Below are 115,343 nucleotides of genomic sequence, written 5' to 3'. Positions count from 1 at the left end.
ACCCTGCGCGGCACCCCCGGCAAGGCGGTCGCGGACGACGGCACCGAGCTGTACTACGAGGTCGACGACATCGAGCCCGACCCGGGTCCGCACGTCTCCCCGCGCCGCCGCAGGCTCTTCGGCCGCAAGGCGCCCGCGCCCGTGACCGTCGTCTTCTGCCACGGCTACTGCCTCGGCCAGGACTCCTGGCACTTCCAGCGGGCCGCGCTGCGCGGTGTCGTGCGCACCGTCCACTGGGACCAGCGCAGCCACGGCCGCTCCGGGCGGGGCGTCGCCCAGACCCGCGACGGCGTGCCCGTCACCATCGACCAGCTCGGCAGCGATCTGAAGGCGGTCCTCGACGCGGCGGTGCCCGAGGGTCCGATCGTGCTGGTCGGCCACTCCATGGGCGGCATGACGGTGATGGCGCTCGCCGCACAGTTCCCGGAGCTGATCCGGGACCGCGTCGTCGCCACCGCGTTCGTCGGCACCTCCTCCGGACGGCTCGGCGAGGTCAACTTCGGTCTCCCGCTGGCCGGGGTCAACGCAGTGCGCCGCGTCCTGCCGGGCGTGCTGAAGGCGCTCGGGCAGCAGGCGGAGCTGGTGGAGAAGGGGCGCCGGGCCACCGCCGAGCTGTTCGCCGGGGTGATCAAGCGGTACTCGTTCGCGGGGCGGGACATCGACCCGGCGATCGCGCGGTTCGCGGAGCGGATGATCGAGTCCACCCCGATCGACGTGGTCGCGGAGTTCTACCCGGCGTTCACCGACCACGACAAGACCGAGGCGCTGGCCGCCTTCCGTGACATGCCGGTGCTCGTGCTCGCCGGGGTACGCGACCTGGTGACGCCGAGCGAGCACAGCGAGGCGATAGCGGACCTGCTGCCGGAGGCGGAGCTGGTGCTCGTGCCGGACGCCGGGCATCTGGTGATGCTGGAGCATCCGGAGGTGGTCACCGACCGGCTCGCGGACCTGCTCACCCGCGCGGGAGCGGTACCGGCAGGGGCTACCGTTGGCGGTTATGGAAGAGGCAGCAGCACCGCACAGCCCGGCTGAGATCCGGCTCACCGTCACCTCCCCCGAGCAGATGCGCCTGCTCGGACTCCGCCTGGCCGGGCTGCTGCGCGCGGGCGACCTCGTGATGCTCAGCGGGGAGCTGGGCGCGGGCAAGACGACGCTGACCCGGGGGCTCGGCGAGGGGCTCGGGGTGCGCGGCGCGGTCACCTCGCCGACCTTCGTGATCGCGCGGGTCCACCCCTCCCTGGTCGACGGACCGCCGCTGGTCCACGTCGACGCCTACCGGCTCTCCGGCGGGCTCGACGAGATGGAGGACCTCGACCTCGACGTGTCGCTGCCCGAGTCCGTGATCGTCGTGGAGTGGGGCGAGGGCAAGGTCGAGGAGCTGACCGACGACCGCCTGGAGGTCCTGATCCACCGCGCGACCGGGGACACCACCGACGAGGTACGGCACGTGACGGTCACCGGGCTCGGCAAGCGGTGGGCGGAGACGGACCTGGAGGCGCTGGGGGCGCTGGAGGGCTGAGCCCGCCGAGGGTGCCGAAGGGCGCCGCGAGGGGGAGTGCGCGTCCATATCCCGACATGCTGTCGGGATCGTATTGCGCGGGACGTACCGGGCGTGGTCACATGGTATCCAGCCCGTGGTTAGGCATACCTAACCACACCCGCCCCCGCAGCTCAGGAGGCGTCATGTCCGCTCCACGTCCCACGGTCCGGCCCGAGCGGTCCGGGCTCGCCCCGGTGACCCCGCAGGTGTCCATGCGCGACCTGCTGGCCTCGTGCGCGGCGGCGAAAGCGGTCTCCACCCCGCCGCCCGCCCCGGACCCGGCCGAGCACACCCCGGACCACCGCGAGGCGGCGTAACCGCGTCACGGCGGGGGAGTCAGCGGATCACCATCACCGGGACGCCGATCGTCGCGAACTGCCACATGGCGTTGCCGTCCGGCCGGGTCTCGCGGATGCCGCCGGTCTTCACCGAGCCGGTGCCGGCGTCGTTGTCCGCCGGATCGTCGTCGGCGGCGGCGCTGAAGCCGATCGTCACGCCGCTGCGTGTCGCGAAGCGGACCACGTGCTCGACGAGCACGCCGTCGGTGCCGGTGACCTGCTTGGAGCGCGAGGTCACCCAGTAGGCGCCGAGCCGCGGGTCCACCTGCCCGGGGCGCACCTTGAAGGTGCGCCGCACGCGATCCCGGTCGTCCACCAGCCAGACCCGGTCGTCGTCCACCGAGTACACGACCCGCTCGCCCTTGCCCGAGTTCCGCGGCAGTGCGGTCGGGTGGCGGCGGTCGCGCGGTGCCTTCACGGCGGCGGAGGGGGAGGCGCTCGCCTTGGAACCGCTCAGACCCGGCGGCACGGTGGCCTGCGCCTGCCAGGCGAGGAGGGCGACGGTGCCGAGGGCGGCCGCGGTGAGACCGGCCACGATTCCCGAGCTGGTGCCTGCCACGTGGGACCGCCTTCGCTTCGTGCCCATATGTCGTACTTCATACAGACCGTAGCAGCCGGTGACCGTCCGTCCGGGGCGGGCGTGCGCGAGCCGCGGGCGCCGTAGGCTGTTCGCGTGCTCTTGCTCGCTCTGGATACCGCCACCCCCGCCGTCACCGTCGCCCTGCACGACGGCACGGACGTCGTCGCCTCGTCCGGCCAGGTGGACGCGCGCCGCCACGGGGAGCTGCTGCTGCCCGCCGTCGACCGTGTGCTCGCCGCCGCCGGGGTCAAGCTCGACGCCGTCACCGGCATCGTCGTCGGCACCGGACCCGGTCCCTACACGGGTCTGCGCGTCGGTCTCATGACCGCCGACACCTTCGGTCTCGCGCTCGGCGTCCCCGTGCACGGCGTGTGCACCCTGGACGGTCTCGCCTACGCCGCCGACATCGAGAAGGGACCCTTCGTCGTGGCCACCGACGCCCGGCGCAAGGAGGTCTACTGGGCGACCTACGCCGACTCGCGCACCCGGCTCACCGGTCCCGCCGTGGACCGCCCGGCCGACATCGCGGAGCGCGTCGCGGGACTGCCCGCCGTCGGCGCGGGCGCGCTGCTCTACCCGGACACCTTCCCCCAGGCACACGAGCCGGAGCACGTCTCCGCCGCCGCGCTCGCCTCCCTTGCCGCAGAGAAGCTGGCCAGGGGCGAGGAGCCGGCGGAGCCCCGGCCGCTGTATCTGCGCCGCCCGGACGCGCAGGTGCCGAAGAACTACAAGGTGGTCACCCCCAAGTGACCGCGAAGCTGCGCGAGATGCGCTGGTGGGACATCGACCGGGTCCTTGAGCTGGAGAAGGACCTGTTCCCCGAGGACGCCTGGTCGCGGGGCATGTTCTGGTCCGAGCTGGCCCACTCCCGGGGTCCCGAGGCGACCCGGCGCTATCTGGTCGCCTCGGTGCCGGACGGCCGGATCGTCGGCTACGCGGGACTCGCCGCCTCCGGCGACCTCGCCGACGTGCAGACCATCGCCGTCGCCCGCGACCAGCAGGGCACCGGTCTCGGCGCCCGCCTGCTGACCGAGCTGCTGCGGGCGGCGACCGCCTTCGAGTGCGCCGAGGTGATGCTGGAGTGCCGGGTGGACAACACCCGCGCCCAGAAGCTCTACGAGCGCTTCGGCTTCGCCCCCATCGGCTTCCGGCGCGGCTACTACCAGCCGGGCAACGTGGACGCCCTGGTGATGCGCCTGACCGACCCCTCTTCCTCCCTGGAAGACGTACAAGGAACCGAGATCAATGGCTGACGAACCCCTCGTCCTCGGCATCGAGACCTCCTGCGACGAGACCGGCGTCGGCATCGTCCGCGGCACCACCCTGCTGGCGGACGCCGTCGCCTCCAGCGTCGACGAGCACGCCCGCTTCGGCGGCGTGGTCCCCGAGGTCGCCTCCCGCGCCCATCTGGAGGCGATGGTCCCGACCATCGACCGCGCGCTGAAGGAGGCGGGCATCACCGCCCGCGACCTCGACGGCATCGCGGTGACCGCGGGACCCGGTCTCGCGGGCGCCCTGCTGGTCGGCGTCTCCGCCGCCAAGGCGTACGCCTACGCCCTCGGCAAGCCGCTCTACGGCGTCAACCACCTCGCCTCGCACATCTGCGTGGACCAGTTGGAGCACGGCCCGCTGCCCGAGCCGACCATGGCGCTGCTGGTCTCCGGCGGGCACTCCTCGCTGCTGCTGTCCTCGGACATCACCTCCGACGTCCGCCCGATGGGCGCCACCATCGACGACGCGGCGGGCGAGGCGTTCGACAAGATCGCCCGCGTGCTGAACCTGGGCTTCCCCGGCGGTCCGGTCATCGACCGCTACGCCCGCGAGGGCGACCCGACGGCCATCGCCTTCCCGCGCGGTCTGACCGGTCCCCGCGACCCCGCCTACGACTTCTCCTTCTCCGGTCTGAAGACCGCCGTGGCCCGCTGGATCGAGGCGAAGCGCGCCGCGGGCGAGGAAGTGCCCGTCCGTGACGTGGCCGCCTCCTTCCAGGAAGCGGTGGTGGACGTGCTCACCCGCAAGGCGGTGCGCGCCTGCAAGGACGAGGGCGTCGACCACCTCATGATCGGCGGCGGTGTCGCCGCCAATTCCCGGCTGCGGGCGCTCGCCCAGGAGCGCTGCGAGGCGGCGGGCATCCGGCTGCGGGTGCCGCGTCCCAAGCTGTGCACGGACAACGGCGCGATGGTCGCCGCGCTCGGCGCCGAGATGGTCGCCCGCAACCGGTCCGCCTCCGACTGGGACCTGTCCGCCGACTCCTCCCTGCCGGTCACCGACCCGCACGTGCCGGGCACCGGGCACACCCACGACCACGACCACGTCCACGAGGTCAGCAAGGAGAACCTGTACTCGTGAGCGTCGCCCTGATGTGGGAGGCGAAAGCCGCCGAGGACCGGGGCGCCGACCTCCTCGCCTGGGCCCGCGCCCAGGAACTGCCCGCCGAGCCGCTGCGCCGGGAGACCTTCCGGGCGCCGGGGGAGCGGGTGCTGGTCATCACGTGGTGGGACGCGGCGTACGACGCGGACGTGCCGGAACTGCCCGAGCCGGAGGCGGGGTTGGTGTCGCGACCGGTGCACCGGTGGCGGTTCGAACCCGTCGGGAACTGATCTCGCTGCTTGCGCGATCAGGGCTGGCGCTCGGCGGCGATCTCTGGCTATGATCATCACAGAGCGAACGGGCCGGAACAACTCCGGTCAGAACGCCAGGCGTTGGTGGTCCAAGGAAAGACGCCCCGCTTCCTGCGGGGAAATGCAGGTGCAAGGCCTGCCCGGCGCTCAGATCAGAAGGCGCCCCGGTTTCGACCGGGGCGCCTTCGCCGTTTCCCCCTCACCCCGCCGGTGCCACCCGCGCGTCCGCCGTCTCGCAGCGCAGCACCCGGTCGGGACCGACCAGCCGCACCGGACCCGTCAGCGTCACCTGCGCGGTGTGCCGCACCTCGGCGCTCGACGGGCCCAACCGCAGCTCCAGCAGCCCCGGTTCGACGATCCGGCTGCCCGAACGCCCGGTGAAGGACGCCAGGTCGGCATGGAAGCGGAAACTCACCCGCCGCTCCTCGCCCGGCTCCAACTCCAGCCGCCGGTAACCGATCAGGCGCACCTCGGGACGCGTCACCGAGGCGACCGGGTCGTGCAGATAGAGCTGCACCACCTCCGCGCCCGCCCGCTCCCCGGTGTTGCGCACGCTCAGCGCGAGGTCGTACACCCCGTCCGTGCCGATCTCCACGGGCTCCGCGGAGCTGAACTCCCCCCAGGCGAACGAGGTGTACGACAGTCCGTGGCCGAACGGGAAGAGCGGCGCCGGGTCCAGGGCGCTGACCTCACTGGGGAGTCCGAGCGGTGGCTGGAGGTAGGTCCAGGGCTGGCCACCGGGGTCGCGGGGCACGCTCAGCGGGAGGCGTCCCGAGGGGTTGACCCGTCCCGAGAGCACTCCGGCGACCGCCGTGCCGCCCTCCTCGCCGGGGAGGAACGCCTGGACGCTCGCGCCGAGTTGCGCTTCCCAGCGACCCAGCGCGTAGGGGCGTCCGGTGAGCAGGACCAGGGCGACCGGGGTGCCGGTGGCGACCAGCGCGTCCAGCAACCCGGCTTGTACGCCCGGGAGTTCCAGGTCCGCCACATCGCACCCCTCGCCGGAGGTGCCCCGCCCGAACAGGCCCGCCCGGTCGCCGAGCACCGCCACGCACACGTCGGCGTCCGCCGCGAGGGCGACCGCTTCCGCGAAGCCGGAGGTGTCCGGGTCGGAGACGCCGCAGCCTTCGGCGAACTTGACCTCCGCGTCCGGGAGTTCGGCGCGCAGGGACTCCAGGACCGTCGGGATCTCGATGCCGAGCGGCACGTCCGGGTGGTGGGGGAGGACGTGGGAGGGGAAGGAGTAGCAGCCGAGCATCGCGAGCGGGTCGGCGGCGCGGGGTCCCACCACCGCGATCCGGGCGGCGGGGGAGAGGGGGAGCAGCCCGGTCGGGTTGGCCAGCAGGATCACCGACTCCTCCGCCAGGCGGCGGGCCAGGGCACGGTTCCCGGGCGGGTCCAGATCCACCGGGCCCTCGCGCTCCGGGGTGAAGTCCTCGTCCAGCAGCCCCAGTTCGCACTTCTGGAGCAGCACACGGCGAGCCGCGCGGTCCACCAGTGACTCGGGCACGTCCCCGGTTCGTACCGCCGCGACCAGGTCACTGCCGTAGCAGTCCACGGTGGGCAGCTCGACGTCGATCCCGGCGGCCAGCGCCACGTGCGCCGCCTCGGTCTTCGTGGCGGCCACCCGGTGCAGGGTGCGCAGGAAGGCGACGGCGAAGTAGTCCGCGACCACCGTGCCGGTGAAGCCCCACTCCTCGCGCAGCAGGTGGGTCAGCAGCTCCGGGTCCGCCGAGGCGGGGACGCCGTCGGTCTCGGTGTAGGCGGCCATCACCGACCGCGCGCCGCCTTCGCGCAGCGCCAGCTCGAACGGCGGCAGCACGACGTCCGCCAGCTCGCGGACGCCCGCCCGCACCGGCGCCAGATTGCGGGCGCCCGCCGAGCCCGCGTACCCGGCGAAGTGCTTCAGGGTGGCGACCACCCCGGCGGACTCCAGCCCCCGTACATAGGCGGCGCCGACCGTGCCGACCAGGTACGGGTCCTCCCCGATGGTCTCCTCCACCCGCCCCCAGCGCAGATCGCGCGCCACGTCCAGCACCGGGGCGAGCCCCTGGTGCACGCCGACCGAGCGCAGGTCGGCGCCGATCCTGCGCCCCATCTCCTCCACCAGCTCCGGGTCGAAGGAGGCGCCCCAGGCGGGCGGCACCGGGTACGCGGTCGCGCCCCAGGCGGTGAAGCCGGCCAGGCACTCCTCGTGCGCGAGCGCGGGGATGCCGAAGCGACCCGCGGCGGCGATACGGCGCTGGGCGGCGGCGAGCGCACGGGCACCCGCCGCCGCGTCCACGGGGGCGGTGCCGAACGAGCGGGTCAACTGGCCCAGCCCGTACGCGATCAGCCCCTCCCAGTCCGTCACCCGGCTCATCTCGCCCTGCAGCGGCGCCACTTCGCCGCCCTCCGCGTCCGCGCCCACCCACACGCCGTACAACTGGGCCGTCTTCTCCTCCAGGGTCATCCGGGACAGCAGGTCGGCGACGCGGTCGGCGGCGGGCAGCGCGGGGTCGCGCCAGGCGGGGGTGGTCATGGAACTCCTGTCGGGGATGTCGTACGAGGGGACGCCGTGCGCGAGGGGCTACGCGGGGGTCACTTGCCGCCCACGCCCATCAGTCCGCCGACCAGGGCGCGCCGGGCCACCAGGTAGACGGCGAAGACCGGGATGCCGGAGAGGACGACGGAGGCGAGCAGCGCGGGGATGTTGACGCCGAACTGGCTGACGTAGGTGAACAGTCCCAGGGTGAGGACGCGGGGACCGTCGGACTGGGTGAAGATCAGGGGGAAGAGGAAGCCGTTCCACGCCTGGAGCGCCGCGTAGACGACGACGGTGCCGATGCCGCCCTTGGCCAGCGGGATCACGAGCTGGAAGAGCATCCGCGCCGGGGAGGCGCCGTCCAGGGCCATCGCCTCGTACAGCTCCTCGGAGATGTCGCGCAGGGTGCCGGTGAGGACGAGCACCGACACCGGCATCGCGAAGGCGGCGGTGGGCAGGATCACCGCGAGCAGGCTGTCGTACAGGTTCAGCTTGGCGATCATCAGATAGAGCGGGACCACCACCGCCTGCGCGGGGATGGCCACGCCGAGCAGGAACAGCCGGAAGGCGGCGCCCGACCAGAAGCCCCGGGTGCGGACGGCGACGTACGCCAGCGGCACGCACAGGACCAGGACGATGGCGACGACGGCAGCCGCGACCAGCACGGTGTTGGCGAGGAAGTGGCCGAAGCCGCTGTGCAGGACGGTGTCGTAGTTGGCCAGGGTGGGGTGGCGCGGCGGGCGCAGGGCGTTGTGGCCGAGCGCCTCGTCCTGGCCGGTCAGGGACAGCGAGATCATCGCGTAGACCGGGACGATGACGACGGCCAGCCAGATCACCGAGCCGAGTCCGGCGAGCGGGTCGGCGCGCCGGGTCCGACGGCGGTGCGGGGGCAGGGGCTTGGCAGGCGCGGGGGACTTCACCGGCGGGGTGAGGGTGTCGGGTGCCACGGTGTCACATCCCTTCCCTCGTGCTGCGCATGGCGCCGAAGCCGGACAGCCGGATCAGCAGCAGCGACAGCGCGGTGGCGGCCACGACGAGGAAGGTCGCGACGGCGCTGGCGTAGCCGAAGTCGTAGCTCTTGAAGCCCGCTTCGTACATCAGGTACGGCAGGATCGCGGTGTCCGTGCCGGGACCGCCCTGGGTGAGGATCAGGACGGTCTCGAAGTAGGTCAGCGAGCCGACGATCATCAGCACGCTCGATGTCGTCGCCGTGTGGCGCAGTTGGGGCAGCGTGATGGAGACGAACCGGCGCAGCCGTCCGGCGCCGTCGATCGCGGCTGCCTGGTAGAGCACGTCGGGGATCTGCCGGGCGCCGCCCTGGTAGATCATCGTGTGGAACGGGATGAACTGCCAGCCGCCGACGAAGACCAGCGCGAGGAACGCGCCGGAGGTCGAGCCGAGCGTGTCGCCGCGCACGATGCCGAAGTTGGGGTCGAGCAGGGCGTAGAAGAGCAGCGAGATCGCCGTCGAGGACAGCAGGAACGGCACGAAGAAGACCGCCGACAGGATCGCCCGGTTGCGCTGCCGTCCCGCCGCCCAGACGCCCAGGAGCAGGGACGCGAGCGTCTGGAAGACCCAACTGGCCACCGTCAGCAGGGCGGTGGCGGTCAGGGACTGGGTCAGCCGGTCGTCCCCGATCAGCTTGTGCCAGTTGGCCAGACCGGCTGGGCGGGGGTCGCCCAGACCGTTCCAGGTGGTGAAGGACAGACAGAACGCGAGAACCATGGGCAGGAGGGCGAAGAAGCCGAAGAAGAGCACGGCGGGCAGCGCCCAGGAGGGGTGGGGGCGCCCGGCGCGCGCCGCCGACCGGCTTGTCCCGTCGCTCACTTCAGCTCCTTGAGCGCCGACACGAACCGCTCCGGCGACGACTTGCCGACGAACAGTTTGTTGACCTCGGTGAGCATCGGGGTCGAGGCGTTCGGGTCGACCGCCTGGTCCCAACTGAGCGTGAAGGCGGGGGCGTTCTGGACCATGCGGTACTGGAAGCGGGCGAACTCCGGGTTGGGGGAGGCGTCGAGCAGCTTGGCCGCGTTGGAGGTGGCCGGGATGTCGCCGTTGGCGATCAGCGCCTTGGCGTAGCGCTCGGAGGCGCAGTCGCGGAGGAAGGCGAGGGCGGCGTCCTTGTTGCTCGTACGGGCGTTCACCGACCAGTAGTTGGTGGGGTTGCCGACCACGTTGCGGATGTCGCCCGCGCCGCCCTCGAACTCCGGGAAGGGGCACCACCCGAGGTCCTTCTTCGCGAAGTCGGGGAACTTGCCGAGCTGGGTGGAGTACTCCCACGAGCCCATCAGGTGCATCGCCGCCTTGCCCTTGGCGAAGGCTGCGGGGGCACCGCCGTTGGTGTACGCGACCGAGCTGTAGCCCTTGCCGAAGGCGCCGTCGTCGATGAGTTCGCGCACGGTCCGTGCCGCCTTGAGGACGGCGGGGTCGCCCCAGCCCGCCGGGTCGCCGTTCTTGATCCGGTCGAAGACCTCGGGTCCGCCGATGCGGTCCACGAGGTACTCCAGCCACATGAGTTCGGGCCAGACGTCCGCGCCGCCGAGCGCGAACGGGGTGATCTCGGCTTTCTTCAACTTCGCGTTTGTGTCGAGGAGTTGGTCCCAGGTGGTGGGCGGCTTCAGCTTGTGCTCGGTGAACAGGCGCTTGTTGTAGAAGAGGATCACCGGCTGCATGCCGCGCATCGGGATGCCGTACTCGCGCCCGCCGAGCGCGCCCGCGGCGAGGACGGAGGGCAGGAAACCGCCCTTGAGGACCGGGTCGGAGGCGATGGTGCCGGTCAGGTCGAGGAGCTGGTGCGCCTCCTCGTACGCCTTGATGGAGCCGCCGCCCCAGTTGAAGAACACGTCGGGGGCGTTCGGGGAGCCCATCGCGGTGCGCAGCTTGGCGGGGTACTCCGCGCCGGGCACCTTCTCCAGGCGGACCCTGCCCTTGGTCTCGCGGGCGGCTGCCGAGGAGTTGAACCGCGTCACCGCCGCCGCCTGCACCTTCGCCGCGTCGTCGCCGTACACGAACGCCGTGAGCGTGCCGTCCGCGCCGGAGCCGCCGCCGGAACCGCAGGCGGTGAGCCCGGCGGCCAGGGTGGCGGCACCGGCGCCGAGCAACCAGCGTCTGCTGTAGGTCTCCATGAACGGGCACCCCTCACGGATCGCTCGCGGATGGCTCCGCGAAAGTCTTCGAATGTTTCGAAAGACAACTCGAATGTTCCGGGAACGTAAGACGCCCGAGAGAGCCCGTCAAGAGGTCTCGCAGAGATACGATCGCGGCCATGAAGCCGACGAAGAACGGAACGGCGCAGAGCGCCACGCTCGCCGAGATCGCCCGGGAAGCCGGGGTGTCGGCTCCGACTGTTTCGAAGGTGCTCAACGGGCGCGCGGACGTCGCCGCCGCCACCCGCGCCCGGGTCGAGGAGCTGCTGCGCGCCCACGGCTACCGCCGCAGACGGGCCGAGGCGACTCGCTCGCCGCTGATCGACCTGGTCTTCCACGAGCTGGAGAGCGCCTGGGCGATGGAGGTCATCCGGGGCGTGGAGAACGTCGCCCGGGAGGCGGGACTGAGCGTGGTGCTCTCCGAGAGCGCCGGGCGGCTCACCCCCGGGCGCACCTGGGCCGACCAGGTCGCGGGGCGCCGCCCGCACGGCGTGATCCTGGTCCTGTCGGACCTCGACGACTCCCAGCGCGCCCTGCTGACCAGCCGCCGCATCCCCTTCGTGGTCCTCGACCCGGCGGGCGACCCGGGCGCCGACGTGCCCTCCATCGGCGCCACCAACTGGCAGGGCGGTCTCGCCGCGACCCGGCACCTCATCGACCTCGGCCACACCCGCGTCGGCGCGATCAGCGGACCCTCCCGCATGATGTGCAGCCGCGCCCGCCTCGACGGCTACCGGGCCGCGCTGGAGACCGCCGGTCTGCCCGTCGATCCGCAACTGATCAAGGCGGGCGACTTCCACCACGACTCAGGGCGCCGCCTCGGCCTGGAGTTGCTCCGCGCCCCCGACCGCCCCACCGCCGTCTTCGCGGGCAACGACCTCCAGGCCCTCGGCCTCTACGAAGCCGCCCGCGAACTCGGTCTCCGCGTCCCGGACGACCTCAGCATCGTCGGCTTCGACGACCTCCCCGTCGCCCGCTGGGTCGGCCCCCCGCTCACCACCGTCCGCCAGCCCCTGACCGAAATGGCCGAAGCCGCCGCCCGCCTGGTCCTCGACCTCGGCCGCACGGACTCCGCCTCCACCCGCGTGGAACTGGCGACGAGCCTGGTGGTGCGGTCGAGCACGGGGGCGCCGCCCGCCTGAGCGTAGCCGGGTGAGCGCCGCCGTGTGAGTGCCGCTACGCCGCCGGACGCCCGATCAGCATCGTCGGTGCTCCCGCCACCCGGGTCAGGAACACCGTCGCGGAGTGGGGGCCCTGGGGCTTCACCTTGCGGCGGAGTTCTTCCGGTTCTACGGCCGAGCCGCGCTTTTTGACGGTGAGGGTGCCGACCTGGCGTTCGCGGAGGAGGGCTTTCAACTTCTTGAGGTTGAAGGGGAGTTGGTCGGTGATCTCGTAGGCGGTGGCGTAGGGGGTGGGGCGCAGGGTGTCGGAGGTGATGTAGGCGATGGTCTCGTCCAGGAGACCGCCGTCCACGGCTTCGGCGACCTCGGCGACCAGGTGGGCGCGGATGGCGGCGCCGTCGGGCTCGTAGAGGTAGCGGCCGACCGGGCGCACCGCCGGGTCGGGCAGACCGCGTCCCTCAAGGGTGCGCGGGCCCGGGAGCAGGGTGGCGCGGACGCCGCCGGGGGCGCCGGTGCCGAACCACAGCACCGCCTCCTTCACGTCCCCGGCGTCCGAGATCCACTCCGCCTCGGCTTCCGCGGGCACCGCCTCGTGCGGGATGCCGGGGGCGATCTTCAGCGCGGCGCGCGGCGCCGTACGGGCCGCCGCGACCGCCCAGGACAGCGGCGGTGAGTACGCCTCCGGGTCGAAGATGCGACCGCGTCCGCCCCGCCGCGCCGGGTCCACGAACACCGCGTCGTACCCGGCCGTGTCCACCTCGGTGACGTCCGCCTCGCGCACCTCGATCAGGTCGTCGAGCCCCAGCGCCTCGGCGTTCGCCCGCGCCACCGCCGCCGTCAGCGGGTCGCGGTCCACGGCGAGCACCCGGACGCCCGCGCGGGCCAGCGCGAGCGCGTCGCCGCCGATCCCGCAGCACAGGTCCGCCACCGAGGTCACCCCGAGCGCCCGCATCCGCTCCGCGCGGTACGCCGCCACGCTGGTCCGGGTCGACTGCTCGACCCCGTTCGGCGTGAAGAACATCCGCTCCGCGTCCTCCGCCCCGAACTTCGCCGCCGCCCGCTGCCGCAGCCGTGCCTGCCCCAGCGCTGCCGACACCAGCTCGACGGGGTGGGTGCGGCGCAGCCGGGTGGCGACGGCGAGTTCGTCGGCCGGGGCGGTGCCGCGCACCTCGTCGAGCAGGGCCCTGCCCTCGTCGGTGCGCAGGGCGTGGAAGGAGGAGAGCTGGTCGTTCACCGGCTCATTGTGGGCCAGTCGGTGGACCGTACGCCTCCGACGGCGGTGTCGGGCCGGTCACGGGGCTCCGGCCTGCCAAGATCCGGCACCATGCGAGCCGTCGTACAAAACGATAAAATTCGGGCGCGTTGGCGCTCGACCGCCCTGCGCTGCGGCGCCGCCGCACTGACCACCGCCGCCGTCCTCACCGGTTGCGCGGGCCCCGGCGACAGCGCCGCCCCGCACAAGGCACCCGCCGGACAGCCCGGCCCCGCCAAACCCCAGGACGCGGCAGCCGCCCGCCTCGCCGAACAGCAGCGCATGGCGGCCGCCGCCCGCAAGTGGGGCCTCGCGCAGGTCCCGGTCACCCCGCCCGCGCCGCCCCGGGTCAAGCCGAGGATCACCGCGCGCGCCGGTTTCGAGGTCGACCACCAGGACGACTGGGACCTCCCCCCGGTCTTCACCACCGTCCCCACCCGGCAGAAGGTCGTCTTCCTCACCATCGACGACGGCGCCGAGAAGGACCCCAAGTTCCTGGAGATGATGCGGGAGCTGAAGATCCCGTACACCGCCTTCCTCAGCAACTACCTCGTCAAGGACGACTACGGCTACTTCCGCACGGCGCAGTCGTACGGCAACACCCTCGACAACCACACCCTCACCCACCCCTATCTCCCCGGTCTCTCCTACGAGGAGCAGCGCCACGAGATCTGCGGGATGCAGGACATCATGGAGAAGCAGTTCGGCAAGCGCCCCACCGTCCTGCGCCCGCCCTACGGCGACTACAACCAGGACACCCTGCGCGCCGCCAAGTCCTGCGGCATCAAGTACGCGCCGATCTGGAACGAAGAGGTCTACGTCGACCACTGGGAGTACCGCGAGGACGACCGCCAACTGCGCCGCGGCGACATCGTCCTCACCCACTTCCGCGGTCCCGACGAGTGGAACGGCACCATGGTCGACGACATGCGCCGCTTCCTGAACAAGGTCACGGCCGAGGGCTACGCGGTGGCCCGCCTGGAGGACTACCTGTGAGCGACGGGGGGCGGGGGCGCTCGATGAGAGGCGGAGGCGGCGGGTCCGGGACCGGGCGCGGGAGCGCGGGTGGGGGCGCGCGCACCGCGCTGTGCGCCGTACTGGCCACCGCCGCCCTCCTGACCGGCTGCGCCCAGTCCGTCGACCCCATCGAACGCCTCGGCAAGAAGGCCGCCGAGGGAGTGCACCGCCCCGTGGTCCGCGCCGACCGCGCCTACCGCCACTGGGGTCTGCCCGCCCCCCTCGCCACCGCCCCCCACCACGCGGCGACCACCCGCACGGCCACCCGCCTCCCCGCAGTCGTCGACCGCGTCCCCACCACCGACAAGGTCGTCTTCCTCACCTACGACGACGGCGTCGGCCAGGACCCCCGCCTGGCCACCCTGATCCGCGAACTCCACCTCCCGGTCACGGTCTTCGCCACCGCCCGCCAACCGGCGCTCCGCCGGGCAGGCGCGACGGTCGAACACCGAGCCCCCCGCCGCGGCACCCTCCCCGGCCTCCCCTACACCCGCCAGCGCACCGCCCTGTGCACCCATCCCACCGCCCACCTCCTCCGCCCCCGCCACGGCACCTACGACCACACCACCCTCCGCGCCGCCGCCCACTGCGGCATCACCGCGCTCGTCCTCTGGCGCGCGACGGTCACCCCCACCGGCGTCGCCTACACAAGAGGCCCCCACACCCTCCTCCCGGGCGACATCGTCCGAGTGGGCCCAGCCCGAGGCCCGGCAACGGCCCTGGGCGAACGGACGGCGCGACTGCTGCGCAAGGTGCAGGAACGCGGCCTGACGGTGGGCCACTTGGAGGACTACCTGTAGTCAACTCCGCTCACTGTCAGCCCGTCCGGCGTTTGAGGACGAGGCCCCTTGAGGGCCGAAAGCGGGGGTCCGGGGGCGCAGCCCCCGAAACGGTGGACGCGACTCCCCGCACCGACATCCCCGACGCGCCGCACGGCAATTGGCACTCCGCTTGACCGAGTGCTAACCCCGGTCATAGTCTCGGCTCTGGCACTCGGCAGCAGAGAGTGCCAACAAAGCGACGGGCAGGTCCGGCACCCGCGACGACGGATCCACCTGGTCGCCACCTCAGACAGTCAACCCCGTGTGATCTCAGAAGGGGGAGGTCGGATCGTGACGACCGCCAGCTCCAAGGTTGCCATCAAGCCGCTCGAGGACCGCATCGTGGTCCAGCCGCTGGACGCCGAGCAGACCACGGCCTCTGGCCTGGTCATTCCGGACACCGCGAAGGAGAAGCCCCAGGAGGGCGCCGTCCTCGCCGTGGGCCCGGGCCGCTTCGAGAACGGCGAGCGCCTGCCGCTCGACGTCAAGGTCGGCGACATCGTGCTGTACAGCAAGTACGGCGGCACCGAGGTGAAGTACAACGGCGACGAGTACCTCGTCCTCTCGGCGCGCGACGTGCTCGCGATCATCGAGAAGTAGTTCACCCGAAGCAGCCTCTGCTTCACCACTGCGCCCCTGGCCCCCCGCGACCGAGAGGAAGCCGGGCGGCCGGGGGCGCGGTCACATCCACCCAGATTTTCGAGAGGGCTACCGCTGTCATGGCGAAGACTCTGAAGTTCGACGAGGACGCCCGTCGCGCCCTTGAGCGCGGCGTCAACAAGCTGGCCGACACGGTGAAGGTGACGATCGGCCCCCGGGGTCGCAACGTCGTCATCGACAAGAAGTTCGGCGCGCCCACCATCACCAACGACGGTGTCACGATCGCCCGTGAGGTCGAGATCGAGGACCCGTTCGAGAACCTCGGCGCCCAGCTCGTGAAGGAGGTGGCGACCAAGACCAACGACATCGCGGGTGACGGCACCACCACCGCCACGGTGCTCGCCCAGGCGCTCGTGCGCGAGGGTCTGAAGAACGTCGCCGCCGGTGCCTCCCCGGCCGCCCTGAAGAAGGGCATCGACGCCGCCGTCAAGGCCGTCTCCGAGGACCTGCACGCCGCTGCCCGTCCGATCGACGAGAAGTCGGACATCGCCGCCGTCGCCGCGCTCTCCGCGCAGGACGACCAGGTCGGCGAGCTGATCGCCGAGGCCATGGACAAGGTCGGCAAGGACGGTGTCATCACCGTCGAGGAGTCCAACACCTTCGGTCTGGAGCTGGACTTCACCGAGGGCATGGCCTTCGACAAGGGCTACCTGTCCCCGTACTTCGTCACCGACCAGGAGCGTATGGAGGCCGTCCTCGACGACCCGTACATCCTGATCAACCAGGGCAAGATCTCCTCGATCACCGAGCTGCTCCCGCTGCTCGAGAAGATCATCCAGACCAACGCCTCGAAGCCGCTGCTGATCATCGCCGAGGACGTCGAGGGCGAGGCCCTGTCGACCCTGGTGGTCAACAAGATCCGCGGCACCTTCAACGCCGTCGCGGTGAAGGCTCCCGGCTTCGGCGACCGCCGCAAGGCGATGCTGCAGGACATGGCCGTCCTCACCGGCGCCACCGTCATCTCCGAGGAGGTCGGCCTCAAGCTCGACCAGGCCGGTCTGGACGTGCTGGGCACCGCCCGCCGCGTGACCGTCACCAAGGACGACACCACGATCGTCGAGGGCGGCGGCAACGCGGCCGACCTCACGGGCCGCGTCAACCAGATCAAGGCCGAGATCGAGAACACGGACTCCGACTGGGACCGCGAGAAGCTCCAGGAGCGCCTCGCGAAGCTGGCCGGCGGCGTGTGCGTGATCAAGGTCGGCGCCGCCACCGAGGTGGAGCTGAAGGAGAAGAAGCACCGTCTGGAGGACGCCATCTCCGCGACCCGCGCCGCGGTCGAGGAGGGCATCGTCTCCGGTGGTGGCTCCGCGCTGGTCCACTCCTCCAAGGTCCTGGACGACAACCTCGGCAAGACCGGCGACGAGGCCACCGGTGTCTCGGTCGTCCGCAACGCCGTGGTCGAGCCCCTGCGCTGGATCGGCGAGAACGCCGGCCAGGAGGGCTACGTCATCGTCTCCAAGGTCAAGGACATGGAGAAGGGCCAGGGCTACAACGCCGCCACCGGCGAGTACGGCGACCTGATCAAGGCCGGCGTCATCGACCCGGTCAAGGTCACCCGCTCCGCCCTGGAGAACGCGGCCTCCATCGCCGCCCTCCTCCTGACGACCGAGACCCTGGTCGTCGAGAAGAAGGAAGAGGAAGAGGCTGCTGCCGGCCACGGCCACAGCCACGGTCACGCCCACTGACCCACCCTCACCACACCAAGGCCCGGCCTCCCCACGGGGACGCCGGGCCTCGGCGTTGCAGGACCTTTGCTCTCCCTTTGCGATCATCGCGACAGCGAAGCGAGACTGGCCACTAAGGTCGAACACCCGTGCAGTCGGTGGAGGGGGAGAACCCACGTCATGGGTGAGAGCGGCGAGATACTCGATATCAAGATCGCTGACATCAAATCGACGGCGCCTCGTTTTCACCACGAGAGCGTTGCCCTCGCGCATGCTCTGACCAAGCTGAGGCACGGACTGGCCGCGGCCGGTGCGCCGTGGGGCGACGACGAGCAGGGCGAGAAGTTCCACAAGCTGTACGGCCCGCACGTGAAGAAAATGGAGCACGCCACCCAGATCCTCGTCGACGGTCTGGCGAGCATCCACGACGCCATGGTGGACATGGCCGACGGGCACATCGACAACGAAGAGCTGATCCGGGGCATGTTCAGCCGCGTCCGAATCGGACACGACGACAAGGGTGACGACAAGGGCGACGGCAAGTGAGCGTCGCGGACAAGGCTCGCAAGGTCGTCCAGGACATGACGGGCATGTGGTGGCCGGACGCCGACGAGGACGGGTTGCGGGACGCCGCCAAGGCGTGGCGGTCCTTCGCCGACGACGTCGACGACGTCACCTCTGCCGCCAACAAGGCGGCCGGATCCCTGATCGAGAACAACAAGGGCGAGGCCATCTCCGCCTTCGCCGACCCGTTCTGGCGTCGCTACCACCACGACGGCCACGGCTGGCTGAAGGATCTGGCCGGCGCCGCCCGCGCCATGGCCAAGGGACTGGACGCGTACGCGGACACCGTGCACGGCGCCAAGAAGAAACTCGAACACGAACTGGAGATCGTCGGCGCGACGCTCGTCGCCAGCACCGCCCTGGCCGTGTTCACCGCCGGTATGTCGGAAGGCGCGGCGGTGGCGGCGGCGGCCACGGTCACGGAGGTCGCCGCCGGTCTGGGCGTGGCCGTGACCGAGGAGATCGCCGCCATCGCGGGCACCACCTTCGCCATGGCGTTCTTCGGCGGCATCGAATCCGTCACGGTGGACCTTGCCGTCACCCAGCCGGTCTCCATGGCGGTGGGTGAGCAGAAGGGCGGGCTCGACCTGGCGGAGGTTCATGACGCCGCGGCGTACGGCGCGTTGCTGGGCGGTGGCCTCGGCGGTGCCGGGGCCACCGTTCGAGCCGCGCGCAGCGCGGGAGGTTTTACGGAGCTTCTCGGCGGCGTGCGGGTGCCCTCTTTCGGACCCGAGCCGGCCCTGGCCGGCGGTGCGGGCCCGGCTCTCGACGATCTCGGTCTGCTCATCAAGGGGGACGGAGAGCCCAACGCCTGGCCACGCAGTAAACGAAGAGGACCGGTCAAACCGAAGTACCGAGCGGATCTCGCGGGCGACGAAGGCAAGGGGAGCCCGACCACATCCCACACGTTGGCCAAGCATGTGGAGAAGACCGACCAAGAGCTGAGATCCCGGCTGCGGGCGGAAGGGAACATCAAAGGGAGCTCGAGCTTCATCAGCGAGGAGTCGGCACAGGACCTCACGGACCGGGTCATGCTCAAGGAACAATCAGCGGTGAAGCGCTGGCTCGAGAAGGGGACCAAGAGGGACCTGGAGCTCGAATGCGACTTCGGTCAGGAGGCCACCGGGCGGAGCCTGTCCCGAGAGGACTTCATTCGCGGCACCGGACCTCACGACGTTCACCGGGTATTCGTGCTTCTCCGCCGCGATCCCGAGATGCCGAACGGCTACCGTATTCACACCTCCTTCCCGAAAGCCTGAGGCCAGAACCACCCATGATTCGACCGGAGGACTCCATGGAGGAGGGCGAACGCTTTCCCGAACTCCACGATCTGCTCAGCTCCTACGCCTTCGCGGGTAACACGTTCACGGACACTGCCGAGGAGCCCGGCCCGGCTCTGCACGCGTATGTGCGTCAGGCGCTGCGTACACCAGGGGCGCTGGACCGGGTGATCGCCGAGATCGACGACCTGCTGGAGACCGGTCTGTTCAGCGATGACATCGCTGATGACGTGGACGCCTTGCCCCATGTGAATCCTCCCGTCGGCCGCACGGTCGAGCAGTGCCTTGCCGTTGCCCGCGCCCATCTGCGGCGGATCAGGGAAGGCGGAACACATCAGCACTCTTCCGTGCCGCAGACGGACTGGGAGTGGCGCAAGCGGTTTCCCGAGCTTCGGCATCTCCTGGCCGCCCAGTTCCACCAGGACTTCTCACGGTTCTACGGATCGCACGGGGAAGCTCTGGACGACTACTTCTCGGCAAACCCGGCGGACGCCGTTTCCGAAGCGGCGCGCGAAATCGAGTCGCTGCTCGCCATGGTCGAGACGGATGACGAACTCGACCATGTGACGGAGATTCTCGGACTCCAGGTCTATCCACCCGACGGCGTTTCGCTGCGCCAGTGGCTCACCGACATCCAGAACATCATCAGGCACCGGTCGTCCACGCGGCCTTGACCTGCGGACACCCTCGACGACGGCTGCCACGCCCGACGAACCGGGTGGTGCGAGCGAACCGCTGATCCGGATCGCGGACCGCGTTCCACTCGACCACGGGGCGAACGACCCGCTGCGCCCGGCCACCGTCACGGAATGCCGGGACGACCTCTCCGCCGCCGTGCATCGGTTTGCCGAAGCCCGCCCCCGCACAGCCCGCCCCCGCACCGGCCCGGGCGCCGGTCAGCCGTTCACTGCGGCCCGTACTTGCGTCCCGTCCGTGCGCTGAGCGTCCCCAGCAGCCCCCGGGGCGCGACCTTCGCCAGGCCCATCAGGGTTTTGTAGCGGGGGTCGGGGATGGACAGGGTCTTGCCGCGGGAGAGGTCTTCGAGGGCTTCGGCGACGACCTTGTCGGCGTCGAGCCACATCCAGCCGGGGATGTTGTCGGTGCCCATGCCGGCGCGCTCGTGGAATTCGGTGCGGACGAAGCCGGGGCACAGGGCCATCAGGCGGATGCCCGTGCCCGCGAGGTCCTTCGCCGCGCCCTGGGTGAACTGCACGACCCACGCCTTGGAGGCGCCGTACGTGCCGCGCGGGACGAACGCCGCCACCGAGGCGACGTTCACCACGCCGCCCCGCCCGCGCTCGCGCATCGCCTCCGTCGCGGCCGAGGTCAGCCGCAGTACCGCCTCGCAGTGCACCTTGAGCATCCGCAGCTCGTCGGCCATGGAGACGTCGAGATAGCGGCCCTTGTTGCCGAAGCCGGCGTTGTTGACCAGCAGGTCGACGGCGTTGCGGCGGTCGCCGAGGCGCTCGGCGACGGTCTCGATGCCCTTGTCCTCCGCCAGGTCGGCGGTGAGCACCTCCGCCTCGATGCCGTGCCGGTCGTGCAGCTCGGTCGCCTGTTCCCGCAGCCGCCCGGTGTCGCGCGCCACCAGGACGAGGTCATGCCCGTCAGCCGCCAGCCGCCGCGCGAACGCGGCGCCGATCCCCGCGGTCGATCCCGTAATCAGAGCCGTTGTCATGGCCCAAGGGTAGTGACCCCGGGCGGCGCCGTACGTCCCCGGTGACGCGTCCTCAGCCCGTCTGCTCCGCCACGTACTTGCGCACCTTCGCCCGCGCCTCGGGGTGCAGCGCGTCCATCGCCGGGAGCAGCAGCGGCAGCAGTTCCCGCTCCGTGGTGACCGCACGGAACTGCATCGCCGCCGTCACCCCGTGCTCCGGCCGGTGCACGATCTCCACCGCGTCGCCCGCCCGGATCTCGCCCGGCTCGATCACCCGGAGGTAGGCACCGGTCGCCGCCTTCCGGGTGAACCTCTTCACCCAGCCCCGTTCGTCCAGATGGCCCTGGAACGTACGGCACGGGATCCGCCCCGAGGTGACCTCCAGAATCAGCTCCGGACCGATCCGCCACCGCTCGCCGATGACCGCCCCGGACACCTCGACGCCGTCCAGGGTCACGTTCTCGCCGAAGCAGCCGTTGGCCAAAGGTCGGCCCAGCTCCCGCTCCCACTCGTCCAGGTCCTCGCGCGCGAAGGCGTACACCGCCTGGTCGTCCCCGCCGTGATGGCGCAGGTCGCACACCGCGTCCCCGGCGAGCCCGCTCCCGCCGACCCCCTTGGGACCCGGGGCCGTCACCCGCACCGGTCCCTCGACGGGGCGCTTGTCGATGCCCGTCAGACCCTGCGCCTGGTCCGTGTACGGCACCGCCTTGGGGTGCCCGAGATTGACGGAGAGAAGCTTCATGTGCGCACGGTACGTGACCGTCTCCCAAAGCGTCGACGCGATATTGGCCACCGTTCCCAAGCGCGGCTTATGCTCGAAGGGTGATCGAGGCACGTCATCTCCGCGTCCTGCGCGCCGTCGCCACGACCGGCTCCTTCTCGGCGGCCGGCCGCGAGCTGGGCTGCACCCAGCCCGCCGTGAGCCAGCAGATGAAGGCGCTCGAAGCCTCGGTCGGCACCCCGCTGCTGGTGCGCGGCGGCCGCGAGATGCGGCTGACTCAGGCCGGAGAAGCCCTGGTCAGACACGCCTCCGGCATTCTCGCCGGACTCACCGCCGCCGAGGAGGAGGTCGCCGCGATCGCGGGTCTGCGGGCCGGCCGGGTCCGGCTCGTCTCCTTTCCGAGCGGCAGCTCCACCCTGGTCCCCACCGCCCTGGCCGCCCTGCGCGCCGCCCACCCCGGCACCCGCGTCTCCCTGGAGGAGGCCGAGCCGCCGAAGTCCGTCGAACTGCTGCGCGAGGGCGACTGCGACATCGCCCTCGCCTTCCGCTACGCGGGCGCGGCCGCCGAGGAGTGGGACGACCTGGTCGTACGGCGCCTGCTGACGGACCGTCTCGTCGCCCTCGTCCCCGAGCGCCACCGGCTCGCCCGCGCCGAATCCGTCGCCATCGGGGAACTGGCCGAGGAACCCTGGATCGCGGGCTGCCCCCGCTGCCGGGGGCAGTTGGTGCAGGTCTGCGAGGGCGCGGGCTTCACCCCGCGCATCGACTTCGCCACCGACGACTACCCGGCGGTGATCGGCCTGGTCGGCGCCGGTCTCGGGGTCGCGGTGCTGCCCCAGCTCGCGGTCGACTCGGTACGGCCTCGGGGCGTGCGCGTGGTCCGCCTGGAACCGGCGGTACGACGCGAGATCGTCGCCCTCACCCTCCCCGACCTGGCCCAGGTCCCGGCAGTGGCGGCGACGCTGGAGCAACTGACGCGGGCGGCGGAGGGTTTGAGGCGGCAGGCGTAGGCGCGCGGACGCCACACAGGCGTCATGCGGGCGGAGGCGTTGCGGGGGAACGGGCGAAGGCGCTGGTCACGGCTGGTCTACGGCACCAAGGGTCCGGGGCACGCGTGGGCGTGCCCGGTGAGAAGCGTATGCAGAAACGTTCCTTCAGGTATTGGGAGCGGCGCCCCCGCCGGTGGTCGACGCCGACACCAGGCGGTTGCGTGCCCGCCCCATCAGCTCCTCGCGCTCGTCCTCGGTGAGGCCGCCCCACACGCCGTACGGCTCCCGTACCGCCAGGGCGTGTGCCGCACATTCGGCCCGGACCGGGCACCTCATGCAGACCTCCTTGGCCGAGTTCTCACGAGCGCTCCGAGCCGCCCCGCGCTCGCCCTCCGGGTGGAAGAAGAGCGAGCTGTCCACCCCGCGGCAGGCGGCCAGCAACTGCCAGTCCCACAGGTCCGCGTTCGGTCCGGGAAGGCGGGAGAAATCTGCCATTACGTGACCCCTTGTAGCCGTTCTGGGCGGATACGGTGCCTTCGACCGTACATCTCCGGTCTAAGGAGATGAAAATATGACTCATTGCGAATCTAGCTCTAGACACCGTGAAATGGGAGCAAAAAGGTCTAAATGGGGCATGGGTTGTGATGAAACGGCGAGGGTCCGTCGGCCATGTCTCCACCGTGTCGGCCCCCTCACGTAGAGTGCCGAAGACAGCGTGTGGCCCCGTAACTCTTTCGAGTGACCATCGTTGAGAGTGCGGAGGCGGTTGAAAACACAAGTGCTCGGGCAGGCGTCCGAGACGGTCGACCGCACAGGTGACGATTCCGTACCAGCCTGGAGGCTCAAGGTGACGCGCATCAGCTGCGGAGGGCGGTCATGACATCCGTCCTCGTCTGCGACGACTCCCCGCTTGCCCGAGAGGCGCTCCGCCGCGCGGTCGCGACCGTGCCCGGCGTCGAGCGCGTGACGACGGCTGCCAACGGCGAGGAAGTCCTCCGCCGCTGGGGTGCCGACCGCTCCGACCTCATTCTCATGGATGTCCGCATGCCCGGCCTGGGCGGTGTCGAGACCGTGCGTCGGCTGCTGTCCGCCGACCCGGGCGCGCGGATCATCATGCTCACCGTCGCCGAGGATCTCGACGGCGTGGCCCTGGCCGTCGCGGCCGGGGCGCGGGGCTATCTGCACAAGGACGCCTCGCGCGCCGAACTGCGGGCCACGGTGACGCAGGCTCTCGCCGACCCGACCTGGCGGCTGGCCCCGCGCCGGCTGCGCTCGGCGGAGATGGGCGCCGCGCCCACGCTCACCGCGCGGGAGATCCAGGTCCTCGAGGGCATGAGTCATGGCCGCTCCAACGCCGAGATCGGCCGCGAGCTGTTTCTCTCCGAGGACACCGTCAAGACCCACGCCCGGCGCCTGTTCAAGAAGCTCGGCGCCTCCGACCGCGCCCACGCGGTGGCACTCGGCTTCCGCTGGGGTCTGGTCCGCTAGGACATGCGCGGCGGCGGTGCCCCGGCCCGCCACCCGTCGCTCCCCGCCTGCCGGTCGGCGGGCGGGGCGGACCGGGTGGGCGGGGGCTCGCGCTTCCGGCTGTCTGTCCGCCCGCGCTCGCGGTGCGCTGTCGCACACCGCGTGGCGCCGGTCGCTCACGGGGGCTGTCCGAGGGGCTTTCGCTGTGGAGCCGGTCGTACGACCGGCGTCCGGAGGTGGGCTGTGATGCGGTCACCTGGCGGTGGGCCGGGGCGGTTTGCTGTCGCCGAGGTCGGGCGCGCGCGTGACGGTGTGCGTTGGTGCTCGGGGGTGGTGGTGGCGCGTGGTGCCGGGTTGCTACGGCGTGGTGTCGGGCTGCCGCGTGGTGCGTGGCTATGTGGTGTGTCGCCACGGGGTGGCTGGCCACATGGGGTGTCGCCACGTGGGTCCTCGCCGTATGAGGTCATGGCGTGTGGGGTCTGGCTGCGTTGGGCTTCGGTGCGTGGTGTCTGGCCACACGGGGTCGGTCCACATGGGTCCTCGCCACACGGGGTCGGTCCACATGGGTCCTCGCCACATGGGGTCGCTGCACATAGGTCCGCGCCATATGAAGTCCGGGTACATGGGGGCTGGCTGCCCAAAGTCTCTGGGCGTGGGGGCTGGCCGTACAGGGTCGGTCCACATGGGTCGTCGGCACATGGGGGCGCTCCACACAAAGCCGTGCCATATGAGGTCCGGCATGGAGTCCGGCTGCCCAGAGCCTGCGGTCGTGGGGTCTGGCCACATGGGGTCGGTTCACATGGTTCCTCGGCACACGGGGTCGATCCACATAGGACCGCGCCACATGGGGTCAGCGCACATGGGTCCTCGGCACATGTGGTCGGGCTGCACGGGGCGGCGTCACATGGGGTCCGCGCACATGGTCGCCTGCCACACAGAGCTGGCGCACGCGCCTCGAACGAACCGCCCGTACCCCCGTTTCACCCCCCACTCCACCCACCCCCGAAGGTGCCCGCTGCTTGTTTCCGTGGGGATGCCGCATCCTTGAGGTGTGGAGTCTCTCGGGGAGTCGGTCAAGCGGAAGGGGAGGGTGCGGCGGATGACTGCTGCGGGCGCACCTGCTCATAACGCTTCGGTGCACAACCACGAACGCGATGCGACGGACCGGACGGCCGCAAGGCACCATGGACCGATGCGCGACGAGGAGGCGAGCACGGCTCACGGGGCGATCGGCGCCCTGGTGCACCGTGCCGTCGACGGGGACGAGCAGGCCACGCACGATCTGCTCGCGCACGTCCACCCCCTCGCCCTGCGCTACTGCCGCACCCGCCTGTCCCGGCTGCCCGGCGACGCGCGCCACTTCGTCGAGGACCTCGCGCAGGAGGTCTGCGTCGCGGTGCTGCTCGCCCTGCCGCGCTACCGCGACACCGGCCGCCCCTTCGAGGCGTTCGTCTTCGCCATCGCCTCGCACAAGGTCGCCGACCTCCAGCGCGCCGCGATGCGGCACCCGGGGTCCACGGCCGTGCCCTCGGACGAGATGCCCGAGCGCCCCGACGACTCCCTCGGTCCCGAGGAGCGCGCCCTGCTCAACAGCGACGCGGCGTGGGCGAAGAAGCTGCTGGCCAACCTCCCCGAGAACCAGCGCGAACTGTTGCTGCTGCGTATCGCCGTCGGCTTGACCGCGGAGGAGACGGGGCAGATGTTGGGAATGTCACCAGGAGCGGTACGGGTGGCGCAGCACCGCGCGCTGAGCAGGCTGCGCGCGCTGGCCGAGCAGTAACCCGTAAGCCGTTCCCTGGCGGTCCGCCGACGTCGGCACGACCGGCCGGTGCGGAGCGAAAAAGCGGTGGTGGGACGGCCGGAGGCCCACCCGGGCAGGGCGGGCGCGAGGTCGTGCGTGAACGCGCGCGCCACCGTTTCCGTACGAAAATACGAAGCCCGCGGTGCCCCCACAGCGTGGAATGTGATGGCGACGCTTCCCGTTAGCATGGACATCCGCACCGATCAAGGCCATTTGGGGAAGGTGTCATGACTGCCAACGTCGACGGAGTGCCCGGTAAATTCGCGACACTCGGGCTGACCTACGACGACGTGCTGCTGCTCCCGGGCGCGTCGGACATGGCGCCCGAGGACATCGACACCTCCTCGTACGTCTCCCGCAACGTCCGTGTCAACATCCCGCTGCTGTCCGCCGCCATGGACAAGGTGACCGAATCCCGCATGGCGATCGCGATGGCGCGCCAGGGCGGCGTCGGCGTGCTGCACCGCAACCTGTCGATCGAGGACCAGGCGAACCAGGTCGACCTGGTGAAGCGGTCCGAGTCCGGCATGGTGACCGACCCGATCACCATCCACCCGGAGGCCACGCTCGCCGAGGCCGACGCGCTGTGCGCGAAGTTCCGCATCAGCGGCGTCCCGGTGACCGACGCGGAGAAGAAGCTCCTCGGCATCGTCACCAACCGAGACATGGCCTTCGAGACCGACCGCAGCCGCCGGGTGCACGAGGTCATGACGCCCATGCCGCTGGTCACGGCCAAGGTCGGCATCTCCCGCCCCGAGGCGATGGAGCTGCTGCGCAAGCACAAGATCGAGAAGCTGCCGCTGGTCGACGACCGCGGTGTGCTCAAGGGTCTGATCACGGTCAAGGACTTCGTCAAGGCGGAGCAGTACCCGAACGCGGCGAAGGACGGCGAGGGCCGGCTCCTGGTCGGCGCGGCCGTCGGTGTGGCCGGTGACTCCTTCGAGCGCGCCCAGGCGCTGATCGAGGCCGGTGCCGACTTCATCGTCGTGGACACCGCGCACGGTCACTCCCGGCTGGTCGGCGACATGATCGCCAAGATCAAGTCGAACTCCTCCGGCGTCGACGTCATCGGCGGCAACATCGCCACCCGCGACGGCGCCAAGGCGCTGGTCGACGCGGGCGCCGACGGCGTCAAGGTCGGTGTCGGACCGGGCTCGATCTGCACCACCCGCGTGGTCGCCGGTGTCGGCGTCCCGCAGGTCACCGCGATCTACGAGGCCGCGCTGGCCGCCAAGGAGGCCGGGGTCCCGGTCATCGGCGACGGTGGTCTGCAGTACTCCGGCGACATCGCCAAGGCGCTGGTCGCGGGCGCCGACACCGTGATGCTCGGCTCGCTGCTCGCGGGCTGTGCGGAGTCCCCGGGCGAGCTGCTGTTCATCAACGGCAAGCAGTTCAAGTCGTACCGCGGCATGGGTTCGCTCGGCGCGATGCAGACCCGCGGCGACCGCAAGTCCTTCTCCAAGGACCGCTACTTCCAGGAGGGTGTCGCCTCCGACGAGCAGCTCATCCCCGAGGGAATCGAGGGGCAGGTGCCCTACCGCGGCCCGCTGTCCTCGGTGGTCCACCAGTTGGTCGGCGGTCTGCGCCAGTCGATGTTCTACGTCGGCGGCAGCACCGTGCCCGAGCTGCAGGAGCACGGCCGGTTCGTCCGGATCACCTCGGCGGGTCTCAAGGAGAGCCACCCGCACGACATCCAGATGACGGTCGAGGCGCCGAACTACAGCAACCGCGCCTGACCCGCATCCACGCGGAGCACCTGACGAGGGCGGTCCCGGTTCCACCGGGGCCGCCTTCGCCATGGGTGTCGGGGATACTGGAAGAGCCGAAACGCAAGAGGAAAGGCATGACGTGACTGAGATCGAGATCGGGCGCGGCAAGCGCGGCCGCCGGGCGTACGCCTTCGACGACATCGCCGTCGTCCCCAGCCGCCGCACGCGAGACCCGAAGGAGGTCTCGATCGCCTGGCAGATCGACGCCTACCGTTTCGAGCTGCCGTTCCTGGCCGCTCCCATGGACTCGGTGGTCTCCCCGGCCACCGCGATCCGCATCGGTGAGCTGGGCGGCCTCGGCGTGCTCAACCTGGAGGGTCTGTGGACCCGCCACGAGGACCCGCAGGCGCTGCTCGACGAGATCACCGAGCTGCCGGACGAGCTGGCCACCCGCCGTCTGCAGGAGATCTACGCGGCTCCCATCAAGGAGGAGCTGATCGGCGCGCGCATCAAGGAGGTGCGCGACTCCGGCGTGGTCACGGCGGCGGCGCTCTCCCCGCAGCGCACGGCGCAGTTCTCCAAGGCGGTCGTCGACGCGGGCGTGGACATCTTCGTCATCCGCGGCACGACCGTCTCGGCGGAGCACGTGTCGTCCTCGCACGAGCCGCTGAACCTGAAGCAGTTCATCTACGAGCTGGACGTCCCGGTGATCGTCGGCGGCTGCGCGACGTACACCGCCGCGCTGCACCTGATGCGCACCGGCGCGGCCGGTGTGCTGGTCGGCTTCGGCGGCGGCGCCGCGCACACCACGCGCAACGTGCTCGGTATCCAGGTTCCGATGGCGACGGCGGTCGCGGACGTGGCGGCGGCCCGCCGTGACTACATGGACGAGTCCGGCGGCCGGTACGTGCACGTGATCGCGGACGGCGGTGTCGGCTGGTCCGGCGACCTGCCGAAGGCGATCGCCTGCGGTGCCGACGCGGTCATGATGGGCTCCCCGCTGGCCCGCGCCACCGACGCGCCCGGCCGCGGTCACCACTGGGGCATGGAGGCGGTGAACGAGGAGCTGCCGCGCGGCAAGAAGGTGGACCTCGGCACCGTCGGCACGCTGGAGGAGGTGCTCACCGGTCCGTCGCACACCCCGGACGGCTCGATGAACTTCTTCGGCGCCCTGCGCCGCGCGATGGCCACCACCGGCTACAGCGAGCTGAAGGAGTTCCAGCGCGTCGAGGTGACGGTGGCGGACAGCCAGCACCGCCGCTGACCCCTGCGACAGCACGAGGGCCCGGACACCATGACGGTGGCCGGGCCCTCGCGGTGTGCGAGGGCTGTTATCCGGCGGCCTTGCGGGTGCCGGTGAACGCGGTGTACCCGGCTATGACGAAGAAGAGCCAGGTCAGCGGGTCCATCTCCTCCTGCCAGGCGTCCTGGACGACGGAGAAGTGGCTCAGGAAGACGGTGAGGAAGTCGCGGTGCACCAGCTTCGAGATGATCATGGCTTCGCCGACCAACTGGCCGAGGTACACGGCGGCGAGCGCGAGCACCACGCTGACGACGGGGAGGACGGCGTTGCGGCCGCCGACCTTGCCCGCCGCGAGACCGATGACGAAGCCGACGCCCACGGCCGCCCAGCCGATCTCGTGCTCGGTGAGGCCGATGACGACGCCGTAGAGCCCGCCCGCGACCACGGCGGCGCCGAGGGCGGTCAGCAGCCCGCCGACCAGGTTGCTCCGGACCGGCGCGGCCGGCTGCGGCGCCGGGGGCGCGACGGGTACGGCGCCCGGCTCACCGGCGTACGGGTTGCTCGCGACCGGCTCCCCGGTCTGCGGAGACTGCGGGACGGGCGGCGGTGCTGACTGGCTCATGACGAAATCCCCCCGAGTGCCGTGGCACCCCTGGATCAAGAAGAAGCGGAAGACGACGCGCACATCTGTGCGACGAGTCCGGGGGAGATTAACAGCCGGGTACGACAACGCCCGTCTGGTTTTTCCGTCTGAGGACGTTTCAGAGCCGGTGGGCGGCTCCGGTGGGGGTGACGCCGCGGGTGTCCAGCAGTAGTTGTGCCTTCACCGACAAGCCCTGGAGGTCGTAGGTGCGGTGGGGCTGGAGGAGGACCGTCAGGTCGGCGTCGGCCGCCGCCTCGTAGAGGGAGTCGGCGCGCGGGACCGGGTGGTTCAGGACGCTCCAGGAGGGGACCAGCGGGTCGTGGTAGCTGACGGAGGCGCCCAGTTCCATCAGGCGCAGGGCGATCTCGTGGGCGGGGGAGCCCTGCTGGTCGGCGAGGTCGGCTTTGTAGGTGACGCCGAGGAGCAGTACGCGCGCGCCCCGGGCGGACTTGCCGTGCTCGTTGAGGAGGGCGGCGGCGCGCTGGACGACGTAGCCGGGCATCCGGCTGTTGACCTGCTGCGCCAGTTCCACCATGCGCAGACCCCGGCTCGCGTGGCCGGTGAGGTCCTGCGGGACGGAGTGGCCGCCGACGCCGGGTCCCGGCCGGAACGCCTGGAAGCCGAACGGCTTGGTCTCCGCGCAGCGCACGACGTCCCACAGGTCGACGCCCAGTTCGTGGCAGAGGACGGCCATCTCGTTGACGAGCGCGATGTTGACGTGCCGGAAGTTGGTTTCCAGGAGCTGGACGGTCTCCGCCTCGCGCAGTCCGCGCGCGCGGACGACCTTGTCGGTGAGGCGTCCGTAGAAGGCGGCGGCCGATTCGGTGCAGGCGGGGGTGAGACCGCCGATGACGCGGGGAGTGCCCGCGGGGGTGCGGTCGCGGTTGCCCGGGTCCACCCGGCTGGGTGAATAGGCGAGGTGGAAGTCGCGCCCGGCGCGCAGCCCGGAGCCGCGTTCCAGCAGGGGGCGCAGGAAGTCCTCGGTGGTGCCGGGGAGGACGGGCGACTCCAGGACGACGGTGGTGTGCGGGCGGAGCTGTCCCGCCAGGACGCGCGCCGCGGCCTCGACCTGGCCGAGGTCGGGGGAACCGTCGGCGCCGCGCGGGGTGGGCGCGCAGATGACGGCGGTGCGGACGCGGCCGAGGTGGACGGGGTCGGTGCCGGGGCGGAAGCCGGTGGAGCGCATCCGGCGCAGTTCGGCGGGGCTGAGCGAGCCCGCCTCGGGACCGGTGGCGTATCCGATGGTCGGGATGCCTGCGGCGACGGCGGCCTGGGCCAGCGGCAGGCCGTAGGGACCGAGTCCGATGACGGCGAGGTCTGCGGGCATGGCGTGGGCCGTCCTTCCCGTTAGCCGAAGTGGGACAGGTGCGCAAGCGGTGTGGACCGGCTGAGCGAGCGCACTGTCAGACTAGGTACAAATATGACCGTTATGTGTGATTGTGTTCGTGTGTCTTCCGTGTCATGCGGGGGACACGGGGGAGTTGTCCACAGGACGGAAGTCCGTGGTGGCTGAAGCCGCGCGAGGCGGTCAGAATTTGGGCATGAGGAGGGGGTGAACCGGGCTTCGCCCACCGGGTGCGGCCGACGCGAGCAGGTTCTGCGAGGAGCGGGAGGCAGCGGTGAGGACAGCGAGTCTTGATCCGGCGCAGCGCGCCGAGGCACTGGCGGAGATGGCGGAGCGCGAGCTGGACGTGCTGGTCGTCGGCGGCGGCATCGTGGGCGCCGGGACCGCACTGGACGCCGCCACACGCGGGCTGTCCACCGGGATAGTCGAGGCCCGTGACTGGGCCTCCGGCACCTCCAGCAGGTCCAGCAAGCTGATACACGGCGGTCTGCGCTATCTGGAGATGCTCGACTTCCCCCTCGTCCGCGAGGCACTGAAGGAACGCGGACTGCTGCTGGAACGGCTCGCCCCGCACCTGGTCAAACCGGTGCCGTTCCTCTACCCGCTCCAGCACCGCGGCTGGGAGCGGCTGTACGCGGGCACGGGCGTCGCGCTCTACGACGTGATGTCGATGGCCCGGGGGCACGGGCGGGGTCTGCCCCTGCACCGCCACCTCAGCCGCACCCGCGCCCTGCGCGTCGCCCCCTGCCTGCGCAAGGACGCCCTGGTCGGCGCCCTGCAGTACTACGACGCCGAGGTGGACGACGCCCGCTTCGTGGCCACCCTGGTGCGCACGGCGGTGTCCTACGGCGCGAAGGCGGCCAACCGCGCCCGGGTGACCGGGTTCCTGCGCGAGGGCGAGCGGGTGGTCGGCGTCCGGGTGGAGGACGTGGAGGGCGGCGGGGAGTACGAGATCCGCGCCCGCCAGGTCGTCAACGCCACCGGGGTGTGGACCGACGACACCCAGGCACTGGTGGGGGAGCGCGGCCAGTTCCACGTCAAGGCGTCCAAGGGCATCCATCTGGTCGTGCCCCGGGACCGCATCCACTCCAGCACCGGTCTGATCCTGCGCACCGAGAAGTCCGTGCTGTTCGTCATCCCCTGGGGCAGGCACTGGATCGTCGGCACCACCGACACGGCGTGGGACCTCGACAAGGCGCACCCGGCCGCGTCCAGCGCCGACATCGACTACGTCCTGGAGCACGTCAACTCGGTGCTCGCGGTGCCGCTCACCCGGGACGACGTCGAGGGCGTCTACGCCGGGCTGCGTCCGCTGCTGGCCGGGGAGTCCGAGGCCACCAGCAAGCTGTCGCGCGAGCACACCGTGGCGCATCCGGTGCCGGGGCTCGTGGTCGTCGCGGGCGGCAAGTACACGACGTACCGGGTGATGGCCGAGGACGCCGTCGACGCCGCCGTGCACGGTCTGGACCGGCGGGTGGCCGACTCGGTGACCGAGGAGATCCCGCTGCTCGGCGCCGAGGGCTACCCGGCGATGTGGAACGCCCGCGAACGCATAGCCGCCCGCTCCGGACTGCACGTCGCCCGCGTCGAGCACCTGCTCAACCGGTACGGCTCCATGACCGACCAGCTCCTGGACCTCATAGCCGCCGACCCGAGCCTGGGGGAGCCGTTGCGGCACGCGGACGACTATCTGCGCGCCGAGATCGTCTACGCCGCCTCGCACGAGGGCGCCCGGCACCTGGACGACGTGCTGACCCGGCGCACCCGCATCTCCATCGAGACCTTCGACCGGGGCACCCGCAGCGCCCGCGAGGCCGCCGAGCTGATGGCGCCGGTGCTCGGCTGGGACCAGGACCAGATCGACCGCGAGGTCGAGCACTACGAGAAGCGGGTCGAAGCCGAGCGCGAGTCCCAGCGCCAGCCGGACGACCTCACGGCGGACGCGGCGCGGCTGGGGGCGCCGGACATCGTGCCGCTGTAGGGACGGCGGGGTTCCGGGGCGCGAGAACCTCGGTTCACTCGAACGAGTGACCGAATCCGGGATCTCCGGTCGGAACCCGCGCGTTCTACCAGGTGCGGGGGCAGAACTCGGCGGCGAGCAGAGCCGGTTCGAGCCGGGGGTCTGTCATCGCGTCCGTGTTCACGCGGAAGGTGAGCACATGGCCGCCGTCGGCCGTGGCGGCCGTGCGCACATAGCTTCCGCTGATCCGTCCGTTGTGTCCCCAGACGGTGACCCCGCACGGAAGCCGGGCCGGATACAGGCCCATGCCGTACTCACCTTGTGCGGCACGCGTGTCCTTCATCTCGCGCAGCCAGCGCGGGGTGAGCAGCTCGCCGCCCAGCAGGGCCGCGTAGAAGCGGTCCAGGTCGTCGAGCGTGGTCACCAGCTCGCCCGCCGCACCGGCCACGCGCGGGTCCAGCTCGGTGACGTCGGAGCCGTCGGCCGCGAAGGCGTGGCCGTGCGGCGCGGGAAGCGAGCGGCGCGAGCCGGGGAAGGAGGTGCCCGTCAGACCGAGCGGGGCGATGATCCCGCGCTGTGCCTCGGCGGCGTAGGAGTGGCCGGTGACCTGACGGATCACCATGCCGAGCAGGACGTAGTTGGTGCTGGAGTAGGAGTAGTGGCCCCGGCGGGTCGGAGGGAGGGTGAGCGCGAGTCCGACGGCCTGAGGCGGTGTCAAAGGCACGGTGCCACCGGTGACCTGGGTGAAATCGGGCAGTCCGCTGGTGTGGGTCAGCAACTGACGCAGGGTGATGCGGCGGCCGTCCGGCAGCGGGCCGGAGCGGGGTCCGGTGGTCCGGGACGGCCGCAGCAGACCCGGCAGGTGCTCGTCCACGGTGTCGGACAGCGACAGCCGGTGCTCGGCGGCCAGTTGCAGCACGACCACCGCGACGAACGTCTTGGTGATGCTCCCGGCCCGGAAGTGGTCGGTGCGCGCGATGCCCCGACCGGTGTCGGCGTAGCGGGAGACACGCCCGGGACCGGTGCGGATCCGGTTCAGCAGCGCGGCGGCCGGGGCGCCGCCCTCGCTGACCAGCCGGGGCAGCACCGCGTCGGTGGAACCGGCCGTGGCGGTGGTGCCGGACGTGTCGGGTGACAAGGTGGGAGAAAGGAGCAGAGCCGCCGCGAGAACCGGTATGGACAGGGCTGTCCGAAGCGTCGGCATGTGCGTCTCCTCCCTCGCCGGGGGACATCATCCCGGCAACTGGAACATCTGGTTCAGGCGCCCTCCGGATACGGGGGACCGGCGGCGAGAACAGGGGCCCCCAGGGCATCGGCCACTTGTCGGGTGAGGGACAATGGAGGCTCTGTCAGGGCGGGTTGCATGAGGGGACGCATGTCGGAGGCGGAGCGGGCGGGGACATCCCGTCAGGAGACTCGTCAGGGCAAGAACGAGCGTCGTCTTCTCGCCGGGCGGTACCGGCTGGGGGACGTGCTGGGCCGGGGCGGCATGGGCACGGTGTGGCGTGCCGAGGACGAGACCCTGGGCAGGACGGTCGCCGTCAAGGAGCTGCGGTTCCCGTCGAACATCGACGAGGACGAGAAGCGGCGCCTGATCACGCGCACCCTGCGCGAGGCCAAGGCGATCGCCCGGATCCGCAACAACAGCGCGGTGACGGTCTTCGACGTGGTCGACGAGGACGACCGGCCGTGGATCGTCATGGAGCTGGTCGAGGGCAAGTCCCTGGCCGAGGTCATCCGCGAGGACGGCCTGCTGGAGCCGCGGCGCGCCGCCGAGGTCGGTCTCGCCGTCCTGGACGTGCTGCGCTCGGCGCACCGCGAGGGCATCCTGCACCGTGACGTGAAGCCGTCCAACGTGCTGATCGCCGACGACGGGCGGGTGGTGCTCACCGACTTCGGCATCGCGCAGGTCGAGGGCGACCCGTCCATCACCTCCACCGGCATGCTCGTCGGCGCGCCCTCCTACATCTCTCCGGAGCGCGCCCGGGGTCACAAGCCCGGTCCGGCGGCGGACCTCTGGTCGCTGGGCGGTCTGCTGTACGCGGCGGTCGAGGGCACCCCGCCGTACGACAAGGGTTCGGCCATCGCCACCCTCACCGCCGTGATGACCGAGCCCCTGGACGAGCCCAAGAACGCGGGCCCGCTGCGGGACGTCATCTACGGCCTGCTCACCAAGGACCCGGCGCAGCGGCTCGACGACGCCGGTGCCCGCGCCCTGCTCAACGACGTGATCCGCGCCCCGGAACCCCAGGTCCTGGAGCCCACCCGGGTCGTGCCGCTCCCGGTGCAGCCCGGTCCCGAGGAGAAGCGGGGCGAGGAGGCGTCGGACAAGCTGCGCGGGGCGCTGCGTTCGGTCCGCAAGGCGGGCGGAGCGGGCGCGGCCGGCGGCGCGGGGGCGAAGGCCGCCGGTCAGGGTGCGCCGAAGACCACGACGGCTTCCGGACCGGCGTCGCAGGGCGCCTCCGGGACCTCCGACTCCGTCGGCAACAAGCCAAGTTCGGGCTGGCCCGTCATGCCGCCGCCGGACCTCGACCTGCCGCCGCGCCCGGTGCCCAAGGCGCCGCTGACCGACGTGGTGCCCCGGCGCACGCTGGTGATCATCGCGGTGGTGGTGGCCCTCGCGGTGATCGGTGTCGTCCTCGCCGTCGCCCTCAGTGGTGACGACGGGTCGGACAAGGGGGGCGGCTCCAAGGCGGCTCCCTCGTCCTCCGCCTCCGTCAAGCAGGACGACCACGACGGCAGGGGCAAGGGCGGCGGCGCCGCGCCCGACGGCGGTTCCTCGGCGAGCACCGCGAACGGCACGTCGGCGAGCGCGGAGACCGCCTCCTCCGAGTCCGGCTCGTCCGGTTCGGACGACGACTCCTCCGGCAAGGGCGGCGCCGCACCGGTCGCCTCGACCCACAAGGCGGCCCAGGGCTACTCCATCGGCCTCCCCAAGGGCTGGTCCTACGAGTCGTCCTCGGGCGCCGGTGACCGGTACACAGGGCCGGACGGCCAGAAGCTGCTCGTCGGCTGGACCAGCACGCCCAAGGACGACCCGGTGGCGGACTGGCAGAACCAGGAGCACGCCATGGTGCGTTCCCAGTACCAGCGGGTCCGCATAGCCAAGGTGCACTACCGCGACTGGAACACCGCCGACTGGGAGTTCACCTACGTCGACGACGGCACCAAGTACCGTTCCATCGACCGGGGTTTCGTGGTCAACGACCACCTCGGGCAGGCGCTGATGTACACCGCGAAGGCGGACCACTGGGACAGCGCGCTGCGCAAGGACACCTGGAAGACCCTGACGGAGTCCTTCGAGCCCAACTCGTGACCTGAACGAGCCCAGTTCGGGAGCGCGAGAATCCGTCATCCCCTCAATGCGGGTTGCCTCCGGCACGTATCGTGAGGGGTCGCGGACCGTACGCAGCGGGGTGTACGCGCGAAGCGGACCGTCAGGGGAACGATCCTGGGCGACCGTACGGCAGGGGGTGGCGACGTGGACGAATACGCGGGCCGAGTGCTCGCCGACCGCTACCGTCTGCCGTTGCCGCCCTCCGACGAGTACGAACTGACCGAGACGCGGGCCTTCGACACCTACAGCGGCCAGGAAGTGATGGTCCGCCAGGTGCCGTTGCCCGAGGTCGTCGAGGCGGAGGTCATCGACGCCGAGGGGCTGCCCGACGGGTTCACCGCGCGGGAGCGCGGGCGGCGTCCCTCGGCTGCCCGGGGTGCCACCCGCAGGCCGGCCGACCCCGCCGTGCGACGCGCGCTGGAAGCCGCGCAGGCGGCCGCCCGGATACCGGACCACCCGCGCCTGGACCAGGTCTTCGACGTGTTCGCGGAGGGCGGTTCGCTCTGGATCGTCAGCGAACTGGTGTCCGCACAGCCCCTGTCGGCGCTCCTCGCCGAGCAGCCGCTCAACCCCTACCGCGCCGCCGAGGTCGCCTCCGACGTGCTGATGGCGCTGCGCGTCCTGCACGCCCACGGCTGGACCCACCGCAATGTCACCGCCCGCACCGTCCTCGTCTGCGACGACGGACGCGTCCTGCTGACCGGGCTCGCGTCCGGGGCGGCGGAGGAGGCGCTGTGCGGGTACGACCCGGTGCCGGTGGAGCCCGGGGAGCTCCCGCCGCCGCAGCCGCGTCAGGTCGGCGCGCCGCCCGGTCCGGGTGGCCCGGGGAAGCCGGTCGAGGGGTCCGGCGGCGGAGGTACCGGTGCGCCGCTCGGCGCCGGTGCGACCGACGCTGGCGCCCTGCCCGCCCGCCCAGGACCCGGTCCCGGTACCGCTCCCGACGCCGGTGCCGACACCGACCCCGAAGCCGCCCGGCGTGCCGCGATCCAGGCGCGGGCCGCCGCCGCGGGCGGGGAGTCCGGGGCGTCCGGACGGCGCGCGCTGGAGAGCGGGGAGGACATCCGCGCCGCCCGCGCCGGTGCCATCGCCGCGTACCGCGCGGGAGCGCGGGCGGCGGCCCGGGTGCACGAGACCCAGGACCGTACCGCCCTCCCCGGCGCCCGTACGCCCGAGCCGGGCGAGACGAACGACGCCGAGGCGGGGTCCCGGTCCCCGTACCCCGAGCCGCGCCCCGCCGAGCCGCGCCGTGGCGCGCTGCCCGCCGCCGGGCCGCACGCCGAGCGGCCGTACGCCAACGGGCGGGAGTCCGCCCCGCCCGGCACCATCGCCGACCCCTACGGCGTGGCGGGCAGGCCCTGGCACGGCGCCGCTCCCCGCACCGGAGGCGTGCCGTCACCCGCGCCCGCCGCGCCGAGGGCGCTCGGTGGTGACACCGGTAACGGCGCCGCCGCGCACGGCGTCGAGCACATCCACCCCCAGCCCGCGATCCCCGCGCAGAACGGCGGGGTCTCCCGGTGGGACGAGATCGGTCCCGTCGGGGGCGCTCCGCGCGGACCCGGCAACGCCATCGCCGCCGAGCGGGCCCGGCAGATGCGGATGAGCGTCGTCGGGGCGGTCACCGAGCGGTGGGCGCCGGAGCAGGCAGGACCGGTGCACGAGAACTGGCAGTTGGCGGCGCCGATCGGTCCCGCCACCGATCTGTGGGCGCTCGGGGCGCTGCTGTTCCGCGCCGTGCAGGGGCACGCGCCGTATCCCGAGGAGGCGACGGCCGAGCTGGTGCAGTTGGTGTGTGCCGAGCCGCCCGCCTTCGCGGAGGAGTGCGGGGCGCTGCGCCCGGTCGTGGAGTCGCTGCTGCGTCAGGACCCCACCGAGCGACCGGACGTCGAGGAACTCGCCGGATGGCTGCGCTCGTTGGTGCGTTCCGCGCCCGAGCCGGACGCCGGTGCGCATGTGGTGCCCGTGCCGCCCGCCGACCCGCGCAGGCTGCCGATAGTGCGGCGGCGCGGCGAGCTGGTGCGACGGCGCCGCAACCGCGCGCCCGCCCGGAACCCGCACGCCCGGCACAAGCGGGGGCGCCCCGAGCCGGAGCGTTCACCGCGCAGCCTCGGACGGCTCCTGGTGCTGCTCGTCCTGCTCCTGCTGGCCGGGGCGGTCGCCTTCGCGATGCTGTTCCTGCCCAAGCGCGGGGAGGACGGCGCGGCGGGACGCGACCACGCCGGTACGGCCGGACAGGCGAGCCCCGCCCCCTCCCACGAGCAGCGCCCAAGTCCCGGTGACGGCAAGGGCGATGACAAGGGGGACGACAAGCCGACCGCCTCCGCCCCCGCCGCCGAGACCCAGACCGGCGGTGCCTCGGTGGCCGACGGTTTCACCCTGCGCTCGGACCCGGACGGCTTCCGGGTCGCCGTCGCCAAGGGCTGGGACCGCGCCCCGCGCAACAACAGCGGTCAAGTCGTCTACAGCCACGGGAACTTCGAGCTGATCGTCGTCCCCGGCAGGGACGGTACGGGCTCCAACGGCACCGACCCGATGGTGTACCAGCGGGACAAGGAGCGCGAACTCCAGCCGTACCGCTCCTCCAGTTGGGCCACCGCGACCGGTCTGAGGACCATCGAGGTGGGCGGACGCACCATGGCCGAGGGGCAGTTCACCTGGACCGACGCCGACGGGCGCGACCTGTACGTGCGCAACATGGCGATGCTGCTGAACGGCCGCTACCACGTCGTCCAGGTCCGGGGTCCGGAGGCGGAGCGGGACGAGGTGACACGGCTGTACGACCAGGCCACGTCGACGTACCGCTACACGGGCTGAGCGGCGCACCGGCACGTCGGCGCGCTGAGCCACCGTCACGAGGCGGGCGAAGCGGCTAAACCCAGTGGGGGAGCCGGGGTTGGGTTCCCGGCACAGTGCGGAAGCGACAACCGTCACAGTGCTGTCTCCGTAGGACCCCACCGGTTCCCTGCGGGGCGGCCGGTCCTTAGTCTGACCCTGTCAAGAGCATTGCGGGGCAACGTGAATCAGATGCAGGGCCTGCTCATAGCGGGCCGCTACCGGCTCGCCGATTCCATCGGCAGCGGCGGCATGGGCCGAGTGTGGCGTGCCCACGACGAGGTGCTGCACCGGAAGGTCGCCGTCAAGGAGCTGACCGCCGCGCTCTACGTCTCCGACAGCGAGCAGAGCGTCCTGCTGGCCCGCACCCGTGCCGAGGCCCGCGCCGCCGCGCGCATCAACCACTCCGCCGTCGTCACCGTGCACGACGTGCTCGAACACGACGGCCGCCCCTGGATCGTGATGGAGCTGGTCGAGGGCGAGTCGCTGGCCGACGCGGTGAAGGAGCGCGGTCGCATCGAGCCGCGCGAGGCGGCGCGCATCGGGCTGTGGGTGCTGCGGGCGCTGCGCGCCGCGCACGGGGCGGGGGTGCTGCACCGCGACATCAAGCCCGGCAACGTCCTGCTCGGCCGCGACCGGCGCGTCCTGCTCACCGACTTCGGCATCGCCCAGATCGAGGGCGACGCCACCATCACCCGCACCGGAGAGGTCGTCGGCTCGGTCGACTACCTCGCCCCGGAGCGGGTGCGCGGCCACGACCCGGGCCCGGCGTCCGACCTGTGGGCGCTCGGCGCCACGCTCTACACGGCGGTCGAGGGGCGCTCGCCCTTCCGCCGCACCTCGCCGCTCACCACCATGCAGGCGGTCGTCGAGGAGCGCGAGGCACCGCCGGAGCACGCGGGTCCCCTCGGTCCCGTCATCTCCGCCCTCCTCCAGAAGGAACCCGCGCTGCGCCCGACCGCCCAGGACGCGGAACGGATGCTCTCCGACGTGTCCGAGGGCCGCGCGACCCACCCGGTCCGCGTGCCCGCGCAACCGGGCGCGGGAGGAACCCCCACCGCCGGAGCGGGTCTCCCCGGCGTCCCGACGGCGACGAGCCCGACGGCCCCGGTGTCCGCCACGCCCCGCACCGGGCTGGTACGGCGCAGGCACCGCAACCGCACCGTCGCCCTCGTCGTCGTCCTCGCGGTCGTCCTCGGCGCGGCCGCCGCCGTCGGCTACCAGAAGTGGGGCGCGTCGAGGCACACGGAGAGCACGGGGGACCCCACCCGCGCGCCGGAGCCGACCGGCACGCCCACGAAGGGCACCGGCGGCGTCCCGGCCGACTGGGAGCGCCACGACGACCCGGTGGGGTTCAGCCTCTCGCTGCCCCCGGGCTGGAAGCGGTCCGTCTCCATCGACCAGGACGGTCTGCGGCAGGTCGACTACTCGCCCGACAAGGGCAAGCACCTCGTGCGCGTCGCCGTCGACACCGCGCCGGACTTCCCCACCTCGTACGACCACCTGAGCAACCTGGACCAGCAGGTCTCGCACCGGCTGCGGTTCCAGGAGTACAAGCGGCTGAGCCTCAAGGAGGAGGTCTTCCGCGACCAGCCGGGCGCCCACTGGGAGTACACATGGAACGCGCTGGCCAAGGACGCGCCGCACTACTTCCCCGGGCCCTATCACGCCATCGACGTCGGCTTCATGGACGGCGACGGCACCGAGTACGCCCTCTACGAGGCGTCACCGGCGGACGACTGGCCCACCACCAGGAAGCAGTTCGACTGGATCCTGCGGAGCTTCCGGAAGGACTGATCCGCAGGGGGCGTCCGAGACTCAGGCGGCGTCCGAGCAGGTACGGACGATCTTGCTGCCTTCCATGACCGCCACCTGGGCGCCGATGTAGTCGAGCGCGTCACCGGAGGGCGACGCGTAGGTGCTGAAGGAGAGGGTCGTCCCGTTGCCGTTGGAGTTGGCGTGCCAGGGCCAGTCCGTCACCCATCCGGTGTGGTCGTCGATGGAGTAGAGCCGGATGGCGACGTGGTGACCGTCGGCGGACGTGTCCTTGACCCAGCCCTTGATGTCCACGTGGTGGGCGGTCCAGTTGGTGAACGTGAGACTGCCCGAGGCACCGGTCACGGAACAGGCGGCTCCGCCGCTCGCCGCGCTGGCGTTGGTCACGGTGGCGGTGGCGAAAATCGCCACCGCCGCGACGCCGGTGACGGAAAGACGCTTCAACATGTTTCCCATAAGGAAAAGGTAAGACGTCCATGATTCACACGGCAGTCTGATTCCGGTCGCCCGTTCTGTCCCGTACGGGGCATAACTCTTGGCAATTCACCGTGCTTTGTATTTTTTTCGAAGCGGAGCGCGGCCGAAAACGATCGCGCCGGGCTCCGTGGTGCCGTCTCGTCTTGGCTGGTCACCGTCACGGAGGGTGTACGTCCGGTACGGCATGATGGGGACCATGGGGACCGAGGGGCACGACTTCCGTGTGGTCGCGGGCCGTTACCGCCTCCGGGCGCGCATCGGACGCGGTGGGATGGGCGTCGTATGGCGGGCCGAGGACGAGGTGCTGGGCCGCCTTGTGGCGGTCAAGGAGATCGTCCAGGACGACTCCGCGCCGGACGCGGACGCCCGGCTGCGGCGTGAGCGGACCTTCCGCGAGGCGCGGGCGGTGGCGCAGTTGCACCATCCGCACATCATCGTCGTGCACGACGTGGTCGAGCAGGACGAACGCCCGTACATCGTCATGGAGTTGATCGACGGCGGCTCACTCGCCGACCGGATCGCCGAGCAGGGCCCGCTCACCCCGGAGGAGGCGGCCCGGATCGGCGCCGACCTGCTGAGCGCGCTCAGCACCGCGCACGCCGCCGGGGTGCTGCACCGGGACATCAAGCCCGCCAACGTCCTGGTCGAGTCGGGCACCGACCGCGCCGTCCTCACCGACTTCGGCATCGCCCGGGTCGCGGGCGCCACCACGCTCACCGAGACCGGCTCCTTCGTCGGCTCGCCCGAATACACCGCGCCCGAGCGGATGTCGGGTCTGCGCAGCGGTCCGGCGGCAGACCTGTGGTCGCTCGGCGCGCTGCTGTGCACGGCGCTCAGCGGCGAGTCGCCGTTCCGCCGCGACTCGCTCGGCGGCATCCTGCACGCCGTCGTCAGCGACGAGATCCGGCCGCCCGCCGAAGCCGAGCCGCTGCTGCCGGTCATCCGGGGGCTGCTGGAGCGCGACCCCGAGCGACGACTCGACGCGGCCGACGCCGAACACATGCTGCGCGCCTACCTGGAGACGGGACGCACGCCACCCCTGCCCGGCACCCCGACCCGTGCGCCCCGGCTGCTGAACGCGGCCCGCGCCGTCAGATCCGCCGCCCACCCGGACCGTACGGCGGACACCCCGCACCCGCCGACCGAGCACGCGGCACCCCCGCCCGTCGCCGCCGCCCCCGTCCCGGCGCCCGGCACCAAGTGGCCGAGCCGGAGTGCCCTGGTGGCGGCGCTGCTGGTGGCGGCGGTGGCCGGAGCGGCGGCGTCGGCGGCGGTCCTGCTGACGCACCAGAACGGCGGCGAACGCGGCGGCACCCCCGGCACCACGGCGACCCGCCCCCCGACCGACAGCCGGAGTCCCTCGCGCACCCCCAGCGTCCCCGCGACCCCCACCACCCCGTCCCGTCCCGTCGCCCCCTCCGGCTACCGCACCGCCCGCGACCCGGCGGGGTTCTCCCTCGCCGTGCCGCTTGCCTTCACCCGCGAACGGCAGGGCGAGCGGGTCTTCTACTTCTCCGCCGGGGACACCTTCCGGCTCGGCGTGAAGGTCGCCCGCCCCGAGACCGGCGGTCCGGCGGCAGTCCTCGACCGGGCCGCCGCCGACGGCACCGACACCAACCCCGGCTACCGCGACGGGCGGGTCACCGAGACCACCCGCGCCGGACACCCCGCCGCCCTCTGGGAGTTCACCTGGAACGGCTTCAGCACCGCCGAGGGCGCCCGGCACACCTACGACCTGTGCTGGGAGGAGGGCGGCCGGATGTACGACGTGTGGGTGTCGGCGCCGGTCGGCAAGGTGCGCGAGGCGCGGGAGTACTTCGACGTGGCGGTCGGGACGTTCACGGTGACGGCGCGCTGAGTCCCCTCGGCGCCGTCAGGCGCCTCACGCCGCCCGTGCCGCGTCCCGGTACTTCCCCGGCGTCACCCCGAACTCCCGGCTGAACGCGTGCGAGAGGGCGTACGGGCTGCCGTACCCGCTCACGCGGGCGACCGTCGCCAGCGGCGCGTCCGAGGCGCGCAGGGCGGTGGCGGCGAGCGTCAGCCGCCACCAGGTGAGGTACGCCATCGGCGGACGCCCGACCAGCGCGGTGAAGCGGCGGGCCAGGGTGGCGCGGGAGACGCCCGCCTCGGCGGCGAGCCGCTCCATGGTCCAGGGGGCGGCGGGATCGGAGTGCAGGGCGCGCAGCGCCGCCGTGGTCACCGGATCGCTCAGCACCGCCGGCCACACCCCGGACCCGGCGCCGTCGAGGCAGGCGCGGACCATGTAGACGAGGAGCAGGTCGAGCAGGCTCGGCAGGGCGAGACACGAACCCGGGCGCCGCTCGTCCAGCTCCCGCGACAACAGGTCCACGGCGGAGCGCAGTTCGGGATGCGCGCCGACCCGGTGGGGGAGGTGCACCACCTGCGGCAGCTCGGCCAGCAGCGGATGCGTACGGCTGCGGTCGAGGCGGTACTTGCCGCACAGCAGCTCCACCTCGGACCCCGTCCCGCCCGTGCCCCGCGCCTCCTCCAGCGGCACCGCGCGCCGCGCCGCGTCCGGTCCCGCCGTACGGTCCGCCAGCACATGTCCCGCGCCGTGCGGCAGCAGCACCACGTCCCCGGTGCCCAGGGTCACCGGATCGCCGTCGTCCGGCAGCAGACGGCAACCGCCGCTCAGCACGACATGGAAGCCCGCCCCCTCGTACGACGGCAGCCGCACGCTCCAGTCGCCGCCGACCCGGAGCCGGTTCGAGGAGGGGCTGCCCACCCGCACCGCCGAGATCGCGTCGCTCACCACGTCCATGGGGTCGATCCTATCGAGGAGGGCGCTCGGGTGAGACGCTCGCGTATCTGGTCGAGCCTGTCGAGCATGGAAAGGATCACCAGTGATCCCTATCGTCGGAGACATGGCTGACGACAACGCGCAGGGTTTCGTGATCGGAGACGTCGAGGTGTTCCCCGTCGTCGAGTGGGCGGGACCGTACGTGCCCCTCGACACCCTCGTCCCGGACCTGCCCCCGCAGGCGTGGCGGGCGGACGAGGACCGGCTCGTCCCGGACCACCTCCAGGACGGGCGTGCCGTCGTGGCGCTCCAGACCTGGGTGGTGCGCGGCGGCGGCCGTACGGTCCTGGTGGACACCGGGGTCGGGAACGGGCGCGAGCGGCCCGGCAACCCGCTCTTCCACCAGCGGCAGGGCGACTTCCTGGAGCGGCTGGAGCGAGCCGGGGTGCGCCCCGAGGGCGTGGACGTCGTCGTCAACACCCACATCCACGGCGACCACATCGGCTGGAACACCCATGAGGTGGACGGCAATTGGGTGCCGACCTTCCCCAACGCCCGCTATCTGGTCCCCGGCGCCGACGACCGCCACTTCGGTCCCGAGGGCGGTTACGCGGGCGGGACGCGCCCCGACGACCGGCTGATGTACGAGGACAGCATCGCGCCCGTGCACCGTGCCGGACAGACCGTGCTGTGGGACGGCGCCCACCGGCTCGACGGCGATCTCGTCCTGGAGTCCGCCCCCGGACACACCCCCGGCTCCTCCGTCCTGCGCCTCCAATCCCGGGGCGAGCGCGCGGTGTTCGTCGGTGACCTGCTGCACAGCCCGGTCCAGGTCCCGCATCCCGAGTGCGGGAGCCGCTTCTGCCTGGACCCCCGGCAGGCTGCCACGACACGGGTCCGGGTGCTTGAACGCGCCTCCGAAGAGCGGGAGTTGGTGATTCCCGCGCACTTCGGGGGAAGTGGTGCGGTGCGCGTCTCGAAAAGGGGCGGCGAGTTCGTCTTCCACAACGCCTGACCCTTCGACAAGGGCGGGGTGCGCACGGTACTCATGAGGCATGAGTGGAGACGGTGAACTCGCGTCCGGTGGACGGCTGATCGGCGGACGCTACCGGCTCGTCGCCCGTATCGGGTCCGGACCGACCGGCACCGTCTGGCGCGCCCGGGACGAGCGGGACGGGGGCGAGGTCGCCGTCAAGGAGCCCTCGCTGCCCGGGAGTCCGTCCGACGACGAGGACAGCGCCCGGATCGCCCACCGGCTCCACCGCGAGGCACGCGCCGCCGCCCGGGTGCGCCACCCCGGCGCCCTGACACCGCGCGAGGTGCTCACCGAGGACGGACTCCCCTGGATCGTCATGGAGTTGGTCGAGGGCGAGTCGCTGAGCGAGGTCGTGGCACGTGGTCCGCTGCCCCCCGCCGAGGCTGCGCGAGTCGGGCTCGCCGTACTCGCCGCGCTGCGCGCCGCGCACGCGGTCGGCATCGTGCACCGGGACATCAAGCCCGCCAACGTCCTCGTCGAATCCGGCACCGGACGCGTCCTCGTCACCGACTTCGGCATCGGGGACGGGCACACCGAGGCGGCTCCGGCCGGATTCGTCGCCCCGGAACGCGCCTCCGGACCCGGCGCGGGACCCGCCTCCGACCTGTGGTCCCTCGGCGCCCTGCTCGCCCTGGCGGTCGAGGGCGGCGACGCCGGTCCGCTCGCCCCGCTCCTGGACCGCCTGCGTGCCCCGTCCCCGGCGGCGCGCCCGACGGCGGACGAGGTGGCGGCGGCGCTGGAGGCGTGCCGGGCGGGCGGGTCCGTGGGCGCCGGTGCCGATGCGGTCGCCGGTGCCGGTGGTGCCGCCGCTTCCGTGCCCCGGGACCGGGCCACCGCTCCCGCGCCGACCGAATCCGCCCCCGCCCTCGTTTCCGACGCGGTCCGCTGATCCGCGCCGACAACGCCCTGATCAGCGCGTTTGCCGCCAGTGATCACTGGCGTGATGTGTGCGGCCGGTGAAAGGGCATTACCGACGGGTACACAAAGCGTCCGGCCCGGCATACCCTGCGGCTCATGACGGACTCGCAGGCCCCGGAAACCACCGGCACCAACCCGCTCGCCCCGGCTCCCGAAGGCGTCCGCACCGCCGCCGACGTGGTCACCCCGGAGCTGGTGGCCCAGTTGACCAAGGGCGTGACCGGCTCGGGCCGTACCGCCAACCACACCCCCTTCACCGGCGAGAAGCTGGCCGACCTGCCCGAGTCCACGCCCGAGGACGTGCTCAAGGCGTTCCAGGCGGCCCGCGCGGCACAAGCCGTCTGGGAGCGGGTCCCGGTGCGCGAGCGCGCCGCCGTCCTGCTCCGCTTCCACGACCTGCTCCTGGAGCGCCAGTCCGAGGTGCTCGACCTCGTCCAACTGGAGACCGGCAAGGCGCGGTTGCACGCCCACGAGGAGGTGCAGGCGGTCGCCGTCGCGGCCCGCCACTACGGCCGCAAGGCGCCCGCGTACCTGCGCCCCAAGCGGCACACCGGCGCCATCCCCACCCTGACCAAGGTCACCGAACTCCGGCAGCCGCGCGGGGTGGTGGGACAGATCGCGCCCTGGAACTACCCGCTGGAGCTGTCGGTCGGCGACGCGCTGCCCGCCTTCGTCGCCGGTAACGCGGTGGTGATGAAGCCGGACACCGAGACCTGCCTGACCGCCCTGTGGGCGCGCGACCTGCTCATCGAGGCGGGGCTGCCCGCCGACGTCTTCCAGGTCGTCCTCGGTGAAGGACCGGTCGTGGGACCCGAGTTGGTCAAGCACGCCGACTACGTCTCCTTCACCGGCTCCACCCGCACCGGACGCGAGGTCGCCCAGGGCGCCGCCGCCCGCCTGGTCGGCGTCTCCCTCGAACTCGGCGGCAAGAACGCCATGCTGGTCCTGGAGGACGCCGACATCGAGAAGGCAGCCGCAGGAGCCGTCCGCGCCTGCTTCTCCTCGGCCGGTCAACTCTGCATCTCCATCGAGCGGTTGTACGTCCACGAGTCCATCGCCGACGCCTTCCTCGACCGCTTCACCGCCCGCACCCGCGCCCTGCGCCTGGGCAACTCCCTCGCCTACGGCGCCGACATGGGCTCCCTCGCCGGGGAACGCCAGCTCAAGGCCGTCGAACGCCATGTCCAGGACGCCGTCGCCAAGGGCGCCAAGGTGCTCGCGGGCGGGGTCGCGCGCCCCGACGCCGGACCGTACTTCTTCGAGCCCACCGTGCTCGACGGGGTCGAGGACACCATGGCCGTGTGCGAGGAGGAGACCTTCGGTCCGGTCGTCTCCGTCTACCGCTTCCGCACCGACGACGAGGCGATCGAGCGCGCCAACGCCACGCCGTACGGCCTCAACTCCTCGGTGTGGACCGAGAGCGCCCGCCGTGGCCGGGACGTCGCCGCCCGGCTGCGCACCGGCACCGTCAACGTCAACGAGGGCTACGCCCCCGCCTACGGCAGCGCCCAGTCCCCGATGGGCGGCATGAAGGACTCAGGGCTCGGCCGCCGCCACGGCTCCGAGGGCATCCTCAAGTACACCGAGGCGCAGACGGTCGCCCAGCAGCGTCTGCTCCCCATGGCCCCCTCGCTCGGCATGGACGACGCCGCCTACGCCGCCTTCATGAGCCGCAGCCTCAGGCTGATGAAGGCGTTCCGCTTCCGCTGACCCCCACCCGCCCCGCCGTACCACCACCGTTCTCGACGAGGAGAGCACGTGTCGCAGGAGAAGACTGTCCAGACCCGGAACGAGGAAGGGCGCGACGAGGGTCGCGACGACGGTTACGACTACGACGTGCTCGTGGTCGGCTCCGGCTTCGGCGGCTCGGTGACCGCCCTGCGCCTGACCGAGAAGGGATACCGCGTCGGCGTCCTGGAAGCCGGGCGCCGCTTCACCCGCGACACCCTCCCCAGGAACTCCTGGGACCTGCGCAACTACCTGTGGGCTCCCAAGCTCGGTCTCTACGGCATCCAGCGCATCCATCTGCTCGGCAACGTCATGGTGCTGGCCGGTGCGGGCGTCGGCGGCGGCTCGCTGAACTACGCCAACACCCTCTACGTGCCGCCGAAGGCGTTCTTCGACGACCCCCAGTGGCGGGACATCACCGACTGGCAGGAGGAGCTGAAGCCGTACTACGACCAGGCGAAACGGATGCTCGGCGTCCGGCTCAACCCGACCGTGACCCCCTCAGACACGCATCTGCGGGCCGCCGCCGCGCGCATGGGCGTGGGCGACACCTTCCACATGGCGCCGGTCGGCGTGTTCTTCGGTGACGGCGAGGACGCCGACGGCACCGCGAAGGCGCGCCCCGGGGAGCAGGTCGCGGACCCGTACTTCGGCGGCGCGGGACCCGAGCGCCGCGCCTGCACCGAGTGCGGCGAGTGCATGACCGGCTGCCGCCACGGCGCCAAGAACACCCTCAACGAGAACTACCTGTACCTCGCGGAGAAGGCGGGCGCGGTCGTCCACCCGCTCACCACGGTCGTCTCGGTCACCGACGACTCGCGCGGCGGCTACGCCGTCGCCACCCTCCCCACCGACCGCAAACGCACCGGCCAGGGGCGCCTCTTCACCGCCCGCCGCGTCGTCCTCGCGGCCGGCACCTACGGCACCCAGACCCTGCTGCACCGCATGAAGGCGGGGCGCCAACTTCCTTACCTGTCCGACCGGTTGGGCGACCTCACCCGCACCAACTCCGAGGCGCTGGTCGGCGCCCAGACCGACGACCGCCGCTACCGCAAGGCGCACGGCGCGGACAAGGTCGACTTCACGCGCGGGGTGGCCATCACCTCCTCCGTCCACCCGGACGACAACACCCACATCGAGCCGGTCCGCTACGGCAAGGGCTCCAACTCGATGGGCGGTCTCACCATCCTCCAGGTGCCCTACGCCGAGGGCTCCTCGCGCGTCCTCGGCTGGCTCGCGCACGCGCTGCGGCACCCGGTGCAGCTCGCCCGCTCGGTCTCCAACCGGCGCTGGTCGGAGCGGACCATCATCGGTCTGGTGATGCAGTCGCTGGACAACTCGCTGACCACCTATCTGAAGCCCGGCGGCGTCGGCAAGGGGCTGCTCACCGCCCGGCAGGGGCACGGCGCCCCCAACCCGACCCAGATCAGGGCAGCCACCGAGGCCGCCTCCGCGCTCGCCGCCGAGATCAACGGCTTCCCGGGCAGCAACGTGGGCGAGCTGATGGGCACCCCGCTCACCGCGCACTTCCTCGGCGGCTGCCCCATCGGGGACTCCCCTCGGACCGGCGTGATCGACCCGTACCACCGGCTCTACGGCCACCCCGGCATCTCGGTGGTCGACGGCGCCGCCGTCTCCGCGAACCTCGGCGTCAACCCCTCGCTCACCATCACCGCGCAGGCGGAGCGGGCCATGTCGTACTGGCCGAACAAGGGCGAGGAGGACCCGCGCCCGGCGCAGGGAGTGGCGTACGAGCGGCTGAAGCCGGTGGCGCCGCGCAGTCCGGCGGTCCCGGCGGAGGCGTTCGGGGCGTTGAAGCTGCCGCTGCTGAAGGTGCCGACGGTGCCGAAGCGGGACTGAGGACTCCGGGGCGGCGATGTCGCGGCCGGGAGGTTTCCGGACCCGGACATGCCACGAGGGACCTGTGTCCCCCTCCGAACGCAGGTCCCTCGACGCTTACCGTTTTCTTGATCCGGCAGCAGGTTCGATCGGTGAGGGCCCGGAAGGGTTGCGCCGCCGTACGGGTATTTCCGGTGTGGCGTCGGTCACAGGGTGAGAGCGCAGTGCTGTATGTACGGTTTTCCGCCGGACGGCCCCGGGCGTCCCCGGAGCCGACCGTTTCTCTTGGGTGACCGGGCTGCTGTCCCCTGCCGTCCGATCACTTTCCTGGAGCGAGGTCCCACGGCGCACGGCACGACCCGTACGCCTCATCGCTCCAGCGAGCCACGCGTGGTTCTGTCGGGCCCGCCCCTGGCTGGCACGGACACCGGGATCAACGAAGCGGCGCGCGCGGCGGTCACGCGCCGTACGGGTGAGAGCGGCACCGAACTCAGATACGGCCCTTGACCCGCGCGGCGCCCGGGCCGTGACGTGCGTGGCGCACGCGCTCAGACGCGCCCCCGGCACAGTTCGAGCAGGGTCATCGCGAGCGTGGTGCCGGGCTTGCCGAGGGCGTCGCGGTAGCGGCCGAGGATCTCCATCTCGCGCGACAGGCTCACCCGGCGCCCGCCGGAGGCGATGCGCGCCTCCTGGACGACGGCGGAGACGGCCATGCGCTCCTGGACGAGACCGAGGATGCGGTCGTCCAGGGCGTCGATGCGCTCACGGGCGCCGGCGATGGTCTCTTCCGCGGTGACGGTGGTCATGTTCGGGGCTCCTCGAAGAAGGGGTGCGACCCGGCGGTGACAGAACCCGGAAAACGACAGGCGCCCCGGGCCTTGTCGGCCCGGGGCGCCTGGTAAGTGCTTGGCGTTGGCTCAAGCAGCACGACCATGGCGACCGGCGGGCCGGTTGCCATAGGTAAAGACGAAGGTCGTCTGCGTGAACATGCGGCCAGTATGCCACGGCGGTCCGGGGCGCGGTCCCGGTTTCTCCCGGGCCGCCCGGCGCACGGGGAGGGTGCCCCTGCCCGCCCCGTTAGAATCGGACGTACAGACCCCCGCCCAACCGCCGGAAGGCACCCCGTGTCATCAGCGACCCAGTCTGCCGCCGCCCCCGACACCGTCCTGGTCGTCGACTTCGGCGCGCAGTACGCCCAGCTCATCGCCCGTCGCGTCCGCGAGGCGCGGGTCTACAGCGAGATCGTGCCCAGCACCACGCCGGTCGCCGAGATGCTCGCCAAGAACCCCGCGGCGATCATCCTCTCCGGAGGCCCCTCCTCGGTCTACGAGGAGAACGCCCCCCAGCTCGACCGCGCCCTGTTCGAAGCCGGTGTCCCCGTCTTCGGCATGTGCTACGGCTTCCAGCTCATGGCGCAGACCCTCGGCGGCACCGTCGACAACACCGGCGCCCGCGAGTACGGCCGTACCGACCTGCACGTCTCCAAGTCCGGCTCCACCCTCTTCGAGGGCACCCCGGACGAGCAGCACGTGTGGATGTCGCACGGCGACGCCTGCTCCGCCGCCCCCGAGGGCTTCTCGGTGACCGCCTCCACGGACGTGGTCCCGGTCGCCGCCTTCGAGAACGACGAGAAGCGGCTCTACGGCGTCCAGTACCACCCCGAGGTCATGCACTCCACGCACGGTCAGCAGGTCCTGGAGCACTTCCTCTACCGGGGCGCGGGTCTGACCCCGTCCTGGACCACGGGCAACGTGATCGAGGAGCAGGTCGCCGCGATCCGCGAGCAGGTCGGCGACAAGCGCGCCATCTGCGGTCTGTCCGGCGGCGTGGACTCCGCCGTCGCCGCCGCCCTCGTGCAGAAGGCGATCGGCTCCCAGCTCACCTGCGTCTACGTCGACCACGGTCTGATGCGCAAGGGCGAGACCGAGCAGGTCGAGAAGGACTTCGTCGCCGCCACCGGCGTCCAGCTCAAGGTCGTCGACGCCGAGGAGCGGTTCCTCAAGGCGCTCGCCGGGGTCTCCGACCCCGAGGAGAAGCGGAAGATCATCGGGCGCGAGTTCATCCGCGTCTTCGAGCAGGCGCAGGCCGAGATCATCGCGGACGCGGGTCCGGCCGTGGAGTTCCTGGTCCAGGGCACCCTGTACCCGGACGTGGTCGAGTCCGGCGGCGGCACCGGCACCGCCAACATCAAGTCGCACCACAACGTCGGCGGTCTCCCCGAGGACCTCGAGTTCCAGCTCATCGAGCCGCTGCGCAAGCTGTTCAAGGACGAGGTCCGCATGGTCGGCCAGGAGCTGGGTCTGCCGGAGGAGATCGTCCAGCGCCAGCCCTTCCCGGGTCCCGGTCTCGGCATCCGCATCGTCGGCGAGGTCACCAAGGAGCGCCTTGACCTGCTGCGTGACGCCGACGCCATCGCCCGTGAGGAGCTGACCGCCGCCGGTCTCGACCGCGAGATCTGGCAGTGCCCGGTGGTCCTGCTCGCGGACGTCCGCTCGGTCGGCGTCCAGGGCGACGGCCGCACCTACGGCCACCCGATCGTGCTGCGCCCGGTCTCCTCCGAGGACGCCATGACCGCCGACTGGTCGCGCCTGCCGTACGACGTGCTGGCGAAGATCTCCACCCGGATCACCAACGAGGTCCGCGACGTCAACCGTGTCGTCGTCGACGTGACCTCCAAGCCGCCGGGCACCATCGAGTGGGAGTGACCCCGGCGCGGGTCCTCTGACCAGCTCCACCGGAGGTGGAACGGCTCCGGCCGTTCCACCTCTTTTGGTACGCGCCGCACGACGGTACGTTCCGGTCCGTAAAGCACCCCCAGCGCTGGAGGACCCATGCAGCGGCCCACCCCTCCCTCGCCCATGCCCACCGACCGGCTGCGGTTCGCGATGCCGCCCATGCACGAGTCGGTCGAGGACGAACGCCGCCACCGCAAGGAACGGCTCGCGGGCGCCCTGCGGCTCTTCGGGCGGGCGGGGTTCGAGGACGGGGTGTCCGGGCACATCACCGCGCGCGATCCCGAATACAGCGACTGCTTCTGGGTCAACCCGTTCGGGATGCCCTTCAAGCACGTCACCGTGAGCGATCTCGTCCTGGCCAACCAGGACGGGCAGGTCGTCGAGGGGCGCTACCACGTGAACCAGGCCGCCTTCACCGTCCACGCCCAGGTGCACGCCGCCCGCCCCGACGTCGTCGCCGTCGCGCACTGCCACTCCGTGCACGGCCGCGCCCTCGCCGCCCTCGGCGACCTCATCGCCCCCCTCACCCAGGAGAGCTGCGCCTTCTACGAGGACATCGCGCTCTACGACGCCTACACCGGTGTCACGGTCGACGCCGAGGAGGGACGCCGTATCGCGGACGCGCTCGGCTCCCGCAAGGCGCTGGTCCTGCGCAACCACGGGCTGCTCACCGTCGGGGACTCGGTGGACGCCGCCGCCTGGTGGTTCATGTCCCTGGAACGCTCCTGCCAGGTCCAGCTCACCGCCCGCGCCGCCGGACGCCCCGTCCTCATCGACCATCGGCAGGCCGTCGCCACCCGGGAACAACTCGGGGGCGACCTGGTGGCGTGGATCAACTACCAGCCGCTCTGGCAGGACATCAGCCGGAGCGAGCCGGACCTGCTGAGCTGAGGGGGGCGTACGGCGGCGTGCGGGGGGCGTGCGGGGTCGCGCCGCGGGCGGTGCGGGGGGCGTGCGGGGGCGACGCGGGGTTGTGCGGGGTCGTGCGGCGTCAACACGGCGCCATCCGCTTCACCCGCCACGACCCGGACCGGCTGCGACCGGCGCCCCGAGGTAGGGCACAATTCGCTTTGATCACAGGGGAGTTGTGTCGGGGCCGAAGTGCGCGCTGTGGGTGACTTCGGCCGGGTCCGGATGCGCGGGGAAGGCGGTCGGGGGTTGTGGCGGTACAGGAGGCGAGACGGGGCGCGTCGGTGGACGCCGACGGCGCCCACACGGGCGGCTGCACGTGCGGCGACTGCCCGCACGGCGCGCGCGAGGGACACCGGCGCGCGGTCGCCGCGTTCCTGCGCCGCCGTGACGAGTTCGCGGCCGGTCACGGGCTGCCCCAGGCGGTGGCCCACTCGGCGTCGGCATCGCGGCAGTGGGTGTCCGCCGAGCTGACCCAGCGCGCGGAGACCATCGCCGAGCGCGGTCGCGCGGAGGGCGAGGCGTGGCTGGCCGGGCTGTGGACGCGGACCGTGTGCGTGGCGTGGGGCGCGGTCGTCGTCCTGCTCCTCGCGCAGGCGCTCACCGCGATCGGCGCGGGCTGGAGCAACGCCCGCACCGCCGGTCTGCTCGCCGCCGTGGTCGTCGCGGGCGCGCTGACCACCGCCTCCTGGTTCCACCGGAGGCGCGGTGGGGTGCTCGCCCCGGTGATCGGCGAGGACAACCGCATGTCCACCTCCCGTACCGTCGCCGCTTCCTGGGTGCTCTTCGTCGCCTACGCCGTCCTGCTCCTGGCCGGGCGCCTTGCCGCCGCCTCCGACCCCGCCGAGCGCGACGCCCTGATCGCGGGTCTCGACCTCGCGCGCGGCGTGGGCGTGGTGACCGTGCTCGCCGTGGTCTGCGGCATCGCCGTCCTGGTCCGCCGGGTGGTCGGACTGCGCGTGCTCGGACAGCGGCTCCAGAAGGTCTCCGCGCACCGGCCGCGCGCCGCCGACCTGCTGACCGACGACGCGGGGCGGGGCGCCTTCGCCGACATCCAGTACGTCGTCATCAGCGCCGTCGCCCTCCTCTTCGCCGCCGTCCGCCTCGGGCGCCGCCCCGACCAGTTGCCCGACCTGCCCTGGGGTCTCGCGGTCGTGGTGCTGATCTCCGCCGCGACCTACCTCGCCGGGAAGTACGCCGAGGGTGGCCGCCCGGTGATCCTCTCCGTGGTCCGCGCCCGCGAGCCCGGCGACCTGGACGGTCCGATCCGCACCGGGGACGACATCGAGATCCGCGGCAGCGGCTTCGTCCCGCCCGGCGCGCAGGGCGCCGACCGGCTCGCCCGTCTGGTCGTCCGCATCGGCGTGGTCGACGTCCACGTCCCCCTGGTCCCGGTCCCCGGCGGCTTCCGCAACCCGACGGACAGCGTCCTGACGGTCCCCGTACCGGCCGAGGTCGAGCCCGGCCCGGTGGAGGTCCAGGTGGTGACGGCGGCCGGGGTGGGCACGAACCGGTACCCGGTCGAGGTCGTCGACTGAGCGGGCTCTCATCCGACCGCTCTTTTGCCACATGTGCGGTGTGCCGGTGCCCCCGATAACCGGAAAAACCGCCGGGGGAGGATTGAACCGGCCCCGTTTGTCATACGTATCGTCCTGTTGAGGGGTCCGGCACGGCGAGCGAGAGGCGGCTGGCAGTGATGACTCACGGTATGCGTATGGAAACGCACACCTCCCGACTGGACGGCGGCCACACCTGGCGGGAGACCGCCGTCCGCTACTCACTCCTCCCGCTGCGGATCTTCCTCGGCGTGACCTTCGTCTACGCCGGGCTGGACAAGCTCACCGACAGCGCGTTCCTGAAGTCCGGTGGCGCGGGCTCCATCGGCGACACGATGCGCTCGGCGCGCGACTCCGCCGCCGTCCCGGCCCTCATCGACCTGGCCCTGCACAACCCCGTCGGCTTCGGCTACGCCATCGCCTTCGGCGAACTCGCCGTCGGCATCGGCATCCTCCTCGGCCTCTTCGGCCGCCTCGCCGCCCTCGGCGGCGCCCTGATCTCCCTCAGCCTCTGGCTGACCGTGAGCTGGTCCTCCACGCCGTACTACTACGGCAACGACCTCCCCTACCTGATGGCCTGGCTCCCCCTGATCCTGGCGGGCACGCCGTATCTCTCCCTGGACGCGGTGTGGCAGGGGCGGCGGAGGCGGGGGATGGGTGGGTACCGGTAGGGGTTTGTACCGGTAGGGGTTCGCCCGGCTGGTGACCGCCGGGCGCCTCAGCCGTACCGCAGAACCTTCCGCATCTCCGCGATCAACGCTGCCCGAGTCCGGCGGGCGGTTCGCCAAGCACTGACGTACTCGGGCGATCCCGATGCGTGCCCGGCGACCACCGCGTCATGAAAGTCGAGCACGGCGAGCGTGGCGCGACCGGCCTTGTCGACGAGTGTCCGCCGCGTCACCAGTTCCAGTTGATGCTGTGCCGCGTAGACCCCGTGCTCGCCGAGCGCGACGTGTCCCTTGCCGACGGCTTCAGGGGAAGGCTCGGTCCGGGAGAACGCGTCCCTGGCTGCCGAAAGGGCCGTCAGGTACTCCGTGAAGGCGGCGCGCAGCGTGTCCCGCTCCCGCTCCGAGCGATCTCGCCGCCAGCGGACGTGATCGGCCATGAGTGTGGCGAGTACCCCAAGCACGGTGCCCACGGCTGTCGCCACGAGCGTCGACCACGGCATGTTCCCCCCTGGAAGGTCGGGTCGGTCCCTCCACAGCTCACTGGTGCGAGGAGGTCAGGGCGCGATGAGGCGGCTGGTGAAGCCGTCGTGGATGAGGGATTCGTACGCTCCGTGCACGTCCTCGGGGACTTCCTGCTCGACGGCGAATCCGCGCTTCGGGTATTCGATGACCCGCTGGAGGTCGCCGACGAGCATGTCCAGGACGAGTTTCTCGTCCCCGATGGACTTCACGTAGTCGTCGAGTTCCAGCGGCTCCGACGCGCAGAGGATTTCGATGTCGGGCCACAGCTTGCGGGCGGTGGCGTAGGAGCGGCGTTCCATGTAGGGCTTGGAGACCAGCAGGACCGTGGTCGGGGTGATGCCTGCGGTGGTGAGGACCTGGCGGGAGAGGGTGATGTTCTGGCCGGTGTTGGCGGCGTTCGGTTCGAGGAGGATCGCTTCGGTGGGTACGCCGAGGGTGATGGCGTGTTCGCAGAAGTGGACGGCTTCGCCTCGGGGGAAGACTTTGGCGGTGGTGGGGCTGTTGCCGCCGGTGAAGACGAGGGTGGGGAACAGTCCGGCGTGGTACAGCTCGGCGGAGTGGGTGGCGACGCCGAGGTCGTGACTGCCGAGTCCGATCGCCACGTCGACGGGACGCAGCGCGTGGTGCATCTGGTGGTAGTCCCAGATCAGCGCGGCCCGCTGCCACTGGTCCTCGGTGATGGCCTGCTGGTTCTCGCCCACGCGTCTCTCCCCGGTCACCGTCGCCGGGGGCCGGTCCGGCTCTCGCTCATGGCCTTGATGCCCTCGATGCTGCGCAGTTGGTGCACGAGTCCGTACTGGGCGGCCGTGCGGCTGGCTTGATCAAGGACGAGGAGTCCATCATCCCGGGTCGCGGTGTCGGAGAGCAGGATGTGGCCGTAGGCGGTGTCCAGCCGTACGCGTTGCATCGGTGAGTCGGTGGTCCCGCTGCTGCGGGCGATGCCGATGAAGTGCAGGGCTTGGGTGAGGTCACCCGCGCCACGGCGGGCGAGGGCGAGTTTCTGGTGGGCGACCGACCAGTCTTCGGGTTCGGTGAGGTCTTCGAAGTCGCGGGTCGCGGCTTGCATGACGCGGGTCGCGTAGTCATGTCGGCCGTTCTTGCCCAGTGCGGTACCGACCCACAGGCGGGCTCTGGCGCGGTCCCGACGGGAGAGCCGGTCGTCGACGGCGAGGGTTTCGTATCGGCGCGGTCTCTAACCTGCCGGACATTTCCGCGATCACCGCGAGGGAGAGGTCGAGCTGGGCGACACGGCGCGGGATGTTGAGCTGGGTGAAGACCGCGCGTGCCCCGGCGTAGGAGTGCTGGGCGGAAAGCGGGCCGAGGACGGAGCCCTGGTCGCGCCTGAGGTCACCGAGTAGCGCGGTCGAGCGGGCGAAAAGGTACAGGCCCTTTTCATCCAGTTCCCGGGCATCGAACCGGACCAGCCAGCGGCTGAGGAGGCTGTCGGCGAAGGTGAAGTTCTGCTGGGAGAGCGCGACTACGACGCGGTCCAGGTCCTCGGTCCACGATTCGTACTCCCAAGCGCGAGGGCTGGCGTCGAGGTCGCGCCGGGAGGCATTCGGCACGGGGCCGGCCAGCTCGGGCCGGAGCGTCTCGAAGCGCAGACGGGCGGCGGCGTCCGCACGTCCGAGGGCGGTGTCGAGGATGGCCTGGGTGTCGGGTCGGGGCGCGGTTCCGGCGCGCTTGCTCTCCCACTTCGAGACCGTGGCCACGGCCACGCCCAGGTGCTCCGCGAAGGCCCGCACGCTCAGTCGTAAGGCGAGACGCAGTGCCCTGGTCTCCAGGCCGGTCCACTGGTGCACGGTGGCCACGCGGTCGCCCCCTTCCACCGTCATCGAAGCAGATGCGCGCGGGTGGCGGGACGAAAGTGGAACGAAAGTAGAACAGCGGGTGATTGGCCGCGAGTTCGGCGACGTTCATGCTCGGGATCGTCATGAGTCGTCGCCCTTGGGGTGGTCCCCGGCATGAACCCCGTCACGGCACACGGGCTTGCTCAACGCCCTGACGAACGGGCAAACGACCCCCGGGGCTCGGTCGATCCGAGAAAGCAGAGCGACATGCCGCAACCTACAACTCGGGCCCGCCCGACCGGGCATCCCGGTTACAGCGAGAGCTGGCCCCGCAAACCCGAAAGTGCCGCCACAGCCCGTCGCTTGGTCCGCTTGGCGCTCACCGCGTGGAGGCTGGACAACCTCGCCGACGACGGTGCCTTGATCGTCTCCGAACTGGTGGCGAACGCCGTACGGCACGCCCGACGGCAGTCCATCCGCGTGGTGGTGGAACGCGTCGCGCCGCGCACTGTGCGGGTAGCCGTCGCGGACTTCTCCCGCACGCTGCCTGTGCCCTGCCCGCCGAAGGGTGACGCAGAGGCAGGACGCGGCTTGGCCCTCGTCGCGATGCTCGCCGTGAACTGGGGCACGGACGAACGGCGCTGGGGAAAGGTCGTGTGGGCAGAGCTGGAGACACACAGGCGGTTCCGCTGCGGACAATGCTCCTGCCTTCGGCTGGCACTGACCGTGTTGAGCCGACGCGCGCCTAGCCGTCCTCCGGCGCCCTGCGCCTCCCGCGTATCGCTCGGGCTACCGCATCCGTGAGCCCCGCCAGGAACAGCGCGCCCGCTGTGATCGGGAGGGCGGTGTACCAGGGGATGTGCCAGAGGTGTTGGGCGTTGCCGAGGTAGAGGGCGGCCACGGTGGTGAAGGCGAGGCCCGCCAGGAGGCGGCCGGGGTGGAAGTCACGGCGTGGCATGGGTGATCACCACCTGTCCTACGCCTACTTCGAGGGCGATCGTCAGGGTGCCGGTGGGCTTGGTGTTCGTGGCCGGGGCGAAGGTCACCTGCTTGTGGCGGTCCGGCTGCACGTCGATGTCCTTTCCGTTGTCGCCGGGCAACTGGACGTCGCCGACGCCGAGGTCGATGCGGACCTTGGCGGTCGTGTCGGCCGGGATGATCAGCCGGAGGCGTCCCGCGCCCACCGCGGCGTGGGTCGTTACCGTCCGGCCCTTCGCGGGGTGGACCCGGCTCAGGTCGAGGGTGGCGGCGCCGGTTCCGAGGTCGTAGGAAGGGCGGACGTCCGTCGCGGTGGTCGGCTGCCAGGTGGTCTGGCGCCATTGGGTGGTGACGTCCGCGGGGAGGGCCGTCACTCCGGCGAGCAGGGCTGCCGTGAGGATCGCCAGGAAGGTCGTACCGGCTCCCGTGCGCCCGAGGAACGAGCCGAGGGCCATGCCCAGGCCGAGCACCGCGAGCGCACTGGCCAGACCGAGCTGGAGGCTCGTGCCCGGCGGGTGGGAGTGCCAGGTCAGTCCGGTGACCAGGCCGCCCGCCAGGAGGGCCAGGAGGAACACCCAGCCACCGATCCGGCGCGGGCCGCGCGGTCTCGGGGGGCGAGGCGCGGTGCCGGTGCTCGGCGGGGGTGTGGCGGTGTCGTGCGGCCAGGGGTCGGCCAGGCGTAGGCGCAGGTCGAGGACCGAGGTCACGTCCTGTCGGCGGGCGTCGCCGGGTCCCCACAGATAGCCGGTGCCGCCGACGTGGGTGCCGTCCTTGACGATCGGGTCGCGCCACCAGGAGGGGAAGTACGTCGAGACCGGCGGTGCCTGTGCCTCCGGCGGGGCGTCGGCGGCGGCTTGCGCGGCTATGGGGCTGGAGCGCGGGCGCGCACTCGGGGAGCTGGGGGAGGGGTCGGGGTCCGGGGTGCCCCGGTGGCGGGACCAGTACCCGGCACCGGCGAGCAGCAGGGAGAGGACCACCGCGAAGGTCAGCGCCCCGGCGTTGCGCAGCGTGGTCAGGACCACCCCGCAGCCGACCAGCGCGAACAGCACGGCGGCCAGCGCCTGGCCGTCGACCCGGCCGGTGAGCAGCTTGCGGACCTCGTTCTCCTCCTCGTCGTCCTGCGGCACGAGGAGCCAGGCGAAGCCGTAGAAGATCAGACCGATGCCGCCGGTCGCCGCCAGCACGGCGAGGGTGATGCGGTAGATCACCGGGTCCATGTCCGTCTGGCGGCCCAGCCCCGCGCACACGCCCGCGATCATCTTGTGTCTGCGGTCGCGCCGGAAGGGGCGGGAGTCCGGGGCGGCAGGGGGCGTCCCGTCCGCACCGGGAGTGCCTGCCGGGCCCGTGGCTCCGGGCATGTCCGTCGTACCGGTTCCCGAGCCCGGGCGCGGGCCGGAGCCAGGTCCCGGACCCGTCGCTGCGTGCTCGTGATCCGTCATGCGTCCATCGTGACGGTTCCGCCGCCCGACCGGCAGTCGGATCAACCCTGGCCGAACCCTGAAATCGGCCCTGAGGCGGAACCGGGGACCTGTTCGAATCCCCGGCTCCGCCGCCGGTCGGGGCGTCCGGACCCGTCTCGGGGGTACCCCGAGCGAAGATCAGGGGAGTCTCGGGGGCCGACCCTGATGACCCGCTGCCACGGCCGTGTGACCATCGATGACATGCCGGAAGCCGCAGCACTGCCCCTCGAAGACCCGCGGCCGCCGCGCAAGCTCTACCGCAGCGGTGACGGCCGCTGGCTCGGGGGAGTGGCGCGGGGGCTCGCCGGGCACCTCGGGCTGCCCGTGGTGTGGGTGCGGCTCGCCTTCGTCGGTCTGTTCATGGCCAACGGACTGGGCGCGCTGCTCTACGCCGCGTTCTGGTTCTTCGTGCCGCTCGGCGTCGGCGGCGTGGGCGCCCACAAGCCGTCCTCGCTCGTCGGCACCGAGACCTCCCCGGACGGCCGCCGCCGACTCGTGGCGCGCAAGCCGGACAAGGGGCAGATGGTCGCCCTGCTGCTCATGGTCATCGTGTCGATGGTCTTCGTGGGCAGCGTCAACGTGACCAACACGGCGAAGGCGTACCTCCTGCCGACCGTCCTGGTCGCGGCCGGTGTCGCCCTGGTCTGGCGGCAGGCGGACAACGCCCGCCGGGCCCGCTGGGTCGAGGTCGGCAGCAGACGGCGCACCCTCACCCTGCTCCGCGCGGGCGTGGGCGTGCTGCTGGTCACGGCCGGGGTGTCCGCCATATTCGTCATGCAGGGCTCCGCGGCCCACCTCGGCGCGGTGTTCCAGGCGGCGCTCGCCGTCCTGGTCGGTATCACGCTGCTCGCCGGCCCCTATCTCGTCCGGGTCACCCAGGACCTCTCCGAGGAGCGCCTGATGCGCATCAGGGCCCAGGAGCGCGCCGAGGTCGCCGCTCACGTCCACGACTCCGTGCTGCACACCCTGACCCTGATCCAGCGCAACGCCGACAACGCGGGCGAGGTGCGCCGCCTGGCCCGCGCCCAGGAGCGCGACCTGCGCACCTGGCTGTACAAACCGGAGGGCACCGGCAAGGACGAGGCCGACGAGCCGGACACGGTCGCGGAGGCAGTCCGGCGCAGCGCCGCCGAGGTCGAGGACAAGCACGGCGTGCCCATAGAGGTGGTCGTGGTCGGCGACTGCCCGCTGGACGAGAGGACGTCCGCGCAGATGCAGGCCGCGCGCGAGGCGATGGTGAACGCCGCCAAGTACGGTGGCGACGGCGGTCCCGTGCAGGTGTACGCGGAGGTCGAGGGGAGGACGGTGTTCGTGTCCGTCCGCGACCGCGGGCCAGGTTTCGACCTCGACTCGATACCCGCGGACCGCATGGGGGTCAGAGAATCGATCATCGGCCGTATGGAGCGCAACGGCGGCACGGCCCGGCTGCGGTCGGTGCCGGACGGCGGCACGGAGGTCGAGCTGGAGATGGAGAGGGCGGAGAAGACGGCATGAGCGAGGCGACCGAGACGAACGGCACGGCGGGGGCGGCGGAGGCGGCCGGTCCCGGACGCGACGCCGGGGGCGGTGCGGACCGCCGGGTGCGGGTGGTGCTCGTGGACGACCACCGGATGTTCCGCACGGGTGTCCAGGCGGAGATCGGGCAGACCGAGCGGACCGGGGTCGAGGTGGTCGGTGAGGCCGCGGACGTCGACCAGGCGGTCGCCGTGATCACCGCGACGCGGCCCGAGGTGGTCCTGCTCGACGTCCATCTGCCCGGCGGCGGCGGAGTCGAGGTGCTGCGCCGCAGCGCCGCGCTGATGGCAGACCCGGAGCGGCCGGTGCGGTTCCTCGCGCTGTCCGTGTCGGACGCGGCGGAGGACGTGATCGGGGTGATCCGGGGCGGCGCCCGGGGCTATGTCACCAAGACGATCACCGGCACCGACCTCGTCGCCTCGATCTTCCGGGTCCAGGAGGGCGACGCGGTCTTCTCCCCGCGCCTGGCCGGGTTCGTCCTGGACGCCTTCGCGTCCACCGACGCCCCGCCGGTCGACGAGGACATGGACCGCCTCACCCAGCGGGAACGCGAGGTGCTGCGCCTGATCGCCCGGGGCTACGCCTACAAGGAGATCGCCAAGCAGCTCTACATCTCGGTGAAGACGGTCGAGTCCCACGTCTCGGCGGTCCTGCGCAAGCTCCAGTTGTCCAACCGCCACGAGCTGACCCGCTGGGCGACGGCGCGCCGCCTGGTCTGAGCCGTGCCCGTGCCCGTGCCCGGTCCGTCAGGCCGGGTCCGGCGCCTCGTGGAGCCGCAGCGGCGCGCGGGCGGCGGCGTCACGCCACCCGTGTCGCCCCCGCGAACGGCATCTGACTGATCGGCGCGATGCGCACCGGCGCCGAGGGATTCGGGGCGTGGATCATCTTGCCGCCCCCGATGTAGAGCCCCACGTGACTGACGCCGGAGTAGAAGAACACCAGGTCACCGGGGCGGAGCTGGGAGCGCGAGACGCGCCGTCCGGCGTTGATCTGGGCGTAGGTGGTGCGGGGGAGGGAGATCCCGGCGGAGCGGTAGGCGGCCTGGACGAGTCCCGAGCAGTCGAAGGCGTGGGGACCGGTGGCGCCCCAGACGTAGGGGCTGCCGAGCTTGCGGTAGGCGTAGGCGACGGCCGCGGCGGCGCGGGAGCCGGTGGCGACGGCCGGGGCGGCGGGCGTCTTCGCCGTGCCGGTTCCGGCGGTGCCGTTGCGCGGGGTGTGCGCACCGACCGGGCGGGCGGCCGTGGTGGCGCGACCGGCGTGGGTCGGGGCAGTGTGGGTGACCTGCTTCCGCTCGCGGGGGGTGAGCCGGTTCAGGAGCCGCTGGGCCTCGTGCAGCTTCGTGGTGACTGTCTTCTTCTGCCGCTTCAGCTCCGCCTGGCGGGCGCGCAGCGACTTCAGCTCCACGCGGGCGGCGCCGCGCAACTGCTCGATCTCGCGGAGCTGGGTGCGCACCCGGCTGACGGCACCGGTCTGCTGGTCGCCGACGCGCTCGGCAAGGGCGGCGCCGTCCAGATAGCGGTCGGGGTCGCTGGAGAGGGCGAGCTGCCAGGTGGGCGAGATGGAGCCGTCGCGGTACTGCGCGGCGGCGTAGGTGCCGAGGGCGTCGCGGGCGGTGTTCAGCCGGTCCTGCCTGCGGGCGGTCTCGTCGTGCAGCGTGTTCAGCCGCCGCTGCGCCGCGTCCGCCTTCTCCTTGGCGCCGTTGTACTTCTCGGTGGCGTTCTCCGCCTCCCGGTACAGCGTGTCCACTCTGGTCCTGACCTGCGCCGGGGTGAGCTGGGGCTCGGCGTGGCCGACTCCCTCGAAGGCTGTCGCGGTCGCCGCCCCCGCGAGGGCGAGGGTCGCGGCCGTGCGGGCGGTGTTGCCACCCAGCGAGCGATGTCGGGGCCTCCGGTGCGTTGCCACCTGGACCGTCACGTCCTTCCCTGGACTCGTACGGCCGAGGACCCGTACGACTCGAGCGGCCGGTGTCCGGTGCCCGCCCGCACAGGGGAGACGGGCGGCCACCGGACGTTCCTCGGCGGTGGTGTCCGGCTGCCGCCCCTGGTCCGGGCGGCGTGGGGAGCCGGTCACCTGGGGGAGGACGCTAGGCGGGTGTGTGACAGCTTGGTAACGGGTGTGCGGAATTGTCCGTGACAGACCGGATCGAGACCGTTTACGACCGGTCCGCCGAAGTGGAGGCGCCGCCTTCGCGCAGCCTGGTGACCGATGAGCGCATTGCGGACACATGGGGCGGGAGAGGTGCTACGGCACACCCCCGCTAGGCTCCGGAGCATGGACGTACTCATCCATCTCTTCGTCGGCCTGCACATCATCGGCATCGCCGCGCTGCTCGGCGGTTTCCTCACCCAGATGAAGGCGATGGGCCGGGGCACCGCCCGCTTCGTCCCGGGGATGCTGCACGGCGCGTTCACCATGCTGGTCACCGGCGTGGTCCTGGTCGGCCTCAACGAGGCACAGGGTCACCACGTCAACACCATCAAGATCGGCATCAAGCTGGCCCTGCTGATCGTGATCCTCGGCCTGGTTTATGTGAAGCGTGACGAGGAGAAGGTCGACAAGGGTTCCTTCGCCCTGGTCGGCGCGCTGACCACGGCGAACATCTTCATCGCCGTGCTGTGGACGTGACGCCGGACCCCTCGGGGCCGTCGTCCTGACCGCCCCGGGTCCCGGACCGCGCCGCGAGCACCGCGCCCGCGGCGGCCGCGAGCCACACCGCGAACGACACCCACACCAGCACCCGGCCCGGCACCCGCAGCCAGTCGACGTGCAGGGCCGCCGCGACCGCCAGCACCGTCGCCCCCGTCATCCCCATCGAGAAGACCGTCGCCCAGCGTCCGAGGCCGTAGCGCGGACGCGGGCGCGCCAGCTCCGCCACCAGCAGGACGGCGTACCAGGCCAGGTCGAGGACGAGCAGGGCGACCGTCACATCGCGCAGGACGCCGCTGTCGTCCAGGTTCCACAGATACAGCCGCGGGCTGTCGGCGGCGATCAGCCGGGCTCCGGCCAGCGCCGAGATGGACAGTGCGCCGCCCGCGATCCAGTGGTCGCCGGGTCCCCGCGTCAGCTCGCGCGGATCGAAACGCGGCAGGGCGAGACCGTAGAGCAGCAGCCCCACCCCGAACAGCACCAGCGCGGTGTGGGCGAGCCACGCCACCGCCTCGGTTCCGGCGAGCGTGGCGGCCAGTACCGCGAGCGCCTGTGTGGCCACACAACACAGGAACACCGCTCCGGGCATGCGATGACCCCAGTGCCGGGTGACGACGTAGAGCAGCACCGGCCAGAACAGCGCCGCCAGCGCCAGCAGCGCCTCGGCGAGGACGGACCAGCCGAGCAGCGCGAACCGGGTGCCGAGCACCGCCGTCGCGGCCACGGCGGTCAGCGCGCCTGGGGTGCGGGCCTCGGTCAGCCAGCGCTCCCGCCGCCGAGCCAGTCGCAGGGCGAAAGCGGCGCCCAGGGCGAGCCAGCCGACGCTGGCGAGCGCCAGGAAGATCAGGGACACCGTCTCTGCGCCGGCCAGCCGCAGCCCGATCGAGACGACGGCGGTCGCCATCACGGCGGTACCCGCCGCCGGAGGGCGTTCCCACCACCACGCACGCAGACCTGAGATGCCGGACATGCCCCGATGCTAGGGAGCGGTACCGCCCCGGACCGGAGGGCACGCGCGCGTGGGGCTCGAAAGGACGCGCGCCCGAAATCCCCGCCCGACCGGGTCCGCGCCGACGTGTGCCACATCACCCCGGCCCGCTGCGACCAGGCCCATACGCCGTTCCACCGCCGCTCCACCGAGATCAACTCCCCGGAATTCCGACCGGGTTCCTCACGTGGGGACCGGTTGTCGGTGGGGCGCCCTAGACTCGTAGAGCGATGAGCAGCCTCTTTGACGACAGCTTCCTGGCGGACCTCCAGGCCCCGCACGGCCACGAGGAACAGCCCCCACCGCCCGAGGACGAGCACGCTCCGGAGCAGGTTCCGGACGATCTGTTCGGCGGGAAGTTCGACCTGCCCCCGGACCGCGACGCGCACTACCGCGACGGCGCCCCGCGCCCCGCGATCGACGCGGCGGCCCTCCTGGACGGGCTGAACGAGAACCAGCGTGCCGCGGTCGTGCACGCGGGCTCCCCGCTGCTCATCGTCGCGGGCGCCGGTTCCGGCAAGACGCGGGTGCTGACCCACCGCATCGCCCACCTCCTCGCCGAGCGCCATGTGCACCCGGGTCAGATCCTCGCGATCACCTTCACCAACAAGGCCGCGGGCGAGATGAAGGAGCGCGTCGAGCAGCTCGTCGGTCCGCGCGCGAACGCGATGTGGGTCATGACCTTCCACAGCGCCTGCGTCCGCATCCTGCGCCGCGAGTCGAAGAAGCTCGGCTTCACCTCGTCGTTCTCGATCTACGACGCGGCGGACAGCAAGCGCCTGATGGCCCTGGTCTGCCGCGATCTGGACCTCGACCCCAAGCGCTATCCGCCCAAGTCCTTCAGCGCCAAGATCAGCAACCTCAAGAACGAGCTGATCGACGAGGAGGACTTCGCCGCCCAGGCCACCGACGGCTTCGAGAAGACTCTCGCCCAGGCGTACGCGCTCTACCAGTCGCGGCTGCGCGAGGCCAACGCGCTCGACTTCGACGACCTGATCATGACGACGGTCAACCTGCTGCGCGCCTTCCCGGACGTGGCCGAGCACTACCGCCGCCGCTTCCGGCACGTCATGGTCGACGAGTACCAGGACACCAACCACGCCCAGTACGCGCTGGTGCGCGAGCTGGTCGGCACGGGCGCCCACGATGAGGACGTGCCGCCGAGCGACGCCGACCTGCCGCCCGCCGAGCTGTGTGTCGTCGGTGACGCGGACCAGTCGATCTACGCCTTCCGGGGCGCGACGATCCGCAACATCCTCCAGTTCGAGGAGGACTACCCGAACGCGACGACGATCCTGCTGGAGCAGAACTACCGCTCCACGCAGACCATCCTCTCCGCCGCCAACGCGGTCATCGAGCGCAACGAGTCCCGCCGCCCGAAGAACCTGTGGACCAACGCGGGCCAGGGCGCGGGCATCGTCGGCTACGTCGCGGACAACGAGCACGACGAGGCCCAGTTCGTCGCCGAGGAGATAGACCGTCTCACCGACGCGGGCGACGCCAAGGCGGGGGACGTCGCGGTGTTCTACCGCACCAACGCCCAGTCCCGTGTCTTCGAGGAGATCTTCATCCGCGTCGGACTGCCCTACAAGGTCGTCGGCGGCGTCCGCTTCTACGAGCGCAAGGAGGTCCGGGACGTCCTGGCCTACCTGCGCGTCCTCGCCAACCCCGAGGACTCGGTGCCGATGCGCCGCATCCTCAACGTGCCCAAGCGCGGCATCGGCGAGCGCGCCGAGGCGATGATCGACGCCCTCGCCCAGCGCGAGAAGATCAGCTTCCCGCAGGCGCTGAAGCGCGTGGACGAGGCGTACGGCATGGCCGCGCGCTCCACCAACGCGGTCAAGCGGTTCAACACGCTGATGGAGGACCTGCGCACGATCGTCGAGTCCGGCGCCGGACCGGCCACCGTCCTGGAGGCGGTCCTCGAACGCACCGGATACCTGGCCGAGTTGCAGGCGTCCACCGACCCGCAGGACGAGACCCGCATCGAGAACCTCCAGGAACTCGCCGCCGTGGCGCTGGAGTTCGAGCAGGAGCGCGAGGACGGCGAGGACCAGGGCACCCTGGCCGATTTCCTGGAGAAGGTCGCCCTCGTCGCGGACTCCGACCAGATCCCCGACGAAGAGGACGGCGACGGCGTCATCACCCTGATGACCCTGCACACCGCCAAGGGACTGGAGTTCCCGGTCGTCTTCCTGACCGGCATGGAGGACGGCGTGTTCCCGCACATGCGCGCCCTCGGCCAGGTCAAGGAGCTGGAGGAGGAGCGGCGCCTGGCGTACGTCGGCATCACGCGCGCCCGTGAGCGGCTCTACCTCACGCGCGCGTCGATGCGCAGCGCCTGGGGCCAGCCCTCGTACAACCCGCCCTCCCGTTTCCTGGAGGAGATCCCGGCCACCCACGTCGAGTGGAAGCGCACGGGTGCGGCTGCCGCGCCGCCGTCCTCCCGGGCGGGCTCGATCGCGTCCTCGCTCTCCTCCTCCCGCTCGCGTTCGTCGGCGGCGGGCGCGTCCGGGTTCGCCACCCGTCGCGCCTCGGAGAAGCCGGTGGTGGCGCTGGCGGTCGGGGACCGGGTCACGCACGACCAGTTCGGGCTCGGCACGGTCGTCGCGGTGGCCGGTGCGGGCGACAAGGCGCAGGCCACGATCGACTTCGGCGGCGGCAACGCCAAGCGGCTGCTGCTGCGGTACGCGCCGGTCGAGAAGCTGTAGCCGAACGGGGAGCCGCAGACGAGGCCGCGGACGACGCCGTAGACGAGTGAGCCCCCGCCTTCGAGGCGGGGGCTCGTTCTGTGAGTCGGGGGCGATCAGGTCGGGTCGAGCCCGTGGCTGCGCAGCCACGGCAGCGGGTCGATTGCCGCGCCGCCGCCCGGGCGCACCTCGAAGTGCAGGTGCGGACCGGTGGAGTTGCCCGAGTTGCCGGAGAAGGCGACCGGCTGGCCGGCCTTGACGGCCGTACCGCTGGCGACGCGGTAGCTGGAGAGGTGGCAGTACCAGGTCTCGGTGCCGTCCTTGGCCGTGATGATCATCATGTTGCCGTAGGCGCTGTTCCACTTGGTGGAGACGACGCCGTCGGTCGCCGCCATCACGGTGGTGCCGTAGGAGACGGGGAAGTCGATGCCGGTGTGGACGGACATCCAGTTCACACCCGCCTGGCCGAAGTAGGCGCTCAGACCCTTCTGGGCCACCGGGAGCACGAACTTGGGGCGCAGCCGCTCCTTGCGCGCCGCCTCGGCGGCGGCTTCTTTCTTCTCCTGCGCCTGCTGCGCCTTGAGGTCGATGCGCTCCTGCGTGCGGCTCGCCCGGTCGGTGAAGTCGTCTACCCCGGCGGAGAGCGTCTTGAGCTGGCTGTCCAGCTTGCTGTTGGCGACGGACGGCTTCACCGTGTGCGCGTCCGAGGCGGTCGCGCTGGTCTCCTGGGCGTCGTCGGTGAGGTTGCCGACCGACGCCGCGGCGATCCCGGCCACGCCCATCACACAGACCGAGGGCACGGCGACCGTCAGCAGGGCCGAGCGCTTGGCGGGCGTACGGCGTCTGGAGCGGTTCGCCGCGCGACCGCCCGTCCGGGGCGCCGGTACGGTCTCCTCCTGGTCGTCCAGGAGGTCGGGCACGACGGGCAGTTCGCCGGTGGAGTCCGACTCCTCCTCGGGCAGGGCCGTCTCCCCGAACTCCGCCATCGCGGCGTCGTCGCCATAGGGGGAGTGGTGGTCGGTCCGCTGCTCGAAGGCGGCGGTGTGGTCGTACGAGGCGTGGTCCTGCGGGTCGTACGGCGCCTGGTGTTCGTGGTGCGCCTGGTGTTCGTGGTGTTCCTGGTGGCCGTTCGCCGCGCCGCCGTCGGAGTTCCACTGCGTGGCGTCGTAGGCGCCGGTGTCGTAGCTCTGCGCGTTCCAGTCCCACTGCTGGGTCTGGTCGTGGCCCGGCGCGCCGTCGGTCTGGAGCCAGGCGCTCGCGTCCCACTGTCCGCTGACGTCGTGTCCGGTCGCCTGCGCGGGGACCTGCCAGGCGGTGGTGTCGTAGGCGCCGGTGTCGGGGACGGCGTGGTGCTGGGTGGCGTACGGGTCGTGGTCGTAGCCGGTCTGCCAGGCGGAGGTGTCGTAGCCGCCGGTCGGGGCACCTGTGGGGACGCCGTAGTACGCGTCGGCGGGGAAGGCTCCGGTCTGGCCCGTGCCCACCGCGAAACCAGTGGCGTCGTAGCCGCTGTAGGTGGTGAGGTCGTCGTACGGGACTTCCGGGGCTCCGTACGGCGCGTAGTGCGCGGTGGAGGCGTCGGAAGCCGGGGCCGGGGAGGTCATGGTCCCCGACGGGTGACGGTCGTTCACCAACTTCTCTTTCGCCTCGACAACAGGGGCTGCCAGAGCAGTGCGGCGACTGTACCCGGCGGTACACGGGCGCCACAATCTTCCGCCGGTTTCGCGGCGGCGGGAAACGGGCATTCGGCCGTGTTTCGGGGGTCGAGGACGCGAGTTTGGCTTTGTGTTCGAAGAATGTTCGATGGTGAGTGACGTTGTGTCACCTGTGCGCGGGCTGTGTCACGGCTGTTTCCGATGCCGGTGGGGCGGTCGCGGGCGAGGGCGGTCGGTGCGACGCGCGTTCACAGGGCGGTCAGGCATCCCGTGGGCAGTGCGACGCCGTGGTCGGTCTCGAAGGACCGGATCTCCGGCTCGGGGAGCGGGGGCGCAGTTCGTAACGGTGCGTGTTCGACCCGAAGCGCTTCCTCGACGGGTCGCTCGCCGCCGCCTCTCGCGCGTGTCCCGGACCGTGGTCAGGCCACCGTCAGACCGCCCGCCTCGCGCTTCGCGGCGGACTCGGCGTCCAGGGCGTCCCGTATCCCGGCGGCCACGGCGGGGTGGACGGGGAGGGCGAGATGGCCGATGCCCGTGACGCGGACGTTGAGCGCGTCCAGGTCGGGGTGCTCGACGCAGGCCGCCTCCAGCGGGTCCATCACGGAGTCCAGGTCGCTCCAGAAGCTCACGAACCGCGTGCGGCAACCGGGCGCCGGACGGGACAGCTCCTCGATGACCGCGGAGTCCGGACGCATCTGCCGGACGATGGGGTGGGCGTTGGCCAGCGGTATCGCGCGGGTGCCCGCGTGCGGCGTGCCGAGGGTGACCAGGGTGCGAACCCGCAGGTCACCGCCGAGGCACTGCACGTAGTAGCGCGCGATCAGACCGCCCAGGCTGTGGCCCACGATGTCTATCTGCCTGCTGCCGGTGCGCTCGCAGATCTCCTCCACATGGCGGGCGAGCAGCTCGGCGGCCGTGCGGATGTCGCAGGTCAGCGGCGAGTAATTGAGCGATTCGACGCGCTGGCGGCCGTGCTGCGCGAGGCTGCGGCGCAGGAGCACGAACACCGAACGGTTGTCGATGAAGCCGTGTAGCAGGATGACCGGCGGGCCCGCCGGGACGGGGAGCCGGGCGGCGCCGTCCGGTGCGGGCAGGGCGGCCTGGCGCCGCTCCTGTGTGAGACCGGTCGGATACAGCAGCACGTGTCCCGCGAGGATCGCGGCTTCGAGCGCGGTGGCTTTGAGCAGCGTGACGGACAGAGAGGCCAATCTGCCGGGCCAGAGGCGGCGGCAGACGGGGAGGAAGAGCGGAAATACTCCGGTGACCTTCATTGGCCGACCTCCTGTCGGCGCGCGGGAGGCGTCTCTGTCCCCCGCGCGCCCTCATGTCCCACTATGTGATTTCCCCCTCCCCGCCGGTCGTAAAACTGCCGGTTGCGGGATCCTGGCGATAACGTTCGTTCACTTCGCGACGGTGGCGGAACGTGCCAGAGATGCGGTACTTGTCGGTATGACGGAAGCGGCCGCTTCCGGTGGCTCGATGGAGGCAGTGATGGGTGTGGCAGCCGGTCCGATCCGCGTGGTGGTGGCCAAGCCGGGGCTCGACGGCCACGATCGCGGGGCCAAGGTGATCGCGCGGGCGCTGCGCGACGCCGGTATGGAGGTCATCTACACCGGTCTCCACCAGACGCCGGAGCAGATCGTCACCACCGCGATCCAGGAGGACGCCGACGCCATCGGGCTGTCGATCCTCTCGGGCGCCCACAACACGCTCTTCGCCGCCGTTATCGACCTCCTCAAGGAGCGTGACGCCGCGGACATCCTCGTCTTCGGCGGCGGCATCATCCCCGAGGAGGACATCGCGCCGCTGCGCGAGAAGGGGGTCGCGGCGATCTTCACCCCGGGCGCGACGACCGGGGCGATCGTGGAGTGGGTGCGGGAGAACGCGCGGCAGCCTGCGGCGTCGGGCGGCTGACCAGCGCTTTCACGCTCCTTCGGGTATCAGCTCCGCTGCCATCGCCGTGCGCAGCCGCAGGGTGGTGGCGAGCCGCTGGAACGCCTCCGCCCAGTAGCCCCCGGCGCCCGGCCGACCGTCCTCGCGCTCTTCGGGGCGCGCCAGCAGGGCGTCCAGACGGGTGGTCTCCGCCGGGTCGAGGCAGCGCTCGGCCAGACCCATCACCCCGCTGAAGCTCCACGGGTAACTGCCCGCCTTCCGCGCGATGTCGAGCGCGTCCACCACCGCCCTGCCGAGCGACGGCGCCCACGGCACCGCGCACGCGCCGAGCAACTGGAACGCCTCCGACAGACCGTGCCGGGCGATGAACCCGGCCACCCAGGTGGCGCGCTCGTCCGCTGCCAGCGTGGCCAGCAGTCTCGTCCGGTCCGCGAGGGAGACGGCACCTGGACCGCCCGACTCCGGCGCGGCGGGCGCGCCGAGCAGCGCCCTCGCCCACTCCGCGTCCCCCTGCCGCACCGCCGCCCGGCACCACGCCGCGTGCAGCTCCTCCTGCCAGCCGTCGGCCACGGGCAGCGCCACGATCTCCTCCGGGGTACGGCCCCCGAGCCGCGCCGACCACACCCCGAGCGGCGCCGCCTCCACCAACTGACCCAGCCACCAGGACCGTTCCCCCTGCCCCTTCGGCGGCGTGGCCGACACCCCGTCCCGCTCCATGCCCGCGTCGCAGACGTGCGGTGCCTCTACGGCGACGGTGGGTTCCGCGCCCGTGTGGTCGAGGGCCACACAGGTCAGGGCGCGTTCCGCCATGCGCGCGGCGAGGGCGGAGCCGGGGAGGGCGGACAGCAACTCGGCGGCTATGGCACGTACGTTGCGGCTGCGATCAGCCAAGCCCCGTTCCAGAAAGGGTTCGTCGGCTGCAGAGAGGTTCGTGCGCAGCGAGTCGAGGAACATCAGGCGGTCCTCGGCACGCTCGGTGGACCAGGTGGACTCCAGCAACTCCTTTGCCTTTGAGGGGGCGTGGGTGCGTACGGCTGTCAGTACGGCGACCCGCTCGGCGAACAGACCCTCCTGCCAGAGGTGTCGTACGGCCTCGCTGTCCTCGGGGTCGGGCAGGGCGGAGCCTCCGGGAGCTGTACGGCGGGCGAATCTCCAGTCCGGGTTCAGCCGGGCGAGCCACAGGGCTCTCGGACCCGCGAACTCCAGTGTCGCCGGGCGGAGATCGGTCCGGCCCCGGGCGGCGTCGAGGAGGGCGGGCAGCAGGTGCGGGGGCGGGGCGTAGCCGTATGTGTTGGCTGCCGCGAGCCACTGGGGGAGGAGTTCGGTGAGGTCGGGGGTGCTGCCGCGTCGGGTGCCCGCGGTGGAGCGGTCGGTGAGGAGGGCCGCGAGTCTGTGGGCGGCGCGGGCGGGGAGGGGCGGGCGTGGGTCGGCGGGGGCGGGTTCGGGGCGCGGTGCGGCGGGTCCGGCGCGGAGACCGGCCCGGCGTCGGACGGTCGCCATGGCGGCGGCGTCGAGCAGGCTGAGGGGCGCGGGGCGGGCGTCGTTGGGTGCGGGTGCGGGTGCGGGTGCGGGTGCGGGTGGGGCTGTGGCTGTGGCTGCGGGCACAGGGCGGCGGTCGGTGCCGAGCAGGGCGGTGGTGAGGAGGTCGTCCCAGGAAGGTGCGGTGGTGGCCGTCGTCTCGTGCATCGGGGTTCCCTTCCGTGTGGGCGGGGGCAGTGCGGCGGCGGGGTCAGTGCAGCGTCACCGGGGTGCCGGGGTGGTGTGCGGGCCAGGCGGTGAGCGGGGTGAAGCCTCGGTGGCCCAGCTCGCCGAAGACGGTGAGTGGGGTGCCGCCGGAGAGGGCGATCAGCCGCCAGAGGCCGGGGCGGGTGAGGCAGGTCGGGGTCAGGGGGAGTGCCGTGGCGGATGCGGGGTCGGTCTTCGGGTCCGCATCCGCGTCGGTCAGTTGCCAGGAGCCCGGGCGTTCGTCCGGCACCGGTATGACCCCGGCCAGGATGACCGGGACCCTGTCGAGCCAGGGGTCCTCGCGCAGCGCGTCGCCGTAGCGGGCGGTCGCCTGCGCGGTGGTCAGACCGTTGGGGCGGACGGTGGCCGGGGTGGGCGGGGCGTACCGCTCGCCCAGCGCGGCGCGGAGCTGCCCCGCGCCCGGGTAACCGGTCAGGTCCGCCTCCAGGGTGTGGCCGACCGGCAGGGACAGCTCGGGGGCGCGTCCGGCGGCGCCGTAGGAGAGGAGCAGCCGGGTGTGGCCGGAGCCGGTGCCGTGCAGCCAGATGCGGCGGGTCGTCAGTTTCGCGTCGGCGGTGTCGTACTGGGCGAGGACCAGCCAGCGGTCGCGCAGCGGTGGGCCGTCGGCGGAGGCGGGCAGGCCGAGCCGGGAGCGGACCGTTGCCGCGAGGGCGTCGGGAAGTTGGTCGCGGTGCAGCCAGCCCTGGCCGAGGAGGTGCAGCAGGGCGCACTCCTCCAGGAGTCTGGTCGGCCAGTCGGGTCCGGAGGCGGGTATCGCACCCAACTCCCTTACTTTCGCCGCAAGTCCGGGTGCCTGTGCGTCGACCATGCGGGCGGCGGTCTCCTCCCACAGCGTGTACCTCGCCTGTTCGGCCGAGGCCAGACCGCCGCGCAGCAGGTCCGCCAGGCGCTGTTCCAGCTCGGTCACGCCCGCTGTCACCCGTTGCTCACGGCGCTCTGCCCGGCGTCGGGCCGCCTCGGGGTCTGCCGGGCCGCCGGAGTCCCGTTTCCGCCCTGCTCTCTCCTCCGTCTTCCGCTCCTCCGCCCGCTCTCCGAATCCGCCGTCCGCGCTGCGTGAGGCGGCGTCAGGTGCCGGGGTCGGCACCCGGTCCGCGCTCCGTCGCACCCCCTGCTGAGTCATGCGAACGACGGTAGGTCCCGCCACTGACAATCGGCCCGCGGCAGAGTTATCCACAGGCCGAAGCGGTTGTCAGTGGCGTGCTGCATGGTGGAACCAGCTCGCCGACCGGCCGAGCCGAAGGGGGCCTCAGCCATGTCTGTGTCCACGGGGACGACCGCCGAACCGACCACCGAACCGACCGCTGGAGCAAGGGCGGCCCAGGCGTTGCGACCGCACGCCGAGCACGCCTTCGCGGCCGAACTCGCCGCGCTGGCCGCCCACGACGACAGACCGCGCCCGGCCCGCTGGAAGCTGTCGCCCTGGGCCGTGGCCACCTATCTGCTCGGCGGCACGCTGCCCGACGGCACGGTGATAACTCCCAAGTACGTGGGCCCGCGTCGCATCGTCGAGGTCGCCGTCACCACGCTCGCCACCGACCGCGCCCTGCTGCTGCTCGGCGTGCCCGGCACGGCCAAGACCTGGGTGTCGGAGCACCTGGCCGCCGCCGTCAGCGGCGACTCGACCCTGCTGGTGCAGGGCACGGCGGGCACCCCGGAGGAGGCGATCCGCTACGGCTGGAACTATGCCCGGCTGCTCGCTCACGGACCCAGCCGCGAGGCGCTTGTGCCGAGCCCGGTCATGCGCGCGATGTCCGAGGGCATGACGGCCCGGGTCGAGGAGCTGACCCGCATCCCGGCGGATGTCCAGGACAGCCTGATCACCATCCTCTCCGAGAAGACCCTGCCCATCCCCGAGTTGGGCGAGGAGGTCCAGGCCGTCCGGGGCTTCAACCTCATCGCCACCGCCAACGACCGCGACCGGGGCGTGAACGACCTCTCCAGCGCGCTGCGCCGCCGCTTCAACACCGTGGTGCTGCCGTTGCCGGAGACCGCCGACGCCGAGGTGGACATCGTCACGCGCCGCGTCGAGCAGATCGGCCGCTCCTTGGACCTGCCGACCGCGCCCGACGGCATGGACGAGATCCGCCGTGTCGTCACCGTCTTCCGCGAGCTGCGTGCGGGCATCACCGACGACGGCCGGACCAGGCTCAAGTCGCCGAGCGGCACCCTGTCCACGGCCGAGGCGATCTCCGTCGTCACCAGCGGTCTCGCCCTGTCCGCCCACTTCGGCGACGGCGTACTGCGCGCCGGGGACGTGGCCGCGGGCATCCTGGGCGCCGTCGTCCGCGACCCGGCAGCCGACCGGGTCGTATGGCAGGAGTACCTGGAGACGGTCGTGCGCGAGCGCGACGGCTGGACCGACTTCTACCGGGCCTGCCGCGAGGTGAGCCCATGAACGCGGTGAGCGGCGGGGCGTTCGCGTCCGGGCCGCTGCTGCTGGGGGTACGGCATCACGGACCCGGTTCCGCGCGAGCCGTCCGCGCGGCGCTGGACGCGTCCCGGCCCGCCGTCGTCCTGATCGAGGGACCGCCCGAGGCCGACCCGCTGATCCCGCTCGCCGCCGACCCCGGCCTGCGACCGCCGGTCGCGCTGCTCGCCCACGTCGTGGACGAACCGGGCCGCTCCGCCTTCTGGCCACTGGCCGAGTTCAGCCCGGAGTGGGTGGCGATCCGGTGGGCGGTCGAGCGGGGGGTTCCGGCTCGGTTCGTCGATCTGCCTGCGGCGCACACGTTGGCGGAGTCCGGGGACGAGCCGGGCGCCGGTCCCGGGTCTGCTGAGGGGACGCGTCTCGATCCGCTCGCCGCGCTGGCCGACGTCGCCGGGTACGACGATCCCGAGCGCTGGTGGGAGGACGTGGTCGAGCACCGGGGTGGGGGAGCGGAGGATCCCTTCGCGCCGTTCGCCGCGCTGGAGGAGGCGATGGGGGCGCTGCGTGAGCGGTACGGGGATGGCGGTCGCTCCCGGGACCAGGTGCGGGAGGCGTATATGCGGCTCCAACTGCGTTCGGCGCGACGTGAGTTCGGGGACGCGGTGGCGGTGGTGTGCGGGGCGTGGCACGTGCCCGCGCTGCGGACCGGGGTCACCGTCGCCGCCGACCGTGCCCTGCTGAAGGGGTTGCCCAAGGTGAAGACCGAGCTGACCTGGGTGCCCTGGACATACCGCCGCCTCTCCCGCTTCAGCGGCTACGGCGCGGGGATCGACTCACCGGGGTGGTACGCCCATCTGTTCCGGGCGCCGGACCGGCCGGTCGAACGATGGCTGACCAAGGTCGCGGGGCTGCTGCGGGAGGAGGACCGGCTGGTGTCCTCCGCGCATGTCATCGAGGCGGTCCGGCTCGCGGACACCCTCGCCGTGCTGCGTGGGCGTCCGCTGCCCGGGCTGAGCGAGACGACCGACGCCGTGCGTGCGGTGATGTGCGACGGATCGGACGTGCCGCTGTCCCTCGTGTACGACCGGCTGGTGGTCGGGGACGTACTCGGGGAGGTGCCGGAGTCGGCGCCCGCGGTGCCGTTGCAGCGGGACCTCGCCCGGGAGCAGCGCCGGTTGCGGTTCAAGCCGGAGGCGGCGGAACGGGAGGTGGAGCTGGACCTGCGCAAGGACACCGACGCCGCGCGCGGCAGGCTGCTGCACCGGCTGCGACTGCTCGGCGTCGGCTGGGGCGAGCCCATCACGTCACGGGGGAGCACGGGCACCTTCCGCGAGACCTGGCGGCTGCGCTGGGAACCGGAGTTGTCGGTGAGGGTGGCGGAGGCGGGCGTGTGGGGGACCACTGTCCTCGGCGCCGCGACGGCCAAGGTGGAGGCGGACGCGATTACCGCCCGCGCTCTCGCCGACGTCACCTCGCTGGCCGAGCAGTGCCTGCTCGCCGGGCTGCCGGACGCGCTGCCCGTGGTCATGCGCGTGCTGGCCGACCGGGCGGCTCTGGACTGCGACGTGGGGCATCTTGCACAGGCCCTTCCCGCGTTGGTCCGGTCGCTCCGCTACGGCGATGTGCGCGGCACCCATACCGGCGCGCTTGCCGATGTGGCGGCAGGTTTGGCCGACCGGATCTTCGTCGGGCTGCCTCCGGCGTGCGTCGGGCTGGACGTGGACGCGGCGCACGAGATGCGGGGGCACGTGGAGGGGGTGCAGGGGGCGGTCGCCTTGTTGTCCGAGGTGTGGGGCGGGTGCCGCTTGGACGGCGAAACGGGGTCAGGTGGCGAGGGCTCGCAGGGCGACGGCAACCGCGAAGGCGCCGGTCTCCGCGACCGCTGGCGCGGCGTCCTCCGTACCCTCGCCCTCCGCGACGCCGTCCCCGGTGAGATACGGGGGCGCGCTGTCCGACTGCTGCTCGACGGCGGGGCGTTGGCGGACGGGGAGGCGGCGCGGCTCATGGGGCTGGCGCTGTCCCCGGGGCCACCGCCCGGGGATGCGGCCGCGTGGGTCGAGGGGTTCGCCGGGGGAGGCGGGGGCGGGTTGCTGCTGGTCCACGACGAGCGGTTGCTGAGGCTGGTCGACGGGTGGTTGACCTCGGTGTCGACGGAGGCGTTCACGGACGCGCTGCCGTTGCTGCGGCGGACCTTCTCCGCGTACGAACCCGGGGTGCGGCGCACGCTCGGTGAGCTGGTCCGGCGCGGGCCGGAAGGCGCCGCCGGACCCGTGACCGGCGCGACGGCACCGCCCGGTTTCGCGGCCGAGCCGGACCCGCGGCGCGCCGATGCCGTGGTGCCGGTGCTGCGGTTGCTGCTCGGGCTGGAGGAAGAGCGGACCGTACCCAGGGACGACAACACGCTTGCGGGGGTGGGCGGATGACGACGGACATGCCAAGGACGACGGACGCACCTAAGGCGACAGACGCACCAAGGACGGCGGTCACGCCAAGGACGACGGACGAACCAAAGGCGACAGACGCGCCGACGCCGACAGGCGCACCAAGGGCGCCAGGCACCGCACCTCGCGAAGCTGACGCTGACGCCCGCGCCGACGCCCGCGCCGACGCCGAGCGGTTGCGTCGCTGGCGGCTGGTGCTCGGCGGGGAGCAGGCCGACGGCACCGGATGCGTGCTCGCGGGGCGGGACGCGGCGATGGACACGGCGCTGACCGCGCTGTACGGAAAGCAGGACCGGGGCGGCAAGGGCGCCGGGGGCGGGCGGGAGCGGGCGGCGGGGCTCGGTGGTTCGGTGCCGTCGGTGGCGCGCTGGCTGGGGGACATCCGCACGTACTTCCCCTCCTCCGTCGTCCAGGTCATGCAGCGCGACGCCATCGACCGGCTCGGGCTCGCCGCGCTGCTGCTGGAGCCGGAGATGCTGGAGGCGGTGGAGGCGGACGTGCACCTGGTCGGCACGCTGCTGTCGCTGCACCAGGCCATGCCGGAGACGACGAGGCAGACCGCGCGGGCGGTCGTGCGGAAGGTGGTCGAGGATCTGGAGAAGCGGCTGGCGTCCCGTACCCGGGCGACCCTCACCGGGGCGCTCGACCGCAGCGCCCGGATCGGCAGACCGCGCCACCGGGACATCGACTGGAACCGCACGATCGCGGCCAACCTCAAGCACTATCTGCCCGAGCACCGCACGGTGGTGCCGGAGCGGCTCGTCGGATACGGGCGGGCGGCGCGGTCGGTGAAGAAGGAGATCGTGCTCTGTGTCGACCAGTCCGGGTCGATGGCCGCGTCGGTCGTGTACGCGTCGGTGTTCGGCGCGGTGCTCGCCTCGATGAGGTCGGTCAGTACGCGCCTGGTCGTCTTCGACACCTCGGTCGTGGACCTCACCGATCAACTGGACGACCCGGTGGACGTGCTTTTCGGCACTCGGCTCGGCGGTGGCACCGACATCAACCGGGCGCTGGCGTACTGCCAGTCGCGGATCACCCGCCCCGCCGAGACGGTCGTGGTGCTGATCAGCGATCTGTACGAGGGCGGGATACGGGACGAGATGCTGAAGCGGGTCGCGGCGATGAAGGCGTCCGGCGTCCAGTTCGTGACCCTGCTCGCGCTCTCGGACGAAGGCACCCCCGCCTACGACCGCGAGCACGCGGCAGCCCTGGCCGCCCTCGGCATCCCCGCCTTCGCCTGCACCCCCGACCACTTCCCGGAGGTGATGGCGGCGGCACTGGAGAAACGGGCCGTCCCCGTCCCGCACCCCTCCTGACCCTGCCCCACCCCGCCCCGCTCCACCCCCGACCTGACCTGCGACAACCCCGCACCTGCGCCGAGCCCCCGGGCAGGGTCACGGCACCGCGTGTCACCTCATCCGGCATCATGTGACAGGTATCACCGCTCGGGTGTGACCCGCGATTTAGAGGGCCCCGGCAAGCAGCGATAACCTGCGAGGCGGACATGCCGCGCGCTCGGACACCGTGTGCGCCCCCCTAGTGACAAGCGGACGTCACGTTGCCCTTCGCGGCACGCCCACGCATCCAACGAACCGCGAGATCACTGATAGGGACGGAAGCGCGTGGACCTGTTCGAGTACCAGGCGAGGGACCTCTTCGCCAAGCACGATGTACCGGTGCTGGCCGGTGAAGTCATCGACACGCCTGAGGCGGCGCGCGAGATCACGGAGCGTCTGGGCGGCAAGTCCGTCGTCAAGGCGCAGGTGAAGGTCGGTGGTCGTGGCAAGGCCGGCGGCGTCAAGCTCGCCGCCACCCCGGACGAGGCCGTCGCCCGCGCGACGGACATCCTCGGCATGGACATCAAGGGCCACACGGTCCACAAGGTGATGATCGCCGAGACCGCTCCGGAAATCGTCGAGGAGTACTACGTCTCCTTCCTCCTCGACCGTGCGAACCGCACCTTCCTCTCCATCGCCTCCGTCGAGGGCGGCATGGAGATCGAGGAGGTCGCGGCGACCCGCCCCGAGGCCGTCGCGAAGATCGCGATCGACGCCATCGACGGTGTGGACGAGGCCAAGGCCCGCGAGATCGTCGAGGCCGCCAAGTTCCCGGCCGAGGTCGCGGACAAGGTCGTCAACGTCCTCATCAAGCTGTGGGACACCTTCATCAAGTCGGACGCCCTCCTCGTCGAGGTCAACCCGCTGGCGAAGGTCGCCTCCGGCGAGGTCCTGGCGCTTGACGGCAAGGTGTCGCTCGACGAGAACGCCGAGTTCCGTCACCCCGAGTACGAAGAGCTGCACGACAAGGACGCGGCCAACCCGCTCGAGGCGGCCGCCAAGGCCAAGGGCCTGAACTACGTCAAGCTCGACGGCGAGGTCGGCATCATCGGCAACGGCGCGGGTCTCGTCATGAGCACCCTGGACGTCGTCGCGTACGCCGGTGAGAAGCACGGCGACGTGAAGCCCGCCAACTTCCTGGACATCGGTGGCGGCGCCTCCGCCCAGGTCATGGCGAACGGCCTGGAGATCATCCTGGGCGACCCGGACGTCAAGTCCGTGTTCGTCAACGTCTTCGGCGGCATCACCGCCTGCGACGAGGTCGCCAACGGCATCGTCCAGGCGCTGAAGCTCCTGGAGGACCGCGGCGAGAAGGTCGAGAAGCCGCTCGTCGTCCGCCTCGACGGCAACAACGCCGAGCTGGGCCGCAAGATCCTCACCGACGCCAACCACCCGCTGGTGCAGCGCGTCGACACCATGGACGGCGCGGCCGACAAGGCCGCCGAGCTGGCCCACGCCGCAAAGTAAGCACTCAGGACGAGGACACAACACACCATGGCTATCTGGCTCAACAAGGACAGCAAGGTCATCGTCCAGGGCATGACCGGTGCCACCGGCATGAAGCACACCAAGCTCATGCTGGGTGACGGCACCGAGGTCGTGGGCGGCGTGAACCCGCGCAAGGCGGGTCAGACCGTGGACTTCGACGGCACCGAGGTACCCGTGTTCGGCACGGTCGCCGAGGCCATCGAGAAGACCGGCGCCAACGTCTCCGTCATCTTCGTGCCGGAGAAGTTCACCAAGGACGCGGTCGTCGAGGCGATCGACGCCGAGATCCCGCTGGCCGTCGTGATCACCGAGGGCATCGCCGTGCACGACACGGCGTCGTTCTGGGCGTACGCCGGCAAGAAGGGCAACAAGACCCGCATCATCGGCCCGAACTGCCCCGGCATCATCACCCCGGGCCAGTCGAACGTCGGCATCATCCCGGGCGACATCACGAAGCCGGGCCGCATCGGTCTGGTCTCGAAGTCCGGCACGCTGACGTACCAGATGATGTACGAGCTGCGGGACATCGGCTTCTCGACCGCCGTCGGCATCGGTGGTGACCCGATCATCGGCACCACGCACATCGACGCCCTGGCCGCGTTCCAGGACGACCCCGACACCGACCTGATCGTGATGATCGGTGAGATCGGTGGCGACGCCGAGGAGCGCGCTGCCGCGTTCATCAAGGACAACGTGACCAAGCCGGTCGTCGGCTACGTCGCGGGCTTCACCGCGCCCGAGGGCAAGACCATGGGCCACGCCGGTGCCATCGTCTCCGGTTCGTCCGGCACCGCCCAGGCGAAGAAGGAGGCCCTGGAGGCCGCGGGCGTCAAGGTCGGCAAGACCCCGACCGAGACCGCCAAGCTGGCGCGGGAGATCCTCTCCGCCTGATCGGCCGATCACCCGATCGCCCGTTCATCGGCATACCGGTGGGCCCGGTCCCCTCTCGTGGGGGACCGGGCCCACCGGCGTTCGGGGACCGGCTCACCCGGGGTCCGGTGCCAGCCGATCCGGTCCGTTGGTCTGCTCCCGGCGCAGCTTGGCGCGCAGGTCCTGCTCCGCCTTGGACAGCGGACCCATGGCCGGGGCCGCGGGTACGCCGCGTACCGCCTGGGCGGGGGCGATGGGCGCCTCGTAGTGCGTCGGGGCGGAGCGCAGGGTCAGCGCCGTCGCGCCGATGATGGCGACGGTGAAGGCGATGGCGGCGCGGGTCCAGAAGACGTTGCGGCGCTCGCCCACGGTGCGCACCGTGGTGGGGGCGTCGGCGCGCAGCCGTTCCGTGGAAGCCAGTTCGGCCAGCCGCCGGTGCAGCGCGGCGGGGTCGGCGAGTTCCGGGACGTACGCGGCGACCGCCTCGCGAGCGCGGGTCAGCCTGCCCGCGGCGGCCGGGGTGCTGGCCTCCGTCTCGGCGGCCAGCTCCGGCAGGTCCAGTCCGACGCCGTCGTAGAGCACGAGGGTGCGCCGGTACGACGCCGGGAGGCTCAGCAGCGCGTCCAGCAGGGCGCGGTCGGCCGGGTCGGCGGGCGGGGGCTCGGGGGTGCGGTAGCGGGGGCGGAAGCGGTGCCAGGGGGAGAGGGCGTACTCGTACGCCGGCGCCCGCACCCAGCCGCCCGGGTCGCGGTCCCGGGCCACCTCGGGCCAGCGCTGCCAGGCGAGCTGGAAGGCGCGCTCGACCGCCTCGCGGGCCAGTTCGCGGCGCCCGGTGAGGAGGTAGGTCTGGCGGACCAGGGCGGGGGCGCAGAACGCGTAGAGCGCGTCGAACGCCTGAGCGGGAGTCAGGGGAGGCGGCTCGGGGGCTCTCGGCGGGGGAGGGCTCGCGGCGGATGGCTGACTCGCCGTCTGTTCGGCCAGATCGGTGAGCAGGCGGGCGTACGCCTCGTGGCGCGGGCCGCTCGGAGTGCTTCGGCCGCGTTCCCAGGCGCGTACGGTCGCCCGGCTGACACCGAGTCGCCTGGCGACCTGAGCCTGCGTCAGCGCGTGGTGCTCGCGCAGGCGTCGGCGTTCGTCCGGTGGTGGCAGCGGACCGGCGTAAGTCTGCGTCACGGCTCACCCCTCTGCGTGAAAAAGCACATAAACACATATTGGGCGACACTACGGGGGTTCGCCTGTTACGCCGGGAAAGCGCGTGTCGTTGGGAGCATGTCGGCGTGATCCTGCCGACCGATCGCCCCCCGTCGTCGTCCCCGCCGCCCTCCCTGTCGTCGTCCCTGCGGACCCGGTTGCGCGACCGTTCACCCGGTCTGGGCGCGAGCCTCGTGGGCGGCGCGCTCGCCGCCGCGCTCGGACTCGCCGCGTGTGCCGCGCTGGTGATGGTGCTGTGGGTCAGCTCGCCGTACCCCGACAGCGGTCCGGGCAGCGCGCTGCACATCGCCGCCGCGCTCTGGCTGCTGGCCCACGGCGCCGAACTCCTGCGCGCCGACACCCTCTCCGGCGCCCCGCAGCCCGTGGGTCTCACCCCGCTGCTGCTGCTCGCCCTGCCGGTGTGGCTGCTGCACCGGGCAGCGCGCGACGCGGTGGACGCCCCCGACGCCACCGATGCCCCCGACGCCACCGGCCGTCCCGGTCACCCCGACTCCACCGGTCACCGCGACTCCACCGACGCGTCCGACGCCCCGCCCCCCGTCCCCGCCCGCACCGCGTGGACCGGCGTCGTCCTCGGCTACCTCGGCGTCGGCACCGCCGTCGCCCTCTACGGCTCCGGCGGCGAACTCGGTCCTTCCTGGCCCTGGGTGACGGTCTGTCTCCCGCTGATCGCCGCTGCCGCCGCGTCCGGGGTCTGGTCGGCGTACGGCAGACCGCTCGGACCGCTGCCGGGACCCGTGCGGGGACTGTGGGCGGGGGCACAGGCGCGGGCCCGGCTGCGTACGGCGCTGCGCGCCGCCGTGGCCGGTACGGCTGTGCTGACCGGCGGCGGGGCGCTGCTGCTCGCGGTCTCGCTGGTGTGGCACGGGGACGCGGCGCGGCAGTCCTTCACGCAGCTCACCGAGGGCTGGACCGGTCGGTCCACCGTCCTGCTGCTCGCGGTCTCACTGATCCCCAACGCGGCGGTGTGGGCCGCCTCCTACGCCCTCGGTCCCGGGTTCATCCTCGGCTCCGGTCATCTGGTGCACCCGCTGCTCTCCGACCCGGCGCCGCTCCTGCCCCCGTTCCCGCTCCTCGCCGCCGTCCCCGACCCGGGCGCGGCGACCCCGCTGAACTGGGCGGCGGCAGCGGTTCCCGTCGCCGCCGGGGTGACCACCGGCTGGTTCGTGGCGCGCGGAGCCACCCGGCGCCGGGACGCACCGTGGACGGCGCTGCGCACCACCGGGGTGCTCGCGCTCGCGGCTGTGCTCTGCGCCGGGGCGCTGGCCCTGCTCGCCGCGCTGTCGGGCGGTCCGCTGGGCGTCGGCGCGCTGGCGGACTTCGGTCCGGTGTGGTGGCTGACGGGTCCCGCGGCGGGCGGGTGGGTCCTGGTGACGGGGCTGCCGGTGACGTGGACGGTACGAGCCTGGCGGCTGCGCGGCACCCGGAAGCGGGGCGCGGTCCCCGCCCGGACCACGGAGCCGAAGGGCGTGTTCACCGGGCGGCGGAAAACCGCCCCGCGCAAGACCCAGGAAGCCGCCGTACCCGAGCAGCAGAACCCTCAGCCTCCCGCCGAGGAGCTGTACGACTTCCTCGACGCGGACGACCCCTTCGCCCCGGACTGGTCCGACGCCCTCACCGGAGCGACCCCGGTGCCCAAGCCCGAGCTCGAGCCCCGCGAGGACAGGCCCTAGCCCCGCTCGGCTCCCGCCGACCCCAGCACCCCGCGCAGCTCCTTCGGCAGCAGCGTGTCGCAGGACTGCTTGGCCTTGTTCGTCAGGGCGTCGTCCACGCACGTGTAGTAGTCGCGGTAGACGAGCTGGACGGTGAAGACCGAGGCGGTCAGGCACAGGGCGAGCGCGGCGGCGATCATGCCGCCGATCGCCGCAGTCGCCTGGGGGCGCCCGTGCTGGGGCGGCTGCGCGGCGGCGGGGGCGTCCGGGTCCGGGGTACGGGGCTTGGCGCGCAGGGAGCTGCCGCCCCAGTACAGCGAGAGGGCGCCAAGCAGCAGCGAGACGTACGGCCAGCCCAGGAGCACGAAGAAGACGGCCCACATGCCGGCCAGGAGCGCGTAGCGCGCGCGGCGCTGTGCCGGGTCGGTCAGGTCCCAGCGCTTCTTGTCCGGACCGCCGCCCGGACGCTCGGGTCCGCTGCCGGGGCGCTCGCCGAAGGTGCCGGGGGCGCGGCCGGGCTGCCGGTCGCTCCACTGGCTGCCCCAGGGCGAGCCGTGTCCCTGACCGCCCGGTCCCTCGGGACGCTTGCCCCACGGCGACCCCTGGCCCTCGCCGGAGTCGGAGCCCTCCGGGTGCCGGGGACGCCACGGCTGGTCGGGGCTGCCCTCGGGCGGGGGCGCGAACGGGTTGTCGTCCTGCTGGTCGCCGCCCTGGCCGCCGTCGCCGCCCGTCGGTGCCTGGGGCGGCGTGGAGGGCCGCTCCCGCAACAGCGTGAAGCCGCGCTCGGGCAGCACGGAGCCGCGCTCGCCTCCCAGGTCCGGACGCGGCGGGAACGTGAGGAGTCGCGGGCTGCGATCGGGCATCAAAGGAGCGTCTTCCCCTAGGTCATGACGTAGGCAACTGCTCAGGCTGTGACAAGTGTCCGTGACAACTGTCCGGCACGAGCTTCCGTCCCGTGAACGGACCGCGCCACCACGGCGTTCCCGAGCCGGTTCCTGGCGAACGCTACCTTCCGGCCACGCCCCCGTCCCGTGGGGGCCGTCCGGAGTGCCGGTATCGTTGCTGGCGGCCGGCCGCTTCGTAGACTTCCCCGTATCCGGGGGCGCGAAGCATTCGTACGACCGTACAAACGCGACCGTACGACCCGGCCGGACCTACCGCCGTCCCGAGAAAGGGCCCCATCGTGGCCGCCACCCCCGCCGGTCCGGCGGTCAAGCGTCTGGTCGTGCTGGTCTCCGGCTCCGGAACCAACCTCCAGGCGCTGCTGGACGAGATCGAACGCGTCGGAGCGGAGGCGTACGGCGCCCGGATCGTCGCCGTCGGGGCCGACCGCGACGGCATCGAGGGGCTGGCCCGCGCCGAGCGCGCCGGGCTGCCCACCTTCGTGTGCCGGGTGAAGGACCACGGGAGCCGTGAGGAGTGGGACGCGGCGCTCGCCGGGGCGGTCGCCGCCTTCGAGCCCGACCTCGTGGTCTCCGCCGGGTTCATGAAGATCGTCGGCAAGGAGTTCCTGGCCCGGTTCGGCGGGCGGTTCGTCAACACCCACCCGGCGCTGCTGCCGAGCTTTCCCGGGGCCCACGGTGTGCGCGACGCGCTCGCGTACGGCGCCAAGGTCACCGGCTGCACCGTCCACTTCGTCGACGACGGCGTCGACACCGGGCCGATCATCGCGCAGGGCGTGGTGGAGATCCGGGACGAGGACGACGAGAGCGCTCTGCACGAGCGCATCAAGGACGTCGAGCGAAGGCTGCTCGTCGAGGTCGTGGGACGGCTCGCCCGCCACGGCCATCGCATTGAGGGACGAAAGGTAGTTATCCAGTGACCGCCACCGCCGAGAGCACCAAGCGGCCCCTTCGCCGGGCGCTCGTCAGCGTCTACGACAAGACCGGCCTCGAAGACCTCGCGCGCGGGCTGCACGAGGCCGGTGTGGAGCTGGTCTCCACCGGTTCCACGGCGTCCCGCATCGCCGCCGCGGGCGTCCCCGTCACCAAGGTGGAGGAGCTGACCGGCTTCCCCGAGTGCCTGGACGGGCGGGTCAAGACCCTGCACCCCAAGGTCCACGCGGGCATCCTCGCCGACCTGCGCCTGGACAGCCACCGCGCGCAGTTGGACGAGCTGGGCGTCGCGCCGTTCGACCTCGTCGTCGTCAACCTCTACCCGTTCCGCGAGACCGTCGCCTCCGGCGCCTCGCCCGACGAGTGCGTGGAGCAGATCGACATCGGCGGACCCTCCATGGTCCGCGCCGCCGCCAAGAACCACCCCTCGGTCGCCGTGGTGACCAGCCCCGAGCGGTACGCCGACGTGCTCGCCGCCGTGCAGGACGGCGGCTTCGACCTCGCCGCCCGCAAGCGCCTGGCAGCCGAGGCGTTCCGGCACACCGCCGCCTACGACGTGGCCGTTGCCGACTGGTTCGCCACCGCGTACGCCCCGGTGGACGACTCCCCGTTCCCCGACTTCCTCGGCGCCACCTGGGACCGCGCGCACACCCTGCGCTACGGCGAGAACCCGCACCAGCCCGCCGCGCTGTACGTCGAGCAGGGCGCCGAGGGGCTCGCCCAGGCCGAGCAGTTGCACGGCAAGGAGATGTCGTACAACAACTACACGGACACGGACGCCGCGCGCCGTGCCGCGTACGACCACGACGAGCCGTGCGTCGCGATCATCAAGCACGCCAACCCGTGCGGCATCGCGATCGGCGCGGACGTGGCCGAGGCGCACCGCAAGGCGCACGCCTGCGACCCGCTGTCCGCGTTCGGCGGGGTCATCGCGGTGAACCGGCCGGTCAGCAAGGAGCTGGCCGAGCAGGTCGCGGAGATCTTCACCGAGGTCATCGTGGCGCCGGACTACGAGGAGGGCGCGCTTGAGGCGCTGACGCGGAAGAAGAACATCCGCGTCCTGAAGGCGCCGCACGCGCCCGCCTCCCGCGTCGAGGTCAAGCCGATCGACGGCGGTGTCCTGGTCCAGGAGACCGACCGGCTCCAGGCCGACGGCGACGACCCGGCGAACTGGACCCTGGCCAGCGGTGAGGCGCTCTCCGCCGAGGAGCTGGCGGAGCTGGCCTTCGCCTGGCGGGCGTGCCGCGCGGTGAAGTCCAACGCGATCCTGCTCGCCAGGGACGGCGCCTCGGTCGGCGTCGGCATGGGCCAGGTCAACCGCGTCGACTCCTGCAAGCTGGCGGTCGAGCGGGCGGGCGAGGAGCGGGCGCGGGGCGCCTTCGCCGCCTCCGACGCGTTCTTCCCCTTCCCCGACGGACCCGAGATCCTGATCGGCGCCGGGGTCCGCGCGATCGTGCAGCCCGGCGGCTCGATCCGCGACGAGCAGGTCGTGGAGGCGGCGAAGGCGGCGGGCGTGACGATGTACTTCACGGGGACGCGCCACTTCTTCCACTGAGCGCACCGAGCGCGCTCATCGCGCTGAGCTGAGCGGACATACAGCCGAGGGCCGTGTCCCACCCGACCCGGGTGGGACACGGCCCTCGTCCGTGAACCGCGCGCTCAGTCCTTGTGCGCGACCACGGTGCCCGCGACCTTGTCGTGCCAGCCCTGCTGGCGTCCGGAGTTGTCCCAGAAGGGGGACAGGTAGACGAGGAGCTGGCCGATGCCGCAGCTCACGTAGCCCGCGGCGGTCGGGATGATCCAGCGCAGGAAGGACTTCAGCAGCCCCGGCTTCTGACCCGTGTCGGCGCGCAGGACGCGGATGCCGACGGCCAGCTTGCCCAGGGTCGCGCCGACCAGACCGATCATCAGCCACTCGTAGAGCAGGGTCGCGAGACCGAACAGGAGCGCGATGGGGATGATCTTGCTCACGATGCCCTGGCTGGCGCTCTGCACGCAGGCGTCATAGGCAGCCGAACCGGCGTTGGGGTCGCAGTCCTGGGCCGAGCTGACGGCGCCCGCGATGCCGATGGACGCGAAGATGATGTAGATGACCGAGATGATCACGACGTCGATCGCGCGGGCGCCGAAGCGGCGGCCCATCGAGGCCAGACGGGGACCGGGACCGCCCGGGTAGCCGACGCCGGGCTGCTGCGGGTAGCCGTAGCCCTGGGGCGGGACGCCGCCGCCCTGCGGGTAGCCGTACTGCGGCGGCACGCCCTGCGGTGCCTGGGGGTAACCGGGCTGCTGCGGCTGGCCGTAGCCCTGCTGGGGGTCCTGGGGCTGACCGTACGGATTGTTGGGCGAGCCGAAACTCATGGCTGGTTTTCCTCCGTTGACCTTGCGGGGACGACGCGGAAGGCACGGAGGTATGACACGTTATGAGCGGTTAGCCCCCCACCGGACCGCGGCTTGTGCGCCATTCATCGTTGTGGAGCGGCAAGATCTTGTCCACCCGCATTCGCGATGTGTTGTGCAAGTGCAACATCAACGATCATCAGTGATCATCGGCGGACATCCCGGGAGGTGCGGGACGTGCGGGACGCCACTCCGCGAGGGCCCACCCGGATTGGAACCGGGGGCCCGTCATCCGCGAGGATGGGGGTATGACCGCCCAGATTCTCGATGGCAAGGCCACCGCAGCCGCGATCAAGTCCGATCTGACCGCCCGCGTGGCGGCGCTGAAGGAGAAGGGGATCACGCCCGGCCTCGGCACCGTCCTCGTCGGGGAGGACCCCGGCAGCCAGAAGTACGTCGCGGGCAAGCACCGCGACTGCGCCCAGGTCGGCATCGCCTCCATCCAGCGTGAACTGCCCGCCACCGCCACCCAGGAGGAGATCGAGGCGGTCGTCCGCGAGCTGAACGAGGACCCGGCCTGCACCGGTTACATCGTCCAGCTCCCGCTGCCCAAGGGCATCGACGAGAACCGCATCCTGGAACTGATGGACCCGGAGAAGGACGCCGACGGTCTCCACCCGACCAACCTCGGCCGCCTCGTCCTCAACGAGCCCGCTCCCCTGCCCTGCACCCCCAACGGCGTCCTCACCCTGCTGCGCCGCTACGGCGTCGAGACCAAGGGCGCCGAGGTCGTCGTCGTCGGGCGCGGGGTGACCATCGGGCGCTCCATGCCGCTGCTGCTCACCCGGCGCAGCGAGAACGCCACGGTGACCCAGTGCCACACCGGCACCCGTGACCTGGCCGCGCACCTCAAGCGCGCCGACATCGTCATCGCCGCCGCGGGCTCCCCGCACCTGATCCGCGCCGAGGACATCAAGCCCGGCGCCGCCGTGCTCGACGTGGGCGTCTCCCGCAACGCCGAGGGCAAGATCGTCGGCGACGTCCACCCGGACGTGGCCGAGGTCGCCGCGTGGATCTCCCCGAACCCCGGTGGCGTGGGTCCGATGACCCGTGCCCAGTTGCTGGTCAACGTGGTCGAGGCGGCGGAGCGCAGTGCCGGCTGACGACGTGCGCGAGGACGCGGAGACCCGCGCGGAGAGCGGCGAGGAGGCCGGGACGGTGGAGACGCAGGACACTCCCGCGGGCGAGGTCCGCAAGCGCCGCTTCCCGCTGTTCACCAAGGACACCGCGCGCCCCGAGGGCGGTGGCCGGGCCGCTCCCGGTGACGCCCCGGCGCCCGCGCGGCAGTGGCCCATGCTGGTCGTGCTGTCCCTGGTCGGGCTCGGTCTGCTGCTGACCGCGTTCGACCTGGTCCGCGCGGGCACCCTGCTGATCGGTGTCGCGCTGCTCACCGGCGCGGTGCTGCGCTGGCTGCTGCCCTCCGTCGGCATGCTGGCGGTCCGCTCGCGGTTCACGGACATCGTGACCTACGGCATCCTCGGCGTCGTGATCACCCTGCTGGCCCTGATGGTCCAGCCGAACCCCCTGCTGGTGATCCCGTTCCTCAAGGACGCGCTGCACTTCACGGTGAGCAAGTAACGCCGTTCGCACGGGAGTCACGGCTCCCGCTGGCGCTGTGGCCGATGGGCTCGCCCCCTCCCCCGACCGGGGGCGAGCCGCCGGGAATCAGCGTGGCGCGGTCCGGCGGGGCTGTTCAACGCCTGTCCGTCGGCTGTGGCACGGAGGTGACGGTTCCGCTACGGGTCCGCGCCCTGGGCGCCGCCGGTTCCGGGCAGTTCGGGGGGAACGACGCGAACACCCCGTAGCGACCGGGGAACCGGGCTACCGTGGTGAAGGTGCGTGAAAGCGCCGGATCGACGGGGACCGTCCGGTTCCGGCGCGGCCGTGGGGAGACGGCTCTCGCCGGGGGACGAGTGTGGGGGGAAGAGCGATGCCTCGTTGGAAACCGCTGCCGGACGAACTCGATCCGCAGATACGGGAGTTCACCGGTCAGTTACGGCGGATCGTCGACCAGGGCGGACTGAGCGTCGCGGCGCTGGCGGACCGTACCGGCTACAGCAGGACGTCCTGGGAGCGCTACCTCGGCGGTCGCCTCCTCGCCCCGCTCGGCGCGGTCGTCGCCCTCGCCGAGGCGACCGGCACCAGCCCCGTCCACCTCACCACGATGTGGGAACTGGCGGAACGCGCCTGGAGCCGCGCGGAGTCCCGCCAGGACCGCACGATGGAAGCGATCCGGATCACCCAGGCGCGGGCGGCGCTGGGGGACGCGGGGGTCGGTGGAGCGGGCGCGGCTCCGGCGGTGGGCGGTGGTGACGGGGCGGGTGGTGCGGGTGCGGCTGCTGGTGCTCCGGGGCACGTCCCGGGTCCGGGTGACACGGTCGCCGACGCCGTTCAGGCGCCGGGTGGCGCGGGGTTCGGCGCCGCGCCCGCAGTGGGTGGCGCGGGCACGGGCGGTCCCCCGCCGTCGGGCGGCTTCGGTCCGGCTCCCGCGCCGGGTCGTACCGGTGGCGGCAACGGCACGGCACCTCGAACACCGGACGGCACCGGCGCCCCCGAGAACCCCGGCGCCACAGACCCCGGCGGCGCGGCGCCCGGGATCGCCGGACCGGCGGGCGTCGTGCCCGTGGGCGCTCCGCACATCCCGGCGCAGCCGACCGCGGCGGACGTGGACCGCGCCGCCCCGCCCGCCGGGGACACCGGTCGCGCACGGCGTACGACGCTCTTCGCGGCCGGGGCTGCCGTCGTGCTCGTCGCGATCGGGGCGGTCCTGCTGTTCACCGGGCGGGACGACGGGGGCGGTGAGCCCGGGAGAGCCGTCAACTCGCCCTCGGCGCAGGCGCGTACCCCGCAGGCGCTGCCCTCGGGCGTCAAGTGCGCCGGGGCTTCCTGCGCCGGGAAGGACGCCGAGGCGATGGGGTGCAGCGGAGCCCGGGCGGCGACGGTGAGCAGCGCGGTCGCCGGGACGGTCACGCTGGAGGTGCGGTACAGCCGGATCTGCGGCGCGGCGTGGGGGCGTATCACCGGAGCCGCGCCGGGGGACCGGGTGCGGGTGCTCGCGGGCGGCGAGCGGCCGGGCGCGGTCACCGAGACCGGGGACACCCTCGCGTACACCCCGATGGTGACGGTGGAGAAGGCGTCCGGCGTCCGGGCCTGCGCGACCCTCGCGGGCGGGCGGACGGCCTGCACGAAACCGGCGAAGTAGCCGCCCGCCCCGAACGAATTCCGCCCCGCCCGGCATGGCTCGCCCGAACCCGGGCACTCGCACTTGTACCCCCCCACGGGAGAACCGGTGACGGCCGGTACCCCCGCCGGCGGCCGCCTTCGTCTCCCTCTCCCGGACGGGCGGCCGCCTCATATGTTTCCGGGGTCAACTCCGCGGCGGAACCGCCCTGTGGGGTGAGCCACAGGGCCCCGGACGTCCGGGATGCGGGATGCGCGATAGCCTGACCGCTGGATCTCTCTTGACGCCAAGAGATCGATCATCCGCCCGGGGCAGGGACGCCCCACCGCCTGTCATACGGAGAACGCCATGACCCGCACTCCCGTGAACGTCACCGTCACCGGCGCGGCCGGCCAGATCGGTTACGCCCTGCTCTTCCGCATCGCCTCCGGCCAGCTCCTCGGCGCGGACGTGCCGGTCAACCTGCGCCTGCTGGAGATCACCCCGGCGCTGAAGGCGGCCGAGGGCACGGCCATGGAGCTGGACGACTGCGCGTTCCCGCTGCTGAACGGCATCACCATCACCGACGACCCGAACGTCGCCTTCGACGGTGCCAACGTCGCCCTCCTCGTCGGCGCCCGCCCCCGCACCAAGGGCATGGAGCGCGGCGACCTCCTCGAGGCCAACGGCGGCATCTTCAAGCCCCAGGGCAAGGCGATCAACGACCACGCCGCGGACGACATCAAGGTCCTCGTCGTCGGCAACCCGGCCAACACCAACGCCCTGATCGCCCAGGCCGCCGCCCCGGACGTACCGGCCGAGCGCTTCACCGCGATGACCCGCCTCGACCACAACCGCGCGCTGACCCAGCTCGCGAAGAAGACGGGCACCCCGGTCTCCGAGATCAAGCGCCTGACGATCTGGGGCAACCACTCCGCGACCCAGTACCCGGACATCTTCCACGCCACGGTCGCGGGCAAGAACGCCGCCGAGGTCGTGAACGACGAGCAGTGGCTGGCCGACGACTTCATCCCGACCGTCGCCAAGCGCGGTGCCGCGATCATCGAGGCGCGCGGCGCCTCCTCGGCCGCCTCCGCCGCCAACGCCGCCATCGACCACGTGTACACCTGGGTCAACGGCACCGCCGAGGGCGACTGGACCTCCATGGGCATCCCGTCGGACGGCTCCTACGGCGTCCCGGAGGGTCTGATCTCCTCCTTCCCGGTCACCACCAAGGACGGCAAGTACGAGATCGTCCAGGGTCTGGACATCAACGAGTTCTCCCGCGCCCGCATCGACGCCTCGGTGCGGGAGCTGGCGGAGGAGCGCGACGCGGTCCGCGGTCTCGGCCTCATCTGAGCCTGAGCCACGCGCACGGCTGACGGGCTCCCACCGGTCGTTCCGGTGGGAGCCCGTCCCGTGTTTCCACGCCTACTCCACGCCTACTCCATGCCGCGCTTGCCCGGCGTCCAGAACGGCTTCGTCAGCACCGAGCGCCGGTCCCAGCCCGCGTCGCGCAGCACATGCCGTACCGCCTGCACGGTGCGCGCCTCACCGGCGACGTACGCCACTCCGCCGGGCGCGGGCGCGAGGCGTCCCACCGCCTCGGGCAGCGGGATCTCGCCGCGCAGGATCCACTCGATGCGACCCGCGTGGGCCAGCGGCAGCCGGTCGCCCACCGTGTCCGTCTCCACGCAGCCCGAGACCCGCGCGCCGTCGGGCAGCGCGGCGAGCATCGCGCCGAAGGCGACGGACGCGGTCTCGTCGCCGACGAAGACGTGGTGCGCGGCGTCCCTGCGCAGCGTGAAGGAACCTTCCGGCTTGCCGAGCCGCACCTCGTCGCCGACCGCCGCCTCGCGTCCCCAGCGCGCGCCCGGACCGTCGCCGGGGTGGTCCAGGACGCACAACTCCAGGGCGCCGGTGGGCTCGTAGCGCCAGATCGAGTACGTACGACGGGTCACCGCGGTGCCGACCAGGACCCGTACCTGCTGGCCCGGCAGCACGTCCAGACCGGCGAGCGCCGCGCTCTCGACGCGCAGGCGCCGCATCCGGGCGGTGAACCGCTCCACGGCGGTGACGGTGCCCCGGAGCATCAGCAGATCGAGGACGGGATTCAGCAGCGCGGGCATGCACGGCTCCTTGAAGTGCGACAACTCGGCCGAAAGGAACCCGAGTTGATCATCGGTGGGGGGTGGTGGGCGATGCTACGCGCTCCCGTTCCGGCGCCGTCGCCGGGAGGGGTCGTTCACGTCCGCCGTAGCCCGCGACCACCAGCGCCGTCGCCGCGAGCACGATCAGCGCGACCGTGCGCAGCGCGGGGCCCATGCCCCCGGCGAGGTCGGTGTGGGCGGCGAGCACGGTGCCGGTGACCGCGACGCCGAGCGCGGCGCCGGTCTCGCGGGCGGTGGTGCCGAGCCCGGAGCCGAGACCCGCCTGGTGCGCGGGGAGCGAGGTGACCACGCCGAGGGTCAGCGCGGGCATGGAGAGCCCGGTGCCCGCCGAGGTGACCAGGAGCCAGCAGGCGTAGAGCCCGTACGAGGTGCCCGCACCGGCGGTGGACGCGCCCAGCAGCCCGGCGCCGATCAGGGCGAGCCCGGTGCCGACGACCGTCCTCGGCTGGACCCGCCACCGCGTGGCCAGCTTCTGCGACAGGGCCATGCCGACCGGCAGCGGCATGATCGCCAGACCGGTGAGGGCGGCGCCGTAGCCCTTGACGCCCTGCAGGTACTGGGAGTTGACGAAGAACAGGGCGAACAGACCGAAGAATCCGGTGGCTGTGCCCAGCGAGGCGGAGCGCAGCCGGGGCGAGGCGAAGACCCGGGGGTCGAACAGCGGCGCCGGGGAGCGCAGGGCATGCCGGGTGAACACGGCGATCAGGACGGCTCCGGCGAGGAAGGCGCCGAGGATGCGGGCGGAGGTCCAGCCGTAGGTCGGACCCTCGATGATGCCGAACAGCACCGCGACCAGCCCCGCCGTCAGCAGTACGGTGCCGAGCGGGTCGGGGCGGGCGCCCGGTGAGCGCTCGGTGCGCGGGGTGGTGACGGCGACCGCTGCGGCGAGCAGTACGGCGAGCGGGACCATCACCGCGAACAGCGCGCGCCAGCTCAGATACTGCCCGGCGAGCCCGCCGCCGAGGTTGCCCGCGGCGCCGCCGAGCCCGAGCGAGAGCGTCCACGCGCCCATCGCCGCCGCCCGGGTGTCGGGTCTGGAGAGCTGCATCAGGATCGACAGCGTGGCCGGGGTGATCAGGGCGGCTCCGGCGCCGGACAGTCCCCGGCCCGCGATCAGCACGGCAGGGTCCGTCGCGAGCGCGCTGGTGGCGGCGCCCGCGGCGAAGAGACCGAGCCCGGCGAGCAGCGCGCCCTTGCGGCCGTAGCGGTCGCCGGTCGCGCCCGCCGGGATGAGCAGGGCGGCGAAGGCGATGACGTAGGCGTCCACCATCCACAGGACCTCGCTGTGCGAGGGGTGCAGGGAGGACGCGATCAGTTGCGGGATCAGGAGGTTGATGGCCGCGACCATGCTCTGGGCGACCAGGACGCAGGCGCACAGGGCCAGCAGGGTGGGGCGTTTCAGGGCAGGCGAGGGCACGGCTCCTCCGGGAGCTGGGTGGGGTTTGGGGTGGGTGCTGAGCGGGTGCTGGTGCGAGGTGCCCTGTCACCGTAGGGTCGGCACCGACCTGCTTTCCAGTGCAACTTTCGCAAGGAGTGATTGCGTGTGACGCAATCCGTGGGCGCCGATCCGTCGACAGCCGCCGGGGTGGACCTCAACCTGCTGCTCGCGCTCGACGTGCTCCTGGAGGAGCAGAGCGTGCGGGGCGCCGCCCACCGTCTGCATCTGTCGGAGCCCGCGATGAGCCGCACCCTCGGGCGCATCCGCAAGGCGCTCGGCGACCCGGTGCTGGTGCGCGCCGGGCGGCGCATGGTGCCGACCCCGCACGCGCTGGCGGTACGGGCGGAGGTGAGCGCGGTGGTCGAGCGCGCCCGCGCGCTGTTCGCGCCCGGGCGGGACACCGACCTGCGCACGGTGAGCCGTACCTTCACGATCCTCGGTCACGACGCCACCGCCGCCACCCTCGGTCCCGCCCTGCTCGCCCGCGCGGCGCGCGAGGCGCCCGGCGTCCGGCTGCGGTTCCTGTCCGAGAGCCCCGTGGACGCCCCCTTCCTGCGCCAGGGCACCGCCGACCTGGAGGTCGGCGTGGTGGACACGACCGCCCCCGAGGTGCACACGGAGACGCTCCACGAGGACCGCATGCTCGGCGTCGTACGAGCCGGACATCCGCTCCTTGAGGGGGAGTTGACCCCGGAGCGGTTCGCCACCGAGTCCGGGCACCTCAGCGTGTCCCGGCGGGGCAGGCTGCGCGGACCGATCGACGACGAGCTGGCAGCGCTCGGTCTGGAGCGGCACGTGGTCGGCAGCGTCGGCACCTATCCCGCCTCGCTGTTCGTGCTCCGCGAGAGCGACCTGATCGGGCTCGTGAGCGAAGGAGCCCGCGCCCTGGCCGAGACGCTCGGTCTGGTCGTCTTCCCGGTCCCGCTGCCGCTGCCGCCCCTGCCGGTGGGCATCGCCTGGCACCCCCGGCACGACGCCGACCCGGCGCACGCGTGGCTGCGGGGCTGCGTGCGGGACCTCATCCCGGGGGCGAGCGCGGCGAGTTGACGCCGCTTCACAGGCTTCACACAAGCGCCGGACGGCAAAACGGGTGCCGTGGTCCCCGCGTCCCCTCTATCCTCGGGGTTCGTCCGCCGGCCCACTGACACGGGTCGCGCGTCACCACTTTTCGGGGGAGTGGCATGAGCGCCGCACAGGTGCCGGAGCAGAGCCGGCCCACGTCCGCCGGGGCGCCGTCCGCGCTGCCGGGCACGCCACCGCACGCCAGCGAGGCAACCCGGCTGCTGTGCGCGGGGGTGTATCTGGACTCCGGCTACCGCGACCGGGTCATCGAGGAGCTGCACCTCAACGAACAGCGCGTCGTGGCACCGTCGTTGGGCTTCGACGCGGCGCGGGTGCTGGCGCACGCGCTGCGCGCACGGCGGCACGAACTGCTGTGGGCCGGGGCGATCACCGGGCTGTGGCTGGTGGGACTCCCGCTCAGCGGAGGCGTGCTTGCGCTCGCCCTGTGGCCCAGCATCATGCTCGCCGCCGCCCCCGCGATCCGCGGGCGCGCCGCCCAGCCGCCGCTGTACCGCCTTGTCATCGCGTTCCTCGTGCGCTGGTCGGGGCGCCTGTACTTCGCGGTGCTGCTCGCCCTGACGGTCGCCGCCGCGTTCGGCGCCGCGATGGACGACGAGCCGTCGTACCGCTCCTACGACCCGTACGACCCCTACGGCTCCTCGTCCTCCTCCGGCGACTTCCTCGACGGGCTGACCACCGCCGTCCAGCCGCTGCAGGCGTGGCTCACGCTCGTCCTGCTCGCCGCCATCGCGCTGTGCGTGCACCTCCAGCGCACCCAGTTCAGCCGGGCGCTCGCCGCCGAACTCTCCCCGCGGCGCTTCCCGGACGCCGCGGGCGACCCCGCCGAGCGGGCGGAGAACCCGCGCTTCCGGCGGGTCCGCCGGCGCATCCGCCTTGAGCAGCACGCGCCGCTGGTCCTCTACAGCGAGGCGCGTCCCTTCTGCGGCGCCGGAGCGGCGTACGACACCTGGGTGCTCGCCGTGGAGCTGAAGCCGGACGAGCTGAAGAAGCGGCAGCCGCTCAGCAACCGGGCCATCCTCGACAAGATCCGCCCGCTGCTCGAACAGTTGCGGATCCCTGCGGAGTACGCCGGTCCCGCCGTGCGCGACCGGCTGCGGCGGATGGAGGTCGACGAGTGCGTGTTCCTGCCCGCGGAGGGGCTGCTCACCCGCGACCAGGCGCCGTACACCGAGCAGGCGTTCGAGGAGCACCGGGCGCACGCGGTCGAGGAGGGCGCCGAGAAGCGGCGGCACTTCCTGCGGGTGCGCGTGGGCGGCTGGGAGGAGGAACTGGTCGTCACGGTCTTCGTGCGCGTGCACACCCAGGGCCGGATGCTCGTCCTGGAGATCGCCCCGCACGTGCTGACGCCGGTGCGCGAGGAGTTCAAGGACGCCGACCGTACGGCCCACCGCTTCCGCAACAACAACGCGCTCGGCAAGGCGGCCACCGCCCTCGTCCTGGTACCGGGCTCGGCGGGTCGCGCGCTGGCCCAGCTCGGACGGGGTCTCGTCTACGTCTGGCGACTGCTGACCGGCGGTCACTCCGGCGCCCTGCCCGACGGTCCCGCCCTCTCCGTGCGCGAACTCGGCTCCCGGTCCGACGGTTCGCTCTTCCAGGAGATGGACGTGGCCCGCTACCTCAAGGTCGTGCAGGACCGCGTCGCGGGCGGGGTGCGCTCCGCCCTCGCCGAATACGGCTACGAGACCGGCGAGTTCGTCCAGAAGGTCGTCAACATCAGCAACGGCGACGTCACCATCGGCCGCGTCGAGGGCAGCACGTTCGCGGTGGGCAGCCACGCGTCTGCCTCCGGCGGTTTCGCGGGTGGGTCGGCGCCGCAGAAGGGAGCCGAGTAGCCATGTCCGGTGACGAGCCCAAGGTCAGCTTCGGGGACGTGCGTGCCTGCGGCGCGATCGCGGGTGGCCCGGTGTCGCGGAAGGGAACCGAGAACCATGTCCGGTGACGAGCCCAACGTCAGTTTCGGGGACGTGTCGCACAGCACGTTCGCGGTGGGCAGCCACGCGTCTGCCTCCGGCGGTCTCGCGGGTGGGTCGGCGCCGCAGAGAGGAGCCGAGTAGTCATGTCCGGTGACGAGCCCAACGTCAGTTTCGGGGACGTGTCGCACAGTACGTTCGCTGTCGGCAGCCACGCACACGCCGAGAGCCACCATCACGGCGGGAGTGTCTCGCCCGACCCCGCCACCGAGGAACTCCTCGCCGCTGTACGTGAGTTGCGCGCCGACCTCGCCCGGGTCCGCGCCGACGACCGCACCGCCACGCTGGACGCCGCCCTCGCCGACACCGAGTCCGAGATCGCCCGTACCGGCCAGGCCGCCCCGACCCGCCGCGAGCGCCTCCGGGAACTCCTCACCGACTCCCAGGCACTCATGACCGTCCTCACCTCGGCCGGCACCCTCGCCGGTCTCCTGGGACTCTGACGACACAAGGGGGGCCGCGATGAGCGGGGGACAGCGGTACTGGAACGAGGACGCCCAGCGGTGGGAGGACGGCACGGGGGACTCCCCGGCGACACCGACCCCTCCACCCCCGAACCCGCCGGGCGCCGATACGACACCGGTCGCGCCCCCGGCGTGGCCTCCGGCGGCGGGGCAGGACGCGTGGCCCCCGGCGGCGGGCCAGGGTGAGTGGCCTCCGGCCGCCGGTCAGACCGCGTGGCCTCCGGCGGCAACCGGGGCGGAGTCCCCGACCGAGTCGGGGGTCGGTCGCGCGGGCGGAGAGCCCAGCGCCGGGCTGGCGTCCGGTGGCCAGAGCGGGGACAGCCCGGACGGGTCGTCGCCCGGCGGGCGCGGCGGCGGCTTTCCGGAGGGGCTCAGGTCGTGGGGCGCTGGTGAGGGGTCCTCGGGGCGTGACGCCGAGGCGGGGGCTCCGGGGGAGTGGTCTTCCGGGGGTCGTGAGCCGGGCTTTTCGGCGGGGTCCGCGGTGGGGGGTTCCGGTGCGGGGGTCCCGGAGGGCTCCGACACGGTGTCCCCGGCCGAGGCTTCGCCCGGCGGTCATGGCCGGGGTGTCCCGGTGCCGCCCGCGCCAGGGGTTTCTGGTGCCCCGGCTGGGTCTTCGGCACGGGGTTCCGGAGCGGGGTCTTCGGGCGAGGATTCGTCCGGCAGGAGCGGCTCGGGTGCCCTGGTGGACTCCGCGCGGGGTGGTTCCGGTGGTCGGGATACGGGGCTGCCGGAAGGGTTCGGGCGGAAGGGCGCCGGTCGGGGGTCCTCGGCGCGCGACGCGGGGGCTGGGTCTTCGGCTGGGGCGCTGCCGGGTGGTCGGGGTGCGGGGCTCCCGGAGGGGTTCGTAGCGAAGGACACCGGTGCGGAGGCTTTGCCCGGTGGGCATGGCTCCCCGGCGGACTCCGCCTCGGGGCGTTCCGGCACAGGGGTCCCGGGCGGGTCCTCCGCCAGCGGTCCCGGCGTCGAAGCGCCGACCCACGCTGCGCCTGGCGGCTCCAGTACAGGGCTGCCGGTCGGGCCCTCCAGCAGCGACCCCGTAGCTCCGACCCACGCCGCACCCAGCGGCTCCAGCACAGGAAGCGGTCCCGGCGCCGAAGCCCCGCCCCACGCTGCGCCCACCGGCTCCAGCACAGGGCTCCCCCTCGGGTCCTCCGACAGTGACCCCGGCGCCGAAGCGCCGACCCACGCCGCGCCCAGCGGTTCCGGCGCAGGATTCCCCGCCTGGCCACCCGTCGGCGGAACAGCCCGTACCTCCGTGTACGCCCCCGACGACGGGTACCCCGCCGAGGTCGGCACGCCGTCGTACGCAAACGGATGGCCGCCCCCCGACGACCAGCCCGACGAGCCCCACGCGGGGCGCGCCCGGCGGCTGTGGCCCGTTCTTGCCGCTGCCGCCGTCGTAGGCGTCGCCGTCGGGTTCGCGTTGGTTTTTGTGCTCGGTGGGGACGGGGAGGGGCGGCGTGCGGTGCAGGGGAGTTCCGCGTCGGCACCGGCGCCGAGCGGGGGCGGCGAGTCGTCCGCGTCGGGCAGTCCCTCGCCGTCGGGCTCGGCTTCGCAGCCGCCCAGGGGGTACGAGGTGCGGGACGACCGGGAGGGGTTCAGGATCGCCGTGCCGAAGGGGTGGACGCGTAGCAGCGCGCCGTCGATGTACGGGATCAAGGTGGTCAACTACCGCAGCGCGGACAGCAGTCACCGGGTCCAGATCTATCAGGTCGCGGAGGAGTCCCCGGACGCCTCGTTCGAGCTGTATCTGTCGCCGGACACCCGCAAGCCGGACGGCTTCGAGAAGCTCGCCCTGCGGAACATGGACGACGGCGACTTCACCGGCTCGCGTCTGGAGTATCTGGCCGACACGATCCACGGCGAGCCGGACGTGGGGACCTGGCACGTGCTGGACGAGCGGTTCGTGGCCGGGGACGGCAGGATCTACGCGATCGCGGTGTACGGACCCGACGACGACGGCAGGGACGACGAGCTGGAACTGCTCACCACCGCGCTGAAGTGGTTCTGCCCGCCCGACATGGGCTGTGACGCGGAGGCGTCGGTGGACTGAGCCGGCGGACGAGCCCCCAACGAGCCTCAACGAGCATCCCCTTTGTCTGTATTTCCTCCGTAATTTCAGTGACCCAGCCCACTTTCACCCCCCGAACGCGCATGTGCTTCGGAGGGCGAGGGAATGCGGTCCCGGTCCTTGGAGGTGGCACCTCTGTCACACAGGGACGCTGAACAGGAACGGAAGGCAATACCGATCATGGCGGACAGAACGGAACGACCGGTGGGGGCGACCATTCACGCCGGAGGCGAGTGGCTCGACGCCGCCTCCGGCGCGACACGCGAGATCCTGGACCCCGCGGACGCCCAACCCTTCGCCGTGGTCGCGGAGGGTGACGAGAAGGACGCGGACCGGGCGATCGCCGCCGCCCGGCAGGCGTTCGACCACGGCCCCTGGCCGCACACCCCCGTCGCGGAGCGCGCCGCCCTGCTGCGCCGCGTGGCGGACCTCCTCATACGCGACCGCGAAGCCCTCGGTCTGCTGGAGAGCCGCGACGCGGGCAAGACCGTGGAGGAGGGCCGCGTCGACATCGACTGCGTCGCGGACGCCTTCCGCTACTTCGCGGACCTCGTCGCCGCCGAGGCGCCCGGCCGCGTGGTCGACGCGGGCTCGCCCGACGTCCACAGCGTGGTCGTGCACGAGCCGGTCGGCGTCTGTTCGCTGATCACCCCCTGGAACTACCCCCTGCTCCAGGCGAGTTGGAAGGTCGCTCCCGCGCTCGCCGCGGGCAACACCTTCGTCGTCAAGCCGAGCGAGATCACCCCGCTGACCACGGTCAAGCTGATCGAGCTGCTCACCGAGGCGGGACTCCCCGCGGGCGTCGCGAACCTCGTCACCGGTCCGGGTCACACCGTCGGCGCCCGCATGGCCGAGCACCCCGACGTCGACCTGGTCTCCTTCACCGGCGGTCTGGTCAGCGGCACCAAGGTCGCCCAGGCGGCCGCGCCCACCGTGAAGAAGGTCGCCCTCGAACTCGGCGGCAAGAACCCCAACGTGGTCTTCGCGGACGCCTGCGCCACCGAGGAGGGCTTCGACACCGCTGTCGACCAGGCGCTCAACGCCGCGTTCATCCACAGCGGCCAGGTCTGCTCGGCGGGCGGACGCCTCATCGTCGAGGAGCCCCTCCGGGACCGCTTCGTCGCCGAACTCGCCCGGCGCGCAGGGAAGATCAGGCTCGGTCGCGGCACCGCCCCCGGCGTCGAGTGCGGTCCCCTCGTCTCCGAACAGCAGCGCGCCAAGACCGAGGCGTACGTCGCCTCCGCACTGGAAGAGGGCGCGGTGCTCCGCAGCGGCGGCAAGCGCCCCGAGCCCACCCCCGACCGCCCCGAGTCCGGCTACTTCTACGAGCCGACCGTCCTCGACCACTGCCACCGCGAGATGCGCGTCGTGCGGGAGGAGGTCTTCGGACCCGTCCTCACCGTCGAGACCTTCCGCACCGAGGACGAGGCGATCGCGCTGGCCAACGACACCGAGTACGGTCTCGCGGGCGCCGTCTGGACCGCCGACCCCGGCCGCGCCCGGCGCGTCGCCGCCCGGCTGCGGCACGGCACCGTCTGGATCAACGACTTCCACCCCTACCTGCCGCAGGCGGAGTGGGGCGGCTTCGGCAAGAGCGGCACCGGTCGCGAGCTGGGACCCGCCGGACTCGCCGAGTACCGCGAGACCAAGCACGTCTACCAGAACCTCGCCCCCCGCCCGGTGCGCTGGTTCGCGGGCTGACCCCCGGCGCCCCCAGCGCCGCGGACTGACCCCGGCGCCCCCGGCGTCGCGGACTGACCCCGGCGCCCCCGGCGCCCTGCCCCCGCACGACTTCTCCGTACGCCCCCTCCGTACGGCCTCCCCGCCCCCCAGGAGCAATCACCCCATGCCCGAACACACCCACGAGTACGACTACGTCGTCATCGGCGGCGGCACCGCGGGCTCCGTCATCGCCTCCCGCCTCACCGAGAACCCCGATGTCACGGTCGCCGTCATCGAGGGCGGACCGAGCGACGTCGACCGCGACGACGTGCTGACCCTGCGCCGCTGGATGGGACTGCTCGGCGGCGACCTCGACTACGACTACCCGACCACCGAGCAGCCGCGCGGCAACTCCCACATCCGGCACAGCCGCGCCCGCGTCCTCGGCGGCTGCTCCTCGCACAACACCCTGATCTCCTTCAAGCCGCTCCCGTCCGACTGGGACGAGTGGGAGCAGGCGGGGGCCAAGGGCTGGGGCGCCGTCCCGATGGAGGCGTACTTCGCCCGGCTGAAGAACAACATCGTCCCGGTGGACGAGCAGGACCGCAACGCCATCGCCCGCGACTTCGTGGACGCCGCGCAGGCGGCGCTGGACGTGCCGCGCGTGGAGGGCTTCAACAAGAAGCCGTTCACCGAGGGCGTCGGCTTCTTCGACCTCGCCTACCACCCGGAGAACAACAAGCGCTCCTCCGCCTCCGTGGCGTACCTCCACCCGGTGATGGACGAGCGCCCGAACCTCCACCTCTTCCTGGAGACCTGGGCGTACAGGCTGGAGCTGGACGGCACCCGCGCCGAGGGCGTCCACGTGCGCACCAAGGACGGCCAGGAGCTGCTGATCAAGGCGCGGAACGAGGTGATCCTCAGCGCGGGCGCCGTCGACACCCCGCGCCTGCTGCTGCACTCCGGCATCGGTCCCAGGGCGCAGCTCGAAGCGCTCGGCATCCCGGTCGTCCACGACCTGCCCGGCGTCGGCGAGAACCTGCTCGACCACCCCGAGTCGGTCATCGTCTGGGAGACCGACGGACCGATCCCGGAGAACTCCGCGATGGACTCCGACGCGGGTCTGTTCGTCCGCCGCGACCCCGAACACGCGGGTCCGGACCTGATGTTCCACTTCTACCAGATCCCGTTCACGGACAACCCGGAGCGACTGGGCTACGAGCGCCCCGAGTTCGGCGTCTCGATGACCCCGAACATCCCGAAGCCCCGTAGCCGCGGCCGTCTTTACCTGACCAGCGCCGACCCGGCGGTGAAGCCCGCGCTCGACTTCCGCTACTTCACCGACGAGGACGACTACGACGCCAAGACCCTGGTCGACGGCATCCGCATCGCCCGCGAGATAGCGAAGACCGAGCCGCTCGCCCACTGGCTCAAGCGCGAGGTCTGCCCCGGACCCGAGGTGCGGGACGACGAGGCGCTGAGCGAGTACGCCCGCAAGGTCGCCCACACCGTCTACCACCCGGCAGGCACCTGCAGGATGGGCGCCGCAGACGACGAACTGGCGGTCGTGGACCCCGAATTGCGCATCCGAGGACTGGAGGGCGTCCGTATCGCCGACGCCTCGGTCTTCCCGACGATGACGGCGGTGAACCCGATGATCGGAGTACTCATGGTCGGTGAGAAGGCTGTCGACCTGATCGGTGGTGACGCCCGATGACGCTCACCGTGCCGACCCGCAAGCCGCCCACCCCCGCCGCCTCCGCCGCGCCCGTCTTCTCCGTGGACGGACTGTGGAAGGTGTTCGGACCCAAGCCCGAACGCGTCCCCGCCGACCCCGAGTTGGCCGCCCTGTCCCCGGCCGAGCTGCGCGCCCGCACCGGCTGCACCGCCGCCGTCCGCGACGTCTCCTTCGACGTGCGCAAGGGCGAGGTCTTCGTCGTGATGGGGCTGTCCGGCTCCGGCAAGTCCACCCTCGTGCGCTGCCTGACCCGGCTCATCGAGCCCACCGCGGGCACCATCGCCATCGACGGCGAGGACGTGCGCGCCATGGACCGCACCCGGCTGCGCGAACTGCGCCGCCACCGCGCCGCGATGGTCTTCCAGCACTTCGGTCTGCTGCCGCACCGCACCGTCCTCGACAACGTCGCCTACGGGCTGGAGATCCAGGGCGTCGGCAAGTCCGAACGCCGCGAAACCGCAGCCGAGTTCGTCGCCAAGGTCGGTCTCGCGGGCATGGAGAAGCGCCGTCCCGGCCAGCTCTCCGGCGGTCAGCGCCAGCGCGTCGGTCTCGCCCGCGCGCTTGCCGTCGACCCCGAAGTCCTGCTCTTCGACGAGCCGTTCAGCGCGCTCGACCCGCTGATCCGGCGCGACATGCAGGACGAGGTGGTCCGCCTGCACGAGGAGGAGGGCCGCACGATGGTGTTCATCACCCACGACCTCTCCGAGGCGCTCAAGCTTGGCGACCGCATCGCCCTGATGCGCGACGGGCGCGTGGTCCAGCTCGGCACCCCCGAGGAGATCGTCAACTCCCCGGCCGACGACTACGTGCGCGAGTTCGTCCGCGACGTACCGCGCGAGCAGGTCGTCACCTGCCGTACCGCCATGCGACCCGCCTCCGCCGAGGAAGCGGGCAGCGGTCCCGCCGTGCGCCCCGAGGCGCCGGTCGTGGAGGCCATCGAAGCCGTCGCCCGCGCGGGCGAACCCGCCCGGGTCATGGACGCCGGTCGCTGCATGGGCGTGGTCGACTCCGAGGCGCTGCTGAGCGTGGTCGCGGGGACGAACACGCCGGACGCCGGGGGCGCCGGGGGTGCCGCCGCCGGTGAGCGCGCCGCCTCGGCCGACGGAGCCGCGCCGGAGACCCGGTCCGACCGGAAGACCGCGACCGACCGGAAGACCGCGACCGAGCGGAACAAGACCGCCACCGAGCGGAACTCCGAGCCGAGCCCCGCCGCCGATGCGAAGGCAGCACCCCACCCGGACGCCGCCCCCGACCCCGAGCGTGAGCCGGAGGCCGCCTGATGGCCACGATCACCGTCCCGGCCGCCGCCCGGCGCGCGCTCCCCGGTGCCCTCGGATCCCGCCCCGCCGCCAAGCTGCTCGTGCTCGCCGTCGCCGCCGCGGTCCTCGTCCCGCTGCTCAGCGCCCGCTGGGGCAGCGGCAGTTGGCCGCACGCGCTGACCGTCAGCCTGGTGAAGCCGCTCGGCGCCGCCAGCGACTGGGTCATCGACAACCGGGACAGCCACCCGCTGTTCCTCTACTTCTTCGGCCACATCAGCAACGCGGTCGTCCTCGCCGTACGCGGCGTCTACCTCACCCTGCTCGCCGCCGGATGGCCCGGTGTCACCGTGCTCGGCGCCCTGGTCGCCTGGCGGGTGGCCGGGGTCCGGCTCGCGGTCGGCACCGCTGTCGCGTTCCTCGCCTGCGGCGCGCTCGGCATGTGGCTGGCGACCATGCAGACGCTCGCGCTGATGGTGGTCGCGGTGCTCGCCTCCGTCGCCGTCGGCGCCCTGCTCGGTCTCGGCGCCGGGCTCTCCGACCGGCTCGACCGCGCCCTGCGCCCGGTCCTGGACACCATGCAGGTGCTCCCCGCCTTCGCCTACCTCCTCCCCGTGGTGCTGGTCTTCGGCATCGGCGTGCCCGCCGCCGTCCTCGCCACCGTCGTCTACGCCGCCCCGCCCATGGCCCGCCTCACCGCGCTCGGACTGCGCGGCGCCGACCCCGAGGTCCTTGAGGCGGTGCGCTCGCTCGGCGCCACCTCGCGCCAGCGGCTGCTGACCGCGCGCCTCCCGCTGGCCCGCAAGGAACTGCTGCTCGGTCTCAACCAGACGATCATGATGGCGCTCTCCATGGCCGTCATCTCCTCCGTGATCGGCGCGGGCGGTCTCGGTGACCGCGTCTACCAGGCGCTCGCCTCCGTCGACGTCGGCGCCGCCCTCGCCGCCGGTATCCCGATCGTGCTGCTCGCCGTCGTCCTGGACCGCGTGACCGCCGCCGCGGGGCGCGCCACCGAGGGCGCCGAGCGCCCGCGCGCCCCGTGGCTGTACGCCCTCGGCGGCGCCGTCGCCGTGGCGGTCCTCGCGCGGCTGCTCGGTCGCGCCGACTGGCCCGCCGGGCTGACCCTCGACATCGCCGCGCCCGTCAACGACGCCGTCGACTGGATGACCGCGCACCTCTACTCCGGCGTCCCCGTCGTCGGCGGCACCGCCGACTGGGCGGGCCACTTCACCACCTGGATGCTGGACCCGCTGCGCGACGGTCTGCGCGCGCTGCCCTGGTGGGCGGTGCTGCTCGTGGTGGCCGCGCTCGCCTGGCTCATCGGCACCTGGCGCACCGCGCTGACCGCCGTCCTCGCCATGGCCGCGATCGGCGTGCTCGGCGTGTGGGACTCCTCGCTCGACACGCTCTCCCAGGTGCTGGCCGCCGTCGCCGTCACGCTGGTCCTCGGCATCGCCACCGGCATCGCCGCCGCGCGCAGCGAGCGCGTGGAGCGGGTGCTGCGTCCGGTCCTGGACGTGTTCCAGACCATGCCGCAGTTCGTGTACCTGATCCCGGTCGTCGCGCTCTTCGGCGTCGGCCGCGCGCCCGCCGTCGTCGCCGCCGTGGTCTACGCGCTCCCGGCGGTCGTCCGCATCACCGCGCAGGGTCTGCGCCAGGTGGACCCTGCCGCGCTGGAGTCCGCCCGCTCGCTCGGCGCGACCGGGCGCCAGCAGCTCTGGCAGGTCCAGTTGCCGCTGGCCCGGCGCTCGCTGCTGCTCGCCGTCAACCAGGGCGTGGTCCTGGTCCTCGCCGTCGTCATCATCGGCGGTCTGGTCGGCGCGGGCGCGCTCGGCTACGACGTCGCGTTCGGACTCGCGCAGGGCGACCTCGCGACGGGTCTGGTCGCCGGTGCCGCCATCGTCTGCCTCGGTCTGATGCTCGACCGGGTGACGCAGCCGACGGAACGCGGCGCGAAGAAGGGAGCGTGAGATGCGTATCCGTACGACGCTGGGCGTGACTGTCGCCGGTGCCTCGGCGCTCGCCCTGCTCACCGGCTGCGGCGCGGCCGACATGACCAAGCAGGCGAGCCCCTTCGCCAACGCGGGCGGCCCGAAGAGCGTCACCCTCTCCGTGCAGTCCTGGGTGGGCGCGCAGTCCAACGTGGCCGTCGCGCAGTACATCCTCCAGCACAAGCTGGGCTACCACGTCGACACCGTCCAGGTGGACGAGATCCCCGCCTGGGACGCCCTCAGCCAGGGTCGCGTCGACGCGCTCCTGGAGGACTGGAGCCACCCCGACCAGGAGAAGCGGTACGTCGACGACAAGAAGACGGTGACGCCCGCCGGGGGACTGGGGGTGACCGGGCACATCGGCTGGTACGTCCCGACGTACTTCGCCAAGAAGCACCCGGACGTCACCGACTGGAAGAACCTGAACAAGTACGCGTCCCTCTTCCGCACCCCCGAGAGCGGCGGCAAGGGCCAGCTCATGGACGGCTCCCCTGCCTACGTCACCCACGACAAGGCGCTGGTGAAGAACCTGAAGCTGAACTACCAGGTCGTCTTCGCCGGCTCCGAAGCCGCCCAGATCACCCAGATGAAACAGTTCGCCAAGGAGAAGAAGCCCTTCCTGACCTACTGGTACACCCCCCAGTGGCTCTTCAAGAAGGTCCCGATGACAGAGGTGAAGCTGCCGCCCTACAAGTCCGGCTGCGACACCGACACCGCGAAGATCACCTGCGCCTACCCCCACACCCCCCTCCGCAAATTCCTCAACACCGACTTCGCGAAGTCCGGCGGCAAGGCGGCCACCTTCCTGAAGAAGTTCAAGTGGACCACCGAGGACCAGAACGAGGTCTCACTGATGATCGCGGACCAGAAACTGAGCCCGGAGGACGCGGCGAAGAAGTGGGTCGACACCCACCCGACGGTGTGGAAGCGCTGGCTGTCCTGACCACTGCCGTCACCAACAGACCGCCGGGCGGCGGAGAGTGGGCCGCCGCCCGGCATCGAGCCCTACACTCCGTTCGACGCCATGGCGTCGAGCTCCCCGCTTGCGCCGCCTGCGGCCCGGTCGAACGGAGAAGCACATGCGAGATGCCATTCCCGCGGAGCACTCGACGGGCGCGGACAATGTGCCGCCGAACCGGCTCGCCGACGGCCCTGCAACTCTCTTCGTCTACGGCACCCTTCAGTTCGAGGGCGTTCTCCTCGGTCTCATCGGACGCGTCCCCGAACACAGTCCCGCGACCGCCCCCGGCTGGCGTGCCGCAGCGCTCGACGGCCGCGTATACCCCGGCCTGGTCCCCGCTCCCGCTTCCGAGGCTCACGGTCTGTTGCTCACGGGCATGAGCGAACGGGAGTGGAGGATCCTCGACACCTTCGAAGACGATCGGTACGACCTGCGGCGCCTCGGTCTGGCGGGCGGGGCTGCTGCCTGGGCGTATGTGTGGCCAGGTGGGGAAGTACGCGCGGAGGACTGGAACATGCGGGATTTCCAGGATCGCCACCTGCAGGACTACGCGGCGCGGTGCGCGCGGATCGCTCCCGGGCTGGAAGCCAAGGCGTCCGCCTGCCCGACACAGGCGGACACCACACAGGCTTGACCGAGTCGGCGTGGGGGCCCACCAGACCTCACGCGGGACCCGCGAGCCCGCGCCGGTCCTCCACGTGGACCACGTGCGGTGCGGTGCCGTCCTCGTGGCGGCGGGAGCGGCCGCAGAGGCCGACGGAGAGGTGGTCCTGGCCGCCGGGTTCGTCGGGGGCGACGTAGGTGAGGACGTCCGGGTGGTGGCCGGTGACCACCCAGCCCTCGGTGTCCTTGACCTCGATCACCCTGAAGTCGCCCGAGGGACCGCCCGCGTGGACGGGACCGAACTCCGCGAGGATCTCGGTGGCCTGCGCGGCGAGGTCCTCCCCGGGGGCGGTCAGCACCACACAGGTGCCGTGTTCGAACACCACCCACGACGTGCCGGGGTCGGTGAGAAGACGCCTCCAGGCGTCGATGAGTATGTCGCTCTCCATGGCGATCATCATGCCGCAGAGAGCCCCGGCACACGGTGCCTATTCACGCGTGCTGACCCGGCGTGTAGTGCCCCGGCACCATCCGCGTCGTCACCGCGAAGCGGTTCCAGGCGTTGATCACGGTGATCGCGGCGATGAGGTGGGTGAGTTCCGCCTCGTCGAAGTGCTTGGCGGCGCGGGCGTAGACCTCGTCCGGGACGAAACCCTCGGTCAACACCGTGACCGCCTCGGTGAGTTCGAGGGCGGCGGCTTCCCGCTCGGTGTAGAAGTGGCGGGACTCGTCCCACGCGCTGAGCTGGACGACGCGTTCCACCGTCTCGCCCGCCGCGAGGGCGTCCTTGGTGTGCATGTCGAGACAGAACGCGCAGTGGTTGAGCTGCGAGGCGCGGATCTTGACCAGTTCGAGGAGACGGGGGTCGAGACCCTGCCGGGCGGCGATGTCGAGGCGGACCATCGCCTTGTAGACGTCGGGCGCGTGCTCGGTCCAGGCCAGACGGACGGGGTGCTCGGGGGCGTACTCGGTGGTGTCCTGTGCGGTGTCCATGCCGCGAGCCTAGGAGCGGAGCGGCCCAGGAGTATGGTCCATTCCCATGGCGGAATCGTGGGCCAATCTCGGCATCGACCTCCACCTGGAACCGGCCGGGAGCACCGGTCTGCGCCAGGGTCTGACCGACGCGCTGCGCGACGCGGTACGCGGCGGACGGCTCGCCCCCGGCACCCGGCTGCCCTCCTCCCGCGCGCTCGCCGCCGACCTAGGGCTCGCCCGCAACACCGTCGCCGAGGCGTACGCGGGTCTGGTCGCCGAGGGCTGGCTCACCGCCCGCCAGGGCTCCGGCACCCGCGTCGCCGAGCGCGCCACGCCGCCCGCCACGGCACCGGCGGCTCCCGTCCGGCACCGCCCGCCCGGGCGCCCCGCGCTCAGCCTCGTCCCCGGCACCCCCGACCTCGCCGCCTTCCCGCGCACCGCCTGGCTCCAGGCAGCCCGCCGCGCCCTGGCCACCGCCCCCTTCGACGCCCTCGGCTACGGCGACCCGCGAGGGCGCCCCGAACTGCGCGCCGCCGTCGCCGGATACCTCGCCCGCGTCCGGGGCGTCCGCGCCGACCCCGACCGCGTGCTGATCACCGCCGGTTTCTCCCACGCCCTGCGCCTCCTCGCCGCCGTCCTGCGCGCCCGCGGCGCCCGCACGGTCGCCGTCGAGTCGTACGGTCTCGACGCGTACACCGCCCTGCTGCACGAGGCGGGACTCACCACGACCCCACTGCCGTACGACGAACTCGGCACGGACACACGTCCGTTGGGCTCGGAGGACGCCGTACTCCTCACCCCCGCCCACCAGTTCCCCATGGGCACCGCACTCCACCCCGACCGCCGCGCCGCCGTCGTCGACTGGGCGCGGCGCACCGGCGGACTGATCCTGGAGGACGACTACGACGGCGAGTTCCGCTACGACCGCCGTCCCGTCGGCGCCCTCCAGGACCTCGCCCCCGACCAGGTCGTCTATCTCGGCACCGCCAGCAAGTCCCTCGCCCCCGGACTGCGCCTGGGCTGGATGGTCCTGCCCCCCGCCCTGCACGCGGCGACGGTCGCGACCAAGGGCCGCATCGACACCTGCGGTGTCCTCGACCAGCTCACCCTGGCGGAGTTCCTCACCTCCGGCGCCTACGACCGCCACGTCCGCGCCGCCCGCCTGCGCTACCGGCGCCGCCGCGACGCCCTCGCCACCGCCGTCACCGACCGCGCCCCCGGCGTCCACGTCACCGGCATCGCCGCCGGTCTCCACGCGGTACTGCGCCTGCCGCCCGGCACCGAACGCTCAGTCGTCCAAGCCGCGGGCTGGCAGCACCTCGCCCTCCACGGCCTCTCCTTCTACCGCCACCCCGCCGCCGCCACCGCCCCCCTGGACGCCCTGGTCGTGGGCTACGGGACGCCGCCGGAGAGCAGGTGGACGGAGGCGCTGGAGGCGCTTTGCCGGGCACTGCCGTGACCCTGGCGGGTGCGGGTGCGGGTGCGGGTGCGGGTGCGGGTTGCGGGGAGGCTGGCGGGCTGCGTGACCCTTGGGTGCGGTGGTGGGACGGCTCGCGGCGGCGGACGGCGGGCAGCGCCCTCTCGGGTGCGTGGTGGGGGAGCCCGCAGCGGGCGAACGGCGGGGCTGCGCCTCCCGGGTGCGGCGGCGGGGAGGCGTGCAGGTGGCAAACGGCGACCCGCGCGCCCCTCGGGTGCGGCGGTAGAAGCTCGCGGTGGCGGACGGCGGGTCGCGCCCTTTCGGATACGGCGGTGGGGGAGGCGTGTGGCAGCGGACGGCGAGCCGCGCGACCCCCGGGCGCGGCGGTGGGCAAGGCTCGCGGCGGCGGACGGCGGGCAGCGCCCTCTCGGGTGCGTGGTGGGGGAGCCCGCAGCGGGCGAACGGCGGGGCTGCGCCTCACGGGTGCGGCGGTAGAGGGTGGCAGCGAACGGCGAGCCGCGCGACCCTCGATGCGGCAGCGTGGGAGGCGTGCGGCGGCGGACGACGGGTCGCGCGACCCCCGGGCGCGGCGGTGGGCAAGGCTCGCGGCGGCGGACGGCGGGTTGCGCCTCTCGGGTGCGGGGTGGGGGAGTCCGCAGCGGGCGAGCCGTGGTCCGCGCCCTCTCGGGTGAGGCGCGCGGCAGCGAACGGCGCGCCCCCGCGCCTTAGCCCCCCGACCCGGTGCCCGCCCCCGCGCCTTCCCGCGTGGCGGTCGAGCCGTCTCCCTCAGGCTCCGCCCCCGGCGCCTCCCCGAACCGCGCCAGCGCCAGCGCCCCCGCCACCGCCACCACGAACCCCAGTACCGCGAGCGGAGCGAACCCCGCCCGTGTGCGGTCGCCCAGCCAGAGCACGCCCACCGCGGCCGGGCCCAGGGTTTCGCCGAGGACCATTCCGGCTGTCGCCGTGGTGACCGAGCCGCGTTGCAGCGCCGAGGTCAGCAGGAGGAAGGCGGCGCCGCCGCCGAGGAGGAGGGCGTAGAGGGCGGGGTCGGTCAACAGGTCGTACGGATCAAGGGAGTTCACCAGGCGCACCGCCACCTCCACCACCCCGAAGCCGCACCCCGCGCCGAGCCCCAGCAGCAGCGCGCGCGGGCGCCCCGAGAGCCGCCCGCCGACCGCGCCGAGCAGCAGCACGCCCGCGGCCGTACCGAACAGCGCGTACCGCAGCCAGGACGGTCCACCGCGCTCGCCCTCCGCGCCCGAGGCGAGGGCGAGCATCGCGAGCCCCGCGCACACCACGCCGACCGCCGCCCACTCCGCCCCGCTCAGCCGGACCCGCAGCAGCCGCGCCGCGACCACCGCCGTCACCGCGAGGCTCGCGGCAAGCGCGGCGCCCACCGCGTAGATCGGCACCGAGCGCAGCGCGAGGATCTGGAACACGAAGCCCAGCCCGTCCAGCGCGAGCCCCGCCGCGTACCGCCACTGCCGTACCGCCCGCAGCAGCAGCGCCGCCTCCCCGCCGCCCTGCCCTCCGGCTTCTCCGGCAGCCCGCGCGGCCACCGCCTGGAGCACCGTCGCCGTACCGAAGCAGACCGCCGCGCCGAGCGCGCACACCATTCCAAAAAGCACAAAGCGACTGTAGGACAGCGGACGCACGCGGGGCCGCCCTGCCGGAAACTCACACCGATCTCTAGGCTGACTGCCGAACGCATCACCGACGGGGGAGAACAGAATATGGCGAACACCCGGGACCGGCTCCGCTCCACGACGGTCGTCCTCGGCGGCATGGGTCTGCTGGCCGCCGCCCTGACCGCCTGCTCGTCCGACCCGGACAAGCGCTGCGTGGACCAGGACAGCTACACCGCGACCAAGGGCTACAAGGTCGTGTCGGACAAGAACTGCCGCGACGGCAAGTCCGGTACGACCTGGTACTACGGCGGCAGCCGGAGCGGCTCGCGGATCAAGGGCGGCTCCTTCACCGCGCCCCGCAAGGGCTCCGGCGGCGGGTCCGGGCACAGCGGCGTCCACCGGGGCGGCTTCGGCGGCGGCCACGGCGGCTCCGGCGGCTGACCGGACCGGAACCGACCCCCATGCAACGCCACACCCTCACCCCCCGCCCCGACTGGCAGCGCACCGTCGAGGAGCAGGGCGTCATCTACCCGCTCACCCGCCACCCCGACGACTCCCTGCGCCCCTACTGGGACGAGAGCGCCTACTACGCCTTCTCCCTGCCCGAGATCGAGGCGCTGGAGGAGACCGTCGCCGAGCTGCACGCCATGTGCCTCGCGGCAGCCGGACACCTGGTCGAGCACGACCGCCTGGCCGAACTCGGCATCACCGACCCGCGCGTGGCCCGCGCGGTCACCGAGGCATGGCACCGCCGCGCCGAACTCCCCTCCCTCTACGGCCGGTTCGACCTGCGCTACGACGGCACGGGACCGGCCAAGCTGCTGGAGTACAACGCCGACACCCCGACCTCGCTCGTCGAGGCAGCCTCCGCGCAGTGGTTCTGGATGGAGGACCGCTTCCCCGGCGCCGACCAGTGGAACTCCCTGCACGAGCGTCTGGTCGACGCCTGGCGCACCCAGGCCGAGCTGCTCCCGCCCGGCGCCCCGCTGCACTTCGCACATTCCTCCGCCGACGAACTCGGCGAGGACCTGATGACGGTCGCCTACCTCAAGGAGACCGCCGAACAGGCCGGGCTCGACACCGACTGGCTCACCATGGAGGAGATCGGCTGGGACACCCTCTCCGGGCGCTTCGTGGACAACCGGGTGCGGTTCATCCGCGCGATCTTCAAGCTGTACCCCTGGGAATGGCTCACCACCGACACCTTCGGCGGCCACGTCCTCGACATCCTCGACAACGGCGGCGGCACCGGCAGCACCCTGTGGATCGAACCCGCCTGGAAGATGCTGCTCAGCAACAAGGCGCTGCTCGCGATCCTGTGGGAGCTGTACCCCGGTCACCCCCACCTCCTCCCCACGTACCTCGACGGTCCCCGCGACCTGGCCGCCACCACCGGCTACGTCGCCAAGCCCCTGCTCGGCCGCGAGGGCGAGGGCGTCACCCTGCACCCACCCGGCTCCCCGCCGCCCCCGCAGTCCGAGGACCCTTGCTGCTACCAAGCCCTCGCCCCCCTCCCCGCCTTCGACGGCAACCACGTCGTCCTCGGCGCCTGGACCGTCGACGGCGAACCCGCCGGCCTCGGCATCCGCGAGTCCACCGCCCTGATCACCGACTCCTACGCCCGCTTCGTCCCGCACGTGATCCTTTAGCCCTGGTCGCTGGGGAGCCCTCGGTCACCGGGCAGCCGCCGGTCGTTGGGGAGTCCCCGGTTGCCGGGCAGCTCCCGGTTCCTGGGCAGTCCCCGGTTGCTGGGCAGCTCCCGGTTCCTGGGCAGTCCCCGGTTGCTGGGCAGCTCCCGGTCCCTGGGTAGCCCCGGATTGCCGGGCAGCCCCTGGGGTCGCCGCGTCCGCCCCCGCCCGCCTTCTGCCCGCGCCCCGTCTGCTCCCCGGGCGGGGCAGCTCCCCAGTCCTTGGGGAGTCCCCGGTCACCGGGCAGCCGCCGGTCCCTGGGGGAGTCCCCGGTCACTGGGCAGCCGCCGGTCCCTGGGGGAGTCCCCGGTCACTGGGCAGCCGCCGGTCCCTGGGGGAGTCCCCGGTCACTGGG

The 115,343-nt window shown here is 72.3% G+C and carries 96 protein-coding genes, 1 tRNA gene and 2 pseudogenes (1 of these 99 running past the window's edge); 65 read left to right on the top strand and 34 right to left on the bottom strand.

What is annotated here, in order from left to right:
- The 3 genes from IF655_RS19675 to IF655_RS19665 form a co-directional block, all read left to right on the top strand.
- A protein-coding gene (locus tag IF655_RS19675) for an alpha/beta fold hydrolase (protein ID WP_199586215.1) crosses the window boundary here: on the top strand, positions 1–1,032 show its 3' portion. The gene continues 222 nt to the left of window position 1, outside the view; 1,032 of the gene's 1,254 nt are visible here — the last part of the coding sequence; its start codon lies beyond the left edge, outside the window; its stop codon occupies positions 1,030–1,032.
- On the top strand, positions 998–1,519 hold the full coding sequence (gene tsaE / locus IF655_RS19670) for a tRNA (adenosine(37)-N6)-threonylcarbamoyltransferase complex ATPase subunit type 1 TsaE (RefSeq protein WP_199586214.1): 522 nt from the start codon (positions 998–1,000) through the stop codon (positions 1,517–1,519). Before IF655_RS19675 ends, tsaE begins: the two co-directional genes overlap by 35 nt.
- Before the next feature lie 164 nt (positions 1,520–1,683).
- Entirely contained in the window at positions 1,684–1,857 is a 174-nt protein-coding gene (locus IF655_RS19665; protein ID WP_199586213.1) for a hypothetical protein, read from the top strand.
- A gap of 19 nt (positions 1,858–1,876) precedes the next feature.
- On the opposite strand, the gene IF655_RS19660 is transcribed toward IF655_RS19665, so the two are convergent.
- Positions 1,877–2,437, bottom strand: coding sequence for a hypothetical protein (locus IF655_RS19660; protein WP_199586212.1), 561 nt, complete (start codon positions 2,435–2,437; stop codon positions 1,877–1,879).
- A gap of 114 nt (positions 2,438–2,551) precedes the next feature.
- Here IF655_RS19660 and tsaB point away from each other — a divergent pair, with 114 nt between their 5' ends.
- From tsaB to IF655_RS19635, 5 genes are all read left to right on the top strand, one after another.
- A complete protein-coding gene (tsaB, locus tag IF655_RS19655; RefSeq protein ID WP_199586211.1) occupies positions 2,552–3,208 on the top strand; it encodes a tRNA (adenosine(37)-N6)-threonylcarbamoyltransferase complex dimerization subunit type 1 TsaB in 657 nt (218 codons plus the stop codon).
- A gap of 17 nt (positions 3,209–3,225) precedes the next feature.
- A complete protein-coding gene (gene rimI, locus IF655_RS19650) occupies positions 3,226–3,711 on the top strand; it encodes a ribosomal protein S18-alanine N-acetyltransferase (RefSeq protein WP_199586315.1) in 486 nt (161 codons plus the stop codon).
- On the top strand, positions 3,704–4,807 hold the full coding sequence (tsaD, locus tag IF655_RS19645) for a tRNA (adenosine(37)-N6)-threonylcarbamoyltransferase complex transferase subunit TsaD (protein ID WP_199586210.1): 1,104 nt from the start codon (positions 3,704–3,706) through the stop codon (positions 4,805–4,807). The genes rimI and tsaD overlap by 8 nt, the downstream gene beginning before the upstream one ends.
- The gene (locus tag IF655_RS19640) at positions 4,804–5,058 is read left to right on the top strand and encodes a hypothetical protein (protein ID WP_199586209.1); all 255 of its coding nucleotides are present in this window, start codon (positions 4,804–4,806) and stop codon (positions 5,056–5,058) included. The genes tsaD and IF655_RS19640 overlap by 4 nt, the downstream gene beginning before the upstream one ends.
- A 99-nt stretch (positions 5,059–5,157) precedes the next feature.
- Positions 5,158–5,227, top strand: a tRNA-Gly gene (locus IF655_RS19635).
- Positions 5,228–5,278: 51 nt separating this feature from the next.
- Here the strand turns inward: IF655_RS19635 and IF655_RS19630 are convergent.
- Genes IF655_RS19630 through IF655_RS19615 form a run of 4 tightly spaced genes read right to left on the bottom strand, consistent with a single transcriptional unit; the run spans position 5,279 to position 10,725 of the window.
- A complete protein-coding gene (locus IF655_RS19630; protein WP_199586208.1) occupies positions 5,279–7,597 on the bottom strand; it encodes a glycoside hydrolase family 3 N-terminal domain-containing protein in 2,319 nt (772 codons plus the stop codon).
- A 59-nt stretch (positions 7,598–7,656) separates the two neighbouring features.
- The gene (locus IF655_RS19625) at positions 7,657–8,520 is read right to left on the bottom strand and encodes a carbohydrate ABC transporter permease (protein WP_199586313.1); all 864 of its coding nucleotides are present in this window, start codon (positions 8,518–8,520) and stop codon (positions 7,657–7,659) included.
- A gap of 31 nt (positions 8,521–8,551) precedes the next feature.
- Entirely contained in the window at positions 8,552–9,427 is an 876-nt protein-coding gene (locus tag IF655_RS19620; protein WP_199586207.1) for a carbohydrate ABC transporter permease, read from the bottom strand.
- Entirely contained in the window at positions 9,424–10,725 is a 1,302-nt protein-coding gene (locus IF655_RS19615; protein WP_199586206.1) for an ABC transporter substrate-binding protein, read from the bottom strand. The genes IF655_RS19620 and IF655_RS19615 overlap by 4 nt, the downstream gene beginning before the upstream one ends.
- Positions 10,726–10,865: 140 nt before the next feature.
- On the opposite strand from IF655_RS19615, the gene IF655_RS19610 reads away from it, so the two are divergent.
- Positions 10,866–11,888 (top strand): LacI family DNA-binding transcriptional regulator, encoded by a 1,023-nt coding sequence (locus tag IF655_RS19610; protein ID WP_199586205.1) that lies wholly within the window; start codon positions 10,866–10,868, stop codon positions 11,886–11,888.
- Between the two features lie 34 nt (positions 11,889–11,922).
- On the opposite strand, the gene IF655_RS19605 is transcribed toward IF655_RS19610, so the two are convergent.
- Positions 11,923–13,101, bottom strand: a complete 1,179-nt coding sequence (locus tag IF655_RS19605) for a methyltransferase domain-containing protein (protein ID WP_199586204.1) — start codon at positions 13,099–13,101, stop codon at positions 11,923–11,925.
- A 90-nt stretch (positions 13,102–13,191) separates the two neighbouring features.
- Between IF655_RS19605 and IF655_RS19600 the strand changes: the two genes are divergently transcribed.
- The 7 genes from IF655_RS19600 (at position 13,192) to IF655_RS19570 (ending at position 19,802) form a co-directional block, all read left to right on the top strand.
- Complete coding sequence (locus tag IF655_RS19600) at positions 13,192–14,115, top strand: polysaccharide deacetylase family protein (RefSeq protein WP_199586203.1); 924 nt, start codon at positions 13,192–13,194, stop codon at positions 14,113–14,115.
- 23 nt (positions 14,116–14,138) lie between these two features.
- Positions 14,139–14,936: a polysaccharide deacetylase family protein gene (locus tag IF655_RS19595; protein WP_242488823.1), complete on the top strand. Its 798-nt coding sequence runs from the start codon at positions 14,139–14,141 to the stop codon at positions 14,934–14,936.
- A 312-nt stretch (positions 14,937–15,248) separates the two neighbouring features.
- Positions 15,249–15,557, top strand: coding sequence for a co-chaperone GroES (groES, locus tag IF655_RS19590; protein ID WP_018543953.1), 309 nt, complete (start codon positions 15,249–15,251; stop codon positions 15,555–15,557).
- A 119-nt stretch (positions 15,558–15,676) separates the two neighbouring features.
- A complete protein-coding gene (gene groL / locus IF655_RS19585; RefSeq protein ID WP_199586202.1) occupies positions 15,677–17,305 on the top strand; it encodes a chaperonin GroEL in 1,629 nt (542 codons plus the stop codon).
- Between the two features lie 159 nt (positions 17,306–17,464).
- Positions 17,465–17,830, top strand: coding sequence for a hypothetical protein (locus IF655_RS19580; RefSeq protein WP_199586201.1), 366 nt, complete (start codon positions 17,465–17,467; stop codon positions 17,828–17,830).
- Positions 17,827–19,107 carry an RNase A-like domain-containing protein gene (locus tag IF655_RS31670; RefSeq protein ID WP_199586200.1) on the top strand — a complete coding sequence of 427 codons (1,281 nt, stop codon included), beginning with the start codon at positions 17,827–17,829 and terminating at the stop codon, positions 19,105–19,107. The genes IF655_RS19580 and IF655_RS31670 overlap by 4 nt, the downstream gene beginning before the upstream one ends.
- 35 nt (positions 19,108–19,142) lie before the next feature.
- On the top strand, positions 19,143–19,802 hold the full coding sequence (locus tag IF655_RS19570; RefSeq protein WP_199586199.1) for a contact-dependent growth inhibition system immunity protein: 660 nt from the start codon (positions 19,143–19,145) through the stop codon (positions 19,800–19,802).
- Between the two features lie 230 nt (positions 19,803–20,032).
- On the opposite strand, the gene IF655_RS19565 is transcribed toward IF655_RS19570, so the two are convergent.
- Together IF655_RS19565 and IF655_RS19560 are read right to left on the bottom strand one after the other, a co-directional pair.
- Positions 20,033–20,806, bottom strand: coding sequence for an SDR family oxidoreductase (locus IF655_RS19565; protein WP_199586198.1), 774 nt, complete (start codon positions 20,804–20,806; stop codon positions 20,033–20,035).
- Between the two features lie 52 nt (positions 20,807–20,858).
- A complete protein-coding gene (locus tag IF655_RS19560; protein WP_199586197.1) occupies positions 20,859–21,527 on the bottom strand; it encodes an MOSC domain-containing protein in 669 nt (222 codons plus the stop codon).
- A gap of 80 nt (positions 21,528–21,607) precedes the next feature.
- Here IF655_RS19560 and IF655_RS19555 point away from each other — a divergent pair, with 80 nt between their 5' ends.
- Positions 21,608–22,516: a LysR family transcriptional regulator gene (locus tag IF655_RS19555; protein WP_199586196.1), complete on the top strand. Its 909-nt coding sequence runs from the start codon at positions 21,608–21,610 to the stop codon at positions 22,514–22,516.
- A gap of 144 nt (positions 22,517–22,660) precedes the next feature.
- On the opposite strand, the gene IF655_RS19550 is transcribed toward IF655_RS19555, so the two are convergent.
- Positions 22,661–22,990 carry a WhiB family transcriptional regulator gene (locus IF655_RS19550; protein ID WP_199586195.1) on the bottom strand — a complete coding sequence of 110 codons (330 nt, stop codon included), beginning with the start codon at positions 22,988–22,990 and terminating at the stop codon, positions 22,661–22,663.
- 381 nt (positions 22,991–23,371) lie between these two features.
- Here IF655_RS19550 and IF655_RS19545 point away from each other — a divergent pair, with 381 nt between their 5' ends.
- From IF655_RS19545 to IF655_RS19530, 4 genes are all read left to right on the top strand, one after another.
- Entirely contained in the window at positions 23,372–23,983 is a 612-nt protein-coding gene (locus IF655_RS19545) for a response regulator transcription factor (protein ID WP_003948568.1), read from the top strand.
- A gap of 1,171 nt (positions 23,984–25,154) precedes the next feature.
- Positions 25,155–25,742, top strand: a complete 588-nt coding sequence (locus IF655_RS19540) for a sigma-70 family RNA polymerase sigma factor (protein WP_161182054.1) — start codon at positions 25,155–25,157, stop codon at positions 25,740–25,742.
- Between the two features lie 248 nt (positions 25,743–25,990).
- The gene (gene guaB, locus IF655_RS19535) at positions 25,991–27,499 is read left to right on the top strand and encodes an IMP dehydrogenase (RefSeq protein ID WP_199586194.1); all 1,509 of its coding nucleotides are present in this window, start codon (positions 25,991–25,993) and stop codon (positions 27,497–27,499) included.
- A 112-nt stretch (positions 27,500–27,611) separates the two neighbouring features.
- Entirely contained in the window at positions 27,612–28,736 is a 1,125-nt protein-coding gene (locus IF655_RS19530) for a GuaB3 family IMP dehydrogenase-related protein (protein WP_199586193.1), read from the top strand.
- 67 nt (positions 28,737–28,803) lie between these two features.
- Here IF655_RS19530 and IF655_RS19525 read toward each other — a convergent pair whose 3' ends face one another.
- Positions 28,804–29,337, bottom strand: coding sequence for a hypothetical protein (locus tag IF655_RS19525; RefSeq protein WP_199586192.1), 534 nt, complete (start codon positions 29,335–29,337; stop codon positions 28,804–28,806).
- Between the two features lie 139 nt (positions 29,338–29,476).
- Positions 29,477–30,685 carry a nucleotide sugar dehydrogenase gene (locus tag IF655_RS19520; protein WP_199586191.1) on the bottom strand — a complete coding sequence of 403 codons (1,209 nt, stop codon included), beginning with the start codon at positions 30,683–30,685 and terminating at the stop codon, positions 29,477–29,479.
- A gap of 292 nt (positions 30,686–30,977) precedes the next feature.
- Between IF655_RS19520 and IF655_RS19515 the strand changes: the two genes are divergently transcribed.
- Positions 30,978–32,684: a glycerol-3-phosphate dehydrogenase/oxidase gene (locus tag IF655_RS19515; RefSeq protein WP_199586190.1), complete on the top strand. Its 1,707-nt coding sequence runs from the start codon at positions 30,978–30,980 to the stop codon at positions 32,682–32,684.
- Positions 32,685–32,769: 85 nt separating this feature from the next.
- Here the strand turns inward: IF655_RS19515 and IF655_RS19510 are convergent, their stop codons facing one another.
- A complete protein-coding gene (locus tag IF655_RS19510) occupies positions 32,770–33,867 on the bottom strand; it encodes a serine hydrolase (protein WP_199586189.1) in 1,098 nt (365 codons plus the stop codon).
- 171 nt (positions 33,868–34,038) lie between these two features.
- On the opposite strand from IF655_RS19510, the gene IF655_RS19505 reads away from it, so the two are divergent.
- The 3 genes from IF655_RS19505 to IF655_RS19495 all read left to right on the top strand — a co-directional run bounded on the left by IF655_RS19505 (position 34,039) and on the right by IF655_RS19495 (position 40,626).
- A complete protein-coding gene (locus IF655_RS19505) occupies positions 34,039–35,979 on the top strand; it encodes a serine/threonine-protein kinase (protein WP_199586310.1) in 1,941 nt (646 codons plus the stop codon).
- A 165-nt stretch (positions 35,980–36,144) separates the two neighbouring features.
- On the top strand, positions 36,145–38,811 hold the full coding sequence (locus tag IF655_RS19500; RefSeq protein ID WP_199586188.1) for a protein kinase: 2,667 nt from the start codon (positions 36,145–36,147) through the stop codon (positions 38,809–38,811).
- Positions 38,812–39,021: 210 nt separating this feature from the next.
- Positions 39,022–40,626 carry a serine/threonine-protein kinase gene (locus IF655_RS19495; RefSeq protein ID WP_199586187.1) on the top strand — a complete coding sequence of 535 codons (1,605 nt, stop codon included), beginning with the start codon at positions 39,022–39,024 and terminating at the stop codon, positions 40,624–40,626.
- Positions 40,627–40,647: 21 nt separating this feature from the next.
- On the opposite strand, the gene IF655_RS19490 is transcribed toward IF655_RS19495, so the two are convergent.
- Complete coding sequence (locus IF655_RS19490) at positions 40,648–41,061, bottom strand: hypothetical protein (protein ID WP_199586186.1); 414 nt, start codon at positions 41,059–41,061, stop codon at positions 40,648–40,650.
- A gap of 217 nt (positions 41,062–41,278) precedes the next feature.
- On the opposite strand from IF655_RS19490, the gene IF655_RS19485 reads away from it, so the two are divergent.
- Positions 41,279–42,940, top strand: a complete 1,662-nt coding sequence (locus IF655_RS19485) for a serine/threonine-protein kinase (RefSeq protein ID WP_199586185.1) — start codon at positions 41,279–41,281, stop codon at positions 42,938–42,940.
- A gap of 24 nt (positions 42,941–42,964) precedes the next feature.
- Here IF655_RS19485 and IF655_RS19480 read toward each other — a convergent pair whose 3' ends face one another.
- Positions 42,965–43,864: an AraC family transcriptional regulator gene (locus tag IF655_RS19480; RefSeq protein ID WP_199586184.1), complete on the bottom strand. Its 900-nt coding sequence runs from the start codon at positions 43,862–43,864 to the stop codon at positions 42,965–42,967.
- Positions 43,865–43,967: 103 nt separating this feature from the next.
- On the opposite strand from IF655_RS19480, the gene IF655_RS19475 reads away from it, so the two are divergent.
- From IF655_RS19475 to IF655_RS19460, 4 genes are all read left to right on the top strand, one after another.
- On the top strand, positions 43,968–44,858 hold the full coding sequence (locus IF655_RS19475; RefSeq protein ID WP_199586183.1) for an MBL fold metallo-hydrolase: 891 nt from the start codon (positions 43,968–43,970) through the stop codon (positions 44,856–44,858).
- A gap of 40 nt (positions 44,859–44,898) precedes the next feature.
- Positions 44,899–45,768 (top strand): serine/threonine-protein kinase, encoded by an 870-nt coding sequence (locus IF655_RS19470; RefSeq protein ID WP_199586182.1) that lies wholly within the window; start codon positions 44,899–44,901, stop codon positions 45,766–45,768.
- 125 nt (positions 45,769–45,893) lie between these two features.
- Positions 45,894–47,507 (top strand): succinic semialdehyde dehydrogenase, encoded by a 1,614-nt coding sequence (locus IF655_RS19465; protein WP_199586181.1) that lies wholly within the window; start codon positions 45,894–45,896, stop codon positions 47,505–47,507.
- 48 nt (positions 47,508–47,555) lie between these two features.
- Positions 47,556–49,385, top strand: coding sequence for a GMC family oxidoreductase (locus IF655_RS19460; protein ID WP_307814974.1), 1,830 nt, complete (start codon positions 47,556–47,558; stop codon positions 49,383–49,385).
- A 527-nt stretch (positions 49,386–49,912) separates the two neighbouring features.
- On the opposite strand, the gene IF655_RS19455 is transcribed toward IF655_RS19460, so the two are convergent.
- Positions 49,913–50,170: a chorismate mutase gene (locus IF655_RS19455; protein ID WP_199586180.1), complete on the bottom strand. Its 258-nt coding sequence runs from the start codon at positions 50,168–50,170 to the stop codon at positions 49,913–49,915.
- A gap of 318 nt (positions 50,171–50,488) precedes the next feature.
- On the opposite strand from IF655_RS19455, the gene guaA reads away from it, so the two are divergent.
- The 4 genes from guaA to IF655_RS19435 all read left to right on the top strand — a co-directional run bounded on the left by guaA (position 50,489) and on the right by IF655_RS19435 (position 55,235).
- Positions 50,489–52,069 (top strand): glutamine-hydrolyzing GMP synthase, encoded by a 1,581-nt coding sequence (gene guaA, locus IF655_RS19450; protein ID WP_199586179.1) that lies wholly within the window; start codon positions 50,489–50,491, stop codon positions 52,067–52,069.
- A gap of 126 nt (positions 52,070–52,195) precedes the next feature.
- Positions 52,196–52,990 (top strand): class II aldolase/adducin family protein, encoded by a 795-nt coding sequence (locus IF655_RS19445; RefSeq protein WP_199586178.1) that lies wholly within the window; start codon positions 52,196–52,198, stop codon positions 52,988–52,990.
- Between the two features lie 269 nt (positions 52,991–53,259).
- Positions 53,260–54,546 (top strand): hypothetical protein, encoded by a 1,287-nt coding sequence (locus tag IF655_RS19440; protein WP_199586177.1) that lies wholly within the window; start codon positions 53,260–53,262, stop codon positions 54,544–54,546.
- 158 nt (positions 54,547–54,704) lie between these two features.
- Positions 54,705–55,235 (top strand): DoxX family protein, encoded by a 531-nt coding sequence (locus IF655_RS19435; RefSeq protein ID WP_199586176.1) that lies wholly within the window; start codon positions 54,705–54,707, stop codon positions 55,233–55,235.
- A 47-nt stretch (positions 55,236–55,282) separates the two neighbouring features.
- Here the strand turns inward: IF655_RS19435 and IF655_RS19430 are convergent, their stop codons facing one another.
- The 3 genes and pseudogenes from IF655_RS19430 to IF655_RS19420 all read right to left on the bottom strand — a co-directional run bounded on the left by IF655_RS19430 (position 55,283) and on the right by IF655_RS19420 (position 57,565).
- Positions 55,283–55,732: a hypothetical protein gene (locus IF655_RS19430; protein WP_199586175.1), complete on the bottom strand. Its 450-nt coding sequence runs from the start codon at positions 55,730–55,732 to the stop codon at positions 55,283–55,285.
- 54 nt (positions 55,733–55,786) lie between these two features.
- Positions 55,787–56,455, bottom strand: a complete 669-nt coding sequence (locus tag IF655_RS19425; protein WP_199586174.1) for a YdcF family protein — start codon at positions 56,453–56,455, stop codon at positions 55,787–55,789.
- A 14-nt stretch (positions 56,456–56,469) separates the two neighbouring features.
- Positions 56,470–57,565, bottom strand: a pseudogene (locus IF655_RS19420) (helix-turn-helix domain-containing protein).
- Between the two features lie 246 nt (positions 57,566–57,811).
- Between IF655_RS19420 and IF655_RS19415 the strand changes: the two are divergent.
- Positions 57,812–58,216 (top strand): annotated as a pseudogene (locus IF655_RS19415) (ATP-binding protein); the annotation flags it as partial.
- 73 nt (positions 58,217–58,289) lie between these two features.
- On the opposite strand, the gene IF655_RS19410 reads toward IF655_RS19415, so the two are convergent.
- Together IF655_RS19410 and IF655_RS19405 are read right to left on the bottom strand one after the other, a co-directional pair.
- Positions 58,290–58,502 (bottom strand): hypothetical protein, encoded by a 213-nt coding sequence (locus IF655_RS19410; protein ID WP_199586173.1) that lies wholly within the window; start codon positions 58,500–58,502, stop codon positions 58,290–58,292.
- On the bottom strand, positions 58,489–59,961 hold the full coding sequence (locus IF655_RS19405) for a PspC domain-containing protein (protein ID WP_199586172.1): 1,473 nt from the start codon (positions 59,959–59,961) through the stop codon (positions 58,489–58,491). Before IF655_RS19405 ends, IF655_RS19410 begins: the two co-directional genes overlap by 14 nt.
- Before the next feature lie 222 nt (positions 59,962–60,183).
- Here IF655_RS19405 and IF655_RS19400 point away from each other — a divergent pair, with 222 nt between their 5' ends.
- Positions 60,184–61,476 (top strand): ATP-binding protein, encoded by a 1,293-nt coding sequence (locus tag IF655_RS19400; RefSeq protein WP_199586171.1) that lies wholly within the window; start codon positions 60,184–60,186, stop codon positions 61,474–61,476.
- Positions 61,473–62,216: a response regulator transcription factor gene (locus IF655_RS19395; protein WP_199586170.1), complete on the top strand. Its 744-nt coding sequence runs from the start codon at positions 61,473–61,475 to the stop codon at positions 62,214–62,216. The genes IF655_RS19400 and IF655_RS19395 overlap by 4 nt, the downstream gene beginning before the upstream one ends.
- Before the next feature lie 79 nt (positions 62,217–62,295).
- On the opposite strand, the gene IF655_RS19390 is transcribed toward IF655_RS19395, so the two are convergent.
- Positions 62,296–63,399 carry a C40 family peptidase gene (locus tag IF655_RS19390; RefSeq protein ID WP_199586169.1) on the bottom strand — a complete coding sequence of 368 codons (1,104 nt, stop codon included), beginning with the start codon at positions 63,397–63,399 and terminating at the stop codon, positions 62,296–62,298.
- Between the two features lie 369 nt (positions 63,400–63,768).
- Here IF655_RS19390 and IF655_RS19385 point away from each other — a divergent pair, with 369 nt between their 5' ends.
- The gene (locus IF655_RS19385) at positions 63,769–64,122 is read left to right on the top strand and encodes a hypothetical protein (RefSeq protein ID WP_199586168.1); all 354 of its coding nucleotides are present in this window, start codon (positions 63,769–63,771) and stop codon (positions 64,120–64,122) included.
- On the opposite strand, the gene IF655_RS19380 is transcribed toward IF655_RS19385, so the two are convergent.
- The gene (locus tag IF655_RS19380; RefSeq protein ID WP_199586167.1) at positions 64,100–65,113 is read right to left on the bottom strand and encodes a hypothetical protein; all 1,014 of its coding nucleotides are present in this window, start codon (positions 65,111–65,113) and stop codon (positions 64,100–64,102) included. The two genes, IF655_RS19385 and IF655_RS19380, sit on opposite strands and share 23 nt — an antisense overlap.
- A 248-nt stretch (positions 65,114–65,361) precedes the next feature.
- On the opposite strand from IF655_RS19380, the gene pcrA reads away from it, so the two are divergent.
- A complete protein-coding gene (gene pcrA / locus IF655_RS19375) occupies positions 65,362–67,842 on the top strand; it encodes a DNA helicase PcrA (RefSeq protein WP_199586166.1) in 2,481 nt (826 codons plus the stop codon).
- Between the two features lie 95 nt (positions 67,843–67,937).
- Here pcrA and IF655_RS19370 read toward each other — a convergent pair whose 3' ends face one another.
- A complete protein-coding gene (locus IF655_RS19370) occupies positions 67,938–69,422 on the bottom strand; it encodes a M23 family metallopeptidase (RefSeq protein ID WP_242488829.1) in 1,485 nt (494 codons plus the stop codon).
- A 470-nt stretch (positions 69,423–69,892) separates the two neighbouring features.
- Positions 69,893–70,744 carry a triacylglycerol lipase gene (locus tag IF655_RS19365; RefSeq protein ID WP_199586164.1) on the bottom strand — a complete coding sequence of 284 codons (852 nt, stop codon included), beginning with the start codon at positions 70,742–70,744 and terminating at the stop codon, positions 69,893–69,895.
- Between the two features lie 220 nt (positions 70,745–70,964).
- Between IF655_RS19365 and IF655_RS19360 the strand changes: the two genes are divergently transcribed.
- A complete protein-coding gene (locus IF655_RS19360; RefSeq protein WP_199586163.1) occupies positions 70,965–71,387 on the top strand; it encodes a cobalamin B12-binding domain-containing protein in 423 nt (140 codons plus the stop codon).
- Positions 71,388–71,396: 9 nt separating this feature from the next.
- On the opposite strand, the gene IF655_RS19355 is transcribed toward IF655_RS19360, so the two are convergent.
- Both IF655_RS19355 and IF655_RS19350 read right to left on the bottom strand, forming a co-directional pair.
- The gene (locus tag IF655_RS19355; protein ID WP_199586162.1) at positions 71,397–73,052 is read right to left on the bottom strand and encodes a DUF5691 domain-containing protein; all 1,656 of its coding nucleotides are present in this window, start codon (positions 73,050–73,052) and stop codon (positions 71,397–71,399) included.
- A gap of 43 nt (positions 73,053–73,095) precedes the next feature.
- Positions 73,096–74,232 carry a hypothetical protein gene (locus tag IF655_RS19350; protein WP_199586161.1) on the bottom strand — a complete coding sequence of 379 codons (1,137 nt, stop codon included), beginning with the start codon at positions 74,230–74,232 and terminating at the stop codon, positions 73,096–73,098.
- Positions 74,233–74,364: 132 nt separating this feature from the next.
- Here IF655_RS19350 and IF655_RS19345 point away from each other — a divergent pair, with 132 nt between their 5' ends.
- From IF655_RS19345 to sucD, 5 genes are all read left to right on the top strand, one after another.
- Positions 74,365–75,507, top strand: coding sequence for an AAA family ATPase (locus IF655_RS19345; RefSeq protein WP_242488821.1), 1,143 nt, complete (start codon positions 74,365–74,367; stop codon positions 75,505–75,507).
- Positions 75,504–77,903 carry a DUF5682 family protein gene (locus IF655_RS19340; RefSeq protein ID WP_199586160.1) on the top strand — a complete coding sequence of 800 codons (2,400 nt, stop codon included), beginning with the start codon at positions 75,504–75,506 and terminating at the stop codon, positions 77,901–77,903. The genes IF655_RS19345 and IF655_RS19340 overlap by 4 nt, the downstream gene beginning before the upstream one ends.
- Positions 77,900–79,237 carry a VWA domain-containing protein gene (locus IF655_RS19335; protein ID WP_374100307.1) on the top strand — a complete coding sequence of 446 codons (1,338 nt, stop codon included), beginning with the start codon at positions 77,900–77,902 and terminating at the stop codon, positions 79,235–79,237. Before IF655_RS19340 ends, IF655_RS19335 begins: the two co-directional genes overlap by 4 nt.
- 306 nt (positions 79,238–79,543) lie before the next feature.
- The gene (gene sucC / locus IF655_RS19330) at positions 79,544–80,725 is read left to right on the top strand and encodes an ADP-forming succinate--CoA ligase subunit beta (RefSeq protein ID WP_199586158.1); all 1,182 of its coding nucleotides are present in this window, start codon (positions 79,544–79,546) and stop codon (positions 80,723–80,725) included.
- 27 nt (positions 80,726–80,752) lie between these two features.
- Positions 80,753–81,637 carry a succinate--CoA ligase subunit alpha gene (gene sucD / locus IF655_RS19325; protein WP_199586157.1) on the top strand — a complete coding sequence of 295 codons (885 nt, stop codon included), beginning with the start codon at positions 80,753–80,755 and terminating at the stop codon, positions 81,635–81,637.
- A gap of 93 nt (positions 81,638–81,730) precedes the next feature.
- Here sucD and IF655_RS19320 read toward each other — a convergent pair whose 3' ends face one another.
- The gene (locus tag IF655_RS19320; RefSeq protein WP_199586156.1) at positions 81,731–82,789 is read right to left on the bottom strand and encodes a helix-turn-helix domain-containing protein; all 1,059 of its coding nucleotides are present in this window, start codon (positions 82,787–82,789) and stop codon (positions 81,731–81,733) included.
- Positions 82,790–82,893: 104 nt separating this feature from the next.
- Between IF655_RS19320 and IF655_RS19315 the strand changes: the two genes are divergently transcribed.
- Positions 82,894–84,501: a DUF6350 family protein gene (locus IF655_RS19315; RefSeq protein ID WP_307814972.1), complete on the top strand. Its 1,608-nt coding sequence runs from the start codon at positions 82,894–82,896 to the stop codon at positions 84,499–84,501.
- Here the strand turns inward: IF655_RS19315 and IF655_RS19310 are convergent.
- Positions 84,498–85,343 (bottom strand): hypothetical protein, encoded by an 846-nt coding sequence (locus IF655_RS19310; protein ID WP_199586155.1) that lies wholly within the window; start codon positions 85,341–85,343, stop codon positions 84,498–84,500. The genes IF655_RS19315 and IF655_RS19310 overlap by 4 nt on opposite strands.
- Positions 85,344–85,663: 320 nt before the next feature.
- On the opposite strand from IF655_RS19310, the gene purN reads away from it, so the two are divergent.
- A complete protein-coding gene (purN, locus tag IF655_RS19305) occupies positions 85,664–86,302 on the top strand; it encodes a phosphoribosylglycinamide formyltransferase (RefSeq protein WP_199586154.1) in 639 nt (212 codons plus the stop codon).
- Complete coding sequence (gene purH, locus IF655_RS19300) at positions 86,299–87,870, top strand: bifunctional phosphoribosylaminoimidazolecarboxamide formyltransferase/IMP cyclohydrolase (protein WP_199586153.1); 1,572 nt, start codon at positions 86,299–86,301, stop codon at positions 87,868–87,870. Before purN ends, purH begins: the two co-directional genes overlap by 4 nt.
- A 104-nt stretch (positions 87,871–87,974) precedes the next feature.
- Here purH and IF655_RS19295 read toward each other — a convergent pair whose 3' ends face one another.
- Positions 87,975–88,673, bottom strand: a complete 699-nt coding sequence (locus IF655_RS19295; protein ID WP_199586152.1) for an RDD family protein — start codon at positions 88,671–88,673, stop codon at positions 87,975–87,977.
- 287 nt (positions 88,674–88,960) lie between these two features.
- Here IF655_RS19295 and IF655_RS19290 point away from each other — a divergent pair, with 287 nt between their 5' ends.
- From IF655_RS19290 to IF655_RS19275, 4 genes are all read left to right on the top strand, one after another.
- Positions 88,961–89,815, top strand: a complete 855-nt coding sequence (locus IF655_RS19290; RefSeq protein ID WP_018544005.1) for a bifunctional methylenetetrahydrofolate dehydrogenase/methenyltetrahydrofolate cyclohydrolase — start codon at positions 88,961–88,963, stop codon at positions 89,813–89,815.
- Positions 89,805–90,290, top strand: a complete 486-nt coding sequence (locus tag IF655_RS19285; protein WP_199586151.1) for a DUF3017 domain-containing protein — start codon at positions 89,805–89,807, stop codon at positions 90,288–90,290. Before IF655_RS19290 ends, IF655_RS19285 begins: the two co-directional genes overlap by 11 nt.
- Before the next feature lie 352 nt (positions 90,291–90,642).
- A complete protein-coding gene (locus tag IF655_RS19280) occupies positions 90,643–91,914 on the top strand; it encodes an XRE family transcriptional regulator (RefSeq protein WP_199586150.1) in 1,272 nt (423 codons plus the stop codon).
- A gap of 327 nt (positions 91,915–92,241) precedes the next feature.
- The gene (locus tag IF655_RS19275; RefSeq protein WP_199586149.1) at positions 92,242–93,231 is read left to right on the top strand and encodes a malate dehydrogenase; all 990 of its coding nucleotides are present in this window, start codon (positions 92,242–92,244) and stop codon (positions 93,229–93,231) included.
- Between the two features lie 83 nt (positions 93,232–93,314).
- Here IF655_RS19275 and IF655_RS19270 read toward each other — a convergent pair whose 3' ends face one another.
- Both IF655_RS19270 and IF655_RS19265 read right to left on the bottom strand, forming a co-directional pair.
- On the bottom strand, positions 93,315–94,001 hold the full coding sequence (locus tag IF655_RS19270) for a siderophore-interacting protein (protein ID WP_199586148.1): 687 nt from the start codon (positions 93,999–94,001) through the stop codon (positions 93,315–93,317).
- A gap of 49 nt (positions 94,002–94,050) precedes the next feature.
- Positions 94,051–95,460, bottom strand: a complete 1,410-nt coding sequence (locus IF655_RS19265; RefSeq protein WP_199586147.1) for an MFS transporter — start codon at positions 95,458–95,460, stop codon at positions 94,051–94,053.
- Positions 95,461–95,580: 120 nt separating this feature from the next.
- Here IF655_RS19265 and IF655_RS19260 point away from each other — a divergent pair, with 120 nt between their 5' ends.
- The 10 genes from IF655_RS19260 (at position 95,581) to IF655_RS19215 (ending at position 109,311) form a co-directional block, all read left to right on the top strand.
- Complete coding sequence (locus IF655_RS19260; RefSeq protein ID WP_206776147.1) at positions 95,581–96,528, top strand: LysR family transcriptional regulator; 948 nt, start codon at positions 95,581–95,583, stop codon at positions 96,526–96,528.
- Positions 96,529–96,662: 134 nt separating this feature from the next.
- Positions 96,663–98,396, top strand: coding sequence for a hypothetical protein (locus IF655_RS19255; RefSeq protein ID WP_199586145.1), 1,734 nt, complete (start codon positions 96,663–96,665; stop codon positions 98,394–98,396).
- A 224-nt stretch (positions 98,397–98,620) separates the two neighbouring features.
- Positions 98,621–98,977 carry a hypothetical protein gene (locus IF655_RS19250; RefSeq protein WP_199586144.1) on the top strand — a complete coding sequence of 119 codons (357 nt, stop codon included), beginning with the start codon at positions 98,621–98,623 and terminating at the stop codon, positions 98,975–98,977.
- A gap of 1,276 nt (positions 98,978–100,253) precedes the next feature.
- Positions 100,254–101,051, top strand: coding sequence for a hypothetical protein (locus IF655_RS19245; RefSeq protein WP_307814971.1), 798 nt, complete (start codon positions 100,254–100,256; stop codon positions 101,049–101,051).
- A 198-nt stretch (positions 101,052–101,249) separates the two neighbouring features.
- Complete coding sequence (locus IF655_RS19240; protein WP_199586143.1) at positions 101,250–102,770, top strand: aldehyde dehydrogenase family protein; 1,521 nt, start codon at positions 101,250–101,252, stop codon at positions 102,768–102,770.
- 145 nt (positions 102,771–102,915) lie between these two features.
- On the top strand, positions 102,916–104,448 hold the full coding sequence (locus IF655_RS19235; protein ID WP_199586142.1) for a GMC family oxidoreductase: 1,533 nt from the start codon (positions 102,916–102,918) through the stop codon (positions 104,446–104,448).
- Entirely contained in the window at positions 104,445–105,749 is a 1,305-nt protein-coding gene (locus tag IF655_RS19230; protein ID WP_199586141.1) for a glycine betaine/L-proline ABC transporter ATP-binding protein, read from the top strand. Before IF655_RS19235 ends, IF655_RS19230 begins: the two co-directional genes overlap by 4 nt.
- Positions 105,749–107,695, top strand: a complete 1,947-nt coding sequence (locus IF655_RS19225) for a proline/glycine betaine ABC transporter permease (RefSeq protein WP_199586140.1) — start codon at positions 105,749–105,751, stop codon at positions 107,693–107,695. The genes IF655_RS19230 and IF655_RS19225 overlap by 1 nt, the downstream gene beginning before the upstream one ends.
- A 1-nt stretch (position 107,696) precedes the next feature.
- A complete protein-coding gene (locus IF655_RS19220; protein WP_199586139.1) occupies positions 107,697–108,659 on the top strand; it encodes an ABC transporter substrate-binding protein in 963 nt (320 codons plus the stop codon).
- A gap of 136 nt (positions 108,660–108,795) precedes the next feature.
- Positions 108,796–109,311 carry a gamma-glutamylcyclotransferase family protein gene (locus tag IF655_RS19215; RefSeq protein ID WP_199586138.1) on the top strand — a complete coding sequence of 172 codons (516 nt, stop codon included), beginning with the start codon at positions 108,796–108,798 and terminating at the stop codon, positions 109,309–109,311.
- A 28-nt stretch (positions 109,312–109,339) separates the two neighbouring features.
- Here IF655_RS19215 and IF655_RS19210 read toward each other — a convergent pair whose 3' ends face one another.
- The gene (locus IF655_RS19210; protein ID WP_242488819.1) at positions 109,340–109,729 is read right to left on the bottom strand and encodes a hypothetical protein; all 390 of its coding nucleotides are present in this window, start codon (positions 109,727–109,729) and stop codon (positions 109,340–109,342) included.
- 43 nt (positions 109,730–109,772) lie between these two features.
- Complete coding sequence (locus IF655_RS19205; RefSeq protein WP_199586136.1) at positions 109,773–110,273, bottom strand: carboxymuconolactone decarboxylase family protein; 501 nt, start codon at positions 110,271–110,273, stop codon at positions 109,773–109,775.
- 46 nt (positions 110,274–110,319) lie between these two features.
- On the opposite strand from IF655_RS19205, the gene IF655_RS19200 reads away from it, so the two are divergent.
- Positions 110,320–111,714: a PLP-dependent aminotransferase family protein gene (locus IF655_RS19200; protein ID WP_199586135.1), complete on the top strand. Its 1,395-nt coding sequence runs from the start codon at positions 110,320–110,322 to the stop codon at positions 111,712–111,714.
- A gap of 683 nt (positions 111,715–112,397) precedes the next feature.
- Here IF655_RS19200 and IF655_RS19195 read toward each other — a convergent pair.
- On the bottom strand, positions 112,398–113,288 hold the full coding sequence (locus tag IF655_RS19195; protein WP_206776163.1) for a hypothetical protein: 891 nt from the start codon (positions 113,286–113,288) through the stop codon (positions 112,398–112,400).
- A gap of 117 nt (positions 113,289–113,405) precedes the next feature.
- Here IF655_RS19195 and IF655_RS19190 point away from each other — a divergent pair, with 117 nt between their 5' ends.
- Complete coding sequence (locus IF655_RS19190; RefSeq protein ID WP_199586133.1) at positions 113,406–113,741, top strand: hypothetical protein; 336 nt, start codon at positions 113,406–113,408, stop codon at positions 113,739–113,741.
- 20 nt (positions 113,742–113,761) lie between these two features.
- Positions 113,762–114,949, top strand: coding sequence for a glutathionylspermidine synthase family protein (locus IF655_RS19185; RefSeq protein ID WP_199586132.1), 1,188 nt, complete (start codon positions 113,762–113,764; stop codon positions 114,947–114,949).
- The last annotated feature ends 394 nt before the right edge of the window (positions 114,950–115,343 follow it).

Source organism: Streptomyces sp. DSM 110735 (assembly GCF_016482685.1).
In the GTDB taxonomy this organism is placed as follows: Bacteria; Actinomycetota; Actinomycetes; order Streptomycetales; family Streptomycetaceae; genus Streptomyces.
This window is presented reverse-complemented; position numbering and strand designations above follow the sequence as displayed.

Bases quoted from the DNA above. Each gene is read 5' to 3' on its own strand.
- tsaE (WP_199586214.1), top strand. From the start codon at position 998: ATGGAAGAGGCAGCAGCACCGCACAGCCCGGCTGAGATCCGGCTCACC.
- IF655_RS19665 (WP_199586213.1), top strand. From the start codon at position 1,684: ATGTCCGCTCCACGTCCCACGGTCCGGCCCGAGCGGTCCGGGCTCGCC.
- rimI (WP_199586315.1), top strand. From the start codon at position 3,226: ATGCGCTGGTGGGACATCGACCGGGTCCTTGAGCTGGAGAAGGACCTG.
- tsaD (WP_199586210.1), top strand. From the start codon at position 3,704: ATGGCTGACGAACCCCTCGTCCTCGGCATCGAGACCTCCTGCGACGAG.
- IF655_RS19630 (WP_199586208.1), bottom strand. From the start codon at position 7,597: ATGACCACCCCCGCCTGGCGCGACCCCGCGCTGCCCGCCGCCGACCGC.
- IF655_RS19615 (WP_199586206.1), bottom strand. From the start codon at position 10,725: ATGGAGACCTACAGCAGACGCTGGTTGCTCGGCGCCGGTGCCGCCACC.
- IF655_RS19610 (WP_199586205.1), top strand. From the start codon at position 10,866: ATGAAGCCGACGAAGAACGGAACGGCGCAGAGCGCCACGCTCGCCGAG.
- IF655_RS19600 (WP_199586203.1), top strand. From the start codon at position 13,192: ATGCGAGCCGTCGTACAAAACGATAAAATTCGGGCGCGTTGGCGCTCG.
- IF655_RS19595 (WP_242488823.1), top strand. From the start codon at position 14,139: ATGAGAGGCGGAGGCGGCGGGTCCGGGACCGGGCGCGGGAGCGCGGGT.
- groL (WP_199586202.1), top strand. From the start codon at position 15,677: ATGGCGAAGACTCTGAAGTTCGACGAGGACGCCCGTCGCGCCCTTGAG.
- IF655_RS19580 (WP_199586201.1), top strand. From the start codon at position 17,465: ATGGGTGAGAGCGGCGAGATACTCGATATCAAGATCGCTGACATCAAA.
- IF655_RS19570 (WP_199586199.1), top strand. From the start codon at position 19,143: ATGGAGGAGGGCGAACGCTTTCCCGAACTCCACGATCTGCTCAGCTCC.
- IF655_RS19565 (WP_199586198.1), bottom strand. From the start codon at position 20,806: ATGACAACGGCTCTGATTACGGGATCGACCGCGGGGATCGGCGCCGCG.
- IF655_RS19560 (WP_199586197.1), bottom strand. From the start codon at position 21,527: ATGAAGCTTCTCTCCGTCAATCTCGGGCACCCCAAGGCGGTGCCGTAC.
- IF655_RS19550 (WP_199586195.1), bottom strand. From the start codon at position 22,990: ATGGCAGATTTCTCCCGCCTTCCCGGACCGAACGCGGACCTGTGGGAC.
- IF655_RS19545 (WP_003948568.1), top strand. From the start codon at position 23,372: ATGACATCCGTCCTCGTCTGCGACGACTCCCCGCTTGCCCGAGAGGCG.
- IF655_RS19540 (WP_161182054.1), top strand. From the start codon at position 25,155: ATGCGCGACGAGGAGGCGAGCACGGCTCACGGGGCGATCGGCGCCCTG.
- guaB (WP_199586194.1), top strand. From the start codon at position 25,991: ATGACTGCCAACGTCGACGGAGTGCCCGGTAAATTCGCGACACTCGGG.
- IF655_RS19525 (WP_199586192.1), bottom strand. From the start codon at position 29,337: ATGAGCCAGTCAGCACCGCCGCCCGTCCCGCAGTCTCCGCAGACCGGG.
- IF655_RS19520 (WP_199586191.1), bottom strand. From the start codon at position 30,685: ATGCCCGCAGACCTCGCCGTCATCGGACTCGGTCCCTACGGCCTGCCG.
- IF655_RS19510 (WP_199586189.1), bottom strand. From the start codon at position 33,867: ATGCCGACGCTTCGGACAGCCCTGTCCATACCGGTTCTCGCGGCGGCT.
- IF655_RS19505 (WP_199586310.1), top strand. From the start codon at position 34,039: ATGTCGGAGGCGGAGCGGGCGGGGACATCCCGTCAGGAGACTCGTCAG.
- IF655_RS19495 (WP_199586187.1), top strand. From the start codon at position 39,022: ATGCAGGGCCTGCTCATAGCGGGCCGCTACCGGCTCGCCGATTCCATC.
- IF655_RS19490 (WP_199586186.1), bottom strand. From the start codon at position 41,061: ATGGGAAACATGTTGAAGCGTCTTTCCGTCACCGGCGTCGCGGCGGTG.
- IF655_RS19485 (WP_199586185.1), top strand. From the start codon at position 41,279: ATGGGGACCGAGGGGCACGACTTCCGTGTGGTCGCGGGCCGTTACCGC.
- IF655_RS19480 (WP_199586184.1), bottom strand. From the start codon at position 43,864: ATGGACGTGGTGAGCGACGCGATCTCGGCGGTGCGGGTGGGCAGCCCC.
- IF655_RS19475 (WP_199586183.1), top strand. From the start codon at position 43,968: ATGGCTGACGACAACGCGCAGGGTTTCGTGATCGGAGACGTCGAGGTG.
- IF655_RS19470 (WP_199586182.1), top strand. From the start codon at position 44,899: ATGAGTGGAGACGGTGAACTCGCGTCCGGTGGACGGCTGATCGGCGGA.
- IF655_RS19465 (WP_199586181.1), top strand. From the start codon at position 45,894: ATGACGGACTCGCAGGCCCCGGAAACCACCGGCACCAACCCGCTCGCC.
- IF655_RS19455 (WP_199586180.1), bottom strand. From the start codon at position 50,170: ATGACCACCGTCACCGCGGAAGAGACCATCGCCGGCGCCCGTGAGCGC.
- IF655_RS19445 (WP_199586178.1), top strand. From the start codon at position 52,196: ATGCAGCGGCCCACCCCTCCCTCGCCCATGCCCACCGACCGGCTGCGG.
- IF655_RS19435 (WP_199586176.1), top strand. From the start codon at position 54,705: ATGACTCACGGTATGCGTATGGAAACGCACACCTCCCGACTGGACGGC.
- IF655_RS19430 (WP_199586175.1), bottom strand. From the start codon at position 55,732: ATGCCGTGGTCGACGCTCGTGGCGACAGCCGTGGGCACCGTGCTTGGG.
- IF655_RS19410 (WP_199586173.1), bottom strand. From the start codon at position 58,502: ATGCCACGCCGTGACTTCCACCCCGGCCGCCTCCTGGCGGGCCTCGCC.
- IF655_RS19405 (WP_199586172.1), bottom strand. From the start codon at position 59,961: ATGACGGATCACGAGCACGCAGCGACGGGTCCGGGACCTGGCTCCGGC.
- IF655_RS19400 (WP_199586171.1), top strand. From the start codon at position 60,184: ATGCCGGAAGCCGCAGCACTGCCCCTCGAAGACCCGCGGCCGCCGCGC.
- IF655_RS19395 (WP_199586170.1), top strand. From the start codon at position 61,473: ATGAGCGAGGCGACCGAGACGAACGGCACGGCGGGGGCGGCGGAGGCG.
- IF655_RS19385 (WP_199586168.1), top strand. From the start codon at position 63,769: ATGGACGTACTCATCCATCTCTTCGTCGGCCTGCACATCATCGGCATC.
- IF655_RS19380 (WP_199586167.1), bottom strand. From the start codon at position 65,113: ATGTCCGGCATCTCAGGTCTGCGTGCGTGGTGGTGGGAACGCCCTCCG.
- pcrA (WP_199586166.1), top strand. From the start codon at position 65,362: ATGAGCAGCCTCTTTGACGACAGCTTCCTGGCGGACCTCCAGGCCCCG.
- IF655_RS19370 (WP_242488829.1), bottom strand. From the start codon at position 69,422: ATGACCTCCCCGGCCCCGGCTTCCGACGCCTCCACCGCGCACTACGCG.
- IF655_RS19365 (WP_199586164.1), bottom strand. From the start codon at position 70,744: ATGAAGGTCACCGGAGTATTTCCGCTCTTCCTCCCCGTCTGCCGCCGC.
- IF655_RS19360 (WP_199586163.1), top strand. From the start codon at position 70,965: ATGGGTGTGGCAGCCGGTCCGATCCGCGTGGTGGTGGCCAAGCCGGGG.
- IF655_RS19355 (WP_199586162.1), bottom strand. From the start codon at position 73,052: ATGCACGAGACGACGGCCACCACCGCACCTTCCTGGGACGACCTCCTC.
- IF655_RS19350 (WP_199586161.1), bottom strand. From the start codon at position 74,232: ATGACTCAGCAGGGGGTGCGACGGAGCGCGGACCGGGTGCCGACCCCG.
- IF655_RS19345 (WP_242488821.1), top strand. From the start codon at position 74,365: ATGTCTGTGTCCACGGGGACGACCGCCGAACCGACCACCGAACCGACC.
- IF655_RS19340 (WP_199586160.1), top strand. From the start codon at position 75,504: ATGAACGCGGTGAGCGGCGGGGCGTTCGCGTCCGGGCCGCTGCTGCTG.
- IF655_RS19335 (WP_374100307.1), top strand. From the start codon at position 77,900: ATGACGACGGACATGCCAAGGACGACGGACGCACCTAAGGCGACAGAC.
- sucD (WP_199586157.1), top strand. From the start codon at position 80,753: ATGGCTATCTGGCTCAACAAGGACAGCAAGGTCATCGTCCAGGGCATG.
- IF655_RS19310 (WP_199586155.1), bottom strand. From the start codon at position 85,343: ATGCCCGATCGCAGCCCGCGACTCCTCACGTTCCCGCCGCGTCCGGAC.
- IF655_RS19295 (WP_199586152.1), bottom strand. From the start codon at position 88,673: ATGAGTTTCGGCTCGCCCAACAATCCGTACGGTCAGCCCCAGGACCCC.
- IF655_RS19290 (WP_018544005.1), top strand. From the start codon at position 88,961: ATGACCGCCCAGATTCTCGATGGCAAGGCCACCGCAGCCGCGATCAAG.
- IF655_RS19280 (WP_199586150.1), top strand. From the start codon at position 90,643: ATGCCTCGTTGGAAACCGCTGCCGGACGAACTCGATCCGCAGATACGG.
- IF655_RS19275 (WP_199586149.1), top strand. From the start codon at position 92,242: ATGACCCGCACTCCCGTGAACGTCACCGTCACCGGCGCGGCCGGCCAG.
- IF655_RS19270 (WP_199586148.1), bottom strand. From the start codon at position 94,001: ATGCCCGCGCTGCTGAATCCCGTCCTCGATCTGCTGATGCTCCGGGGC.
- IF655_RS19255 (WP_199586145.1), top strand. From the start codon at position 96,663: ATGAGCGCCGCACAGGTGCCGGAGCAGAGCCGGCCCACGTCCGCCGGG.
- IF655_RS19250 (WP_199586144.1), top strand. From the start codon at position 98,621: ATGTCCGGTGACGAGCCCAACGTCAGTTTCGGGGACGTGTCGCACAGT.
- IF655_RS19240 (WP_199586143.1), top strand. From the start codon at position 101,250: ATGGCGGACAGAACGGAACGACCGGTGGGGGCGACCATTCACGCCGGA.
- IF655_RS19235 (WP_199586142.1), top strand. From the start codon at position 102,916: ATGCCCGAACACACCCACGAGTACGACTACGTCGTCATCGGCGGCGGC.
- IF655_RS19230 (WP_199586141.1), top strand. From the start codon at position 104,445: ATGACGCTCACCGTGCCGACCCGCAAGCCGCCCACCCCCGCCGCCTCC.
- IF655_RS19225 (WP_199586140.1), top strand. From the start codon at position 105,749: ATGGCCACGATCACCGTCCCGGCCGCCGCCCGGCGCGCGCTCCCCGGT.
- IF655_RS19220 (WP_199586139.1), top strand. From the start codon at position 107,697: ATGCGTATCCGTACGACGCTGGGCGTGACTGTCGCCGGTGCCTCGGCG.
- IF655_RS19215 (WP_199586138.1), top strand. From the start codon at position 108,796: ATGCGAGATGCCATTCCCGCGGAGCACTCGACGGGCGCGGACAATGTG.
- IF655_RS19210 (WP_242488819.1), bottom strand. From the start codon at position 109,729: ATGGAGAGCGACATACTCATCGACGCCTGGAGGCGTCTTCTCACCGAC.
- IF655_RS19205 (WP_199586136.1), bottom strand. From the start codon at position 110,273: ATGGACACCGCACAGGACACCACCGAGTACGCCCCCGAGCACCCCGTC.
- IF655_RS19200 (WP_199586135.1), top strand. From the start codon at position 110,320: ATGGCGGAATCGTGGGCCAATCTCGGCATCGACCTCCACCTGGAACCG.
- IF655_RS19195 (WP_206776163.1), bottom strand. From the start codon at position 113,288: ATGGTGTGCGCGCTCGGCGCGGCGGTCTGCTTCGGTACGGCGACGGTG.
- IF655_RS19190 (WP_199586133.1), top strand. From the start codon at position 113,406: ATGGCGAACACCCGGGACCGGCTCCGCTCCACGACGGTCGTCCTCGGC.
- IF655_RS19185 (WP_199586132.1), top strand. From the start codon at position 113,762: ATGCAACGCCACACCCTCACCCCCCGCCCCGACTGGCAGCGCACCGTC.